The organism is Streptomyces sp. WAC 06738, from assembly GCF_003945505.1.
GTDB lineage: Bacteria > Actinomycetota > Actinomycetes > Streptomycetales > Streptomycetaceae > Streptomyces.
The window spans coordinates 6,487,430-6,602,772 of sequence record NZ_CP029618.1 but is presented as its reverse complement, the minus strand read 5'-3'; the positions used below and the strand labels follow the sequence as shown (position 1 = coordinate 6,602,772).

The following is a 115,343-nucleotide window of genomic DNA, read 5'->3' as shown; positions in this document are numbered from 1 at the left end:
CGCGGCACGCCGCGAGGAGGCCCGAGTACGTCCCGGGCACGGCCGTGCCCTTCTTCGCCACCACGCCGATGGCCATCGAGTCGACGGGGAAGGCGTAGACCGCGGCGCCGTCCCCGACGGCGCCCGCGAGGCCGGCGGGCACCTTCCCCGCCCAGGGGGCCCTGCGCAGGTCGGCGAGCAGGTCCTTGTCGGCCAGCGCGCGCACGGTGGCGGACTCGCCGTAGCCGACCAGGGTCATCGCCACGTCGGGCGCGCGGCCCGCGCCCAACTGGCGGCGCAGCGCCTGGAGATGCTGGTCGAAGGGGGTCTTCCGCACCGTCACCGTGAGGTCGGGGTGCGCCTTCTCGAAGTCGCGGGCGGCGGCGTCGACGGAGCTCTCCGGGCGCCCGTCGTCCCAGACGGAGACGACGATCTCGCCGTCGCCCCCGGTGTCCGCCCCGCACCCGGCCGCCAGCAGCGCCGCGGCCAGCGCGGCGCAGCCGAGCGCCCTTCCGCGTACGTTCATCGGAACCTTCCTTCCGCTCCGCACCGTCGGGACCCGGGCTCAGTCGTGCGCCGTGGCGAGCCGGAGGCGGTGCGTGCCGCCGCCCGCCTCCAGCACGAGGTGCTCGCCGCGGCGCCTGATCTCCCGGATGCCGGACCCGGGTTCCGGCCCCGGTCCGGCGGGGTCGCCGCCGGATCGCCACAGGGTCCGGCCGCCGCCGGTCAGCTCCGCGGCGCCGGCGGCCGGCAGCCACACCTCGGCGGTGCTGGTCGCCGGCACCTCGACGGTGAGGTGGAGGGCGCCGCCGGCGACGTGCCACGCGACGGCGGCGTCGCCGCGCGCGGTGCGTACGCGCGCGCTCGCGCGGTCGAGGCGGTGCGTGAGCGCGGGGCGGACGCGGATGCGCCGCCAGCCCGGCGCCGCGGGGGCCAGTCCGGCCACGTCGTTGAAGAGGAACTTCTCGATCATGGCCATGAGCTTCATGTTCCGGCTGTATCCGGCGTCGCCGCCCCAGGTCTCCCAGACCGTCGTGGCGCCCCGCTCGATCTGCGCGCCCCAGCCGGGGTACGTGGTCGTGGTCGCGATGCCGTACATCACGTCTGCCGCGCCGATCTCCGGCAGCACGTTCTGCAGCGCGGCCGTGCCCATGGTCCCGGTGTCCAGGTGGCCGCCGTCGCGCTCGATGCGCTCGACGAGCACGCGCCCCACCCGCTCGCGGTGTTCGTCCGGTACGAGCCCGGTCCACAGCGGCATCGCCTGGGCGGTCTGCGAGCCTGTTGCGTAGCGGCCGGTGGCCGGGTCGAGGAAGCGGTCGTTGAACGCGGTACGGATCTCCCCGGCCAGCTCGCCGTAGCGGCGGGCGTCGTCGTCCTCGCCGACGACGGCCGCGGCGCGCGCGGTCATCGCGGTCACCGCGTGGAACCAGGCGGTGGAGGTCAGTTCGACGGGGGTGCGCTCCGGGCTGAGCAGGGAGGTGCCGTCCGGCTGGGGCTCCATGTGGTCGCCGAGCCCCTCGGTGAGCACGAGGTCCTTGGCGCGGGTGCGCAGGTACTCCACGCCGCGGCGCATCCCCGGGTAGTGGCGCCGGAGGACCGACTCGTCGCCGTAGAACCGGTAGAGGTGCCAGGCGATGCTGGGGTACGAGGTCATGGCGAAGTCGGGCAGCGGCGCGTACGGCCAGTGGACGACGGACGACCACGCGTCGGGCAGGACCTCGCGTTCCTTCTCGTACTCCTCCAGACCCTGCTCCTCCAAGGCCGTCATGTCGACCGTGCCGCGCCACTGGAGCGGGCAGATCGTCGGGAAGCGGCCGTCGGGGAGCTGGGTGCCGGCGAGGTCGTCGAGCCACTTGAGCCAGAACGCGCGCGCGTCGAAGGCATAGAGGTAGTCCTCGACGGACCAGCCGGGGTCGCCGACCCAGCCGACGCGCTCGGCGCGGTCGGCGGCGTCCTGCGGGAAGCCCTGGAAGCTGGCGCGGAACGTCCACAGCACGTTGCGGTGGATGCGGTTCAGCAGGTCGTCGGAGCAGTCGAACGTGCCGCTCGGGGCCAGGTCGGAGTGGACGACACGGGCCGCGAGTTCGTGCACCCGCACGCCGGGTCCCGAGACCGTCACCTCGGCGTACCGGAACCCGTGCAGGGTGAACCGCGGCTCCCAGACCTCCTCGCCGCCGCCCCTGAGCGTGTAGACGTCGGTCTGCGCCGCCGCCAGCCACGACTGCGCGTTGGCGTCGTCGTCCAGGTTCCCGTCGGCGTCCACCTCGCCCGCGTGCCGGAGCCGGACCTCCGCTCCGGCCGGGCCCGACACCCGGATCGCGGTCCAGCCGGAGACGTGCTGGCCGAAGTCCGCGATCCGCACGCCGTCGCCCGCGGAGGCCGTGGCGACGGGGGCCAGCGTCCCGACCACCCGGGCCGGCTCCAGGGGCTGCGACCTGACGCGGCCCGCGGGCGCGGGCACGGGCGTGACCGGCGACCAGCCGGTGGCGGCGAATCCGGGCGCGTCCCAGCCGGGGGTCTCCTCGCGGGCGTCGTAACGCTCGCCCTGCGCATAGTCGTTGTAGCGGACGGGCCCGGGCGCGGTGCGCCAGCTCCCGTCGCTGACGACCGTGACCCGCTCGCCGCCCTCCGTCTCCACCTCGATGCGCAGCAGGGCCGCGGGCCGGTCGCCCCACGGGGTGCGGGGGAACGGACCGGGGCCGTTGTCGTCCTCCGCGCTGTACCAGCCGTGGCCGAGCATCAGCCCGACCGCGTTCTCACCGGCGGTCACCCGGGCGGTGATGTCGTACGTGGACGCCAGCACGCGCGGGCCGGGGATGCGGGCCGGCTCGCCGTCGCCGTCGCGCAGCGCGGGGTCGTGGTCGTAGGTCGTCGTGGCCGGGTCGAGTACACGGTCGCCGACGCGTTCGCCGTTGAGGCTCAGCTCGTAGAAGCCGAGCGCCGAGACGTACGCGCGGGCGCGTGCGACCCGGCCGGGTATCGCGAACCGGGTGCGCAGCAGCGGCGAGGAGACGCCCGCGCCGCCCGCGATCCACGCGGCGCCCCAGTCCTCCGGCGCCAGCAGCCCGGTCTCGAACGAGGCCGGCGGGCCGAACGGGCCGGGGCGGCCGGCGCGGCCCCACAGCCGCACCGTCCACCAGCAGCGCTCGCCGGAGCGGAGCGGACGGCCCGCGTAGGCGACGCCGTTGACCACGTCCTCCGCCACCCGCCCGCTGTCCCACCGGTCGGCGGACCCCGGCCGCAGCAGCTCCGGCGCGCTCGCCACCAGCACCTGGTACGCGCGCAGTTCCTCGTCGTCCGCCCCTGCGGGCACCCAGCCGAAGACGGGCTCCGGCTCGTCCAGGCCGAGCGGTTCGACGAGGTGCTGGCAGCGCAACTGCGTCGCGCGCAGCTCTCCGGCCTCGGTCATGTGTCTCTCCCAGCTCGCGTGCGTCGTTACGGGAAGGGGGAAAGGTCCGTGTTCGGTCAGGCCCGTGGCCGGGCCGCCGGCGCCGCCGGTCTCCGCTCGCCGGGCGCCGTCACCGCGCGTACTCCGGATTGACGATCGACGCCACGGGCCGCCGACTGAGGAAGTCCACGACCTGCCGCGCCGTCGTCTCGGCCAGCTCGCGCCGGGACTCGCGGGAGTACCAGGCGGCGTGCGGGCCGAGGAGGACGCCGGGCAGGTCGCGCAACGGGCTGTCGCCGGGCAGCGGTTCGGTCTCGAACACGTCCAGCGCCGCGCCCGCCACATGCCCGTCGCGCAGGGCGTCGGCGAGCGCGGCCTCGTCGACGAGGCCGCCGCGGCAGGTGTTCACCACCAGCGCGCCGCGCGGCAGCCGGCGCAGCGCCGCGCGGTCCAGCAGGTGGCGGGTGTCCGGAGTGAGCGGGACGTGCAGGCTCAGCACGCCGGCGGAGGCGAGGGTCGCGTCGAGCCCCGCGGGCCGGTGCCCGGCGGCGGTCACGGCGGCGTCCGGGACGTACGGGTCGTGGACGACGACGCGGAAGCCGAGCGCGGCGGCGTGCGCCGCGGTGCGCGAGCCGATCCGGCCGAATCCGACGACGCCCAGGGTGGTGCTCGACGGCCGCAGCGCGCCGGGGGCGTCGCCGGTCACGGACCAGCGGCCGGCGCGTACCGCCCGGTCGAGCGTGGCCAGCCGGCGGGCCGACGCCAGGACGAGCGCGATGGTGTGCGCGGCCACCTCCTCGACGCAGTAGTCGGGGGTGTTGGCGACGGCGATGCCGCGGGCCGTGGCGGCGGCGACGTCGATCATCTCGTAGCCGATGCCGAGCCGGCCGATGTAGCGGCAGCGCGTCAGCCGGCGCAGCACCCGCCCGGTGACCGGCGCCCACTGCACCACCAGCGCGGTGGCGTCGGCGGCGGCCTCGATCACGTCGCGCTCGGTGCGGCAGTCGGCGAGCGCGGCGCGCAGCCCGGCGGCCCGGAGGATCTCCAGCATGCGGTCGGTGCCGGGCAGGTCGGCGTCGGTCACGACGACGAGTTCAGTCATCGGCGTCCCCCTCGGGCTCCGGCAGCGAGGCGCGGATCCGGGTGGCGGCGGCCTCGATGTGACGGGCCATCTCGGCCCGGCCGGCCTCCGGGTCGTCGTCGAGGAGCGCGTCGAGCAGCACGTCGTGCGAGGCGGCGTGCTGTTCGAGACTCTCCGGCGGCAGCGCGGCGGTGGCGGCGCGCAGGAAGGCGCCGATGCGGCTGCGGAGCTGGGTGACCAGCTCGTTGAGCATCCGGTGGTCGGCCAGCTCCCACAGCCGCTCGTGGAAGCGCTGGTCGAGATCGAAGACCCGGCGGAAGTTGCCGTCCGCGGCGGCGCGGCGCATGGCCTCGACGATCCGGCGCAGCTCGCGCTCGGTGCGCGGGGTCAGCCGCTCCCCCACCCGGGCGACGACGAACTGCTCCAGCACGGTGCGCAGCGTGGACAGCTCGTCCAGCTCGCGGGCGGAGAGCGTGGCGACCCGCGAGCCGCGGCGCGGGGTCCGCTCGGTCAGCCCCTCGTCGGCCAGCCGCGACAGCGCCTCGCGCACCGGGATGTGGCTGACCCCCAGCTCGGCGGCGATCGTCCGCTCCACCAGCCGCGTGCCCGGCGGGTAGCGGCCCTCCAGGATCGCGTCGCGGAGAGCGTCGGCCACCTGGTCGGCCAGGTTCCCTGAGGAGAGGGGGTGCAGTGCCATCGCGTACGCCTTCAGTCCTTCTCAGTGGTCGAGTTGCTATAGCGTATAGCACGAACGCGCTAGATGCTATAGCGTTTTCCGCGACGGCGGCAGGGCTCGGGAGGAGCGGAGCGAGATGCGGATCGCAGCGGGACGTACGGCACTCATCACCGGCGGCGGATCGGGCTTCGGCCGGCTGGTGGCCCACCGGCTGCACGCGGCCGGGGCCTCGGTGGCCGTGGTGGACGCCGACGCCGGGCGCGCCCGGGAGGTCGCGGCGGAGCTGGGCGAGCGGGCCCTCGGCCTGGGCGCGGACGTGCGTGCGGCGCGCGAGGTGGCGGACGCCGTGCGCGCGGCCGAGGCGGCGTTCGGCGGCGTCGACACGCTCGTGGTCTCCGCGGGCGTCTTCCACCTCGGCGCGCTGGAGGAGACGACCGAGGAGGACTGGGACCGCACCGTCGGCGTCAACCTCAAGGGCGCGTTCCTCGCCGTCCGGGCCGCCGCCCCCTCCCTGCGGGCCAGCGGCCGGGGCCGGATCGTGACGATCGGCTCGGACTGCGGCCGGCGCGGCTTCCCGCACCAGGTCCCGTACGTGGCCTCGAAGTTCGGCCTGGTGGGGCTCACCGAGGCGGTGGCCGCGGAGCTGGCACCGGACGGCGTGACCGCCAACTGCGTCGCCCCGGTGGGCTGTCCGACCACCGGCATGGGCCGGGAGGTGCTGGAGATGAAGACCGCCACGAGCGGCCGGACCGCCGGCGAGATCCTGCGGGCGGCGGCCGCGGGCAACCCGCTCGGGCGCAATGCGAGCGAGGACGACGTCGCGGACGCCGTCCTGTTCTTCCTCTCCGACCAGGCGGCCTTCCTCACCGGGACGACGCTGGACGTGGACGGCGGCGCGCACCTGGGCGCCGTGCCGGGGGTGCGGTGATGGCCGCCATCCCGCTGGTCGACACGCACGTCCACTTCCACGACCTGACGCACCCGAAGCTGCGCTACGCCTGGCTGGAGCCCGGCGCGCCCGTGGACGAGGTCACCGGCCCCGACGCCGCCATCCGCGCCCAGCGCTACTGGGCGGACGACTTCGTCGCCGAGACCCGCTTCCACAACGTCAGCAAGGTGGTGCACGTGCAGGCGGCGATCGGCAGCGCGGACCCGGTGGAGGAGACCCGCTGGCTCCAGGGCTTCGCCGACCGGCTCGGCGTCCCGCACGGGATCGTCGCGTACGCCGACCTCACCCGTCCCGACGCCGCCCGGACGCTGGCCCGGCACGCCGCGTACCGCAACCTGCGCGGCATCCGCGACCTGCGCTACGACCGCTATCTGACCGACCCGGCCTGGCACCGCGGCTACGCGCAACTGGCCCGCCACGGCCTGGTGTGCTGCGACGACCCGGCCGTCGAGGAGATGGCCGACGCGCGCCGGCTGGCCGAGCGCCATCCCGGCGTCACGCTCTGCGTCGACCACGCCGGCTACCCGCGCCGCCGGGACCGCGCCTACTTCGCGCACTGGCGCGCGGCCATGCGCGACCTCGCCCGCGCGCCGAACGTGGTCGTGAAGATCTCGGGCCTCGGCCAGGCCGACCACCGGTGGACGGTCGGCTCGCTGCGGCCCTGGGTGCGGGAATGCGTCGAACTCTTCGGCCCCGACCGCGCCTTCTTCGGTACGAACTGGCCGGTGGACCGGCTCTACAGCTCGTACGGCGACGTCGTCGACGCGTACGCGGAGATCATCTCGGACCTGCCGGAGGGCGAGCGGCACGCGCTCTTCCACGGCACGGCGGAACGGGTGTTCCGGCTCGGCGGGGAGCCCGGCGATGCGCATGGCGGGAAGCCGGGCAGGGCGTCCGGCGAAGAGCACGGCGGGGAGGCGGCATGAGCGCGCGGATCGCCGTGATCGGCTGCGGCTGGTGGTCGACGTACGCGCATCTGCCCGCACTCGCGGAGCGGCCCGACGCCGAGGTGGTCGCGCTGGCCGACCCCGACCCGGCGCGGCTCGCGGCGGCGGCCGGGGCGTTCGGCGTACCGGCGGCCTTCCCCGGCGCGGCGGAGCTGTTCGACGCGGTGGCGGCCGACGCGGCGGTGATCGCGGTGCCGCACGCCGCGCACCATCCCGTCGCGAGGCTCGCGCTCGACCGGGGCGTGCACGTGCTGCTGGAGAAGCCCATGACCATCGAGCCCGCGCACGCCCGCGAGCTGGCCGGACTGGCGCGCAGCCGCGGGGCGGAGCTGCTGATCGGCTACCCCTGGCACTACAACCCGCACGTCCTCGCGCTGCGGGAGCGGATCGCGGCCGGGGCGATCGGCCCGGTCGAGCACGTCTCGGTGCTCTACGCCTCCACGGTGCGCGAGCTGTACCGGGGAGACCCCGAGCCGTACCGCGACGCCTTCGGCTACCCCGTCAACGCCCCGGACGCGCGCACCTACAGCGACCCGGAGCTGTCCGGCGGCGGCCAGGGCCAGACGCAGATCACCCACGCCGCCGCGCTGCTGCTGTGGCTGACGGGGCTGCGCCCGCGCGGAGTGGCCGCGTTCCGCGCCGACTTCGAGCTGCCGGTGGACCTCGCCGACGGCGTCGCGGTCCGCTTCGAGGGCGGCGCCGTCGGCACCCTCAGCTCGACCGGGGCGGTGCTGGCGGGGCTCGAGGAGATCATGCGGCTGGAGGTCTTCGGCCGGGACGGGCACATCCTGCTCGACGTCAACGAGGGCACCGCCTCCGTCCACGACGCCACCGGCGTCACCGAACTCCCCCGCCTGCCCCCCGCCCAGCGCAACCCCGAACACGCCCCGGCGCACAACCTGGTGGACCTCGCGAACGGCCGCGGCCACAACGGCTCCCCGGCGGAAACCGGCCTGGAGGCGGTCCGGTTCGTCGCCGCGATGTACCGGTCGGCGCGCGAGGGCTCGATCGTCGATCCGCACACGCTCTGACCGGACACGCAGCAGGCAGGAGTACGCAATGCTGACAGGCTTCTCCCACGTGGGGTTCACCGTCGCCGACGTCGACGCGGCCGTCGCCTTCTACCGGAAGGTGTTCGACGCGGAGCCGGCGGTACGGCGGATATACGACGCCCCGTACACCTCCGAGCAGATCGGCTACCCCGACGCCCGGCTGGACATCGCCCTCTTCCGCATCCCCGGCTCGGACGCGCTGCTGGAGCTGATCCAGTACCTGAACCCGGTGGGCGAGCCGGTCGACCTGGAGACCAGGAACCCGGGCACCGCACACATCTGCCTGACGACGGACGACCTGGACACCGAACACACCCGCCTGACCCGCCTGGGCGCCACCCCACGCAGCACGACCCCGGTCCACATCACCTCGGGCCCCAACGAGGGCCGCCGCGTCGCCTACTTCAGAGACCCCCAGGGCCTCACCCTGGAGATCCTGGAGAGGGAAGGCTGACCGCCCCGCCGGCTCACTGCCCGCCCGGGAGTTCCCAGCCGCCGAGCAGCGCGATCGCGAAAGCGCAGAGCCCGGTGGCGATGGCAAGGAAGAGGACGCCGAACCCGCGCACGTACCCGGACGAGGGGAATCCGTCGTTCGGGTGCGTGCGCGTGCGGTTCTGCGCGGCGAGCGACTGCAGAAAGCCGGCCACCTGCCGGTGCCGGAAGAAACAGGCCAGCCCGAAGGCGCAGAAGCTCAGCCCGACGAGGAGGGTGAACATCTTCGCTTCGTAAGGCACCTGCCCCGCGTGCTCCGCGGCCACGGCACGGCCCCGCCTCCCTCGACGGACAACGCCGAGCATGCCGCACGCTCCTTTCCGTACCCACCGAGAGCTCCGGTGCGGATGACGAAACTACTCCGCGACCAGCGCGGAGAATCCCTCGACGACGACCACGGCCACGAAGAGCACCCCGACCCCGACGAAGCCCCACCCCACGATCTTGTTGACCACTCGTTGCGCGCCCTCGTCCCGAGCCGCGGCCACGAAACGGCTTGCCACCCGGCGCACGTCGAAGACGATGGCGCCGCCCAACCCGACGCAGAAAATTCCTGCCACGAGCGGCCCGAGCAGACCCCAGCCACTCACCTGCGCTCCGCCGGCAGACATAGGTCTCCCCCAAGAGTTCGAACACCCCACGGCGCCACCATCGGCTGCAACCGTACGCGGCGTCACGGGCAGGGCGGGAGCGCGAGATAGATGAAAATGAAAACCGTTACGGTGTATACTGCGGGCATGGCCAGCAACGAGCTCCGTCCGGTGATCAAGCTCCGCTCCACGGCGGGCACCGGCTATGCCTACGTCACCCGCAAGAACCGCCGGAACGACCCGGACCGGCTGCACCTGCGCAAGTACGACCCCGTCGCGCGCCGGCACGTGACCTTCCGCGAAGAGCGCTGAGCCGCGCGCGCAGAGAGGAGCCGACCAGTATGAAGTCCGGTATCCACCCCTCCTACGGGCCCGTCGTCTTCCGCGACCGGGCGGCGGGGTTCGCCTTCCTCACGCGGTCCACCGCGACCGCCGGGTCCACCGTCGTCTGGGAGGACGGCAACACCTACCCCGTCATCGACGTGGAGGTCTCCTCCGCCAGCCACCCCTTCTACACCGGCAGGACCAAGGTGCTGGACACCGCCGGCCGCGTCGAACGGTTCCGCCGCCGCTACGCCCCCCGGGAGCGGTGACCCATGGCGGAGGATCCGTCGCCGCTTCCCGTGGTCGTCGTCGCCGGGCTTCATCGCGAGGCCCGGCGGCGGGCCGTCGAGTCCCTGCTGCGGGCCGTCCCCGGCGCCGTCGCCGTACACCACGACCTGGACGCGATCGAGGACGGCCGCGTGCCGCGCACCCTGCGGGACGCGGACGGGGTACGGGAGCGGGGGCGGCCCCGCATGACGGCGCCCTGCGCCTGCTGCGCGGTCCGCGACGACCTCGTGCCCACGCTGCTCTCCCTGGCCGTCGGCGGCTCGTATCCGCTGGTCGTCGTCGAGCTGTGGGACTCGGTCGAGCCGCGTGCCCTCGCCGAGTTGATCGCCGCCGCACCCGCGGAGGCCCTCCGGCTCACCGGGGTGGTCACCGTCGTCGACGTCGACTCGCTCGTGCCGTACCTCACCTGCGGCGAGGACCTCGCCGAGCAGGGCCTGGCCCTGGCGCCCACCGACCGGCGCACCGTCGCCGACACCTTCGCCCGCCAGCTCGAATACCCGCCGCTGCTGGCCGTGACCTGCCTCGGCGACCCCGACCCCGCCGACGTCGCGCTCCTCGACCAGCTCCACGCCACCGCCCGCCGCGTGCCCCTCGGCTCGCCGGAGTTGGCCCGCGCGGCGCTGGCCGGGGTCGACGTGGACGCCGCCGCGACCCGCCACCACCCCGCCTGCGCCCTGCTGCCGCAGGAGGCCGACGGGCACGGCGTGGCCACCCTCGTCTGGCGGCGCGCCCGCCCCCTGCACCCCGGCCGGCTCTACGCCGCCCTGGAGGACCTCACCTGCGCCGCCGTACGCAGCCGGGGTCGCCTGTGGCTCGCCGACCGCCCGGACGCCCTGCTGACCTGGGACGCCACCGGCGGCGCGCTCTGCATCGAGCACGCGGGGCCGTGGCTGGCCGCGCTGCCCGGGGCCGCCTGGGAGCTGGAGCCCGCCGCGCGCCGGGTGGCCGCCGCCCTCGACTGGCACCCCCAGCACGGCGACCGGGGCCAGCACCTCACCTTCACCGGCCCGGGCCTGGACCGCACCACGCTCCGCCGGATGCTCGACTCCTGCCTGCTCACCGACGCCGAGTACGCCGCGGGCCCGGACGGCTGGCGGGCGCTGTCGACCGCCTTCGACGCCCTGCTGGGCATCCCCGCCTGACCCGGTCAGCCCGCGGGCTGTACGAGGCGGGTCTCGTAGGCGAAGATCGCGGCCTGGGTGCGGTCCCGCAGCCCCAGCTTCTCCAGGATCCGTCCCACATGGGTCTTGACCGTGGACTCGGCGACCACGAGGCGGGCCGCGATCTCGGCGTTGGACAGCCCCTGCGCGATGAGGGCCAGGACCTCCGTCTCGCGGCCGGTGAGACCGGCGACGCGGGTCTCCGCCGGGAGGTTCAGCACCGGCTTGCGCTCGGCGAAGACGGTGATCAGGCGCTTGGTGACGGTGGGCGCGAGCAGGGCCTCGCCGGCGGCGACGGTGCGGACGCCCTCGGCGAGCTGGCGGGCCGAGGCGTCCTTGAGGAGGAAGCCGCTGGCGCCGGCGCGCAGCGCCTCGTAGACGTACTCGTCGAGGTGGTACGTGGTGAGGATGAGGACCTTGGTGCCGAGCCCGGCGCCGGCGATCCGGCGGGTCGCCTCCAGCCCGTTGACCTCCGGCATCCGGATGTCCATGAGCACGACGTCGGGTGCGAGCAGGCCCACCTGCTCCACCGCCTCGCCGCCGTCGGCGGCCTCGCCGACGACCTCGATCCCGGGCTGGGCGTCGAGCAGCACGGTGAACCCCTCGCGCACCATGGACTGGTCGTCGGTGATGAGCACCCGGATGGTCACGTGCCGAGCGCCTTCTCGCGGATGCCGTCGGCGGGTGCGGCCACGGGGGCGTCGGCGAGGGCTTCGTGGGGGTCGTCGGTGAGGAGCAGCACCGCCACCTCGTAGCCGCCGTCCGGGGTCTCCCCCGCGGTCATCCGGCCGCCCAGCATCGCGACGCGCTCGCGCATCCCCGCGACGCCCTGCCCGGCGCCGGGCGACGGCGGCCGCTCGCCGGCCGGCGCCTCGTTGATGATCCGCAGGGCGAGACCGCCCAGGACGTACGACAGCTCGACCTTCGCGGGGGCGCCCGGGGCGTGGCGCAGGACGTTGCTCAGAGCCTCCTGGACGATGCGGTAGGCCGACAGTTCGACGCCCTGCGGGAGTTCGCGCCGCGCGCCGGTGACGGTCTTCTCGACGGCCAGGCCCGCGTCGCGGACGTTGCCGAGCAGCCGGTCCAGGTCGGCGAGGGTCGGCTGGGGGGCGGACGGCGCCTCGTAGTCCTCGGTGCGTACGACGCCCAGGACGCGCCGGAGTTCGGCGAGCGCGGCGACGGCGTTCTCCCGGATCGTCGCGAAGGACGCGGTCAGTTCGGGCGGCGGGTTCTCCACCCGGTAGGGGGCGGCCTCCGCCTGGATCGCGATGACGGACATGTGGTGCGCGACGACGTCATGCAGCTCGTGCGCGATGGACGTGCGCTTCTCCAGCCGCGTGCGCCGGGAGCGCTCCTGGGCGGTGAGCGCCCCGCTGGCCTCGGCGCGGCGGCTGGCGGCGGTCCAGCCGCGTACGGAGACGGCGACGGCGATCACGACGGCGGAGGCGACGGTCATCTGGACGGCGTTCACTTCATCACGGGGCCGCAGGCTCAGCCAGGACCCGACGAGACCGCACAGGGTCGTGAGGAGCCACATCGCGACGGCGGTGCCGACGCTTCGGCGCAGCGCGGCGATCGCGAGCACCACGAGGTGCGAGACGAAGGTCGCTTCCCCCCAGGGCCAGTCGTCCGCCGAAGTGATCGTCGCCGCGAGGGCGAAGCACACCACCAGGGAGAGCCACCAGGCGCCGACCGGCCGGAAGAGGACCAGCAGCAGGGGGAGCGCCGCGGCCAGGCTGACGGGCAGACCGATGTGGCCGCCTTCGAGGGTGCCCGCGAACGGATCGTAGGTCCCGAACTCGTCGTAGTACTCGCTGTCGCTCATCCCGTACCAGCCGCTGCCCCAGCCGAAAAGGAACAGGGCAAGCGCGACGATCGCCATGTGCGGCAGCCGGACGGCCACGCGCCTGACGGCGGGCCGCATGCCCCGCACCACCGGGGCGTCCGAAGGCAGCGCGGGCAGCGGCGTCAGCGCGAACGCCTCCCTGAACAGCTCGCGGCGCGTCGTACGCGTCCGGAGGCCCAGCAGCCGCAGGCCGTCCCGGATCACCTCGAACTCGCCGCGGACGCGGGGGGCTTTGTGTGTGGACTCGGTCACCCGCACACCGTACGGGCGTGCGGGGTGCGGCGGCGTCCTTCCGGATACGGATCCGGGCGGGTCCTCCTCAGGTACTACGCCGGGTCGCAGCGGCCGGGCCGGGCGTAGACCGTGACGCGCGCGCCGTGGACCTCCGTGGTGCCGCAGAGGCGGAAGTGCGCCCGCAGGACGGCCCGTTTCACTTCCTCGACGGGGTCGGCGTCGGCCGGTTCGCCGGCCGGGGCGCGCAGCGCGACGATCCGGTCGGCCGTGAGCATCCGGGCGCGGACGGCGGCGGGCGGCAGCTCCACGCCGTAGAGGGTCGCGGACGCGCGCGGGTCTTCCCGCACCGCGAGGTCGACCAGCCCGGCGTACGCCGCCGGGTCGGCCGCCTGCCAGCCGCGGCGCCTGCCCGGCATGAAGAGCAGCCCGTCACCGGGCCGCCCCTGCGCCCGGACGGCGCGGGCGAGGGCGGCCAGGTCGTCCTGGCGGCTCTCCGGGCCGCGTAGATGGAGCCCGACCGGAACCAGCGCCACCAGCACGCCCGCCGCGGCGAGGGCGGCGAGCAGCCGCCGGTGGCACCGGCGGCGCCAGAGGTGGTCCAGCGCCGCGCCGAGGAGCAGCGCGAGGCCGGCCTCCTCGTAGAGGACGTAGCGGGAGACGTAGAGCGGCATGATCGCGGAGGAGAGCAGCAGGAGTCCGCCGGGCAGGATGAGCAGCGCGAGCGCGAGGGACCGCAGCAGCCGTGCGGCCGCCGGGAGGAGCGCGGCGCAGAGCAGGCCGGCGAGGGCGGGGACGACGTAGCCGAGGAGCGCGCCGGCGCCGGGCGGTCCGATCCAGGCCACCTGCGCCGACTGGCGGGAGCTGAGCACGGCGAGCGGGGCCAGCGCCGCCGCCACCGCGCCCGCCGTCCAGGTCCAGGCGCGCCGGTCGCGGCGGGAGCGCGGCGTGACCCACAGGGCGGCACCGTGCGCGGCGACGGCGAGCACCGCGAACTCGTGCAGCAGGCAGCCGGTGAGGGCCACCGTCCCGTAGGCCGCCCACAGCCGGGTCCGGCGCTCTTCCAGGGCGCGTACGAAGAGCCAGGTCGCCCAGGTGACGGCGGCGCAGACGAGGGCGTACGAGCGACCCTCCTGCGCGTAGCGCTGCACCGCGGGCAGCAGCGCGAAGGCCACGCCCGCGAGCAGCCCGGCGCGGGGTCCCGCCAGCCGGGCGCCGAGCAGCGCGACGCCGGCGGCCGCGGCGGACATGGCGAGCAGCGAGGGCAGGCGCAGCGCGTACAGGCTGTCGCCGAACACCGCGAACACCCCGTGCATCAGCAGGTAGTACAGGCCGTGGACCGCGTCCACGGTGGTGAGCGTGTCCAGGAGTTCGGGGAGGCCGCGCCGCGCCATGTCGTACGTGGCGGCCTCGTCCCACCACATCGACCCCCCGCGGGAGAGCCCCCACAGCCCGAGGACGAAGGTGACGACGGCGGGGACCAGGGCGCACAGCCACGGCGGCCAGGCGGACCGGCGGAGGGTGGCGCCTGCGGGCGGGGCGGCCGCCTGAAGGCGGCGGGAGGGGGCGGCGGGCCGGGTGAGGGCCATGGGCGGTCTCCTGTACGGGGGCGGCACGCGCGCCGCCCGTCCGCCGTTGCCGGCTGCGGACCCGCGGCCCGGCGGTTTCAGGGCAGGGGGCGGTAGGGCGGCGGCGGAGCAGGGGTGCGGGTGAGGCGGTGGCGGAGGACGGCGGGCGGCGTGCGCTCACACGGGAAGCGGAGGGCGCCGCGCGTCTCTTCGGTACGAACGCTCGGGTTTCGGTCCCGCCACAACCTAGGACGGCGGCGGACCCGGACGCCTCCCCCGCGATGCGGAACCCCGAAGGTCCGCCTCAAGTACCGGACCTGAAGACGATCTTCGCAATCTCAGCCTTTCAGGTGCCTATGCGCTCTTGACACGTGATCTGCCCTCTTTCCCTCCCTACGCTGAGCGCGACTACTCAGCTCGGCGGCCCTGGGAGGGGCGTATGGGTGAGGGCCAGACCGGTGCCGCCGCGGTGTCCGGGGACCGGACGGCGGCCGGCCAGGAGGCGGGGGAGCTGCGGGAGTTGCCCGCGCTGGCGCTGCCCGTGGCCGGCGGGGCGCTCCGGGGCATGGGAGAGAAGTTCACGACCGACCCGGTGACCGGCACCCCCGCCCTCTCCGTGCCGCTCGCCGTCTCGCCGGCCCGCGGCGCCGAGCCCGCGCTCGCCCTCGGCTACGACTCCGGGGCGGGCAACTCGCCCTTCGGCCTCGGCTGGTCGCTCGACGTGCCGTCCCTCTCCCGCCGCACCGACAAGGGGCTCCCGCGGTATCTCGACGCGGATGTCTTCCAGTTGTCCGGTACGGAGGACCTGGTGCCCGCCGCCGTGCCCGCGCCCCGCACCTCCGGCGCGTACGACGTCACCGCCTACCGGCCGCGCACCGAGGGCGCGTTCGTGCGGATCGAGCAGTGGCGCCACCGCGGCAGCGGCGACCTGCACTGGCGGGTGACGTCGAAGGAGAACGTCACGAGCCTTTACGGCCGCGACGAGGAGGCCCGGGTGGCCGACCCCGCGGACCCCGGCCGCCGCGTGTACCGGTGGCTGCTCCAGCGGACCGAGGACGACCGCGGCAACGTCACCGTCTACGAGTACAAGGCCGAGGACCGCGCCGGAGTCGACACCTCCGCCCCCGAGGAGCGCAACCGCGCCCGGGTCGCTGGCCGGTACGTGAAGCGCATCCGGTACGGGAACACCGAGCCCGGCACCGCCGCCGGCTTCCGCTTCGAGGTGGTCTTCGACTACGGGGAGCACGACGAGGACGCGCCCGCTCCCGGCGAGGTCCTTCCGTGGCCGGTGCGCGCCGATCCGTGGTCCACCCGCCGGCCCGGCTTCGAGGTGCGCACGTACCGGCTCTGCCGCCGCGTGCTGATGTTCCACCGGATCCCCGAACTCGGGCCCCGGCCGCAGTTGGTGAGCGCCCTGCTGCTCGGGTACGACGAGGACCCGGCCGCCACCAGGCTGGTCTCCCTCACGCACCGCGGCTACGTGCCGGACGGGCGTGGCTACGCGTACGCGGAGCTGCCCCGGCTCACCTTCGGCTACACCGAGCGGACGGTGTCGGCGGCGGTCGGCACCCTGACGTCCGACGACGGCGACGTGCGGCTCGACGGGCCGTACCAGTGGACGGACCTCGACGGCGAGGGGATCGCCGGCATCCTCGCCGAGCAGGGCGGCGCCTGGTACTACCGGCGCAACCTCGGCGGCGGGCGGGTCGGCCCGCCCCGGCCCGTCGACCCGCTGCCCAACGGAGCCGCCGGGGCGGCCGGGACCGCCCGGCGGCAACTGCTCGACCTCGACGGCGACGGGCGGCCCGCGGTCGTCCGGCTCGGCGGCGGCTCCGGCGGTCCCGGCGGCTCGGGCCCCGCCGGCGGCATCGCCGACCCGGGCTACCACGAGCGCACCGCCGACCGCGGCTGGGCCGGCTTCGCGGCCTTCCGCCACCTGCCGTCGCTGGACTGGGACGACGCGAACCTCCGGTTCACCGACCTCACCGGCGACGGCCTCGCCGACGTGCTCGTCACCGCCGACGACGGCCTCACCTGGTACCCGTCGGCAGGCGCCGAGGGGTTCCGCGACGGCGAGACGGTCGCCGCGGGGCGCACCGAAGAGCACGGTCCCCGGCTGCTCTTCGCCGACGCCGAGCGGAGCGTGTACCTGGCCGACATGACCGGCGACGGCCTCACCGACCTGGTGCGGATCGGCAACGGCGAGGTCGCGTACTGGCCGAGCCTCGGCCACGGCCGCTTCGGGCCCAAGGTCGCCATGTCCGACGCGCCCGTCTTCGACCACCCGGACCGCTTCGACCAGCGGCGGATCCGGCTCGCCGACGTCGACGGCAGCGCGCCCGCCGACCTCCTCTACCTCGGTCCTGACGGCGTGCGGCTCTGGTTCAACCAGGCGGGCAACTCCTTCGGCCCGCCCGAGCACGTCGACGGCGTACGCCACACCGGCGCCCTCGCCCTGGCCTCGGTGGCGGACGTGCTCGGGCAGGGCACGGCCTGCCTCGTCGTGGCCGAACCCCGGCCGGACGGAGAGCCGCAGGTGCGCTACGTGGACCTGATGGCCGGCGGCAAGCCGCACCTGCTGAACCGCACCGACAACGGGACGGGCCGGGTCACCACCGTCCACTACGCCTCCTCCACCGCCTTCCACCTGGCCGACGAGGCGCGCGGCGCGCCCTGGTTCACCCGGCTGCCGTTCCCCGTGCAGGTCGTCGCCGGGACCGTCACGCACGACGCCGTCGCCGGCACCGAGCTGGCGGCGACGTACCGCTACCGGCACGGCTACTTCGACGGCGCGGAGCGGGAGTTCCGTGGCTTCGGGTACGTCGAGCAGCGGGACGCGCTCACCACCGCCACCGGCGAGCTGCACCAGCCGCCCGCCGTGGCGCGGCGGTGGCAGCACACCGGCTGGTACCCGGGCCCCGACCGGCTCGGCACCCCGTACGCGGACGAGTACGGCGGCCCGCTGCTGCCCGGCACCCCGCTGCCGCCCGGACTCACCCCGGCCGAGGAGCGCGAGGCCGCGCGGGCGCTGCGCGGGCAGGTGCTGCGCACGGAGACGTACGCGGAGGACGGCACGGCGAAGCAGGAAAGCCCGTACTCCGTCGTCGAGTCGAGCCCCCGGGTACGTCTCGTGCAGCCGGCGGGCGCGGCGGAGCACGCGGTGGTGTTCGTCCACCCCGGCGAGGCGCTGACCGTGTACACCGAGCGGCGGGCGGACGATCCGCGCACCGTCCACGAGGTCACCCTGGAGGTCGACGCGTGGGGCAACGTCCTGCGGTCGGCGCGGATCGCCTACCCCCGCGCGTCCCCCGCCGACCCCGAGCAGGGGCGGCTGCGGCTCACCCTGACCGAGCGGACCGTCGCCAACGACACGGCCGCGGCGGACCGCTGGCGGATCGGCGTGCCGGTGGAGAGCCGGGAGTACGAGATCGGCGGGGTCGCACCGCGCATCCCCGGCGAACCGTTCGCCTTTGACCACCTCCTCGCCGGCCTCGCGGAGGCGGCGCGCCACGAGATCCCGTACCACGAGGAGCTGTCGGGCGCCGAGCCGCAGCGCCGGCTCCTCGCGCGCACCCTCACCACGTACGCCTCCGACGACCTCGCCGCCGAACTCCCGCTCGGCTCCCCCGGGCTGCGCGCCCTGCCGTGGCGCAGCTACCGGCTGGCCTTCGCGCCCGGCCAGATCACCGCCCTCTACGGCGACCGCCTCCCCGACGCGGAGCTGCGCGAGGCGGGTTACGTACGGCGGGCCGAGGGTGACGGCTGGTGGGCGCCGTCCGGGCGGCAGGTCCCCGACCCCGCCGCGTTCTACCTGCCGACCCTCTACGCCGACCCGTTCGGCGCCGAGTGGGAGACCGAGTACGACGACCACTGCCTGCTGCCGGTGCGGGTGTACGACCCGCTGCGCAACATGTCCGAGGCGCGGCCGCACTACCGCGTGCTGCGGCCCTGGCTGCTCACCGACCCCAACGGCAACCGCAGCGGCGTGCGTTACGACGCGCTCGGCCTGGTCGTCGCCACCGCGGTGCTGGGCAAGGAGGGCGGCGCGGACGGCGACGTGCTCGACACGTCGACCGCGGAGGCGGCCCGCGGCGACGACCCGACCACCACCGTCGCGTACGACCTGACCCGCACCCCCGTGCGCTTCCACGTCGCCGCCCGGGAGCGGCACCGCGACCCGGACTCGCCCTGGCAGGACACCTGGACCTACCTGGACGGCAGCGGGCGGGTCATCCTCACGAAGGGCCGCGCGGAACCCGCGCCGGGCACGGGCGCCGAGCGCTGGGTGGGCACCGGGCGCACGGTGTACGACAACAAGGGCAACCCCATCCGCCAGTACGAGCCGTACTTCGCGCCCGACAGCGGCTTCGACACCGAGGACGAGCTGGTCCGCCGCGGCGTCACCCCGGTGCTGCGCTACGACCCGCTCGGCCGCCTGGTGCGCACCGACTTCCCCGACGGCAGCAGGGCCGAGACGGTGTTCACGCCGTGGGAGCGGCAGGACTGGGACCGCAACGACACCGTGCGGGACAGCCGCTGGTACGCCGAGCGGGCCGGGCTGCCGGACACCGACCCGCAGGGCCGGGCCGCCCGGCAGGCGCTGGCGCACGCGGGCACGTACACCGGGATCCGCTACGACACCCTCGGCCACCCGCACCTCACCGTCCAGGACAACGGCGGCGGCGGCCTTCTCACCACGGAGGTGCGGCGCGACGTCCAGGGCCGGGAGCGGGCCGTCGTCGACGCCCGCGGACTCCTCGCGCTCACCCAGGAGTTCAGCATGCTGGGGCACGCCGCGCACACGGCGGGCGCGGACGCGGGCGAGCGGTGGAGCCTGGTCGACGTGCTGGGCAAGCCGGTGCGCGGCTGGGACGGCCGCGGCGGCGAGATGTGGTGGGCGTACGACGAGCTGCGCCGCCCCGCGTACTCCAGCGCCACCGCGCCGGGCGAGGAGAGCGAACGGGTGCGGGTGCGCTACTACTACGGCGAGTCGCTGGCCGACGGCCGGGCCCGCAACCTCCGCACCCGGCTCTGCCTGGTCTTCGACGGGGCCGGGGCGGTGCGCACCGAGGACGTCGACTTCAAGGGCAACGTGCTGGCCACCGAGCGCCGGCTGGCGGCCGACCCCGCGGGCGAGCCCGACTGGGCCGCGCTGGCCGGGATCGGGGAACCGGAGGCGGCGCTGGCGCGGGCCGCCCCACTGCTGGAGAGGACCGCCCACCGGTCCACGACCGCGTACGACGCCCTCGACCGCCCCACGCTGGCGACCGGCCCGGACGGCAGCCGCACCCGGCCCGCGTACAACGTGGCGGGGCTGCTGGAGCGGATCGAGGTGGCCGCGCGGGGGGCCGGGACATGGACCCCGGTCGTGCGGAACGTCGACTACGACGAGCGCGGCCGGCGCACGCTGATCGAGTACGGCTGCGGCGCCCGTACCGCCTACGCCTACGAGCGGGACACCTTCCGGCTCGCCACCGCGGACACCACGGCGGCGGACGGGACGGCGTGGCTGCGGCTGGCGTACGCGTACGACCCCGAGGGCAACGTGGTGGTGGCCGACGACCCGGCCCAGGACACCGTCTTCTTCCGGAACACGGCCGTGGGGTCCCGCCGCACCTACGTCTACGACCCGGTGTACCGCCTGGTGGCGGCGGCCGGCCGCGAGCACGTCGGGCAGACGGCGCAACCCGGCCCGGCGGACGTGCCGTTCGCGCCGCTTCCGCACGCCAACGACAGCTCCGCGCTGCGCCCGTACACCGAGACGTACGCCTACGACGACGCCGGCAACGTCCGCACCGTCACGCACACGGCGAGCGGCGGGAACTGGACCCGCCGCCACGACACCGCGCCCGACGCGGACCGGCTGCGCGCCAGCAGCCTGCCCGGCGACCCGGAGGGCACGTACTCCGCGGTCTACGCGTACGACGCGAACGGCAACGTCACGGCGATGCCGCACTTGGCGGCGCTCGACTGGGACGTGGAGAACCGGCTCGCGCACGTGTCGCTGGGCGGTGGCGGCGACGCCTTCTACCAGTACGACATGAACGGGCGGCGGGTGCGGGCCACGACGCGGCGCGGCGGCACCATCGAGACGCGGACGTATCTGGGGAGCACGGAGACGTACCGCAGGACGGCGGCCGGGCGGACCGTCGAGGAACGCGGGACGCTGCACGTCGCGGACGGCGCCGGGCGGGTGGCGCTGGTGGAGACCGTCACGGTGCGCGACGGCCGGCCCGTGCCGGTGCCGCACCCGGTGGTGCGCTACCAGTTCGCCGACCACCTCGGCGGTGCGGTCCTGGAGGCGGACCAGGACGGGGCGGTGCTCAGCTACGAGGAGTACCACCCGTACGGGACCACGTCCTTCCACGCGGAGACCGGGGCGGTGAGCCGCAAGCGGTACCGGTTCACGGGCAAGGAGCGGGACGGGGAGACGGGGTTCGCCTACCACGGGGCGCGCTACCTCGCGCCGTGGCTGGGGCGGTGGACGAGCCCGGACCCGGCCGGCTTCGCGGACGGCCCGAACGTGTACGCGTACGCGCGGAACAACCCGGTGGTGCTCTCCGACCCCTCCGGCACCCAGTCGCGCCGCGAGACGCAGCCGCAGGGGCCGCGCACAGGATCGACGACGGAGGCGCCGCCCGGCGTCCACGTCATCCCGGAGGTCGTCATCGTCGGCCACCCCGACTGGTCCGGCGAAGTGCTCACCGACAGACCCGCGCCCTCCGGGCCCATGGAGGCGCGGGAGGAGGGGCTGGCCGAGCGGCTCACGTCCGTGCCCCTGGTCGAGGTGAAGACGGGCGACCGGACGCAGCTCATCTCCCTGGAGACCGCCCGGCTCATGAAGTCCCTCGGCGTGCTCGAGGGCAGCCAGGTGACGGTCCGTGAGCCGCAGGTGTCGGAGGCGGAACTCGAAGGCATCGAGGAGGAGAGCGAGAAGCTGCGCGCCGAGTGGACGGCGCGGGCCGCCCTCCAGGACATGTACCGGGAGCAGATCCGGCAGTCCCTCAACGAGATGACGGGCGGCCGCTTCCCGGCCGCGGAGCCCCGCACCATCGACCTCGGCGCGTTCGTGCTGGAGCGGCCGGAGCTGCCCGAGCAGCAGGAGGGCCGGGCCGACGCGCTGACCGTCTACGGGAAACGGACGGATCACACCGCGAAGACGCGGGGTTCCCTGGAGGTCTACACCATCGCCCAAGGGCTGCCCGGTTACCGGCTGCGCCCGCAGGGTGGCCGGGACCGGGGGGTGTCCGGCAGCGCCGACGCCTCCCACGCGGAGAAGAAGGCGGCGCTCTTCGCGCCGTACACCATCAACCCGATCACCGGGAATGTGGTCCAGACGGAGATCCAGGTCAACCGTGACGCCTGCGCGTCGTGCCAGGGGTACTTCAGCGCGCTCGCCCGGCAGCGGGGCATCGGCTACCGGGTGCGCGGCCCGGAGGCGACGTTCTTCTTCAACCCCGGGCTGACGCTGGAGCTGCGGGCGGTCCCGCAGCAGTTCCGGAACGTCCCCGCGGCGAACGTGCAGCGATGACGGCGACGAAGGGGTTCTCGTGACGACACCGACGGCGGCGACGGAGCAGACGGGGAGGACACATGTCCGGCACGCACACTGACGCCGCCAGGTCCGAGGGGCCCGCGCCGTACGCCCTGAGCGGAGCGGTGCTCCGCCACGACGGATCGCCGGCCGCCGGCGTGACGGTGACCGCAACGCTCCGCCGGCTGCGGTCCGCGTCGCCGGCCGGGCACGCCGTCACCGGCCCGGACGGCACGTACCGCCTCACCTACCCCGCCCCCGAGACCTCCGCGGACCTCGTCGTCCGCGCGACCGCCGCGCGCCCCGGCGGCGGTGAGCACACCGTGGAGCTGGTACGCCCCGCGCCCGGACCCCGCGAGCGGGTGGAGCTGACACTCCCGCCCGACGGCACCCCGGAGTACGCGCGGCTGCTGGCCGAACTCACGCCGCTGCTCGACGGGGTGCCGCTGGAAGACGTCACCCCGCGCGGCACCCCGGAGGATCTCGGCTACCTGGCCCGCGCGACGGGCCGCAGTCCCGCCCAGATCGGGTACGCGGCCACCGCCGCCCGGCACGCCGCCGCCACCGGGTTACCCGCCGAACTCTTCTACGGGCTCCTCCGGCTCGGCCTGCCGCCGGAGTTGCCGGCGCTGGCGCGGACCGCGCCGGCCGGGCTGCGGGCCACGCTGCGCGCGGCCGGGGACGCGGGCGTGATCCGCGCCCCCGGTCCCGCCGCCGCCGACTTCGTCCGCGGGCTGCGGGACCGGGAGGTCGCCGCGGTGGCCGCGCCGGAACCGGGCTCCGCGACACCGGTCGCGGAGCTGTTCGCGCTCGCCGTGCCCGCCGCCGGCCGGCGCGCGGAGGTCTACCGCGGCTGGCTCGACCGGGCGGACGGGCCCGCGTTCTGGTCCTGGCTGCCGCCCGCGGAGGCGGACCGGCTGCGGCTCACGCTCCGACTCGGCGCGGCCACCGGGGGCAACGTGCCGCTCGTCCGCGCCCTGCTGGACCGGTTCGACCCGGGCGAAGCGCCGGACCCGGCCCGGCTGGTCCGGCTCGGCGGCGCGGACTGGGCCGCGCTGGCCGCCGAGGCGGGCGTCCCCGACTCCGTACGGACGCTGCTGGGCCCGGCGGACGACGGCACCGCCGCCGAGCGTGCGTACGGCGAACTGGTCGCGGGACTCGTCGCGGAGGCCCACCCCGGGGCTCACCTCGCCCACGGCGTGACCGAAGCCGCGCCCGGCTCGCCCGCCGCGCGGTTCCTCGCCGGCCACCCCGGCTTCGACCTGACGGCCACCCGCGTCGACGCCGTCACCGTGCCGGACGAGAGCGCGCGCGAGGAACTGGCCGGCGTCCAGCGCCTGGCGGTCCTCACCCCGCGATACGACGCCGTGCGCGCCCTGCGCGAGAAGGGCTACGACTCCGCGTACGAGGTGGCGAAGGCCGGCCGGGACACCTTCGTCCGGCACCTCGCCGACGACCTCGGCGAGGAACGCGCGCGGGCCGTGCACGCCCGCGCCGGACAGGTGCACGCCACCTCGGTCACGCTCGTCGCCGACCTGCGCACCGCCGCCCACTTCGCCATGCCGTGGCTGTCCTCCCCCGCTGCCTCCGCCGGACTCACCGCGCAGATCCCCGACTGGGAGGAGCTGTTCGGCTCGGTGGACTATTGCGCCTGCTCCGACTGCCGCTCCGTGCACGGCCAGGCCGCGTACCTCGTCGACCTGCTGCTCTCGCTCCGCGACCTCGGCATCTACGGCGACCCCGGGCCCCCGGGCGACGAGGGCCACGTCGCCAACGCGCTCTACCGGCGCCGGCCCGACCTCTGGGACACCGAGCTGACCTGTGACAACACCAACCTGCACCTCCCGTACGTCGACCTGGTGAACGAGCTGCTGGAAGACGTCGTCTCGCCGGTCCACATCCCGGCGACCGACCGGCAGACCAGCGGCGACCCGGCCCAGTTGCGGGCGCAGCCGCAGCACGTGAACGCGGGCGCGTACGAGGTGCTGCGCCGGGCCGTCTACCCGTTCGGCCTGCCCTTCGACCTGTGGCGCGAGCAGACCCGGGTCTCGCTCGCCCATCTCGGCGTCCCGCGCGAGGAGTTGCAGGCGGCGCTGCGCCCCGCCACCGCGACCGGGACCGCCGTGGCCGTCGAGCGCGCCGGGCTGCCGCCGGTGGGCGGGCGGATCGTGACGGGCGAGCCGCTGGATCCGGCCCGTACGCTCGCGGAGTTCTACGGGCGGCCGGCCGGCACCGACCCCGAGGCGCTGGTCCGCGACCTGACCGTGGTGCGGCGGATGCTCGACGCGACCGGCCTGGTCTACGCCGAGCTGGTCGCGGTCCTGGACACCCGGTTCGTCAACCCGTACGGGACCGTGCACATCATCGGCAGCGACGGCGGCCCCGCCTGCGACACGAACAACCTGTTCCTGGCCGGTCTCGACCCGGCGGTGCTCGACCGCCTCCACCGGTTCGTCCGCCTGCGGCGGGCGCTCGGCTGGCCGGCCCTCGACCTCGACCTCGTGCTGATGTCCGCCGGCACCCAGGGCCGGCTCGACGCCACCGCGCTGCGCGGCGCCGTCGCCGTCCGGCGGCTCGCCGACCGGCTGCGGCTCACCCGCGAGCAGGTCCTCGTCTTCTACGGGCCGCTGCCCACCCACCTCTACGCGACGGCGGACCGGCCGCCGCTGTACGACCGGCTGTTCCTGGACCCGAGCGTCGTGCAGCTCGAACCCGGGCAGGTCGGCCCGTTCGCGCTGAACGCCGCCCGCACCGAGGTGGCGGTCGTCGGCGACCTGCTCGCGCCCGCCGTCACCTCCGCGCTCCTCGCCGTCCTGGAGGTCACCGACGCCGAACTGGCCGAGCTGACCACGGGACCGCGCTCGGTCGCCCCGAACCGGCTGCTGACGCTGGCGAACCTCTCCGCCCTGTACCGGACCGTCGTCCTCGCCCGCGCGCTGGACATGTCGATCGCCGACCTGCTGCGGCTGATCGAGCTGTACGGGGGCGGCGGCCCCTTCCCGGTCCCGCCGGACGGGTTCAGCGGCGGGGAGGCGGAGCTGAGTTCCGGGCTGCCGATGGCGCATCCGGCGCACCCCCTGCTGCCCGTACCCGGCGGCGACGAACCGGAGCTCGCCACCGGCCGGGCCCTCACCCGGCCCGGCCACCCCGACGCGCCCGCCGCCGCGCTGCCGCCGGTCGACGCGCTCGTCGTCGCCACCGAGCGGTTCCTGGACGCGGTGGACGCGCTGGCCGCCCGCGGCTTCACCGTGCCCGAGGCCGACGCGGTGCTCACCGCCACCGTGCCCGCCCACGACAGCCCGGTGCCGGCCGCCGACGCCCTGTCGGCGACGCTCACGGCGCTGCGCGGCGCCCTCCAGGCCGTCTACCAGCAGACCGCGCAGACCAGCGACGAGAAGGGCGACCTGACCAAGAAGGACCTCGCGCTCCTCGGCTGGGACACCGCCCTGGTCCAGGAGGCCGTCTCCACGCTGCTCGGCACGCTCGCGTACACCGTCGCCGTCGACTCCGTACCGGACGCGCTCTACGGGCTCTCCGGCTTCCCCGTCCGCTACGACGCCGAGACCGGACTGCTGGTGTTCACCGGGCCGATGACGGACGCCCAGCGGGACACCCTGACCGGGCTGCCCGGCGCGACCCCCGCCTGGCGCGCCGCCGTGCGGACCCTCTACGACGCGCCCCGCACCTTCGCCGCCACCCGGATGAAGGCGCTGCGCCCGCCGCTGTACGCCGCGCCCCTGGACGCCGAGCCACCCGCGCTGCAACTCCCCGCGAGGCTGTCCGGCACGGTGTTCTACGACGTCTCCCGCCGGGCCCTGTGCACCCGGGCCTACCTGCCGCCGGACGACCTCGACGCGGTCCGCGCCGCCTGGGACGACGACGCGTACCGGCGGGCCGTCGACGCCCTGGCCCGGGTCCAGGACGAACCGCCCGCGCCCGCCGACGTGTTCCTCACCGCCGCGGACCGGCACGCGCTGTTCGACGGCCGGACCTCGCCCGCGGCCCGGTTCCAGCTCGTGCTGGAGCGGCTGAACCCGTATCTGCGCCGGGTGCTGAGCGAGATCACCGTGAAGCAGCAGGTGGGCCAGGCCGCGGGGCTCGACGCGGCGAGCGCGGACGCGCTGCTCGGCACGTATCTGCGGTCGCCGTCGAAGCCGACCGCGCTGCAGGACTTCCTCGCGCCGCGGTTCGTCGGCAGCGACCCGGCGGTGGCGGTGACACCCGCGGGTTTCCCCGAGCAGTTCACGACCCTGGCGCTGGTCCACCGCGTGGCGTTGCTGCTCGACCGGCTGCGGGTGACGGCCGAGGAGATCCCGTGGATCTTCGGGTACGCGGCGTCCGCCGGCTGGCTCGACCCGAACGCGCTGCCGACGGAAGTCCTGCCCGGCCCGTCGCCGCTCTTCGCGCGGTTCGTACGGCTGCTGGGCCTGGCCCGGCTCCGCGACCGCGTGCCCGGCCGGGCGCCGACCCTCCAGGCCGTGTTCGCGGCGGCCCGCGTCCCGGGCGCCACGACCGCGGACGTGCTCGCCGAACTCGCCCGCCAGACGCAGTGGGACCGCGCCGACCTCGACGTGCTCACCGGCGCCGGCCTGCTGGGGCTCACCGCCCCCGCCGACTTCTACGGGGAGGAGGGACTGCTGCAGGTGCTCGCCGCGATCACGCTGGTGCACAAGCTCGGCGTGTCGGCGGAGCGGGCGGCCGAGTGGCTGCCGCCCGACCTCGGCCCGGAGGCCGCGCAGTCCGCCTGGCAGGCGGCGAAGGCCCGGCACAGCCTGCGCGACTGGCCCGCGGCCGGCGGGACCCTGCGCGACGCGCTGCGCGAGAAGCAGCGGGCGGCGCTGGTCGGCCACCTGATCGCCAACCCCCGCCGCGACCACCAGGACCGGCCCTACTGGCACGACTCCCACACGCTCTTCGACTACTTCCTCATCGACGTGGAGATGGGCCCGGCCCAGCTCACCACGCGGATCGCGCAGGCGATCTTCAGCGTGCAGCTCTACATCCAGCGCATCCAGCTCAACCTGGAGGACGTCTTCGTCTACCCGGACGCGGAGTACTGGCAGCGCTGGGAGTGGATGAAGGCGTACCGGCTGTGGGAGGCGAACCAGAAGGTCTTCCTCTATCCGGAGAACTACTTCGAGCCGGATCTGCGGCTCGGCAAGTCGCCCCAGTTCGCGGAGCTGGAGAACGAGCTGATGCAGAAGGAGCTCACCGAGGCCCACGCGGAGAAGGCGTTCCTGCACTACCTGGAGAAGCTCGACGCCATCGCGCACCTGCGGCCCATCGGCTCGTACCGGCACACCAGGCCGGACGGCGAGACCGTGTACGTCTTCGCCCGCACGGAGTCGTCGCCCGGCGGCTACTACTTCCGCCGCTGGGAGGACCGCACCACCTGGTCGCCGTGGGAGAAGGTCGACCTGGACATCGAGACCGACGCGCTCGTCCCGATCGTGTGGAACGGCCATCTGTACCTCTTCTGGACCTCGCTCACCGAGCAGCAGGAGAAGGTCCCCTTCAAGCTCGACCAGGGCGCGGAGCTGCCGGACCCGCTGAAGTACTGGAAGATCCAGCTCCATTGGAGCCGGTACGCGGACGGCGGCTGGGAGGCCAAGAAGCTGGCCGACGGCGCGCTGTACACGCAACTCCGGTTCGGCCTCCCGGCCGCCGGCAACATCGACACCTACGTGCTGCTGCCCGAGATCGACGCCGTGACCGGGGACCTGCTCCTGTGGCTGGTGTACAGCGACGTCATCTCGCCGAACCCCACGCACCACATCTCGGGGAACTTCCGCTTCAGCCTGCGCAACAGCGTCTACACCTACGCGATGGACCTGAGGCCGCGGGAGACGTACACCGGCCCGATGCCGGTGCCGCGCACGGACTTCACCACCATCTCCTACAACGAGCGCGTCGAGGACGAGATCCTCCCGGGCCTCGCCTGGGGCCACATGTCCGTCATCGACCCGACCGCGGTCCCGGGGCAGCCCAGGAGCGTCTACCTGCTCCAGGCGACCCCCGGCCCGCACCTGTACCGCACCTACGAGTCGCAGCAGTTCGGCGACCCGGCGCAGCGCTACCTCCAGTACTTCTCCGACGGGAGGCGCACCTACCTGCTGGAGGGGCAGGACGTGCCGGGTCCGCCGGCCCTCGGACCAGGGCTTGCCGGGTCCGGTCTTGCCGGGGGCGGGGAATCGCTGGGCGACGGCGCCTTCGGCGCCGTACTGGACACGCAGGTCGACTTCCGGTTCGTACCGCTGTACCACCCGCACACCAGCGCGTTTCTCGACGAGTACGCGCGCCACGGCCTCACCGGCGTGTACGACCGGAACCTCCAGTTGCACCCGGACTGGTGGACGGGTCCCTTCGACTTCGCCTCGCCGGACATGTACAACCCGCACACCGGCGACCGGGACCGGATCGTCAAGCCGTACCCCACCGAAACCGTCACGTTCGAACTCGGCGACTCCTACGCCGAGTACAACTGGGAGCTCTTCTTCCACGTGCCGCTGCTCATCGCCGAGCGGCTCTCGGCCAACCAGCGCTTCGACGAGGCGCTGAAGTGGTTCCACCGGATCTTCGACCCCACCAACCGGGACACCGGCACCGACCGGCCGCAGCGCTTCTGGATCACCAAGCCCTTCTTCGAGGCGGGCAGTGACACCTACTACGAGCAGCGCATCGAACAGGTCCTGGAGAGGGCCGCGGGCGGCGACGACGAGACGCTGAAGGCGGTGCGGAACTGGCTGAGGAACCCGTTCCAGCCGGACGTGGTCGCCCGCACCCGTACCACCGCCTATCAGAAGGCCGTGGTCATGAAGTACCTGGACAACCTCATCGCCTGGGGCGACCGGTTGTTCCGCCAGGACACCCTGGAGACCATCAACCAGGCCACCCAGCTCTACGTCCTCGCCGCCGAACTGCTGGGCCGCCCCCCGGAGGAGATCACCCGCCGCACCCCGGACCCGCAGAGCTACCGGCAACTCCTCAACAGCGACCGGCCGCTCGCCGACGCCGTCGTCGCCGTCGAGAACCTCCTCGCGGGCAGCGCCGTCAGCCCCCGCAGCGACGTGACGCCCAGCCTGCTGCCGGGGGTGAACCTCCGCTGGCTGCAGTACTTCTGCCTCCCCCGCAACGACAAGCTCGCCGGCTACTGGGACACGGTCGGCGACCGGCTCTTCAAGATCCGCAACTCGCTGGACATCGACGGCGTACGGCGGGCCACGCCCCTGTTCGGCCCGCCGATCGACCCCTCGCTGCTGGCGCGGGCCGCCGCCGCGGGCGTCGACCTGGGCCAGGTCCTCGACGACATCAGCGCCCCCCTGCCGCACTACCGGTTCGCGCGGGTGGCCGCCCAGGCGAAGGAACTCACCTCACAGGTACGGGACTTCGGCGCCCGGCTGCTCGAAGCGCTGGAGAAGCGGGACGGCGAGGCGCTCCAGCGGCTGCGCGCCGGGCACGAGGCCGCCCTCCTCGACGCGGCCCGCGCGGTGCGCGAACAGCAGGTGCGCGAGGCGAACGAGGCGTACGACGCGGCCGTACGGGCGAAGGCCGTCGCCGAGCACCGGCGCGAGTACTACGCGACCCGGGAGTACGTGAACGGGTACGAGACCTCGTACGCCGACCTGTCCGCCACGGCGAAGACCTTCCAGTACATCGCGACGGGCGTGCAGGCGCTCGGCACCGTCACCAGCCTCCTGGGGCAGGCCAAGGTCGGCTCCCCGTTCACGACCGGCTTCGAGTTCGGCGGCAGCAACCTCACGAGCGCCCTCAACAGCTCGTCCGGCTCGCTCAGCTCCTACGCCTCGAACCTGACCACCCAGGCGGCGGTGGCCCAGACCCAGGGCGGCTTCCAGCGCCGCGCCGAGGACTGGGCCTTCCAGGCGGACCAGGCGCGGCTGGAGGGCGCCCGGCTCGACAAGGAGACCGCCGCGGCCGAGATCCGCCACGCCATCGCCGAACGGGAGCTGGACAACCACGACAAGCAGCGGGAGCAGGCACGGGAGGTCGCGGACTTCCTCAAGGGCAAGTTCACCGGCACCGAGCTGTACGACTGGCTGGCCGGGCAGCTCTCCACCACGTACTTCCAGGCGTACCAGCTCGCCTACGACGTGGCGAAGCGCGCCGAGCGCTCGTGGCGGCACGAACTGGGCGCCGCCGACTCGGACTTCATCACCTTCGGCTACTGGGACAGCCTGCACAAGGGGCTGCTGGCCGGCGACCGGCTGGCCGCCGACCTGGGCCGGATGGACGCCGCGTACCTGGAGGCCGACGCCCGCGAGTTCGAGCTGACCAAACGGGTCTCGCTGGCGCAGTTCGACCCCGGCGCGCTGCTGCGGCTGAAGGAGACCGGCCGCTGCTACGTCTCGCTGCCCGAGGCGCTCTTCGACGTCGACGGGCCCGGCCACTACCAGCGGCGGATCAAGAGCGTCGCCCTCACGGTGCCGTGCGTCGCCGGCCCGTACACCTCGGTCAACCTCACCGCGCGGCTGCTGCACAGCAGCGTGCGGACCGACCCGCGGATCGCCGGCGGGCAGCCGTACGGCCGCGACAAAGAGGCCGACCCGCGCTTCCGCGACCACACGGGCCCCGTCCAGTCCATCGTCACCAGCACCGGCCAGGACGACGCCGGGCTCTTCGAGACCGATCTGCACGACGAGCGGTACCTGCCCTTCGAAGGTGAGGGTGTGATCAGCGAGTGGCAGCTCGAACTGCCGGCGAAGTTCCGCCAGTTCGACTACGCCTCGATCACCGACGTGGTGCTGCACCTCCGCTACACCGCCCGCGACGGCGGCCCGACGCTGGCCGAGGCCGCCGGGGACGACCTGCGCGACGGGCTCACCCGCTGGGTGCACGCGGGCGGCGGCAAGGGCCTGTTCCGGGCGTTCAGCGGGCGGCGGGAGTACGCGGACCGGTGGGCCCGCTTCCTCTCCCCCGCCGGTGCCGAGCCGGCCGCGCTGGAGTTCGCCGTCACCAGGGACCGCTTCCCCTACCTCTTCCGGGACTTCGGCATCCGCGTCGGCCGGGCCGAGGTGGTGCTGGTGCTGTCCCGGGACGCCGCGCCGGGCACCGACACCCCGTACCTGCGGCTCTTCGAGGGGCCGCTGCCGGTCCTGGTCACCACCTCGGCCGGCGGCAGGGCCGACGGCGGGCTCGCCGCCGACCCGGCCCTGGACGGCCAGCCGCACGCCGCGCTCTCCGGGGTGACGCTCCAGGTGCGCGACGACGCGACGGTGACGGTGACCGTGGCCCGCGAGGCGATCGCGGCGCTGCCGGAGGCGCTGCGCAGCGGCGACCGGCTCAACCCGGAGGCGGTCGCCGACCTGGTCCTGGTCTGCCCGTACGAGATCGCAGAACCCCCGCCCGCCGCCCGACCCGAGGAGACCTCCCCGTGAGCACCCACCGTTCCCTGGCCGCGGGGCAGACCCCGGCCGCCGCCGCCCCGGCGGCCGGCACCTGGACCGCGGCCGGCGCGCTGCCGGGACCGGCCTACTGGGCCGGCGCCCAGAGCGGCGCCGTCCCGCTCGCCGACGGGACCGTCCTGATGGCGGGCGGCGAGGACCACCGCCGCAACGCGCAGGACACCGCCGTCCTCTTCGACCCCGCGGCCGGGGAGTGGCAGCCCACGTCCGCGCTGTCGGTCTCCCGCCGCCTGCACACCCTGACGAAGCTCGCCGACGGGCGGGTCCTCGCCGCGGGCGGCCTCAGCGGCCCGTACGGCGGCGTGTCCCAGGCGGGCGTCGCCTCCGCCGAGGTCTACGACCCGGCCACCCGCGGCTGGACCGCCACCGGCGCGATGCACGAGGACCGGTTCGCGCACTCCGCGACGGTGCTCACCGACGGCCGGGTGCTCGTCACCGGCGGCGTGGCGCCCCGTTCGGCGCTCTCCCAGAAGGCGCTGGACTCGGCGGAGGTCTACGACCCCGCCACCGGCGAGTGGACCCCGACCGCGGAGCCGATGAACGACGCGCGGGGCGGCCACCCGGCGGTGCTCCTGCGCAACGGCACCGTCCTGCTCGCCGGCGGCATGGTCCCGATCGGCCGCGGCCTCTACGCGGGCCAGTCCTTCTGCGAGGTGTACGACCCGGCCGCCGGCACCTGGACCCCCACCGGCGATCTCGGCTCCGTCCGCAAGAGCCACCAGGCGACCCTGCTCAGGGACGGCACGGTGCTGGTCACCGGCGGCGACAGCCCGGGGCTCCAGGACGACTGGACGTACAACCCCTACAGCCAGTGGACCGCCGAACGGTACGACCCGGCGACCGGGGCGTGGAGCGCCGCCGAGGGGATGTCGACGGGCCGCAGCCACCACCGCGCGGTCCTGCTGCGCTCGGGACGGCTCCTCGTCATCGGCGGCACCGACGACTCCACCTTCGACGTCGGCTACCAGAACGCGGAGGTCTACGACCCGCAGGCGCGGACCTGGACCCCGACCGGCGGCATGGTCGAGGGCCGGTGGGCCTTCGCCGCCGCCGAACTCGCCGACGGCCGGGTGCTGGTGGCGGGCGGGCTGGTCCGGTCGGGCGCCGCGGTGCCCGACAACGCGGACGTGGTGACCGGCAGCACGGAGATCTTCACCGCCTGACGGGCGGACGGCCGAACGGTACGGGCGGGCAGGAGACGGAGCCGGAGCGATGACACGACGTACGAACCTCACCGCGGGCCTGCACCGGGCGGCGCCCGGCGGGGCCGCGGTCCCGCCGCCGGGCGCGTGGTTCCCCGCGGGCGAACTCCCCGCGCCGCGCCGGTGGTTCGGCCCCGCGGAGGGTGCGGTGCCGCTGGCGGACGGCGGGGCGCTGGTCGCCGGGGGCGCCCTCGCGGGCGACGTACCCACGGCCGAGGCGCTGCTCTTCGACCCGGTGGCCGCCACGTGGACCGGCACCGGAGCACTCGGCACCGCCCGGCACAGCCACAGCACCACCGTGCTCGGGGACGGCACGGTCCTGGTCGCCGGCGGGATCGGCGCGGGCGGGTCGCAGCCGGCCGCGCGGCTGAGGTCGGCGGAGGTGTACGACCCCGCCACCGGCGTCTGGACCGCCACGGCCGGCGAGATGGCCGCGGCCCGGTCGCTGCACGCGGCCGTGCTGCTGCCCGACGGGCGGGTCCTGGTCACCGGCGGCGAGGGCGACCGCGCCCCGCGGGCGCCGGGGCGCAGCCTGTCCTCCGCCGAACTCTTCGACCCGGCCACCGGCGAGTGGGCCCCCGCCGCGCCCATGGCCGACTCCCGTAGCGCCCATCCCCTGGTGCCGCTCCAGGACGGCCGGGTGCTCGCCGCCGGCGGCCGGCGGAGCATCGGCCGCGGCCGGGGCATCGGGCAGGGGTTCTGCGAGCTGTACGACCCGGCGGCCGACGTCTGGACGCGCACCGGCAGCCTGGCCGCCGCCCGCGCGGGCCACCAGGCGACGCCGCTGGCCGACGGCACCGTGCTGGTCACGGGCGGCGACAGCCCCGGCATCCGGTTCGAGCGCGGCTTCGTACCCTTCAGCCAGTGGCGCACCGAGCGGTACGACCCGGCGACCGGCGCCTGGACGCCGGGCGGGAACATGCCGGACGGCCGCACCTGCCATCGTGCCGTGGCCCTCTCCTCCGGCCTGGTGCTGGTCCTCGGCGGCACCGACGGCGCCACCCGCACCACCGGCTACGCGTCCGCGGCGCTGTACGACCCGCTCACCCGCGAGTGGACGGCCTCCGGGGGGATGGCCACGAGCCGGTACCTCTGCACCGCCACGCCGCTGCCCGACGGCTCGGTGCTCGCCACGGGCGGCACGGTCCGCTCGGGCCGCGCCACCCCGGCGCCCGGCGCGGACGAACTGACCGCCACCACCGAGGTCTTCTGGATCTGAGCGGGGACGCGCCCCCCGCCCTGCCCCGCGGCCTCCGCACCGGCCCCCGCCCAGGCGAGGGCCGGTTTTCCGCGTCCGCCACCGGGTCCGGACAGCCGAGGCTTCCCCTTCCCGGCCCGGTGTGGCATCTTGTACGTACAACAGATACGTACAAGTTCGGCGCCCGCGCCGTTCCTGATGCCGACGAGGAGGTTGGCGTGAGCGGTCCAGAGAAGTCCAGGGTCCCCCTGTTCGCCACCATGCAGCGCATACCTGGCGGACTGATGCTGATCCCGCTGATCCTCGGCGCGATCTTCGGCACCTTCGCCCCCGGGGCCCTCGGGATCGGCAGCTTCACCACCGCGCTCTTCCAGGACAGCGCGCTGCCCCTCATCGCCCTGCTGATCTTCGCGACGGGTACCCAGGTCTCCCTCCGCACCGGCGGCCCGATCCTCGCCCACGCGGGCACGGTGCTGCTGATGAAGAGCCTGATCCCGGCCACGCTGGTGGTGCTGCTCGGGCTCGGCGTCGGCCTCGACGGGCTGCTGGGCGTCTCGCTGCTCGCCCTGCTCGCCTCGATGGACAACAGCAACGGCGGCCTGTGGCTCGCCTTCTCCGGGCAGTACGGCGACGAGCGGGACCGCGGCGCGTACGTGGCCAGCGCCGTCAACGACGGGCCCTTCCTCACGCTGCTCTTCCTCGGCGCCTCCGGCCTCGGCGACATCCCGTTCCTCGCCCTGCTCGGCGCGATCGTCCCGTTCCTGCTGGGCGTGCTGGTGGGCAACGTCGACGCCGAGTGGCGCAAGGTCGTCCAGCCGGTGCCGAACATCGTCATCCCGTTCTTCGCGTTCTCCCTCGGCACCGGCATCGACCTCGGCGACATCGTCACCGGCGGCGTCACCGGCCTGGCCCTCGGTCTGGTCATCGCGCCGTTCACCGGCGGCCTGGTCTACCTCGGCTACCGGTACATCCTGCGCCGCGGCACCATGTCCGGCCTCGGCTTCGCCGCCGGCACCACCGCGGGCAACGCCATCGCCACCCCCGCCGTCGTGGCCGCCGCGGACCCCCGCTTCGAGGAGTACGTCGGCACCGCCACGGCACAGGTCGCGGCGTCGGCCCTGGTCACGGCGATCGTCGCGCCACTGCTCGCGGCGTACGTGCTGAAGCGGAAGGGCGCCCTGCGGCAGGGTGGCGTCCCGGACGAGGCGGCGGACGCGGCCGGGGCGTCCGGGACGGCCGCCGCAGCAGCCGCGGACGCCCCCGCGGACGGCACCGTGCGCGGCTCCGCGGGCGGCCTCGCGGACCGCCCGGAGCAGGAGCAGCGCGCATGACGTACGAGGTGGCGATCGTCGCCGACGACCTCACCGGCGCCGGCGACACCGCCGTGCGGTTCGCCGAGGCGGGCTGGCCCACCCTGCTGCGGCTGGGCGGGGACCGGCCCGGGGACGCCGAAAGCGACGGTGACGTCGCCGTCGTGGCGATCACCACGGACTCCCGCGCCCGGCCGCCCGCCGGGGCGGCGGACCTCGTACGCGAAGCGACCACCGGGCTGCTGCGCCGCGGCGTGACCCACCTCTTCAAGAAGGTCGACTCGACGGCGCGCGGGCCGGTCCGCGCCGAGATCGACGCCATGCTCGACGTGCTCCCCCCGGCACCGTCGCGCTCGTCTGCCCCGCCTTCCCCGCCGTGGGCCGCACCGTCGTGGACGGCGTCCTGCTGGTCGGGGGACGCCCGGTCGGCGAGACCGCGGTGGGCCGGGACCCGGTGACGCCCGTGACGGTCAGCCATCTGCCGACGCTGCTGGACGCGCCGCTCGTACGCCTCGATCCGCGGGGCACACCCGCCGCCTGGGCCGCGGAGGTCCGCGCGGCGGGCAGCCGGATCGTCGTGCTCGACGCCGCGGACGACGCGGACCTGGACCGGATCGCGCGGACGGTCGCGGACCTCGGCGAGCGGGCACTGGCCGTCGGCTCCGCGGGCCTGGCGGGCCCGCTGGCCGCCCGGTGGCGGCGGGAGGCGCGGGCGCCCGGCGCCGCGCCGGAGGACCGCGCGGGCGCCGTGCCCGCCGGGGATCCCGCGTGCACCGCCCTCGTGGTCGTGACCAGCCTGCACGACGCCTCCCGCGCACAGGCCGAAGCCCTCGCCGCGCACTCCGCCGAGCACCTGCGGCCCACCGCCCGGGACCTCACCGAGGACGACGGCTGGGCCGGGTTCCTCGACCGGGTGCGGACGGCCGCGGCCGGCCGTCCGGACACGCTGCTGCTGAGCACCCCGGACCGGGGCGCCACGGCCGTCGACCCGGAGCTGGTCGCGCGCCGGCTCTCGGACGCCGCCGCGCACGCGGTGGCCGCGGGCGCCATCGCCGGCCTCGTCGCCACCGGAGGCGACGGCGCCCGCGCGGTCCTGGCGCGCCTCGGCGGGACCGGGATCAGGCTGTACGACACCGTCGAGCCGGGCGTGCCGCTCGGCGTCGTCGTCGGCGGCCCGGCCGCCGGTCTGCCCGTGGCCACCAAGGCCGGGGGCTTCGGCAGCCCCGACGTACTGATCAAGGCCGCGCAAGCGGTGCGAACGGAGAGGAGTCACCGGTGAACGACCCGCAGGTGCCCACGCTTGCCCTCACCCTGGGCGACGTGGCCGGAATCGGACCGGAGATCACGGCCCGTACCCTGCTGCACCACGACGAACTGCGCGGCGTCAGCCGGCCGGTCGTGATCGGCGACGCCGAGGCCGTCCGCAGAGCCGTCGCGCTCATCGGCGAGGACCCGGCCGCGGTGCGCGTCGTCGACTCGCCCCGCGACGCCGGGAACGAGCCGGGGACCATCGACCTGGTGCAGGACGGCCCCTCCCTGGGTGCGGTCCCGTACGGCGAACTCAGCGCGGCGGCCGGCGACGGCTCCGCCCGCTTCGTCAAGCGCGCCTGCGCGCTGGCCCGCGAGGGGCTGGTCGACGGCATCGTCACCGCGCCGCTGAACAAGGCCGCCATGCACGCCGGCGGCCACCTCTGGCCGGGGCACACCGAGCTGCTGGCGCACGAGTTCGGCGTCGAGAACTTCAGCCTCGTGCTCTCCGCGGGCGAGCTGTACTTCTTCCACCTCACCACCCACGTGTCCCTCACCGAGGCCATCGCCGGGGTCTCCCCCGCACGTACGGACAACGTCCTGCGCCTCGTCGGTTCGTTCGCCCGCGCCCTCGGCCTGCCCGAGGAGCCGATCGGCGTCGCCGGGCTCAACCCGCACGCGGGCGAGAACCGCCTCTTCGGCGACGAGGACGCCGACGTGCTGGCTCCGGCGGTGGAGCGGGCGAACGCCGCGGGGATCCGCGCGGTCGGGCCGCTGCCCGCCGACGCGCTCATCCCCGCCGCGGTGAGGGGCGCGTGGAAGTTCGTCGTCGTCTGCTACCACGACCAGGGGCACGCCCCCTTCAAGGCGGTGTACGGCGACGACGGCGTGAACATCACCGTCGGCCTGCCCGTCGTCCGGGTCTCCGTCGACCACGGCACGGCCTTCGACATCGCGGGCAAGGGCGTGGCCCGGGAGGCGAGTCTGGTGCTGGCCACCCGGCGCGCGGCCGAACTGGCCCCGGGCTGGGGCCAGGTGTGGCGGACCGCGCAGGCGGGCGAGTCGGCCGCGGCGAGCGCGGCGGCCGCCGTGGAGCGGCCGGGGACGGCCTCGTAGACTCCGGGCGATATGGCAGTCGACAGAAGTGACCCGCGGCCCCTGCACCAGCAGGTCGCCCAGTCCCTGCGCCAGCAGATCCTGGGCCACGACCTGCCGCCGGGGGCGCCCCTGCCGAGCGAGGCCGAGCTGTGCGCCACCTTCGGCGTCGGGCGCAGCGTCGTCCGCCAGGCGGTGGCGGGACTGGCGGCCGACGGCCTGGTCATCCGCCGGCAGGGGCGGCCGACGCTGGTGGCGTCGCCGGCCGAGTACCGGCGGCTGGTGCAGCGGGCGACCGGGCTCTCCGACCAGTTCGCCGTCGCCGGGCAGGAGTTGCACACCGTCGTCCGGACGCTGGGGCCCGGCACCCCGCCGCCGCGCGCGCAGGCGTTCCTGCACACCGCGGACGCGCTGAAGCTGGAGCGCCTCCGCCTCGTCGGCGGCGACCCGCTGGCGTACGTACGCACCTGGCTGCCCGCCGCGAAGGTCCCGGGGCTGCGCGCCGAGGACCTGACCGACGCCTCGCTGCACCGGCTGCTCACCCGGAACTACGGGCTGCGGCCGGTCAGCGGGCGGCGGCAGGTCCGCGCGGTCGCGGCCGACGACATGCTCGCGGAGGCGCTGCGCACCGAGCCGGGCGGCCCGCTGCTGATGCTCGAAGGCGAGACCACGGACCAGCACGGGCACGCGCTGGAGTGGTTCACCACCTGGCACCGCGCCGACCGCGTGGTCTTCGACATCGACGTCTCCGAGACCAGCGAGACCGTACGGCTGAGCGCGCTCGGCGCCGCGGGCGCCGAGGCCCCCGGGGCGAGCCCGGACACCCGCGGGGCGGGGGCTCCGGCACCGGCCGATCTGGAGCGGGCGCGCGAACTCGCCGAGGAACTGCGGCGGCTGCTCGGCTGACGGGACCGGCGGTCCTGACCGTACGTCCCGGTCAGTACCGCCGGCGGGTGGCGTCGACGGTCTCGGCCCGGGAGCGGTCGGCGAAGAGACTCTCCTCCGCCTCGCGTACCGCGAGCAGCGCGTCGAAGAGGTGGTCCCCCATCGCCTTGCGCAGCACGACCGAGCCCCTGAGGTGCCGTACCGCCTCCGCCAGACCGGTCGGCAGCCGCTCGATGCCGCTCCGTGCGAGTTCACCGGGGTCCGCGTGGGCCGGGTCGTCGGTGAACTCCGCGGGCAGGCGCAGCGCGTCCTCGCGGCCGGCGAGCCCCGCGGCGATGACCGAGCCCACCACCAGGTACGGATTGGCCGCCTGGTCGAAGCACTTGAGCTCGGCGTTCGCGCGCTGGGCCGCCTCGCCCGCGGGTCCGGTGATGAAGCGCAGCGCCGCCTCCCGGTTCTCCCAGCCCCAGCAGCGGTAGGCGCCCGACCACGACGACGGCGCCAGCCGCAGATAGCTGGCCGGGGAGGGGCAGCCGACGCCGGTCAGGGCGGGCAGCGACCGCAGCAGCCCGGCGAGGAACGCCTCGCCGTCCGGCGTCATGCCGCGCGGGCCCGTACCGCCGTGCATCAGGTTCTTCTCGCCGCGCCAGAGGCTCAGGTGCACGTGCCCGCCGTTGCCGATGCCGGAGTGCCCGGGGAGGGGCGCGAAGGAGGCCCGCAGCCCGTGGGCGTGGGAGACGGCCCGTACCGTGTGCCGGACGAGGACGGCGGTGTCGGCGGCGTCCAGCGGGGCTTCCGGAACGGTGGAGATCTCGAACTGCCCCGGCTCGTACTCGGGGTGGATCTGCAGCACCTCCACGCCCTGCGCGGTGAGCGCGTCGACGATGTCGAGGAGGTACGCGCCGGAGTCCGCCAGCCGGGACAGCCCGTACGCCGGCCCTTCGCCGAGGGCGCCGGGGCCGACGCTCCACTCGGCCTCGAACCCCATCCGCAGGCTCAACCCCTGGCCGGCCGCGGCGCGCACCATGCGGTTGACGAAGGACCGGTGGCACCCCGGGTACGGCTCGCCGTCCTGGCTGTACCGGTCCGCGGGCGCCCACGCCCAGCCGGGCTGCGCGGCGAGCCGGGTGAGCCGGTGCAGGTCCGGCAGGAGGAGCAGGTCGCCGACGGGGCCGCCGTAGCCGTCGGTGCGGGCCATCGAGTCGTCCACGAGGAAGGTGTCGAACACCGGGGACATCCCCACGCCGTGGACCGCGAGCCGGGGAAGCCGGGCGAGCGGCACGGTCTTGACCCGGCCGATGCCCGCGTTGTCGACCCAGCTCAAGGCGATGAGCCGGACGCCGGCCTCGGACATCGCGGCCATCGCCCGGTCCACCGATGCCGCTCCGTCAGCGGTACGCACAGTCATGGCCCCATGATTGGGCCGGACGGGTCACCGGTGCTCCCGCCACTCCGACGGCGGACACGGCGTTCACCCGATCGGCGGCAGCGGCGTGCCGCACCGGCGGGTCGGCCCGGATCCCGCGCGCGGCTCGGTCGTTCAGCCGGGCAGGTCCTCGGGGCGCTTCTTCGCGAAGACGCCTTCGAGCATGCCGGTGGCCTGGCCCACCTCGATCAGATAGCCGTCGGGGTCGCGCAGGTAGCAGCGCTTCTCCGGCCCGCGGTCGAGGGGCGGGGTGAGGAAGGTGGCGCCCTTGGCGCTCCAGTCCCGGTAGACCGCGTCGATGTCGGCGACGCGGAGGTTCATGAAGCTGGAGACGGTGTCGCCGGGCTCGTAGTCCACCACGGTGATGTCCGGCTTGTCGGGGGTCGGGCCGCCGCCCGGGTTCATGATCACCCACGAGTTGGCGAGCTTGACGATGCAGGGGTTCTCCTCCAGGACCACCTGCCCGCCCAGGACCTCGCTGTAGAAGGCCCGGGAGCGGGCGACGCGCCGGACGGTGAGGAAGAGCGTCACGACCATCCCGGTCTCGGGAGCGGGCAGGTTCTCCAGGTCGATGGCCGGCTTCCGGTCGGTCATGGCTCTCCTCCTGTCAGCGCGGTCCCGCCCGGCGGGCGGGGTCGTCCTCCAGGGCGGCGCGGTCCCAGTCGCCGTGGAGGGCGGCCGCCTCGTACGTGGACTGCAGGAAGCCCAGCAGCAGGGCGTCGGGGTCGGCGGCGGTGCGTACGGTCTCGTACGGCAGGAGGAACTGCTGCCACTCCGGCGAGTAGGCCCCGGCGGGGACCGGATGGTCGCTGAAGCCCGGCGGCTCCGGGTAGGCGTACGCGTAGAACATGCCCTCGCCGTCGCCGCCGGGCCAGAAGCCGGCGCTGCTCAGCTCGTGCGAGTAGCCCTCGGTCATCACCCAGTCCGGGCAGTTGGGGGTGGTGCCCGGGTGGACGGGCGCGGTGCGTCCGGAGAACCGGGTGACGGCCATGTCCATGCCGCCCCAGAAGAAGTGCACGGGGCTGACCTTGCCGATGAAGCGTGAGCGGAACTCGTTCAGCACCCGCGACGCCTGCACCAACTGCCCCCAGAAGGCGTGCGCGTGGGCGGGGTCGTACGCGGTGTGCGTGCGGTCCTCGGCGAACGGGATCGCCACCTCCACCTCGACCGGGCGGGCGAGGATGGAGACGTCGACCCCGGCCCGCTCCAGGGCGGCCATCGTCTCGCGGTAGAAGTCGGCGACCGGCTTCGCCTCCAGCGCGACGGTCTCCACGGCGCCGGCCGTGGTGCGCAGCCGCAACTGGTGGTCGACGAAGTCGAACTCCATGTCGAACGTGCGGCGGCCGGGGATCGCGGACGTCGTCAGCCCGCGGGCGGAGACGTAGAACGCGACCTGCCACCAGTGGTTGACCATCGGCGCCAGCGCCAAGCGGACCTTCCCGACGATCTGGGTCCACATGTGCAGGGTCTCGCGCGTGTCCGCCCAGTCCGCGACGCGCAGCGCCGGCCACGGATCGGCGGTGGGAAGCACATTCGTCATCGACAGCTCCGGGACGCGTCAGTGGAGGTGCTGCTGCCAGTCCTGCGGGACCTTCCCCGCGGGCCCCGGCACCGGCTGCCCGTCGGGGTGCGCGTGCGGCGGGCTCATCGCCGGGCCGTCGACGAACTGCCCCGTGTCGGCGTTCCAGAACCAGTCCTCGCCGGGCTCGAAACTCGTCAGCACCGGATGCCCGCTCTCCCGCGCATGCCGGCTGGCGTGCTGGGAGGGCGAGGAGTCACAGCACCCGATACGCCCGCAGGCGGCACACCGCCGCAGGTGGAACCACCACCCGGGCCCCTCCCCGGCCAGACACCCGGCACACCCTTCCCCGCTGGGGGTGGAGGCGGGATCGATCCCAGACATCCGCTCGGCATCCATACCCCCATGCTGCGCGCCCGCCCCCACCCCGGCCTCCCGAGACACCCATCCGGGTACCCCACCCCGCCCGGCGGGCCCCGGCACGCGTCGCGAAGTCGCAGCTCGGCCCGCCTGCGCGGGGGCACGGACCGGAGTCCGTACCCCCGCACGGCCACGCGTCGTGGCGCTCCCGGCCCAGGGGCCTACGGCGTGCCTCCCCGGGTGCCCAGGGAGAGGCGGTCGAGGTCCGGGGCGGAGTCCGCGGCGTTGCCGATGGTGATCGTGTTGGTGCCGGGTTGGAGGGTGACCGGGAGTGAGGTCGTGCGGGGGGTGTTGTTGCCGATGTCCGTCACCGTCGCCTCCGCCGGGGGGCCGCCGTTGACGCTCACCTGGAACGTGCGCGTGCCGTTCACCGTGTAGTCGATGTACAGCGTCCGCTCACCGCCCTCGTCCACCCGCACGTCCGGGAAGACCACCGACGCCCCCGGGCCGCCGCCGATGTTGCGGACCTTCTCGTCGCCCGAGCAGGGGCCGCACCCGGTGATCCCCGTCGTGCCGAGGTCGTTCGCCGAGTCCTCCGCCTCCCGCATCCACGCCCGGTCCGCGGGCAGCGTCCGCAGCGACACCTCGTCCGACACGCTCATGCCGCGCCCGAGCACGTCGAAGTCCGCCGCCACCGGGATGTCCGCCGAGCCGATGTCCTGCCCGGGCGGCGACGTGACCGTCCAGCTCGCCTCCAGCGTCTGGCCCAGCCGCAGCGACGAGGCCGTGGCCGGCCCGCCCTCCGCCGTCCAGCCGGCCGGCAGCCGCGGCGCCAGGCGGACGGAGGTGAGCTGCTCGTCGTCGTCCAGCCGGAGCCGCGCCGTGACGTCGGCCGTGCGCCGGCCCGGTCCCGCCCACTGCAGGCCGTGCGGGCGGACGGTGAGCGTCGTCTTCGGCCGGTACGAGGCCGGGGGCAGCGGGCCGACCGAGATCCGGTCCAGGCCGGGGCCCCTGCGGTCGGTGCTGAAGACCTTCACCGTGTTCGCCCCGGCCTTCAGCGGCACGGAGACCGCCGTGCTCTCCGGCACCTCCGCGTTGCTGCCGGCCACGGAGACGCCGACCGGCGCCGCGCCGTTGACGCTCACCGACAGCGACGAGTCGCCGCCCGCGGTGTGGTCGAGCTGGAGGCGGTAGTCGCCGTCCGCGGGGGCGCGGACGTCGCGGTACGTGACGGAGCTGCCCTCCCCGCCGCCGAGCCCGGCGACGTGCCGCGCGCCGGAGCACGCGTCGCACCCTGCCTCGCGGGCCCCGCCCTGGAGCCGGTTGTCCCGTGCCTCGGCCTCCAGCGGCAGCGCGGTGCGGGTGGCCGCCGGGCGGCCGTGGGCCACCTGGATCTCGTCGACGCGCAGCCGGCCGAAGAACTCCGGGGCCTGCGGGCCGCCCCAGAGGCTGCGTACCTCCAGCTTGAGGTACCGGGCCCGCTGGTCGCCGATGTCGACGACCTGCACCCCGCGGGCGCTGCGCATCGCCCCGGCGCGTACCTGCCTGAAGTGCTTGCCGTCGTCGCTGGCGTAGACGCGGTAGTCCTTGATGCGCGCGGAGTCCTCGGGGCGGCCGAAGGTCGTCCGGGCGTGGGTCGGGGACCACTCGCGCTGGTTGACCGCCAGCGCCGTGGCCGGCTTGCGCGCGCCGAGGTCCAGGGTGACGGAGGCGGGCACCTTGGCGTCGCTGTCCCAGTAGGTCTCGTAGTCGCCGTCGGTGAGGTCGGCGGCCGGGTGGCCGGCGCCCGCGGAGGAGGCGGTGGCGGTCACTCCGGCGGCGTCGTAGTAGGGCTGCCGGCCGTCGGTGGTGACCTTGAAGACGGTGTCGTACGGGTCCCAGTCGCGGATGTCCAGGATCGACAGGTAGCCGCCGGACTGGCTGAAGCGCATCTCCTCGCCGGTACGCAGGTCGGTCACCGCGGTCGCGCGGTAGCCGTTGTCCCGCAGCCGGACGAAGTCCGTACGGGGCCGGGTGAGGACGTGGACGTACTGGGTGCGGGTACCGTCGTCGCCCCGGCCGACGGTGACCACGCCGTGGGCGCCGTCGTTCCAGAAGCCCGGCTGCATGCCGCCGTACATGTAGCCGCCGCCCTCGACGCCGTAGACCGACTCCCTGACGGGCTCGACCCACCGGCCCATGAAGTCGTTGAACTCCTCCTGCTGCGGCGGCATCTTGCCGTTCACCATCGGGGTCTCGGCCATGAGCGACTTCATCGAGGCACCGGCGTTGGTGATGTAGCGGCCGGTGCTCAGCCGGGCGTCGACCTCGTGGTCGCCGCCGTCGTACCACCAGCTACCGGTGGTGGGCAGCTTGTAGTCCGCCTCCGTCAGCCGCGGCATGGGCACGGTCACGGCGGACGGGTAGTCGTACGAGGGGGTCATGCCGGTCTTCTGCTCGTTGCTGACGGTGTCCATGATCGGCGTGTCTTCGTTGTTGTTGCTCAGCAGCCAGTCGGGACGGCGCTCGCGGATCTGCTCGTAGAGGCGGTTCTCCTCCCAGTACTCGTTGTCGTTGTCGATCCAGAAGCCGGCCAGACCGGGGTAGTTCTCCATCAGCTCGAAGAACAGGTCGTAGCTGTACATGCCGAACCCGGGGCGGGTGGTCAGGTCCACGTCCCGGCCCTTGTGGGCGGAGTACGCGGCCGAGTCGAGCGTCTCGACGCCCTGCTCGTTGTGCCACTGCGGGTCGTCGGTCATATACATGATGATCTTGACGTCCTTCTCCTGCCCGGCCGCGACGAGTTCGCCGAGCAGGTCGCGCTCCGTCGCGCAACTCCCCGGGATCTCCGACGGCCACGGGCGGGCGTAGCCGAGCCGGCTGTGGAAGGTCGCCAGCACGATGTACGAGGCGCCGAGCTTCTCCGCCTCGTCCACCCAGTACTCCGCCGACCAGCCGCCCTCGGTGACGTCGCGCTCCCACTCCTCGCAGTCGAGGTGCCTGGGCGCGGTGAACATCCCCCAGTGCAGGAAGAGTCCTGCGGTGGAGTCGCGCAGCCACTCCTGCCGCGGATGCTGGATTTCCGCCTGGGTGGCGGGCGCGGCGAGGAGGCCGGCGGCCAGCGCCAGGACGAGCGCCGCGAGGAGGGCACGCCACCGGGAGAGCGGTGCTCTTCGCCGGCGGCGGCGCGCACGCCGTGCCGCCGCCGGAACGGCCGTGCCGGATGTGGTCGGGGACGTGCGCTTGTGCCTGTTCACCGGAGCCTCCTCGTCGGTGGCGTCAGGAGTCCCACGCGATCGCCGTGCGGGTCACGAACGCCGCGGTCAGCGGCCGGTGGGACCGCACCCGGGCGCGGTCGCCGCGTAGTCGGGGTAGAAGGAGGGTGTGACGCTGTCCCCGCCGCCGGCCGCCCCCGCGGCGGAGCCGGGGATCGCGGAGGAACGTAAAGGCGGGTTCATCGGATGTCAATGGGCCGCGTCGTCATCAAGTACGGGACAAACAACGGAACTTGGGACGGATTAATCGGAGGTCTGACTGACCTCCCCACCGGGTGCCGCACGGGGGCGTGGGGCGGCCGGGGTGCCGCCGGCGTCCGCCGGGTGCGGCGCGGCGGCGGGGCGTTCCTCCTCACCTGCGCCGAGCGGACGGGCCTCCGCGTCGACCCGGGCGCGCAGCAGGGTGGTGCAGGGGGAACCGGGAGAGAGAGCGTCCAGCAGGGCGTGCGCGCGGTGGCGCAGATCGGCCAGGAGCCGGTTGCACGGGCGCAGCACGTCCGGGGACCGGAGGAGTTCCGTCAGCTCGCGGTGGTCGGGTTCCGAGGCGGCGGCCCGGCTGAACAGCAGCCGGGCCCGCTCCCTCACCGCCCGGTCCGGCCGGTGGAGCAACTGCGCGAGGCGGTACGTGGCGGTCCCGTTCCGCAGGTCCGCGCCGGTGCCGTCGCGCAGGTCGTCGTGGTCGTTGCGGAGCTGCGCCAGGATCCCCAGGACCTCGCCGAACTCACCCCACGCCGCGACCCGCTCCGCTTCTGGCCCGGCCACGGCCGGCCCGGCGCCGTACGCCACCCGGGCGGCCAGGACGCAGGCCATGGCGTAGACCGCGCCGCTCTTCTTCCGGTAGACCTCGCGCACCTCGTCGGGGCCCACCTCGCCCGGCTCGTTGAGGAGGTCGCCGAGCTGCCCGTCGGTGGCGGCGGTCCAGCTTTCGAGGTAGTCGGCGGTGAGCGCGCGGCGCAGCGGCTCGGGCGCGGGCAGGGTGGCGAGCACACGCAGCGGCAGCCCGTAGCCGCACTCCAGGGCGGCGGTCAGCGCGGCGCTCCCGTCCATCCCGTACGTCCGCGGGCCCGCGTCTCCGTCGACCACGTCGTCGAGCGCGTTGGCCGCCCGCCACCAGAGCGCGTGCACCGCCGCGACCGGCTCGGCGGGCCGGGTGCCGCCGCGGATCGCCGCGTGCACGAGGAGGGGCAGGGAGAACTCCTGCGGGTCGCGCCGGCCGCGGGCGACGAGCGTCTTCAGCGAGGCGTGGAGCATCGGGTGCGGTTCGGCGTAGCAGCGGTCGATCAGCTCGTCGAGGTACTGCCGTACGCGCGGGAAGGACTCCCGGAGGAGACTCTCCGGGCTCGGCCGGGTCTGGACGGCCGGGCCGTCGCGGTGGAGGTGGCCAGAGGGCGGGTGGGACAACCGGGGCTCCAGGAGTCGGGACTTGCGGCGGGCATCGCACGCGTCGGCAGGCGGCGTCACTCACGCTGACGGCACGGGCCGGCGGGAGCCGGCGAGCCGTACCGGCCCCTGCGCGGAGAGCGCGCACCGCCAGGGAACTATCGCCCGGCCGCGCCTGCCCCCGATCCCGGCGGCGGTTGACCCGACAGGGCTAACGGTGCCACCCCTCCGTACGCACACGGCCGGGGCACGGTCACCCCGCGCCCGTCACGAGGCATCCCCTGCGCGGCGGACCGCCTGTCGCGGTGGCGGCGGGCTCCGGCGATGCGGCATGGTCGGCGGTGGCGTCCTCGGCATCAAAGAAGGGACACCCGCATGACGGACTTCATGGCGGCACCGCTCACGCCCGCGACATGGCGTGACTTCGAGCAGGTCATGGGGGAGAACGGGGGTGCGCGCGGCTGCTGGTGCATGCACTGGCGGCTCTCGTTCAAGGAGTGGGCGGAGGGCGCGGGCGAGGGCAACCGGAACGCGCTGCGCACCCGCGCGGAGCAGCAGCCGCCACCCGGGCTGGTCTGCTATCTGGGGGGCGAGCCGGTGGGGTGGGTCGGCCTCGGCGACCGCGCGGAGTACCCGCGCCTGCAGCGTTCACCGGTCACCAGGGCCCTCGATGACACGCCGGTCTGGGTCATCACCTGTCTCTTCGTCAGACGCGGCCACCGCCGCCGCGGGCTCCAGACGAAGATGATCAACGCCGCCTGCGACTTCGCCGCAGAACACGGCAGGCACACGGTCGAAGCCTTCCCCGTCGCCCCCGCGCCGGGCCGGACCGCGGGCGCGGACAACGCGATGACCGGCATCGCGTCGGCCTTCCGGGCAGCGGGCTTCACGGAAGCGGCCCGCCGCAAGAAGGACCGCCCGGCGATGCGCCGCACCGTCACCGGCACCTGACGGCCGCCGCCGCCCTCAGAAGGGAGCGGCGGCCACGGAGGGTCGGCGGGCGGTGAGCCGGTGGGTGAGGTGGTCGAGGGCCCGGTCGGCGTAGACCGAGCGGATCGTGCCGTTGAGGCGGCGTGCGTGGCGGGCCAGTTCCGTCGCCGCGCCGTGTTCGTGCCGGCGCAGGTGGCTGTGGGCGAGCCATGCGGTGTAGAGCACGGTCTCGCGTACGCGCCGCGGATCGCAGCCATCGAGGGCGGCCCCGATGCGGTCGCCGCCGCGCCGCGGCCGGCCCAGGGCGATGTCGAGGCGGCCGGCGATGATCTGCATCTCGTCCGGGGTGAGCCAGTACGCCCACGCCGGGTCCGGGTCGGTGCCCGCGCGGCGTGCGCCGTAGGCGTCCTCGGCGCGGCGGAGCGCCTCGTCCGCGTGGTCGGGCTCGCCCGCGACGGCGTGGGCCCAGGCGATGCGGGCGTGGAGAAGCGCGCGGACGGCCGGCGTCGCTTCCGCCGACTCCGGAGCGCCGTGGCCCACGGTCTCCAGGCGGGCGAGCGCGGAGCGGGTGACCGTGACGGCGTCCCGGCCGTGGCCGTGCTCGGCCAGGTGGTAGCCGAGGCTGGAGACCAACTGCGCGGCCAGCACGGGCGCGTCCGCCGCGTGTGCGGCCTTGAGCCCGTGGACGTGATGGCGCACGCCCGCCCCCGCGTCCCCCGCGTCCGCGGCCGACCAGCCCGCGAGCCCGCACAGCTCGGCGAGGAGCCGCAGCAGGCCGCGGCCGACCGCCGCGCTGTACGAGGTGGTACGCAACAGGGCGGCCGTACGGGCGAGTTCGTCGCGGACGGCCGGGTACAGGTCGCCGCCCGCGACCGTGTCGTCGGTCCGGTGCAGATAGCGCAGCCGTCCGCGTATGCCGTCCAGATCCGTCGCGCCGATGCGGCGGGGGCGTCCGTGCGCGCGGTGGGCACGGGCGGGCGGCGGCGGGGTGATCAGCCACTGGTGTACGACCCGTACGGCGTGGCCGTGCCCGTCCTCCCCTCCCCGGGCTCCGGCGCCCCGCCCGCCGGGGGCGCGCCCGCGCCGAGCCGTACGGCGAGGTCGTCGCGCTCCGCCGCGTCCCAGATGTCCTTGATCAGCACCGCGGGCTCCCCGGCGACGCCGTGCCCGGCGGCCGGCCCGGCGGCGGGCCCGGCGGCGGAGGCCGGACCGAGCAGGGCGGCCAGGTCGTCGAGGGTGACGGCGAGTTCGCCCGCGAGTGCCCGGCGGACGCCGGGCGAGGGCGTGGAGATCCCGCGCTCCCAGCGGGCGACGCTGGAGACGTCCACCCCGAGGCGCTCCGCGAGCGACTCCTGCGTGTGGCCGCGGCTGCGGCGCCGGCGCGCGAGGGCGGAGGAAGGAGGCATGCACCGAAGCGTAACCAGAGGACGGCGACCGCCCGGTGGGCGCCCGCGGTCCGCCGGACGGGTGCCGGATGACGGGCAAGTGCCGGGTTTTCGCCCTGGCCGGGGGCGGTGGGAGCGGGTGGACTCGATGCCGTTCACCCCCGCCCGTACGTCCAGGGAAGGAGCCCCATGCCGCTGCTGCGCGACCCCGCGCTCGCCGAGGAGGGCGCCCGGAAGATCGACTTCGCCTACAGCCGGATGCCGGTGCTGCGCGCGCTGACCGCGCGGTGGGCGGAGGAGAAGCCGCTGACCGGTGCGCGGATCGCCGCCTGTCTCCACGTGACCACCGAGACCGCCAACCTGTGCCGCGCACTCGTCGCCGGGGGCGCGCAGGTGGCGCTGTGCGCTTCCAATCCGCTGTCGACGAAGGACGACGTGGCCGCGGCCATCCAGCGCGACCTCGGCGCCGAGGTGTTCGCGGTGCACGGCTGCGACCGGGACACGTACTACCGCCAGCTCACCGGGGCGCTCGACATCGGCCCGACGCTCGTCGTGGACGATGGCGCGGACCTCACCGCGACGATCCACGAACACCGCCCCGCGCTGCTCCCGGACATCGCGGGCGGCACCGAGATCACCTCGACCGGGGTGGTGCGGATGCGGAACATGGCCGCGGAGGGCGCGCTGCGCTATCCCGTCCTGCCCACCAACGACGCCCTGACCAAGCACCTCTTCGACAATCGCTACGGCACCGGGCAGAACACCGTCGACGGCCTGCTGCGCGCCACGAACATGCTGCTCGCGGGCGCGACCGTGGTGGTGGCGGGCTACGGCTGGTGCGGCCGGGGCGTCGCGGCCAGGGCCCGCGGCATGGGCGCCGAGGTCGTCGTCACCGAGGTCTCGCCCGTACGGGCGCTGGAGGCGCGGCTGGACGGGATGCGCGTCCTGCCGATGCGGGAGGCGGCGCCCCTGGCCGACGTGGTGATCACGACGACCGGCAACCGGGACGTCGTCACCGTCGACCACATGCGCCTGATGAAGGACGGCGCGATCGTCGGCAACTCCGGCCACTTCGACCTGGAGATCGACGTCGACGGCCTCACCCGGACGGCCACCGACCGCCGGTACGTACGCGAGCACTGCGTCGCGTACACGCTGCCCGAGGGACACCGCGTGCTGCTGCTCGCCGAGGGACGGCTGCTCGGCCAGGCCGCGGCGGAGGCGCACCCGGCCGAGGTGATGGACATGACCTTCGCGACCCAGGCCCTCGCGCTGCGCCATCTGGCCCGGCACGCGGCGGACCTCGCACCGGACGTCCATCCCGTCCCCCGGGCCATCGAGGACGAGGTCGCCGCCGCGAAGCTCGACGCGTACGGGATCACGCTGGACGAACTCGGCCCGCGCCAGCGGGAGTACCTCGCCTCCTGGCGGACCGGCACATGACACCCGGCGGGATCACCCACGTCGTGTGGGACTGGAACGGCACGCTCTTCGACGACGCGGACGCCCTGATCGCCTCCACCATCGAGGCGTTCGCGCGCCAGGGGCTGCCGCCCGTCACGCCCGAGCGCTACCGGGCACTGCACACCCAGCCCATCGACGCCTTCTACGACCGGCTGCTGGGCCGCACCGTCCCGGCGCCGCTCCGCGCCGCGCTGCACGCCGCCTTCCACGACGCCTACCTGCGCCGCAGGCCCGGCATCGGCCTCGCCCCCGACGCCCTGGCCGCACTGCGCACGGCGGCGCGGGCGGGGCTGACGCAGTCCGTCCTGTCCATGCATCCGCACGACGTGCTCGCGGAGTTGATCGAGCGCTTCGCGCTGGGCCCGCACCTGGTGCGCGTCGACGGCCAGCGGGGCGCGGACGCGGGCTACAAGCGCGACCACCTCGCGGCCCACCTGCGCGCCCTGGACCGTCCGCCCGGCACCGTCCTGCTCGTCGGCGACAGCGTCGACGACGCCCGCGCGGCGGCGGCCGTCGGCACCCGCTGCGTGCTCTACGCCAGCGGGCTGCACTCCGGCACCGCCCTCCGCGCGGAGGGTGTCCCCGTCACCCGGACCCTGGAGGACGCCCTGGCCACAGCCCTCGGGTCCGCCCGGTGACGGCGCCGGGGCCGCCGCGCACCCGTCGCCGTGTTCGAGGCCCCCCTGACGCACTGTCCGCCGCGTCAGCGCCCGTTCGGGACCGGATACGTGAGGGTGACCGCGACCGACGCCTCGGCCGACCCGCTGAAGAGGACGACGTTGCCCTCGCTGGCGATCGTGATGCCGAACTCGATCGAGACCGACTCGGGCGCGGTGGTCTGCGCCGCCAGTTCGCCGACGGTGCGGCTGAACCGTTCGGCGACGACGTGGATCGTGTTCTGGACATGGTCCAGCGCCTCGGTCGCCTTCCGTCCCGCGACCCTGCACAGGTTCGACGAGGTGGGCTCGGAGCCGGGGAGCCGGTGGACGGCGATGTAGACGTCCCGGCCGTCGATGACGGTGGGCAGCGCTTCCTGCTGGGGGTGCACGGGCCTGCTCACCCCTCTTCCAGCTTGTAGGTGCCGCGGAACAGGAGCTTTCCCTGCGGGTAGAGGTAGTAGCCGGTCCCGGCCGGTTCCTTCTCCCACCGCCAGTAGTGCCGCACGGCGGCTCCGGCGATGTTGACCAGCCTGCCGAGCGGGGTGGCGTTGCGGAGGTTCCGCAGGAACCGCGAGTCGAGGAAGGCGTGGATCGCGTCCCGTAGCGGCTCGAAGCTCCGGTCGGCGTGGTCCAGCGCGAACATGTGGCGGGCGCCCTGGTCGTCGGTGAGGACGAACGCCAGGATCACCCCGGTCTCGCGGTGTATGTAGGCGTCGCCGGGCTCGATCCTGATCGAGTCCGGCGTGCCGTCGTCGAGGACGGCGGGCAGGGGCAGGGGGACGCCGTTGAGTCGGGAGACGTTCATCAGCCAGCGGCCGTAGTCGCTGTCGTGCGGGCTCTTGTCCACCTCGGGTGCCTTCCGGTGACGGGCCGCCGGTTCCCGCGCCGCTCGGGGCCCGGGTGAGGGCGCCCTACAGGTTGTCCAGGATCCAGCGGGTGACACGCTCCAGCGCGCCCTGCGTCACCTCCTCGGCGACGGCGTCCGGCACGGACTCGCCGGATCCGCCCGGCAGGGGCGCGGGCGCGGTCACGGGCTCCGGCACCGGCACGTCCGCGGCGCCCGTTCCCGTCCCGGTCCCGGCGGGCGCGGCGGGCGAGGCCGGCTCGCCGGGCTCGCGGCCGGGCGCGGGGGCAGCCTCCGTACGCACCTCGATGTCCGGTCCTTCGCGGCGCTTGCGCAGCATGTCCTCGGCCACCGCCGCCGCGGCACCGCCGCCGGCCGCGGCGGCAGCGGCGGGGAAGCCGGCCCACCGGCTCCCGTCGAGGTCGACGCGGCCCGCGCAGAGGGCGCGCACGTCGTCGGCGCGGCCCGCCCACACGCTGTTGGCGAGCCAGCCGTCGGCGGTGTTGTAGCGGGCGGAGACGACACCGACCACGCTGTCGTCGCTCCGCTGCCGTACCGGCGCGCCGCTCATGCCGGGCAGCACGTCCCGCGAGTGGAGGCGTCCGAGGGTGACGTCGTCGGTGCGGCGCACCTCGCCCTGCCACTCGCCGAGCGCCTCCACCCACACGACCGGCGGCGTGCCCGCCGTCTCGTACATCAGGGCGTGGCCCACCACCGTCACGGGTTCGGCGTACGCGACGGACCGGGAGGCGCGCAGCAGCCGCGCGCTCCCGGGGAAGGCGGCGTCCGCCGCGAGCAGCGCCAGATCCGTCTTCCGGTCCTCGGCGAGGACCCGTGCCGTGATCCGGTCGGCACCGGGGTCGCGTAAGCGGTCGACCGACAGCACCCCGTCGTCGCCGAGCGCCAGCGTGCCCTGGACGACGTGCCAGGCGGTCACCAGGTATCCCGGCGCCAGTTGGAAGCAGGTGCCCTGGGGCACGCCGGAGGAAGAGAGGATCCGGCCCACGTAGTCCGGTACGGGATGGGAGTTCTTCACGCCTCCACCTAGCGATCGGGCCATCGGCGTGCGTCCGCACGCAACCGGTGGAGGGGGTGGACGGGGCGCCGACCGGCCGCATGTCCATGGTGCGCCCGTGCGGGGCAACTCGTATGCGACTGAGCTAAGTTGTGCGACCTTGTCCATTCATGTCACGATGTACGGGGACCGTCCGGACCTCAGCGGTGCCGGCCGGCGTCCGGGGCCCGGCACAGCAGCCACCGCATCCACAGCCGGGCGCCCGTCTCCGTCGGTCACCGATGAGTCCTGGCGGTGGATCGGGTCTGTCCTGGTATGAATCTCCTCTACGCTCACGTCTCCGTCCCTCGTGACGGCCGGGACACACCACTGCCGCCCCCGACCGGGGAGAGCCGATGACCACTGTGCACGCCAACGGGGTCGACCTGGGCATCGAATCCTTCGGTGCCGACGACGCGCCGCTCGTCCTGCTCGCGGGCGGGACCACGATGCTCTCCTGGCCCGACGCGCTCTGCGAGCGGCTTGCCGCCGGAGGGCGGCGGGTGGTCCGTTACGACCTGCGCGACAGCGGGGAGTCGACGACCGCGGATCCGGATGCGCCCGCCTACACCCTGCGCGACCTCGCCGCGGACGCGGCGGCCCTCGTCGAGGTGCTGGGCGGGGGTCCCGCGCATCTGGCAGGGATCGGTGTCGGCGGGATGGTCGCTCAGGTGGCCGCGCTCGACCATCCGCGTGCGTTCTCGGCGCTCACCCTCGTCGGCACCCGCGCGGTCGCGCCCGGGCCGCCCGACGACGACCTCCCCGACCACGACGAGGCGACGATGGGCCGGTTGTTCGGGCAGCCGATGCCCGACTGGAGCGACCGTGAGGCGGTGGCGGAGTTCACCGCTGCCGGCGCGGCGATCCTCGGCGACGACCCCGCCGCCGCGCGCGTGCACGGGGGGCGCGTCTGGGACCGTACCCCCGGCACCGCGCCCCCGGTACAGATGGCGAACCACCTGGGCATGGTGTTCTCGAAGCTCGACTGCACACCCCGCTGGCGCGAGCGGCTGCCGCGGATCGACATCCCCACGCTCGTCGTCCACGGCCGCCGCGACTTGTTCTTCCCCGTGGGCAACGGCGAGGCCATCGCGCGCGAGATCCCCGGTGCCCGGCTGCTCGTGCTGGAGACGGCCGCCACCGCGATCCCCGACGCGGCGGCCGGCGAGATCGCGGAGGCGATGCTCGCGCTGGGGTAGCGGCGCCGAGGCAGCGCGCGGATGCGGATGATTGCGCATCCGTGCGCCGCCGCGGGCTCAGTCACCAGAGGAGACCTGCTCTGGACGGCAAGCCCGGTTGCCGTCAACCGCCGCCGACGCCGCTCATGATGGCGCTGACGATGCCCTGTTGGGTCACGGTGGAGGAATTTCGGTCGAACAGACCGAAACCATACCGTCCGTTTACGCCGTTGTCCCAGTAGACGCTGACTGCCCCGTACTTCTTCGCCGTGGCCGCCAGGGTGTGGGCGAAGTCGGCACGGTAGTCGTTGTTCGCCGAGTCGAACGACGACTTGTCGATCGCTCCGTATTCACCGACGACTACCGGATATCCTCTCGTGACGAACCCGTCATGCATCTTCTTCAACTGCGCGTCCAGATGGTCCTCCTGTCCCCAGGTGGACGTCTTCGACGGGTCGGTCGCGGCCGGGCCCCACTGCGTGATGTTTCCGTTTTCCTCTCCGGCGAAGTCCCACGGATCATAGTAGTGCACCGAGATCATGATCCTCTGCTCGTCGCCGGGAATGGAAGGGGAGCGGTACTCGTCGGTCGGGATGGCGAAGCCGTAGTCGCCTGCGGTGTAATCGATGTTCGTGTTCCAGCCGGGGACGAGCAGCCATCGTGAGGTGTTGTTGCCACCGGTCTGCCGTACCGTGTCCACGAAGATCTGGTTGTAGTCGTTGATGTTCGAGTAGCACGGTTGGGTCGGTCGACCGTACTGACCGTCGAACTCTTCGTTCATGGACTCCAGGATCAGGTGCTCATCGTAACCCTGGAACCGCGACGCGATCTGTTGCCATACCTTCCGGTACTTGTCCTTGATCTCCGTCTGAGAAGCTGCGTCACAGATCAGCCAGGAGCCGTTGATCGTTTTGTAGCCGTCACCGTGCATGTTGATCACGACATACATGCCTCGGCGATAGGCGTAGTCGACGACTTCCTGGACTCTGTTCAGCCAGGACGAGTCGATCGTGTAGTCGGGGCCGGGCCCTATGGTGCGCAGATAGGAGACCGGGATCCGGATCGTTCTGAATCCCGCCTCGTGCACCTTGTCGATGAGCGCTTGCGACACCTTGGGGTTACCCCAGGATGTTTCGCCGGGATATCCGTCGATGTTGGCTTCGAGTTGGTTCCCCAGGTTCCAGCCCGCGCCCATGTCGGCAACGATCCGGGAAGCGTCCGACCGGGCCGTCGTGTCGGCAGATTCCGCGTGAGCCGAGACGCCGTACACCGATGCGGCCACCGCTAATATGATGGCCACGAGGACGGCTTTGATCTTCGTCGTTTTCGCAGTCATGGCGTTCTCTCTCCTCCGGTCTTGAGGTGCCAAGAACGATGCGAATTCACCTGACGCCGCGCAGCGGGCAGCCATGGGTGGCTCCGTGACCCACTGACGGTACGCGACCCCCGTGCTCGTCGAATTACCGTCGAAGCGCTTCGATCGAATATTCGACGATCTCAGTCCGTTTCTTCCAGCCGAGAAGATAGACTCCTGCCGCGGCCATGACAATACCCTCGCGCCCGGCCGGCACGATCCACGGCGGTTCTCCCCACCGGAACGCACGCCCAACTCCCGCATGGGACACGACAGCCAGGGGCCCTCCACCTCGTCGTGTCGCGGCGTGCGGCCGGGCTGCCGTCGGAGGTCTTGACGGCCGGGACCAGGGACTGCTTCCCTGTTGCGCTTACAGAACGATGTCCCTCATTGCGCAACACGCGTTGCCGCCGCTCAAAACCCCCCGCTGCGCACGCCCATAACAAAAGGAACGAGAGCATGCCCGCTCCGAACATGGCGAAGCCCCCGAGCGACAGCCCGGACAAGGGCTCCTTATCACCGGGGATACGACGAACCGACCCGGTGGTCTTCGGCGTCACGGCGGCCCTGACCCTCGCCTTCCTCATATGGGGAGCCCACGACTCCGACTCGCTCGCCGATGTCTCCGGCAACCTGCTCGGCGACATCATGCGCAACACCGGCTGGGGCTTCGTGCTCACCGCCTCCGCGTTCGTCGTGTTCGCGCTGTGGCTGGCCGCGAGCCGGTACGGCAGGATCACGCTCGGCCGGGAGGGCGAGGAGCCGGAATTCCGCACGGTCTCGTGGGTCGCGATGATGTTCAGCGCGGGCATGGGCATCGGGCTGATGTTCTGGGGCGTGGCCGAGCCGGTCAACCACTACACGACGGCGCCGCCCAACACCTCACCCGAGGACTCGGGCGAGGCGATGACGACGTCGATGTCCACGACCCTCTTCCACTGGACGCTGCACCCGTGGGCGATGTACGCCGTGGTCGGCATGGCCATCGCGTACAGCGCGTTCCGGCGCGGGCGCCGGCAGACCATCAGCGCGGTCTTCACCCCGCTCATCGGCGCCCGCCACGCGAACGGGAACGCGGGCCGCGTCATCGACATCCTCGCCATCGCCGCCACCCTCTTCGGCTCCGCGGCCTCGCTGGGGCTCGGCGCGCTGCAGATCGGCAGCGGCATCCAGGAGATGGACTGGATGGACGAGGTCGGCACGGAACTCCTGGTGGTCATCATCGCGTCGCTGACGCTGGCGTTCGTGCTGTCGGCCGTGTCGGGGATCGCCAAGGGCATCCAGTGGCTGTCCAACATCAACATGGTGCTGGCGGTCATGCTGGTCGTCTTCGTCTTCGCTGCGGGCCCGACGGTGCTGATGCTGGACCTGCTGCCGACCTCACTCGGCGCCTTCCTCGGCGACCTGCCCGACATGGCGGCCCGTACGGAGGCGAGCGGCGGCGAGGGCATCAGCGGATGGCTGAGCGACTGGACGGTCTTCTACTGGGCCTGGTGGATCTCCTGGACGCCGTTCGTCGGCATGTTCATCGCCCGTATCAGCCGGGGCCGGACGATCCGGCAGTTCGTCGGCGGCGTGATCCTGGTGCCGAGCGCGGTGAGCCTGGTGTGGTTCGCCGTCTTCGGCGGGGCGGCGATGCGCCAGGAGGAGCAGGGCGCCGACCTCATGAGCGAGACGACCGAGGGCCAGCTCTTCGCGGTGCTGCGCGACTACCCGATCGCCACCGTGACCACGCTGGTCGTGATGATCCTCGTGGGCATCTTCTTCGTCTCCGGGGCCGACGCGGCCTCGATCGTGATGGGTACGCTCTCGCAGCGCGGCACGCTGGAGCCCGACCGGCTGATCGTCATCTTCTGGGGCGCCCTGACGGGCGGCGTGGCCGCGGTCATGCTGCTGGTCGGCGACGGCGGGAACACGGCGCTCACCGGACTGCGGGACCTCACGATCATCGCGGCCGTGCCGTTCGCGCTGGTGATGATCGGGCTGTGCGTCGCGCTCATGCGCGACCTGCGGCGCGACCCGGTCATCCTGCGCAGCGAGAAGGCCGAGGAAGTCGTGGAGACGGCGGTCATCAACGGACACCAGCAGTACGACGGCGATTTCGAGATCGCCATCACCGCCTGCGGCGACAACGGTGCGTCCACCGCACCCGGGGACAAGCCCCAGCCGGCGGAAGGTCCGGCCGCCGGCGGCCCCGCGGCCCCGGGCTGACGCCGCGCGGGGCTCCGCCGTCACCGCACCGGCATCTCGCGGCACCCGCCGCGAGATGCCGGTGTTCCGTTTTCCGGCGAGGGCGGGGTACCCATGGCTGTGTTGCTCATGGCTGTGTTGCTCATGACGCAGCATGAATCACATTGCGGAACCTCATGGCTCCGGAGACCTTGACCGGGTCATCTCGCGCTTGCAGTATGTTGCGTATCGCTCTGCATGTTGCTTATTACGCACCACATGAGGGAGCTGCAGATGACCGTCATGAACACGTCCCTGCAGGAGCTCGACCCGGAGATCGCCGCCGCGATCGGCGCCGAGCTGAACCGCCAGCAGTCCACCCTGGAGATGATCGCCTCCGAGAATTTCGCGCCGGTCGCGGTCCTCCAGGCGCAGGGCTCGGTCCTGACGAACAAGTACGCCGAGGGCTACCCCGGCCGCCGCTACTACGGCGGCTGCGAGTACGTCGACGTGACCGAGCGGATCGCGGTCGACCGGGTCAGGGACCTGTTCGGCGCCGAGTACGCCAACGTCCAGCCGCACTCGGGCGCCTCCGCCAACCAGGCCGCCCTCTTCGCGCTGGCCGAGCCCGGGGACACCGTCCTCGGCCTCGACCTGGCCCACGGCGGCCACCTCACCCACGGGATGCGGCTGAACTTCTCCGGCAAGCAGTTCCACGTGGTCGCCTACCACGTCGACCCCGGGACCGGCCTGGTCGACATGGCCGAGCTGGAGGAACTGGCCAGGGAGCACCGGCCGAAGGTGATCATCGCGGGCTGGTCGGCGTACCCCCGGCAGCTCGACTTCGCGGAGTTCCGCCGGATCGCCGACGAGGCCGGGGCGTACCTGTGGGTGGACATGGCGCACTTCGCCGGTCTGGTCGCGGCGGGCCTGCACCCGAACCCGGTCCCGTACGCGGACGTCGTCACCTCCACCACCCACAAGACGCTCGGCGGTCCGCGCGGCGGCGTCGTCCTGGCCGGGAAGGGCTTCGCGAAGAAGCTGAACTCCGCGGTCTTCCCGGGCTTCCAGGGCGGCCCCCTGGAGCACGTGATCGCGGCCAAGGCGGTGGCCTTCAAGGTCGCCGCCACGGAGGGCTTCAGGGAACGGCAGCGCCGTACGGTCGAGGGCGCCCGCATCCTCGCCGAGCGCCTGACCGCCGCGGACGCACGCAAGGCCGGGGTGAACGTCCTCACCGGCGGCACGGACGTCCACCTGGTCCTGGTGGACCTGCGCGAGTCGGAGCTGGACGGCCGGCGGGCCGAAGACCTCCTGCACGAGGCGGGCATCACCGTCAACCGCAACGCCGTGCCCGACGACCCGCGCCCGCCGATGGTCACCTCGGGGCTGCGCATCGGTACGCCGGCCCTGGCGACCCGCGGCTTCACGGCCGGGGACTTCCGGGAGGTGGCGGACGTCGTCGCCGAGGTGCTGAAGACGCCCGCAGCCGCCGGTTCCGACGGCTTCGGGCCGCTGCGGGCCCGGGTGGCGGCCCTGGCCGGCAAGCACCCGCTCTACCCGGGCCTGACCGGATAACGGCGCTCACGTCCCGGGTCGGCCGCCGTCGCCGGTCACGATACGGGCCGGGCCGCGGCCGGCCGGCCGGTGGCGTACTCCGTCGCCGCGTCGAGCAGCCAGTCCGTGAGGTGGCCGGCGAACGACGCGCGGACCAGCACCCAGAACCCGGCCCGGGGCTCGTCCCGGGCGACCACCACGGCCTGGGTACGGCCCAGGGTCGTCTGGGCGCAGCGTCCGGCGCCGAAGGCACGCGGATGCAGGTCCAGCGGGCAGCCGTGGGCCAGGAGGTCCCGGGCCCGGGGGCCGGAGACGAGGAGCGTGGTGCGCTGGGCGGAGACGTCCGTGACGGAGACGGGTTCGTCCCTGGCGGCCTCCCGGATCCGGCTCTCCAGCTCCCGCCCGCCGCGCGGTGGGCCGACGACCAGCCATTCATCCGGGCCCAGCCACAACGAGGTGAACTCCCCTGCGCGCACCGTGGTGTTCGGTTCGAGAGGGAGACGAAAGCCCAGCGCCAGCCCGAGGGCGTCCACCGCGGGCCCCTTGGGGTCGAGCCGCACGTCGACCTGGGTGAGGAAGGGGAGTTCGGCCAGCCGGACCGCGCCTCGGGACGTACGCGTGGCGGCGGCCAGGCGGCCGGCCACATGCGCCAGCGGGCTGCGGAGCGGGGTGTCCGTGGTGGTGTCAGCCATCGCGGCGGGCTCCCTCGGGGTCGTAGAGGACAGGGCTGGCGACGGTCACCGGGATCACCCGGTCGCCGACGGCCGCGTGCAGCCGCTCGCCGATACGGTCCCGGCCGCCCTTGACCAGGGCGAGCGCGAACGTCCGGCCGAGGGCGGCACTGCGGTAGCTGGAGGTGACGTGGCCAAGCATCGGGACCGGCGGCGCGGGCAGCTCGCCGCCGGCGACGAGGTGGGTGCCCTCCGGCAGGAAGGCGGCGGGGTCCTCGGGGAGGAGGCCCACGAGGTGCTTCCGGTCGGGGCGGACGGTGTCGGCGCGGGCGTGCGAACGCTTGCCGATGAAGTCCGGCTTCTTCTTCGACACCGCCCAGCCCATGCCGAGGTCCTGGGGGGTGACGGTGCCGTCGGTGTCCTGGCCGATGATCGGGTAGCCCTTCTCCGCCCGCAGGACGTGCATGGTCTCCGTGCCGTACGGCGTGATGCCGTCGGGCGCGCCGGCCTCGTACAGGGCTTCCCAGAGGGCGAGGGCGTGCCAGGCCGAGACGTTGATCTCGTAGGCCAGTTCGCCGGAGAAACTGATCCGGCACACCCTGGCCCCGATCCCCGCGACCGTCGTCTCCCGCCACGCCATGAACGGGAAGTCGTCGTTCTCCACCGCCAGCCGGGGCGCGAGCGCACCGAGAACCCGGCGCGCACGCGGGCCGACCAGAGCGACGGTGGCCCACTGGTCGGTGACGGAGGTGCAGTGGACCCGCAGTTCCGGCCACTCGGTCTGCAGCCACTCCTCCATCCAGTCGAGGACCGCGGCCGCGTTGCCCGTGGTCGTGGTGGCGAGGAAGCGGTCCCCGGCGAGGCGGATGACCGTCCCGTCGTCGAAGACCATCCCGTCCGGGCGGCACATCACGCCGTAACGGATCCGGCCGGGTTTCAGGGTGCTCATCATGTTGGTGTAGAGCCGGTCGAGGAAGACGGCGGCGTCCGGGCCCTGGACGTCGATCTTGCCGAGGGTGGAGGCGTCCATGAAGGCCACCGACTCGCGGGCCGCGCGGCACTCGCGCAGCACGGCAGCGGCCATGTCCTCGCCGTCCCGCGGGTAGAACCACGGCCGCTTCCACTGGCCCACGTCCTCGAAGCGGGCGCCGTGCGCGACATGCCACGGGTGCAGCGCGGTCACCCGCACGGGGTCGTACAGCGCCCCGCGGGCGCGGCCGGCGAGCGTGGCGAAGGAGACGGGGGCGTAGGGCGGGCGGAACGTGGTCGTACCGAGTTCCGAGACGTCCACCCCGAGCAGTCCGGCGACCACGCCGCCGGCCAGGGCTCCGGAGGTCTTGCCCTGGTCGATGCCGGTGCCGGCCGTGGTGTACCGCTTGGTGTGCTCGACCGAACGCATGCCGGCGCCGGTCGCCCGCGCCAGGTCGGCGACGGTGACGTCCCGCTGGAGGTCGACGTAGCGGTGGGCACCCGAGGCGCCGGGGACGGAGTGGATGTGCATGGGCGGCGTATGCGGCTGTGCGGCGAAGACCGGGAGATCGGGCACCGTGGGCGCGTAGCCCTCGGCCTCGGCGGCGCGGGCACCGGCGTCCGCCCCCTGCGCCAGTGCCGCGGCCGGGTCGGACACGCCGCTCGCGCCGCCCACGGCCTCGACCGCCTGCCGGCAGGCGCCGGGGACGAAGGCGCCCAGCGCCTCGTCGTAGCGCAACTCGCCGCCGGCCTGGCCGAACAGGTGCACCGCCGGGTTCCAGCCGCCGGACACCAGGAGCAGGTCGGCGGCGAACCGCTGCCCCGTGGACTCTCCGTACGGGGCGACCGTCACGGCCGTGAGGCGCGCGTCGCCGTCGGTGGCGGTGACGGCGTGCCCGGCCAGCACCCGGATGCCGGCCGCCGCGGCGCGGTCGGCCCACTCCCCCGGTTCGGCGCGGGTGTCGACGATCGCCGTGACCTCGGCGCCCGCACCGTCCAGGTCCAGCGCGGCCGGGTAGGCGCTGTCGTTGGTGGTGAAGACGACCGCCCGCCGGCCGGGCAGGACGCCGTGGCGGTTGACGTAGGCGCGGGCGGCGGAGGCCAGCATCACCCCGGGGCGGTCGTTGTCCGCGAAGGCCAGCGAGCGCTCGTGGGCGCCGGTGGCGAGGACGACGTGACGTGCCCGGATACGCCAGACGCGTTCGCGGGAGACGTGCGCCGGCGCCGCGGCGCCGAGGTGGTTCGTACGTCGCTCGACGGCGAGGAGGTAGTTGTCGTCGTAGTAGCCGAAGACCGTCGTACGGGCAAGGACGCGCACCTCGGGTTCGGCGGCGAGGCGCCCGGCGGTCTCCGCGACCCAGTCGAGGCGTTCGCCCGTGTCCAGCAGGCTCCCGCCGGGTCCCGGCCGGTCGTCGGCGAGGATGACGCGTGCTCCGCCGTGCGCGGCGGCCGTCGCCGCGGCGAGTCCCGCCGGTCCCGCGCCGACCACCAGGAGATCGCAGTGCGCGTGTACGGCGTCGTAGCGGGCCGGGTCCGGCTCCGCGGTGAGCCGCCCCCGGCCCGGCAGGCTGTGCGCCACCAGACCGTCGTACAGCTCAAGGGTCGTCGCGGGCACCATCGTCTCCGGGAAGGTGCCCTCGACGCGGACGAGGGCGTTGGGCTCCTCCGCCCCGGCGGTGAAGATGCCGCGCGGGCGGCCGTCCCGGATGCTCGTACCGCACCGGATGACGCCGTTCGCGAGGAGGGCGGAGGCGAGGGTGTCGCCTGGGCTGCCCCGGTATGCGGTGCCGTCGAAGGTGAAGGCGAGGGGCGTGCCGCGGCGGTCCCGGGCGCTTGCGGCGCGGCGCGGCGGGCGGCTTCCGGCGTGGCCGCCGGCGGCCGCGGCGCTCCCGCGGCCCGTGTTCTGCCGCTCCGGCTCCGGAGGGATCCGGCGGCGGGACGCCGGACGGACGGGATCCGGCTCCGCGGCGGCCGGCGGCTCCGCCCCCACCTGGTACACCGCCAGGATCTCGTTCGTCGAGGTGTCCCGTACCGCGTTGAACCAGCGGCGGCAGCCGGCCGCGTGGCTCCACCGCTCGGCGAAGGGGCCCTGCGGGTTGGCGCGGAAGAACAGGTAGCGGGCCCACTCCTCGTCGGTGAGGCCGGCCGGGGTCTGGGGATACGGCACGTGTGCCTGGCCGCCGTAGCGGAACTCGGCCTCGTCCCGGGGCCCGCACCACGGGCAGGTGATCAGCAGCATGGTTCGGCTCCCTAGTGGGCCACCGCGGCCGCGCCGTGCTCGTCGACGAGGGCGCCGGTGGTGAAGCGGTCGAGCGAGAAGGGGGCGGCCAGGGGGTGCGGCGTGTCGTGGGCGATGGTGTGGGCGTAGACCCAGCCGACCCCCGGCGTGGCCTTGAACCCGCCCGTGCCCCAGCCGCAGTTGAGGTACAGGTTTCCGACCGGGGTCAGTCCGACGACGGGCGAGGCGTCGGGGCTGATGTCGACGATGCCCGCCCAGGTGCGCAGCACGTGGGCGCGGGCGAAGACCGGAAAGAGCTCCAGGGCCGCGGACATCTGCTCCTCGATGAGGTGGAAGGCGCCGCGCCGGGTGTACGAGTTGTACGCGTCGACGCCCGTGCCCATGACCAACTCGCCCTTGTGCGCCTGGCTGACGTACGCGTGCACCGTGTTGGACATGACGACCGTCGGGTGCACCGGCTCCAGGAGTTCGGAGACGAGCGCCTGCAGCGGGCGGCTCTGCAGCGGCAGTTCGAGGCCGGCCATGGCGGCGAGGACCGACGTGTGGCCCGCGGCACAGAGCGCGACCTTGCCGGCGGCGATCGGCCCGAGCGTGGTCTCCACGCCGACGACCCGGCCGCCGGCCAGCCGCACCCCGGTGACCTCGCAGTTCTGGATGATGTCGACGCCCGCGGCGTCGGCGGAACGGGCCAGGCCCCACGCGACGTGGTCGTGCTTGGCGATACCGGCGCGCGGCTGGTAGGTGGCGCCCAGCACCGGGTAGCGCACGTCGGGTGAGACGTCGACGATCGGGCAGACCTCTTTGACCTGCTCGGCGCCGAGCCATTCGGCGTCGACGCCGTTGAGCCGGTTCGCCTCGACGCGGCGCACCCCTTCGCGTACGTCCTGGAGGTTGTGGGCGAGGTTCAGCACGCCGCGCTGGGAGAACTGCAGCGGGTAGTCGAGTTCCTCCGTCAGTCCCTCCCACAGCCTGAGGGCGTGCTCATAGATGCCGGCGCTCTCGTCCCACAGGTAGTTGGAGCGGATGATGGCGGTGTTGCGGGCCATGTTGCCGCCCGCCAGCCAGCCCTTCTCCAGCACGGCGACGTCGGTGATGCCGTGGTTCTTCGCCAGGTAGTGGGCGGTGGCGAGGCCGTGTCCGCCGCCACCGACGATCACCACGTCGTACGCACGCTTCGGATCGGGGTTGCGCCACAGCCGGTCGGGGTGCTCGGGGAGGCCGGCGCCGGGTGTGCGGGGGCTCATCGGACGACTCCGTCTGCTGGAAGGGGCGGTTACGGCGGGTACGCCTGCGGCGCGCTAGCCGCGGAGCCGGGTCATCGCCGGGTCGAACAGCGGCTCCTCGGCGACGACCGCCTCGACGGTCTGGTCGAAGTAGCCGATGTGCAGGGCGGTCCCGGGGACGCCGAGTTCCGCGGGGAGCCACGCGTAGGCGATGCCCTTGCCGATCGTGTAGCCGTACGCGGCGCTGGTGACGTACCCGGCCACGCGGTCGCCGTCGTACACCGGCTCCTTGCCCATGACGACCGCCCGCGGGTCGTCGACGGTGAGGCAGGTCAGCTTCCGCCGTACGCCGTCCCTGCGGCGTTCCAGCGCGGCCTTGCCGATGAAGTCCTCCTTGTCGGGCTTGACGGCGAAGCCGACGCCGGCCTCGTACGGGTCGTGCTCGTAGGTCATGTCGGTGCCGAAGGAGCGGTAGCCCTTCTCCAGGCGGAGGCTGTTGAAGGCGCCGCGGCCCGCGACGATGCCGCCCAGCGGCCCGGCCGCCCGCCGCAGCGTGTCCCACAGTTTCCGGCCCAGGTCGGCGGTGGTGTACAGCTCCCAGCCCAGCTCTCCGACGTAGCTCAGCCGCATGGCCGTCACCGGAACGCTGCCGACGTGGGCGCGCTTGGCGCGGAAGTACTTCAGCCCGGCGGCCGAGAAGTCCTCGTCGGCGAGCGGCTGGAGCACCTCGCGGGCGAGCGGTCCCCACAGGCCGATGCAGCAGGTGCCCGGGGTGATGTCGCGGACCTGGACCGTGCCGTCGGCGGGGAGGTGGCGGGTGAGCCAGTCCAGGTCCAGGTTGCCGTTGGCGCCGATCTGGAAGAGGTCGCGGCCCAGCCGGGCGACGGTGATGTCGCTGCGGATGCCGCCGTCGTGGTCGAGGAGCAGGGTGTACGTCACCGAGCCGACGGATTTGTCGACCTTGCCGGTGCACATGCGCTGCAGGAAGGCGGCGGCGCCCGGGCCGCGGACCTCCAGGCGCTTCAGGGCCGTCATGTCGTACATCGCGACGGTCTCCCGGGTGACCTGCGCCTCCGCGCCGACGATGGGCGACCAGTAACGGGCGGCCCAGTCGTTCGGGGTGGGGACGGAGCGGCCCGCGACGAGGGGGGCGTTGGCCTCGTACCACTGCGGGCGCTCCCAGCCGTTCGCCTCCAGGAAGAAGGCGCCGAGCTCCTCCTGACGGCCGTGGAAGGGGCTGGTGCGGATCGGGCGCGGCTCCCCCGCCGGCTGCAGCGGGTGCAGGATGTCGTAGACCTCGACGAAGTTCCGACAGTCGCGGGCCAGGACGTACTCCGGGGCCAGTTGGTGCGGCTCGAAGCGGTTGACGTCGCACTCGTGGAGGTCGAAGGAGGAGCAGTAGCCGTCGACGAGCCATTCGGCCATGGCCCGCCCGACGCCCGCGGAGTGGGTGACCCAGACCGCCTCGGCGACCCAGAAGCCCGCGACGTCAGGGGACTCGCCGAGGAGCGGATTGCCGTCGGGGGTGAAGGAGAACAGGCCGTTGATGCCCTCCTCGACCTTCGCCTCCTGCGTCGCGGGGAGCAGGGAGCGGGTCTCGGTCCAGGCGTCGGCGAAGTCCTCCTCGGTGAACGCCAGCACCGAGGGCATCCCCCCGGCCTCGTCCACGGAGAGGATGTCGTCCGGGGAGACGGGCATGGGGCGGTGACCGTAGTAACCGATGCCCAGGCGGTCGAAGCGGTCGCGGTAGTAGAGGTCGGCGCCCTGGTGCCGCAGGATCGGGCGCACCGCCTCCTCGGTCTGGCCGGCCAGGGTGGGGACCGGTCCGGTCCAGGCGAGTTGGTGGGCGAGCGGGGTGAGCGGGAGCCTCATGCCGGCCATGCCGGCGATCCTCGGGCCCCAGATGCCGGCGCAGCACACGACGATGTCGGCGGGCAGCTCGCCGTGGTCGGTGCGGACGCCGGTGACGCGGCCCTCGCTCTGCCGGACGTCGAGGACTTCGTGGCGGGCGAGGAAGCGGACGCCGCGCGCGGTGGCCCTGCGGATCTGCGCCTCGACGGCGGGAACGGCCTTGGCCAGCCCGTCCGTCGGCACCAGGAGACCGCCGAGGACCCGGGCCCGGTTCAGCAACGGGTGCCGCTCGGCGCACTCCTCGGGCGTCAGCAGCCGCGCCTCGACGCCCCAGGCGGTGAGCCAGCCGTGCCGGCGGTGCAGCTCGGCGAGGCGGTCGGGGGCGGTCGCCACCTCCAGGCCGCCGACCTGAAGGAAGCAGGGCTCGCCCGCGACCTCGAGGGAGCAGAGCTTCTCGACGGTGTAGCGGGCCAGTTCGGTCATGGTCTTCGACGGGTTCGCCTGGAAGACGAGCCCCGGGGCGTGCGAGCTGGATCCGCCGGTGGCGGGGAGCGGGCCCTGGTCGACCACGGTCACTTCGGTCCAGCCTCGCGCCGAGATCTCGTCCGCGAGCGCCGCGCCGACGACGCCCGCTCCGATGATGACCACTCGGGGTCCCGCCATGGCCGCACCTCCGGATTGAAAACCCAGTCCATCCGCGACGGTTGCTAGATACGCAACATGACTCGTTCTACGCAACAAATGTGCCCGGGGGGCAGGCGGGGTGTCAAGGGGTGCCGGGGCGCCCGGACGCACGCCCTCACGCCCGTGAGGAGCGGTCCGGCGGTGCGCTCCACGGCCAACGGCCGCACGGGAGTGCGACTTCCGTTCCCTCACGTCACGCTCAGTAGCGTTGTTTACTGTAGGTATAGTTTCGTTGTGAGCAACGACAATCCTTTCTCCGAAACCTCGACACCGCCCGCCGGCGGAGTGCAGTCGGTCGACCGCGCCATCAGCGTTCTGGAGATCCTGGCCCACCACGGTGAGGCGGGGGTGAGCGAGGTGGCCGCGGAGATCGAGGTCCACAAGTCCACCGCGTTCCGCCTCCTCGGCGCCCTGGAGGCCCGCGGTCTGGTGGAACAGGCCGGTGAGCGCGGCAAGTACCGCCTCGGCTTCGGCATCGTGCGCCTGGCCGCCGCGGTGACGGGTCGCATCGACATCACGCAGCAGAGCCGTCCGGTCTGCGAGCGTCTGGCCGAGGAGCTCGGCGAGACCGTCAACGTCGCCGTGCTGCAGGAGCACTTCGCGATAAACCTCTACCAGGTGCGCGGCCCGGGGGCCGTCGCCGCGCAGAACTGGGTCGGCCAGCTGACCCCGTCGTACGCCACGTCGAGCGGCAAGATCCTCCTGGCCCACCTGCCCGCGGAGGAGCGCGCCGCGCTGCTGGCCGAGACCAGTCTGAAGAAGGTCACCCCGCACACGATCTCCGCGAAGACGAAACTCGAGAAGCACCTCGCCGAGGTCCGCCGGCGCGGCTACGCGTGGAGCCTGGAGGAACTGGAGGTCGGACTCCACGCCATGGCCGCTCCGATCCGCAACCGGTACGGAGACGTCGTCGCGGCGGTGAGCGCATCGGGACCGGCGTACCGGCTCACCGAGGAACGTCTGCACGAGCTGTCCGATTTGCTCGTCAAGGGCGCGGAGGAGATCAGCCACCGGATCGGCTACCCGGACTGAGCCGCCCGGTCACCGCCTCCTCCGGCCGCCGCGCCCGCGGGCGCCGGCCGCTACCGCGGCTGCCCTGCGCCCAGGCGCTCGCGCACCCAGTCGTGGAAAGCGCCGATGTGGTGCTCGCTCGGCACCAGTACACCTCCCTTGGCGTACATCCGTGAGCTCATTCCGGGCTGCGTGCGCTCGCACGCCTCGAAGTCCTGCCGGTTGACCCGGTCGAAGAGCTCGACCGACCGGCTGAGGTCCCTGCCGCCGTCGACGACGTGCGGGACGTACAGCCAGTCGCATTCGACGACCGTGCGGTCGACGGCAGCCGGATAGACCCGGTGGAAGATCACGTGGTCGGGGACGAGGTTGATGAAGACCTGCGGCTTGACGGTGATCGCGAAGTAGCGCCGGTCCTGGTCCTCGGCGACGCCGGGGATGCGGTCCAGACCCGCGGAGCCGTCGACGGTGAATCCCTCGATCTCCGCACCGAACTCGGCACCGTGGCCGACGTAGTACTGGGCGGCCAGCCCGTCGGCGAACTCGGGGAGCACCTCGGTGAGTTCGGGGTGGATCGTGGCGCAGTGGTAGCACTCCATGAAGTTCTCGACGATGAGCTTCCAGTTGGCCCTCACGTCGTAGACGATCCGTCTGCCGACCGAGAGGCCGCCGATGCCGTAGTGCTCGACCGCCTCCGCGTCGCCCAGACGGCCGGCGACGTCGCCGACGACGTCCTCCTCGAAGGAGGGCGGATGCTCCGCGAGGCAGACCCAGACGTAGCCGAGCCATTCGCGGCTGGCCACGCTCGCCAGGCCGAACTCGGTGCGGCCGACGTCGGGCATCCTGGTGAGGTTCGGCGCCGCGATGAGCTTGCCCGTCAGGTCGTACGTCCAGGCGTGGTACGGGCACTGAAAGGCCCGCGCGACCTCACCGCTCTCCTGCGTGCAGAGCTTCGCTCCGCGGTGCCGGCAGACGTTGAAGTAGGCGCGGACGGAGCCGTCCCGGGCGCGGGTGACGAGGATGCTCTCGCGGCCCACGTCGACGGTGCGGAAGGCGCCGGGCTTCGCGATGTCCGACGCGCGCGCGACGCAGAACCACATGGTCTCGAAGATGCGCTCCTGCTCCAGGGCGAAGACCGCCGGATCGGTGTAGGAGGAGCCCGGGAGGGTGGCGATCAGGCTGTCCGGCAGGCCGGTCGAGGTCACGGTGCACTCCTCGGCAATCGTCGTGGATCCGTCATGGGCGACCGCGGCAGGGGATGCCCGGCGGTGTCAGGCGGCCGTGGCGGTGAGCTGCTTGCGCCAGCGGGTGAACTTCCGCGGCTGGTTCATGCCGAGCACGGCGACCGGATGCCCGGCGCGCCGGTAGACGGCCAGGACGTTGCGGTCGTCCGGAGCGCCGTCCTCGATCGTCACGCTGTCGGCGCCGGACGCGTGACCGGCGAACTGGATCCGCACCCCGTACTGGTCCGACCAGAAGTACGGCGGCCGCGGCGGACGCGGTGCCGCCGCTCCGCCGGAGAGAAGCGTCGCGACGGCCACGTCCGGGCGCTCGCGGGCGCCGGTCCAGTGCTCGACCCGGCGGTGGGCGCCGGCGAGCGGGTCGTGCCAGTTGGCGCAGTCGCCGACCGCGACCACCCCGGGCACGCTGGTGCGGCCGTCCGCGCCGCACGTGACGCCGTTGCCGAGCGCGATGCCGGAGCCCTCCAGCCACCCGACGCACGGCCGGGCACCCACACCGGCCAGCACGACGTCGGCGGGGATGCCGCGGCCGTCGGCGAGGAGGACCGTGCCGGCCCGTCCCCGGGCACCGCCCGGGGAGGACCGCCCGATCCCGTCCACGCCCCTGACGCCGACACCGCACAGGAGCCGTACGCCGTGATCCGCGTGGAGGGCCGAGACGAGGCCGCCCATGGTCTCGCCGAGCGGTCCCGAGAGCGGCGTCGGGGCCGCCTCGATCACCGTCACCTCGTGGCCGAGGGCGCTGGCGGTGGAGGCGACCTCGGCACCGATGAACCCGCCGCCGATCACCACCAGCCTTCCGCCCGCGGCCAGTTCCGCCCGCAGCCTGCGGGCGTCGTCCAGGGTGCGCAGGACGTGCACCCCGGCCAGCCCTTCGGTGCCGGGGAGGGTACGCGCCGCGGCGCCGGTCGCGATGACGACGCCGTCGGCGCGGACCTCCCGGCCATCGGCGAGCCGGACTGAGCGGTGGGTGCGGTCGAGCGCGGTGGCACGGGCGCCGAAGAGCCAGTCGGCCCGCAGGTCCTCGTCGTCGGTCTCCAGGGCGAGTTCCGCCTCGCCCACGTCCCCGGCGAGGAACTCCTTCGACAACGGGGGCCTGTCGTACGGGCGGTGGGGCTCGTCTCCGATGACGACGAGCCGCCCGTCGTAGCCCTGGCGCCGCAGTGCCCGCGCCGCCGACAACCCTGCCAGCGACGCCCCCACCACGGCCACGGTCCTCACCCGCCGGCCCCGGCGAGCCGGGCCGCGACGCAGGCCGGCAGACGGGGGGCGGCAGTGGAGAGCCGGACGTAGATCATGCCGTCCTCGATCACGACCTCGTGGGTTCTCACGGGCCGCTTCGCCGGCGGGGCGTCGACGGCGCCGGTCTTCAAGTCGAACTTGGAGGCGTGCAGCGGACACTCCACCCAGCAGTCCTCCAGCCAGCCGTCGGCGAGCGAGGCGTCCTGGTGGGTGCATGTGTCGTCGATGGCGAAGACCTCGCCGGCATCGGTGTGGAACACCGAGACGGGCGGGTCGCTGTCGAGCCGGAAGGCCTCTCCCCGCGGAAGATCCGCGAGTCGGCACGCGGGAATCATCATGACACCTCGGTGCGTATGGCGAAACAGAATGCGGTCAGCGCAACATCAGTCTGCGGCGGGCCCTCCCCCTTGTCAAGGCGTTCTCCGGTCACCCAGTTGCCTATGAAACAACTTCAATCTCCATACGAAACGGAAGCGGAGAGGGGGGCGCAACGTCCGAACCGGCCTTTTCCCGGCCGGGCCGGCGTGCGCACGCGCACGCCGGCCCGCCCCCGGTCGACGGTCAGAGGACGACCACCGAGCGCAGCACGCCGCCCTCGCGCATGCGCTCGAAGGCCGCCTCCACCCCGTCCAGCGCGATGGTCTCCGTGACGAAGGCGTCCAGGTCGAGGCGGCCCTGCAGATAGAGGTCGATAAGCATCGGGAAGTCCCGGCCCGGCAGACAGTCGCCGTACCAGGACGACTTGAGCGCACCGCCCCGGCCGAAGACGTCGAGCAGCGGCAGCTCCAGCGTCATCTCCGGGGTCGGGACACCGACGAGGACGACTGTGCCGGCCAGGTCGCGGGCGTAGAACGCCTGCTTGTACGTCTCGGGGCGGCCCACCGCCTCGATGACCACGTCGGCGCCGAAGCCGCCGGTCAGCTCCCGGATCGCCGCGACCGGATCGGTGTCCCGGGAGTCGACGGTGTGGGTGGCGCCCAGTTTCCCGGCGGTCTCCAGCTTGCGGTCGTCGACGTCCACCGCGATGATCTTCGCCGCTCCCGCCAGGTACGCCCCGGCGACCGCGGCCGCGCCGACCCCGCCGCAGCCGATGACGGCCACGCTGTCGCCCCGCCCGACCCCGCCGGTGTTGACGGCCGCACCGAGGCCGGCCATGACCCCGCACCCCAGCAGACCGGCGGCGGCCGCCGACGCGGCCCGGTCGACCTTCGTGCACTGCCCGGCCGAGACCAGCGTCTTCTCCGCGAACGCGCCGATACCCAGCGCCGGCGACAGTTCGGTTCCGTCGGCCAGGGTCATCTTCCGCTGCGCGTTGCGGGTGTCGAAGCAATACCACGGCCGCCCGCGCAGGCAGGCGCGGCACTGCCCGCACACCGCCCGCCAGTTGAGGATGACGAAGTCGCCGGAGGCCACGTCGGCGACGCCCGCGCCGACCGACTCCACGGTGCCCGCGGCCTCGTGGCCCAGCAGAAAGGGGAAGTCGTCATTGATGCCCCCCTCGCGGTAGTGCAGGTCCGTGTGGCAGACGCCGCATGCCTCGATCCGGACGAGCGCCTCTCCCGGTCCCGGGTCGGGCACGGTGATCGTTTCCAGGCTGACGGGGGCTCCCTTCGCCCGCGCGACGACGGCACGTACCTGATGAGTCATGGCCACTCCTCGGCTGGTTCACGAACCTCGGATCGTGTTGCTTATGGCGGCACATAGTTCATCCACCGCAACACAGAATCGTGGCGTGCCGGGCAGGGGTCAAGGAGCGTCCCGCGGGGATGACGGTTGCGGGACCGCAGCCCGGCAGTGCCGGCTTCGGCGCGCCACCACGGACGCCATCACCAAGGAGCCGGGGACCGGAACCGCCTGGGCGGTCACCACCGGCGCCGGACATCCCGCTCACCGCTCACATCATTGACGTGAGCACGGCACAAGAGGAGCATGGGAGCCGATTGGGAGCGCTCCCACTCCTGTCGGGATCCCGCTGACCACGGAATCAGAAGGGCCGCCGCATGCCGACTTCCGCATCCGCTCATCCCGCCCGCGGCGCCGGCCGCAGAGGCCCCCGCCGATGGAGCCGCGGCCGGTCCGGGCTCGTCGCCGGGCTGATCGCCGGCGTGGTGTTCGGCGGCGGGCTGCTCGCCCCGCCCGCGGCGGACGCCGGCGAGTCGCCGGAGGCGGGGTTCAACTACGCCGAGGCACTGCAGAAGTCGATGTTCTTCTACGAGGCGCAGCGCTCCGGTGACCTCCCGGCCGGCAACCGCGTCGGCTGGCGCGGCGACTCCGCGCTCGACGACGGCTCCGACGTCGGCGTCGATCTCACCGGCGGCTGGTACGACGCCGGCGACCACGTGAAGTTCGGCTTCCCGATGGCGTTCACGACCACACTGCTGGCCTGGGGCGGGCTGGCCGCGGAGGACGGCTACCGGCAGTCGGGGCAGCTCGCGTACCTCAAGGACAACCTGCGCTGGGCCAACGACTACTTCATCCGCGCGCACCCCGAACCCGACGTCCTCTACGCCCAGGTCGGCGACGGCGAGGCCGACCACCGGTGGTGGGGACCGGCCGAGGTCATGCCGATGGAGCGGCCGTCCTACCGGGTGCACCCCGGCTGCCCGGGATCGGACGTCGCCGGCGAGACCGCCGCCGCCATGGCGTCGTCCTCGCTGCTCTTCGCCGACGACGACCCGTCGTACGCCGCGACCCTCGTCCGGCACGCCGAGGAACTGTACGACTTCGCCGACACCCACCGGGGCGTCTACTCGGACTGCGTGCCCGCCGGCAACTTCTACCGATCCTGGTCCGGCTACCAGGACGAGCTGGTCTGGGGCGCGTACTGGCTCTACAAGGCGACCGGCGACGCCTCCTACCTCGCCAAGGCCGAGACCGAGTACGACCGCCTCGGCACCGAGCCGCAGACCGACACCCGCAGCTACCGCTGGACCCTGGCGTGGGACAACAAGGCGTACGGCGCCTACGCGCTGCTGGCCATGGAGACCGGCGAGGACCGGTACGTCCAGGACGCCAACCGCTGGCTCGACTACTGGACCACCGGTGTGGACGGCCGGCGTGTGCCGTACTCGCCCGGCGGCCAGGCCGTCCTCGACACCTGGGGCTCGCTGCGCTACGCCGCCAACACGGCCTTCGTCGCCCTGGTCTACTCCGACTGGCTCGCCGCCACCGACCCGGAGCGGGCGACGCGCTACCGCACCTTCGGCGAGCGCCAGATCGACTACATGCTCGGCGACAACCCGCGTGACTCCAGCTACGTCGTCGGCTTCGGCGCCAACCCGCCGCGCAACCCGCACCACCGCACCGCCCACGGCTCCTGGACCGACCAGCTCACCGCACCCGAGACCAACCGCCACGTGCTCTACGGCGCCCTGGTCGGCGGCCCCTCCGGCCCGGACGACGAGTACACCGACGACCGCCAGGACTACGTCGCCAACGAGGTCGCCACCGACTACAACGCCGGCCTCTCCGGCGCGCTCGCCGCCCTCGTCGAACGGCACGGCGGCGCCCCACTGCCCGACTTCCCGCAGCCCGAGGAGCCCGACGGCCCGGAAATGTACGTCGAGGCGTCCCTGAACGCCGACGGCGCGGGATTCACCGAGGTCAAAGCGACCGTCCGCAACCGCAGCGGCTTCCCCGCACGGACGCTTGACCAGGGCACCTTCCGCTACTGGTTCACCCTCGACGAGGGCGTGGACCCGGCGGACCTCACCCTGTTCTCCGGCTACAGCGAGTGCCCCTCGCCACTGCGCGGGCCCTTCCAGGCGGAGGGCGACCTCTATTACGTGGAGGTGGACTGCACCGGGAAGGCGATCTTCCCCGGCGGCCAGTCCCAGCACCGCGCCGAGGTCCAGTTCCGCATCACCGGGGGCCCCGGCTGGGACCCCACCGACGACTGGTCGTACCAGGGACTGACCAACCAGCCGGCCCGCGCCGGGAACATCCCGCTCTACGACTCGGGAGAGCTGGTCTGGGGCGAGGGGCCGGGTCCGGCGCCCGAAGGCTGAACCGTTCACCCGGTGGCCATGGCCCGGTCACCGGGTGCCGCACACGACGCGCACACGACGCTCACGCCGCGGCAGGCACGCCGGCTCTGCGGCGGCGCCTGTAGTACGCGACGGTCAGCAAGGCCAGGAGCGGCCCCCACAAGATCAGCGGCGTGTAGCACGCGTAGAACCAAGCGAGTTCCCAGCCGCCGGCCTCGGTCGGGGCGTCGCCGGAGACATCGTCGCCCCGGATCGTGGTGCCCCTGATGTCAGCGATGGGCGCCAGCACCGTGAAGAGGAGCGTAAGGATCACGGCCCCGATGGAGGCCGGGAGGACCGCGGCCCAGGTCGGGACCTGCCGTCCGCGCAGAAGTGGGATCCAGCGGGGGAAGACCTCTCCCCAGCGGGCGATCAGGCCGATCGCGGTGAACGCCAGAACTTCGGAGAGGATCGACAGGGAGGGGATGTACATCCGCTCACCGAGGCTGATTCCGTCGTCGAGAGCCGCCGGGAGTCGCCATACGCTCGCCGGGAAGACGATCAGCGGCACTGCGTAGGCGGTGCGCTGCAGCCGATGGGAGACTCCGGCGACGGGCTCGTGGGCTGCCCGCCATGCCGACCGGAGCCGGCTGGACCCATCCGCAGCCGGGTCCTCGACGTGCAAGAGGGGCTGCATGTGACTCCTTGTTCTCGACATGCTGATGGCTGATCTGTCCAGCAATGACGATCACAGCGGAAGTCGTGCGACGAGTCACTCCGCGGACTGAACTTGACTCCACCACCGGGCTGACTGGGGATGCGACCGTGGAGTGACGGCAGGCGAGTCGAGGCTGGTAGCCGGGCCGCCTGCGGGGAGTCGAGCGACCGGCAGGTGCTGTGCGGGATGGCCGTCGTCTGTCCGAGGGTGCAGCCGCGGCCGGCCTGCCGGACAGGCCCCGCCGGCCCCGGGCGGCGACGTCCGGCCGGGGTCTCTCCCCTCTACGGGGGAGAAGCTCCCCCCGGTGGGGGGAGCTTCCGAAGGCGCGACGCGGCTGTACTGGACATGCGGTCGGCGGCACACGGACAGACCGGCCACCGTACGGGAGGTGGGTCATCATGCGTGCCTGGACGAGGCGACATCTGCTGCTGTCGACGGCCGCGGGCGCGGCGGGCCTTGCCGCCACGGCCGTCACGCCACCGACGTACGCGGCGGCAGAGGGCCGCCGGGGTAGCGGCGGACTCAGGGACGACGGTATCGAGGACGCTCTTCGGGCGCTTCCCGGGCTGCGCGTGATCGAGGAACTGCCGGGCGCCGGGCCGGGAGACCGCTTCTTCGTCCTGGGACTGCGCCAGCCGGTCGACCACTCCGACCGTACGGCCGGTACGTTCGAGCAGCGGCTCACCCTGCTGCACACCGCCACCGACCGTCCGATGGTCCTGTACACCACCGGATACGGGGCCGTGCTCACGCCTCGCCGTACCGAACCCGCCACCGTACTCAGCGGAAACCAACTCCAGGTGGAACACCGCTACTTCGGCGCCTCCCGCCCGCCGACCGCCGGCTACGCCCACCTGACCATCCGGCAGGCCGCCGACGACCACCACCGCGTCGTCCGTCTCTTCCGCCCGCTGTACCCCGCCGCGTGGATCTCCACCGGCGGCAGCAAGGGCGGCATGGCGAGTGTCTACCACCGCCGCTTCCACCCGCACGACGTGGACGGCACCGTGGCCTACTCCGCCCCGAACAACGTCGACGACCGCGACGACTCCGCCTACGTGCGTTTCCTCGCCCACGTCGGCACCGCCGAGACCCGCGCCGCCCTGGAGCGGGTACAGCGCGAAGCCCTGCTGCGCCGTACGGAGCTGGTCGCACGCTACGAGGAATGGGCCGCTTCCACCGGCGACACCTTCCATATCATCGGCAGCGCAGAAAAGGCCCTCGAGATCGCCGTCCTGCGCACTCCGTTCATGTTCTGGCAGTACGGCGACGGGAAGACACCCGCCGCCATCCCCACGCCCGCCGCCTCCACGAACGCGATCTACGCCTGGCTGCACGACACCGCTCAACTGCCCGTCTACGCGGACGCCGTGGCAACCCACTACGTCCCGTACTTCTACCAACTCGGCACCCAGCTCGGCTACTGGGAGGCGCCCACCCGCCACCTCTCCGACCTGGCACGCCACCCGGATGCCATGCGTCCGCGCAGCTTCGTCCCACGGGACATCCCCCTGCACTTCGACGCCACCGCCATGCCCGACATCGACCACTGGGTCCGCAGGCACGGCACCCGCCTGCTCTTCGTCAACGGCGCCCAGGACCCCTTCGCCGCCGAACCATTCCACCCCGGCGGGCGTGACGCCCGCACCCTGTGGGCCCCCCACGCCAGCCACAACGTCAGGTTCGACGACCTGCCCGCAGCCGACCGTGACCACGCCCTCGCCACAGTGAAGCGCTGGGCCTCCAGGCCCCGTACCACGTAGCACCCACCGCTCCTTCGGTACGGGGAGACCGGAGGGGATCGAGGCCGTCCTTGCAGCGGAGATCCAGGTGTGGTTGCCGCATCTGGACGAGACCACAGGCCCGGCGTCGCCGGCGGGCGGCCGGCGTCGACTCGCACTACCGGGCTGTGAGGGTGTCGAGCCGGGCGGTGAGGTCGGGGTGCGCGGCGGCCAGGTGGGGCCGGGTGGCGGCCAGGGGGGCGATGAGGTCGGCGGGGTCGTCGTGGGCGAGGGCCGCGTGGAGGTCGCTGACCGGGCGGCGGGCGGCGGCGGGAAGATCGGTGAGTGCGGTGATCTGGCCGGCGAGGCGGCGCAGGTCGGCCGCGTTGCGGCGGGCCCAGGCCGCGGTGCTGCGGTCGGCGGCCCGGGCCTGACGGGTGGCCGTCACGCGCTGTTCGCCGGTGGTCCCGGCAGGGCCGGGACGGCCGCGCAGGTAGCGGCGTTCGGCGGCCTGGCGGCTGGCGACGCCGAGGGGGCCGGCGAGCTCGGCCCAGCTCGCGCCCGCGTCGCGGGCCGTTTCGATCAGGCCGGTCTCCCACCCGGCGAGCTGCTCGCGCACCTGCCGCAGCAGCATCAGTGAGGCCAGGGCCTGCTCCGGGCCCGGCCCGGCATCGGAAGCGTTCGGGGCCTCCTGCCGGGCTTCGCGCAAGGCGTCGTCTATGGCGTTGAGGGCCGCCGCGGCGGCGAGGAACGGCACCGGGCCGTGGGCGTCGGTGCGGGACGGAGATGGCTGGTCGGCCGGGGTCACGGACACCTCCCTCGGGTTGTCATCAGACTGACGACATCATGTTTGTCATCCATTGGATGACATGTTACAACGGTGTCAGTGAGGCGCATTGGCAGCAACTGCCTGAACCTGCTGGAGGTGTTTCACGATGTTGATGCGCACTGACCCCTTCCGTGAGCTGGACCGCCTGGCGCAGCAGCTCATGGGCCCAGGCACCTGGTCGAAGCCGTCGGCGATGCCGATGGACGCCTACCGCGAGGGTGACGAGTACGTGGTGGCCTTCGACCTGCCCGGCGTCACCCCGGACGCGATCGACATCGACGTCGAGCGGAACATGCTCACCGTCAAGGCCGAGCGCAGGCCGGTGGCGAAGTCCGACGACGTGCAGCTTGAGCTGTCCGAGCGGCCACTGGGCGCCTTCTCTCGCCAGATCGTGCTCGCCGACACCCTCGACACCGAGCACATCCAGGCCGACTACGACGCGGGCGTGCTCACCCTGCGCATCCCGATCGCGGAGCGCGCCAAGCCCCGCAAGATCTCCATCGGCGCCGGCTCCGGCCGCAAGGAGATCTCCGGCTGACACCGGCCGGACGGGTGCGGAGGGCGCCTGATCTCCCCCTCCGCACCCCGTGGGCAGTCCGAAGAAGAAGGGGTGGTGGCCGAGATGACTCCGCGACGCGAGGCGTTTCTCGACCATGTGAAGGAACGCGGTGAGTACGACACCGTGGAGGAAGCCAAGCGCGCCGCGCGCGTGGTGCTCGCCCTGCTCGGCGCGCACCTGGTCGGCGAAGTCCGCGCCCAGCTCGCGGCCCGCCTGCCTGATGACTTCGCCCTCATCCTCCTCAACCCGCTGCAGAGCGCCGAACCGCTGTCGCCGGAGCGGTTCGTGCGGGCGACGGCGGCCTGGATCGAGGGCGCCACCGAGCAGACCGCGACCTGGGACGTCAGCGCAGTGCTGTCCACGGTCGCCGACACCGCCGGCGACGACCTCCTCAATGAGGTCCTGCTCCAGCTCCCCACCGGCTACGACCTCCTCTTCGGCCGCCCCCAACCCACCTGACCACCAGCCCGGTGCCGCACACCGGCACCCGCCCGACCCTGGCTTGACGAAAGGCATGCACCGCAGTGATCACCGACGTGCGCGTACCGCTTGAGCACCAGCAGCCGTACTCGACGGCGTATCAGCAGATGCTGGAGAAGGTCCGCTACGAAGGCGCCTACCCCACCCGCGAGCGGGCAGACGAAGCCATCCGCCTGGTCCTTTCGGGACTGGGACGCCAGCTCACCGGCGACGAACGCGTCGACCTGGCCGCCTGCCTGCCCCTGGAGGCCGCACGTGCCCTGACCGCGCAGATCCCCGCCCCCCAGCCGCTGACGGGCTGGGCCTTCGTCAAGGACCTCGCCGCCCGGTCCGGCGCCTCCCTGGCCACCACCCGCTGGGACACCGGCTCCGTCTTCACCGCCGTCGCCGCCCATGCCGGACCCGACCTCATCACCCGCATCCTGCACCAGCTCCCCACCGGCTACGCGCTGATGTTCGGCCGCGCCGAACTCCACCCGGCCGCGTAAACGGTCCGTGCCCTTCCAGCGCCGGGGAAGGGCTGGACCACGGTGCACGGCCCGCGCACCCCGCAGCAAGAGCCCCACGCGCAGCACAACGCCGGGAAGTGCAGAACCGCTCCGCGAGGGTTGACCGTGGAGCCTGCCCCTTGAGGATCGGGTCAGGAGCGCGAGGTCTGGATCCTGAGTGCCGGGGCGGATTGGCCCGTTTTCGGCTCGTGTAGGGATGCAGGGCGCGGGCCGTGCGCAATGCCCGTACCCACCAGGTCAGTTGGTCCAGCATGACCTTCGCTGGGCGGGATTGTGAGGGTGACGCATGGAGGGGCCCTGGTGCCGCCTGGCACCAGGGCCCCGAAGGAACTGTTACACCATCTGCCGGCCCTGACACGGCGCCGGCCTTCTGTGCGCAAACCCGATCAGGACGCTGTCGGGGCGCGGGGATCGCGATTGCTTGACCGGAGACCACCTCACTATCGATGTCCTGCGGTACCCGGGCTCAGACGTGCGCCCGGGCGATCCTGATGGTGCCTGGCTCCTCCGTTTCTTCCCTCTGGGATCTGTCACTTGCCTACTACTGGTTATGCGAACTGCACTTGCTGAACTGCGGTACTGCTCATGGCGGCCCTTGATCCTGCGGGCCACCCGGTCCGGTCGTCAGCTCCGTCGCCGTCCTGCGACAACCTGGCTTCGGAACTCCACCACCGCACCGTCCTGCACTCTGCAACTGCGGGTACTGCTGGTCGGCAGTTCGTCTCTGCCAGACCTCACTGATCTCTGGTTACGAGAGAAACCATACCCACACCGCCGCTCAATGTCTACTCCAGCCACCACAGATTTTCGTGTGTCCAGTGGTGAGATGATCGACTCCGGTCAGTAAGGGAAACCGGGAGCGCCCCGGTTTGCGGACCGCAGAGCGGGGCACAAGCACCGGACAGGCAGGACCGGGCATGGTTGATCCAAGGCCAGGGGGACCTGATGGACACGATGAGCGTCGACGTCGCGACCCTCCGCTGCGCCACGTCCCTCGCCGGGCCACGCGCACGCACCCGGGACTTCCTCGGCGGACTCCGGCCGGCGATCGCGGCCGAGGCCGCCGAGACGGTGGTCCTGGTCGTCTCAGAGCTCGTCACCAACGCCCTGCGCCACGGAGGCGGCGCCTGCACCCTTCAGCTGACCGCGCACCCGGACAGCATCGAGGTGGCCGTGCACGACCACAGCCCGCAGCCGCCGCGCATGCGCACCCCCGATCTGAACGACGGCACCGGAGGATTCGGCTGGCCCATGGTCAACCGCCTCGCCCGCACCACCGCCGTGACCCGCCGGGCAGGCGGCAAGACCGTAAGCGCCCTCCTCGACCGCGAGTGCCCGGATACGGCAGAGACGGGCCATGGGGTGTGTACTCGCGGGTGTGCCGAGAGCCTGCTCCCGGGCATGCCGGAGGCCTGCTCCCACCGGCAGCCCTGCCCCCAGACCACCGCATGACCCAACAGGCAAGGATCAGCACATTTGACGATGCCGCTTGCCTACTGAGCTTCACAGGGTGGTGTCGTGTGGGCTGTCGCCTCGTGATCCCTGCGGTATGCCGGATGGGTGAGGTACGCGCAAGGCGGTGGGCTGAGCGATGAACGGCGGGCCTTCCGCGAGAAGTTACGACTTGAGGCAGCCGAACGGTTCCGGCCGGTGACGACAATGCAGTGATCGCCCGTGACCTGCGGGTCAGCGTGCGGTTGGTGCAGCGCTGGCGCAGGTCCTGGTCGCAGGGCGGGTCACAAGCCCTTGCGCCCAAGGGACCGGCGTCGCTGCCGCTGGTGAGCGACGAGCTGATCACCGTGCTGGAGGCCGAACTGGCCAAGGGTGCGGTCGCGCACGGCTGCCGGAGCAGACCTGGCCCCTGTCGCGCATCAAGACCTTGATCGGGCGCCGGTTCCACAAGAGCTACACCATCCAGGGCGTGGCCGCGCTGCTCCGGCGCCGGCTGGACCTGCCAGGTCCCGGCCCGCGGCGCCATGGAGCGCAACGAGGCCGCGGTGGCGGGCTGGGTGAAGGAGACCTGGCCACAGGTGGAAGGACCGCGGCGGCGCTCGGCGCCTGGCTGGTCTTCGAAGACGAAGCCGGATTCTCGATGACGCCGCCGACGACCCGCCCCGCGGGAGCGGGTGCAGCACTGTCGCCACGCTGCCGCGGCCGTGGAAACCAGGGGGGCGTCGGCGTCAACGGGCCCTCGGTCAGGCCTTGCCGCGGACGACGGCGCGGGCTCAGCCTTCGAGCCACTGGCGCCCCGGTGTCGTGTGCACACCGCGCCAGTTCGGGAGGCTGTAGCGCGTGACCAGGGCCCACGCGGTGCGGGTGGCGTCCTCCACCCAAGCGTGGCCGGCGGCCGGAACGCCGTCTATCCCGCGCAGGTTGCGGGTGATCTCTTCCACGGTGATGTACCGGTTGCCGCGCCCGAGGTACTTCAATACGTACACCGCGAGGTAGTCCACGTCCTGCGGGTACGCCGTGCCGGTGAGAACCGGCTTGAGCCTGAAGCTCAGCTTGCCGGCGATGTCGAGCCCGTTGACTTCCCAGAACGTGTCGTCGTCCGGATCCGGGAGGATGTCGAGGAGGTCGACCAGATGGGCGAGGTCGACGTCGTCGGCGAGGGTGACGGGATCGGGCACGAGGACTACCTCCACGCGGATCGGGCCGCCCGAGCCCCGTGGCGGGGCCCGCAGGCAGATACCCCAGGACGGCGACTTTGCAGCCGATCATCGGGGGTGCGGCGCCGGGGCGCCTGCGGTCCATTGAGGACTGCCTGGTTCCCTGTCGTCAATGGCCGAGAATCCTCTCCAGTCGACGGCGCCTGCGGTGAACGGCGCCTGGCCGCCGGGAGTCCGGTGCCGGGACCGAGCGCTGTCGTGCGGTGGGGCTGCCGCTCGGTGGCGCCGGCGGCCCGCACGTCCGACAGCCGTGCCAACAGCCGGGCTTGGGCGTTCAGCGATCCGGCCGCGTCCGGCCGTCGACTTCCCCTACTGCGGGGCTCCGTGTTGGGGCACACTGGTGAGGTGGCGGACTTCATCGAGTTCACCTTCGCCGACGGGACCGCGGTGGAGTTACAGGCCTTCGCTCCGCTTCGGTCACCTCAGACCGATCAGGACGGCGGCCACACGCCGGGCTTCGGCGATTCCCGGCCGGTTTCTGCGGGCCGCCGTGTGTCCGTCGCGGCCGAGGGCGCGCTGCGTACGCTGCTCGCACCGCTTGGCCCCTTGCTGCAACAGGTCCACAACAGCGTCAGCGCGGTCCAAGACGTGCCGTCCGAGGTGTCGGTGAGCTTCGGCGTACGAGTGAGCAGCGACCTCAAGCTGGGCATCGTCGGCGCCGGGGGTGAGGCGACGATGACGGTCACCGTGCAGTGGCAGCCGGGCCAGGGAAGCGGGACGGCGGCGGGCTCGCCGGAGGGTACCGCCGGGGCCGGTGAGCATGAGCCCTAGGGCACGCCGCTGGCTTCGGACCGACCACACCGAAGCGAGCACGGTATGGCACTCCTTCGCCTCCGTCCTCGATGCGTCGTCCACGTCCGTGGCGGGCGCCGGTGTGTATGTCGGTGACGGCCTCATCCTCACCTGCGCCCACGTGGTGAACGATGCCCTCGGCAACGAGCCGTTCACCCCCGCAGCCCCGCGGAACGCGCTTGTGCCCGTCGCTTTCCCAGGGCGCGGCGAGCCGCGCGACCCGCTTGCCGCCCGGGTGTCCGCCTGGATACCTGCCCGGCAGCCGGCACCCGAGGCGCGCCCGGCGCTGCCCGGCGACAGGGTCTGGACGGGCGATCTCGCGTTGTTGCGGCTCCAGGACGCCCCGCCCCCGATGCTGCGGCCGGCGCGCTGGATGCCGATGGCCGAGCGCCAGTCGGTGCGTGCCTGGCACGGCAACGGCGAGCAGTTCACCTTCGCCAACGGGGCGGTGAAGTTGCACGACAGCCCGGTCTCCTACGTAGACGGCTCGCTCGAGGGCGCGGCCGTCGGCCCCGGCTACAGTGGCGGCCCGCTCTGGTGCGCGGAGCAGGACGCCGTGGTGGGCCTGGTCCTCGGGATCATCGAACCTCCGCCCGGCGGCTTCGGGTCCTCGCACGTCGTGCGGCGGTTCCTGGCGGTGTCCTGGCAGTCGGTCAGGAGCCTCTTACCCGAGATCACTCCGCGCTCCGGTGCGGGCCGCTCACCGCACCGGCCACGACCCACCGGGCACTCTCCGGCACTGCACGCCTTCAACCGCCTCGTAGCCGACGCGCTCACGGACACCGGCAAACGCGCCGAACAGGCGTCGCGGCTTGCCGACGAGCTGGAACTGGACGTCATCGGCGACGTCCTGGTGGGCGCTGACGAGCTCGCGGAGATCCTGGTCACCGTCCCCCGGGCGCTTGCCGTCCTGTGCGAAGGGCTCGCGGTCGACCATCCCGAAAGCGCGCGCCGGCTGATGTCGGCAGGGTTCGCCGCAGGCGTGTCCGGCCTGCTGTCGGTACGCGAACACCGCTGGCTTCTCGACGTCCTGCCCGACGACGCCGCGGCGCGCCTGGAGGACGCGGCCAGATCGGCGATGCTCCACGCCACGCTCACCAGCCATCTGCCGCCCGAGTACCGGGATGCGCCCGAAGAGGAGCGCCTGTGCCAGCTCATCGACGTCCTGGAGGAGTTCCGGAGTGACGGTGCCGCGGTCGTGGACGGCACGCCCCGGGTACCCGCTGTCCTGCGGGCCGTGGAGTACCTGGCGGCCCTGTGCGGCGAGTCGGCTGCCGGCGGCATGCGGGAGTGGTCGGACGCCGTCGCCGCCCGCCTCGGCGTGGCGACGGCGGCCCTCGGGGAGCGTCGGGAGGATGCTCGTGCCTGGGCCCGGCGTGAGCGTGCTGCCGCCGAACCGCAGCCGCGGCTGACGGTCGCACTGGAGCCCGTCACGGCCACCGGCTACCGCTGCGTCATCTGGTACGCCTCGGGGCGCCGCGACGAGACCGCCTGGCAGGTCCTGGCCGACGACGACACCCGCACCCCCGAGGAGATCACCCGGCTGCTGCACTCGATACTCATCCGGCAAGGCGCCGTCGCGTTACCCGGAAAGGTGCCCGTGGTGGAGTTTCTACTCGACTCCAACGACCTCGACGAACCGGTCGACACCTGGGACAACAACGCCGCCGAGGGAGAGGGCCAGGTGGTACTCGGCGCCGAATACACCGTCGTCCTGCGGTGCCCGCGCCTGCGCGACGACATCGGTCAGCAGCGAAGCTGGCAGTCCCGGTGGGAAAATCTGGACCGCGGCGGGGTGCTGCGCCTGACCGAGGAGTACACCACCTCGCTCCAGGTGTACGGCGCGCTCCAGGCCGACCTGAACGCCTCCCTCGTCATCCTCGCATGCGCCCCCCAGCACCGCGCAGAACTGCGGGTTGCCTGCATGAAGTACGGCATCCCCGTCGTGTTGTGGGACCGCGGCACCACTGTCGCCGGGCACGACGACCCGCTGGTCGCGCTCATGCTCAACGGCTCCGCGCGGAGCCTGCCGCACCGTGTCCGCACTCACCGGGCCCGCGCTCTGGCCGAACCCTGGCGTGACGCAGCACAGCCTGCGCTGGTGTGGGACGACGCCACCTCCCTTCCCCCGATGTCGCGATGGAGCGACCCGACCGGCCAGGAGCAGATCCGGTGAACCCGAGTGACAACGCGCGGCCCACTCCGCAATGGCGGCTCTTCCGCGGAGACGGTCAGCCCCGCCGGATCACCATGCCGGAACCTCCGCCGTGGCGCCGCTTCGGCCAGCAGCGCAGCACCGAGGCCGGCGACGCGGACATGGACCCGTATCGCCCCTACCTCATCGACCAGCCGCAGATCGACGTCGTCAACGCCGCGCTGCACCTTCGGCGGCCGGTGCTGGTGACGGGCCACCCCGGCTCCGGGAAGTCCTCGCTGGCCTACGCCATCGCCCACGAGCTGTCCCTGGGCAAGGTCCTCCACTGGCCGGTCAACAGCCGCTCGATGCTGTCCGACGCGTTGTACCAGTACGACGCGGTGGGCCGGCTGCAGGAGAGCACGCTCAGCCGCGACGGCAGGGGGCCCGAGCCGGACATCGGCGACTTCATCCGGCTCGGGCCCCTGGGCACCGCCCTCGTACCGCGAGACCTACCGCGGGTCCTGCTCATCGACGAGCTGGACAAGGGCGACATAGACCTGCCCAACGACCTGCTCACGGTCTTCGAACGCGGCGAGTTCGAGATCCCCGAACTCTCCCGTATGACCCGCGAGCGGAACGTCGTAGAGGTGCACACCGCCGGGAGCGACATCCCGGTCCCGGTCCGCGGCGGCGTGGTCCGCTGTACCGAGTTCCCTGTCGTGCTGATCACCAGCAACGGCGAACGCGACTTCCCCCCGGCCTTTTTGCGACGCTGCCTGCGCCTTGACCTTCCCGACCCGAGCGAGCAGCGGCTGCGCGACATCCTGGCCGCACACCTGGGAGCCGATGCGCCGGCCAGGGTGGACGGCCTCGTCCGTGCTTTCCTCGCCCGCAGGGCGCCCGACGAACTCGCCACCGACCAGTTGATGAACGCCGCCTTCCTGCGTCTGGGCGGCGTGGACACCGACGCGGAAGGTGTTCTGGAGGCCCTCTTCCACCAGTTGGGCGGCACGGTGTGACCTCGCGCGAGCCGCTGCTGCACATCCTGCGCGGCCTGCGCAGGCTCACTGAGGGCGCAACGGTCGAGGAACTGCTGGACGTCGTCTGGCTCGCAGAACGCCTCCCGGTCGACGGGCAGCCACCCCCTTCACGCGCCACCCGCGCCGACGGCGATCCACAGCCGCCCGACGCGGGAGCCGCCGCGGCGCCCCCCGGGACGAGACGGCCCCACCCGACCGCCGCCGTGGAGACCGCACAACCGCCAAGTGCGACCGGTGGAGTCTATGCATGGTCCGGCCCTGCTCTGCCGAACGGCGGCGCACCGGCCGGATCCGGCGCGGCGGACGAGGGCCCCGGCTTCCCCCATGTCGACGACCCCGCGCTCCCAACGGCTCGCGCACTGCCCGTCCGTCTGCCCCGCCCCCGTGCCCTGCCGCCCTTCCTGGCCGTCGCCCAGGCAATGCGCCCTCTCAAGCGCTACCGGGCCGATCCGCGGCGCACCGACATCGACATCGCCGCCACCGTCACACAGATCGCGGACACCGGCATCATCGACGTCACCGCCCGGCCCCGCCCCGAACGGTGGCTGGATCTCGTACTCGTCATCGACGACAGCCCCTCCATGCTGCTGTGGCAGCAGCTCTGCGGCGAACTGCGCCGGCTCCTCGAACGGCTCGGCGCCTTCAGGCAGATCAGGGTCGTGGCGCTGCGCGCCGGGGCGGGAGCCGCCCCGATGCTCGCCAGCGGACCGTTCAGCGGCACGCAACGCCTCCTGCCGCCCAACACCCTCGCCGACGCCTCGGGGCGCACCATGGTCCTGGTGGTCTCCGATGGAGTCGGCCTGCACTGGCACTCCGGCGCCATGGAACCGGTGCTCCGCTCGTGGGCGGCCGTCGGACCCACCGCGATCGTGCACGCCCTGCCGCCGCGCATGTGGCCCGGCTCCGGCGTGACCAGCCGCCGCTGGGCAGTCCGGGTGCCAAGGGCAGGAGCCGCCAACGCCAGTTGGCGGGTGCGCGACATGCTCCTGCCGCCTGAGCTGAGCCCCTTCCGCGGAACCCCCGTTCCGGTCCTGCAAGCCGCCCCCGCCACGCTCACTCCCTGGGCCCAAGCCGTCGCGTCGAACGGCAGCGACCTCGCCCTCCCGCTGTGGCAGCCGACGTCGCCCCGGAACGAGCCCTCCGCGCCCACCGCCGCATCCGCCGCATCCGCCGTGCGGCGCTTTCGCGCCATGGTCTCGCCCGGGGCCTACCGCCTCGCCGCCCACCTCGCGGCGCTGTCCCCGGCGACCATCCCCGTCATGCGGCTCCTCGTCGACGCCGTCCCGTGGCGGGCGGACGCGGCGCAGCTCGCCGAGGTCTTCCTCGGTGGCCTGCTGCGCCCGGTATCGGGGCCGGTCCACGACGGCGACGAGGCGACCGGACGGACGGCCCCCGCGGAACAACAGGTCTTCGCCTTCGCGGACGACATCCGCGACATCCTGCTGGACGCAATTCCGACGGCACACCTCGTCGGAACGATGGAAAGAGTATCCGAACGCCTCACCGAACTGGCCGATCACCACCTGGACTTCCCCGCCTGGCTCAGATGGGAGAACGGCACCGACACGCTCCCCGAGCACGCCCGCGAATTCGCCTGGCTCGGCCCCACCATGCTCAGCCGGCTCGGCCTCACCGACGCACCCACCCCCGTGGGGGCGCCGGAAACACGACCAGAGGCGGACGTTCCGGAAGCCGGTTCGGCACCGGATCCGGCCGCGGCTCCCGAACCGGCACGGACTCCCGGCCCCCCGCCAGTGTCACCACCGTCGCTGCCGGAGTGGGTGGTGGACCGAGACGAGGCAGACATGGTGGTATCCGCGGTCTGCCAACGCGGGTGGCAGGTGGTGGGTCTGCATGGAGACATGGGTTACGGGAAGACGGTGCTGGCCGAGTCGGTTCGAGCGCACCCGCAGGTACGCAGCCATTTCGGGGGCCGGATCCATCGGATCGTGCTGGGCCCTCATGTGCGCAGCCCTGCCGCCATAGCCGCGAAGGTGACCGAGGCCGCGCAGGTCGTCATCGGGAACGTGCAGTCGTTCAGCGATCCGCAGTCGGCCGCTGCGTATCTGGGGCGCGTACTGGACGCGCAGCCGCCGGTCCTGCTGGTCCTGGACGACATCCGGTTCCGTGAGCAGCTCGAACCATTCCTGGTCGGCGGCAAGAACTGTGTGCGGCTGGTGACCACCCGGATCCCGGACATGCTTCCCGGCGATGCGGCGCAGGTCCCGGTCGGCCCGATGTCCGAGCAGCAGGCGAGGCGTTTGCTGACCTGGCGGTTGCCTGAGTGGCCGGGTGAGACCACCGACGGGCTGCTGCGCGCGACCGGGCGGTGGCCGCTGCTGCTGCGCCTGGCCCACCAGACGATCGCCGGCGGGCTGGCCGGCGGGGCGGACCCCGCGGCAGCCGCCGCCGAACTCCTGGAACAGCTACGGCGCCACGGGCCTGCCGCCCCCGCACCCCGTGCAGAGGCCGATCTGAGCGATCCACGCCGACGCGGCGCCGCGGTCCGGGCGGCCGTCGAGACCGCCGCACGGCTGCTGCCCCCCGGCGGCTACGAACGCTTCACTGAACTGGGCATCTTCGCCGAAGCTGCAACCATCCCCATCGCCCTCATCGCCGACCTGTGGCGGACCACCGGCTCGCTGACCACCGAGGAGGCCAGCACACTTTGCGCCGACCTGGCCCAGGCCTCCCTGCTGTCCCTGGAACCGAACCAGCAGGTCGGCGGTCAGATCAAGCTCCACGACGTCATCCGCGACCACCTGCGCGCCCGCCTCGGCCCGGCCCGCCTGCGGCAGACCAACGCCGCCCTGCTCGACGCCACCGCGGCCGGCCTGCCCGCCGTGCCGCCACAACCCGGCACCAACCCCGCAGTGAGGCGGGCGTGGTGGCAGATGCCCGACGGTTACCTGGCCGACCACCTCATCCCTCATCTCCTGGACGCCGGCCACCCAGTGCAGGCCGAAGCCGTCGCCACCGACCTGCGCTGGATCGCATGGCGCCTGCACACCCGCGGCACCACCGCGCCGTGGACGGACCTGGCCGCCATCGAAACCCCCACCGCCCGTGCCGCCGCTCACTCGTTCACCTCCGCTGCCCACCTGCTCACACCGACCGATCCCGGACATGCCCTCACCGCCATCCTGTACTCCCGTCTGGGCGCGTACGGCCCCTGGCAGAGCCAGAGCCGCTCCTGGCACCCCCCGCATCCTGCTCTCCGCAACAGGTGGCCGCTGCCCGACCTCCCCGACCCCGCGCTGCGCCGCACTCTGACCGGCAGCACCGGCCCCGTGACGGCAGTGGCGGTCTCACCGGACGGCACCTGGCTCGCCACCACCGGCAACGACGAGACGGTGCGGATCCTGGATGCCGCCACCGGCACCGCCACCCGCACCCTGACCGGCCACACCGACCCGGTCACCTCAGTGGCGATCTCACCGGACGGCACCTGGCTCGCCACCACCGGCCACGACCGGACGGTGCGGACCTGGAACGCCGCCACAGGCGCCCTCACCCGCACCCTGACCGGCCACACCGACCCGGTGAACGCGGTGGCGATCTCACCGGACGGCACCTGGCTCGCCACCACCAGCAACGACGAGACCGTACGGACCTGGGACACGGCCACAGGCGCCGTCACCGGCACTCTGTCCGGCCACAGCGGCCCGGTACGCGCGGTGGCCATCTCACCGGACGGCACCTGGCTCGCCACCACCAGCCATGACGGAACGGTGCGGATCCTGGATGCCGCCACCGGCACCGTCACCCACACCCTGACCGGCCACACGGGCCCCGTGCGTGCCGTGGCGATCTCACCGGACGGCACCTGGCTCGCCACCACCAGCGACGACGGGACCGCGCGGATCTGGGATGCCACCACAGGCACCGTGATGCGCAATCTTTCCGGCCACACGGGCCCGGTACGCGCGGTAGCCATCTCACCGGACGGCACCTGGCTGACCACCACCGGCAACGACCGGACGGTGCGGACCTGGAACGTCGCCACCGGCGGCATCACCGGCACCCTGTCCGGCCACACAGGTCCGGTACGCGCGGTGGCCATCTCACCGGACGGCACCTGGCTCGCCACCACCAGCCACGACCGGACGGTGAGAATCTGGGACACGGCCACCAGCCGCGTGACGGCCACGCCCGGCGACAGCACCGGCCCGGTGACGGCGGTGGCGGTCTCGCCTGACGGCGCGTGGCTCGCCACCGCGGGCAACGACGAGACGGTGCGGATCCTGGATGCCGCCACCGGCACCGCCACCCACACCCTGACCGGCCACACCGACCCGGTCACCTCAGTGGCGATCTCACCGGACGGCACCTGGCTCGCCACCACCGGCAACGACCGGACGGTGCGGACCTGGAACGCCACCACGGGCGCCGCCGTGCGAACTCTGACCGGCCACACCGACTGGGTAACGGCGGTGGCGATCTCACCGGACGGCACCTGGCTCGCCACCACCAGCGACGACCGGACGGTGCGGACCTGGAACGCCACCACGGGCGCCGCCGTGCGAACTCTGACCGGCCACACCGACTGGGTAACGGCGGTGGCGATCTCACCGGACGGCACCTGGCTCGCCACCACCAGCGACGACGAGACGGTGCGCGCCTGGGACGCCGCTACTGGCGCCATCACCCACACTATGTCCGGCCACAGCGGTCCCGTACGCGCGGTGGCGATCTCACCGGACGGCACCTGGCTCGCCACCACCAGCGACGACGGGACAGTACGGATCTGGGACACGGCCACCGGCGGCATCACCCGCACCTTGACCGGCCACGCGGGTCCGGTACGCGCGGTGGCGATCTCACCGGACGGCACCTGGCTTGCCACCGCCGGCCACGACGGGACGATACGGATCCGGGACACGGGCACCGGGCTCCGGGTAACGGAAATGCGCGTTGACGGGGCACTCTCGTCGTGCTGCTGGCTTCCCCACGGAACCGCCGTGGCCGCCTCGGGGACGGCGGGAGCGTACCTGTTCGACTTCGCCCCAGGTACCAGCCCGCCGGCACCGAGTTGAGTTCGTTCCCTGACGTCCGCTTCGAACCGCGCAACCCGTCGCAGACTTCACCCGGCTCTGGACTCCGGCGCCGTCGACGGGCATGCCACGCGTATCACGTTCCGGGGGACCTACGTGGATGTGGCCAGCGCGGTGGCGTAGTAGGGCGTGAGCACGGCTTCAGCTCCCGAGCCCTGGGCTGTGGCGATGCGCTGGAACTGGGATGCCCTCAAGTCCCCGGCGGTGCGGATCCGGGGGTGCTGCTTGCCCGGCGGGCAGTAGCCGTCCTCGCTCACGGTGAGGCCTGCCAATGCAGCGGGCTTGCTGCCGAGGTTGCTCAACACCGTCTTGGAGACATAGGACTCGTGTTCACCGTGCCGATCCTTGACCAGCAGACTCCACCCCTCTCCGTCGGTCACCGGTGACAGGACGACGTGAGAGACGGGCACGATGCGGACGCGCTCGTCTCCCGATACTTCGTCGAACTTGTAGTCGTCCGACGGCGGGCAAAGCACATGGAGCGTCGTCGGGGTGTTCGGGTGGGTGCGGAGCCACGTTCCGAGGGGGCGGTCAGCTCCGAGGACGTAGGCGCGGTCTGTGAGGTCTGTGGGGCTGGTCCGCCACAGCAGAGGGACATACGGCTTTTCGGGAGCACTGATCCACTCGGCCTCATGTGGAGTCATGGTCGCCACACCAGTGGCGACCACCACCACCTGAGCACTCACCACGTGTCCGTCTTCCAGTACGAGATCCGCGTGGTCGTCGTAGCCGGTGACGCCCACAGCACGCGCTTTTACGACAGCACATCGGCCGCCCTCCTGCAGGCGATCCAGGTCGGAGGCAAGGGCCTCCGCAAGTTGCGGGCCACTCATCCAGTTGCCGGAAACGTTCTCCAGTGCCCCGATGGCGTGCAGCTTGCCGCCTACCGACGCAGCCTCCACGATCACCGTTCGGAGATTCAGGCTGGCCGCCATCACCGCGGCTGCCACGCCGGACGGGCCGGCACCGACTACCAGCACATCTGTCTCGTGTGGTGCGTTCATGCGCGAACTCCCTGCGATCCACTGATTCGTAACAAGACGACCTCACTCGTGGCCAGTTGCCCAGCGCCGATACTTCGGACAGCGAGCAGGACTGCGGCGTCGTGGTGGCGAACTCCGCCGGGAGGGACGGGAGCGTTGGTGGCGATGCATGACCGGTATCCGGCCCGGTGGGACACGGCGGAGACGCGGGCACGCGCCCGTATCAGTGCCGCACGGCACCGGATCGGTCCAGCCCGGCCCCGCGACCGGTCCGAGCCCTCTCGGCAGCGGGCAGTTGTCTGCGGATCTCCTCCCGGAAACGGATGGGGGCATGCCCGAGATCGGTGAGGCGAGTGCAGGTTCCGCCTAAACCCGCCTCCGCTTGAGCGATTGCCCGCCCTGCCGGCAGGGCGCACCGGGTCGACTCTCAGGCTCCCCACCGGTCCCGAGCCCGGCACGAGGCTCCGCGCCGCCGTATGGGGGCGGAAAGCGTGAACAAAGAAGCCTGCGCCCTTGTCGGGACTCCGCGAGTCCTTGGTCGGAGAGCGCGTGCAGTGGTCGCCGGACTGTCGTCACAGCCGCGCCCGCGCTGGGGGGCGAGGGTGTCGTTCCCCAGCAGCAGATCACCGGGGCCGCATTCCCCTCCCTCGACCGCCCCTTTCGGTCCGTCAGCGATTCGGAGGTGTCTGTGCAGTTCAGAGCCCTTCCCGCTGGCCATGTGTCTCCTTACTTCGCTAGCGATCCTAAGGGCTTCGATGCTCAGCGTCAGCTAGTGCTCACGACTTGCCGATCGCTTCGGCGACCGCCGGCGAGACAGCGACATGGCCCTGGCCACCGCGTACAACCCGAGCAGAGTCGGCGAACTTGGCCTTGCCGGAGAATGCGGTGGCGGGGTCCTGACATCGAGGCGGCCCTCTGCGCCTCGTCCGCCTGGTTGGGGTGCACTCGTCGACAGTCTCGGCCAAGCAGAGGGCCGAGACGGAGTGCGCGGCCAACTGCCGCGGGGGGCAGCCGGTCCCGGCGCCGGGAGGTGAGTGTGGACGGTCTTGCGGTCCGGCTCCGCCCCCCTGGCGATTCCCGAGAGGCTCACGCTATCGCCGTGGTGCCAGTCGGCCATGTGAATCCAGCACCATCGTCCGCCGCCCCTCTGTCGCCGTACCGACCAGCAGCAGAGTGCTGACCCGCAGTCCTCAACGCATCAGGTATCGGCCACGTTCATCCGTACGCAGGTAGGGGCGTGCAGATGTACGCCGCCCTCTTTCTACGTCTCTGCCGCGCCCGCGGCGAGGCCGATCAGGTGCTACCAGGACGCCATCTGGTCCATGGCCCCGTTGATCGACAATCCCGGCACCTGCCTGGTCAAGCTGCACGGGCGTCAGATCACCAGCCTGGGTGCCTGCACCGAGACGGAATGGCGGGCCTATGCGAGTGAGCGTCTGCCCCGGGTATCCCGCGACACGGCGGCCATCATCTGTGTCCGGCTGACGAACCTGTGGGCGTTCGACCAGCTCAGCGCCCGCCCGTCAGGCATCACCCGGCCTCCGTGGGAGAGCGGAGGAGTCGATGACTTCCTTCCCCGCCGGTGGTGCGGCGGGCGGCGGCGAAAACGCGACGGAGCCGTTGGACCCGCTGGTTCTCGGGCCGCTGCTGATCTGGGCCATCCGGTTCGTCGACGACTTCGCCGACGACATCATGGCGGCCTGGGCCGAGCGCCGCCGCATGGTCGCCGTTGTCACCGCCACGAAGGCCGGGCCGACTGGCTGGGCCGCGCTGGAAATGACCGTCCTCGAAGAGACCAACAACCACTGGAAGACAGGGGCCAAACAAATCCTCGCCGTCGGCGACGTCGACGGCCCACTCGACACCGACGACGACGGCGAGATCGACACCCCCGGCTACCCCGACCTCCTCGTCAACGACGGCCAGCACCTGTGGCTCTACTACGCTGACCCGGGCGGCAGCGCCTACCTCGACGCCTTCCGCGACCCTGTCCTCCTGGCCGCCGGCGACGGCGTGAGCACCGGCACCAACACCCTCGCCAAGGTCACCATGGCCGCACCCAGCGACTTCAACGCAGACGGGCATGCCGACCTCGCCGTCCGAGTCGACAACGCCGGCAGCGGCCTCTTCCTCTACGACGCCATCAACCCCGACGCATCCACCTGGCCGGGTCAGATCGACCCCACCCACCGAATCCTCATCGCCAACAACTTCGGCACGAACACCGTCCCGATGCTCACCGCCGCGCCCGACGCCAACAACAACGGCACATTCGACCTCTGGACCACCACCCCGAACAGCGGCAGACTCCGATTCTTCGCCGACTTCACCCCAGACGGCCCCGGAGCAATCACGGTAGCCTCCGAACAATTCGCCAACTACCAAGCCCTCGGCTGAACCGAGGACTTCTACGATCCGCCGGTGAGGACTGGCCTCCCAGCCAGCCCTCACCGGGCAAAGGAATCGCCCGAGTCCCTGGGCCTGCGGCAGAAGGCGTTACGGGTATGGCCACGGCATACCGACGCCGTTCTCCACTGCATCGACCAAAATCAACGGGCGACGGTGCGCGCCCTCCCCGCGGGACTCAGCAGCCTGGAGCGGCAAGCTCACTCCCCCGTCAGGAAGGCTGCCCATCCCGCTCAGCAGGGCATGGGGAGCAAGATCAACGAGCGTCAAATTCAGCGTCGGGACATCGCCCCTACCGCACATCGCGATAATCGCAGGTCAGGCTGCCTTTTCGGACCTTACGAGGATCGCGACGCACTCCATGTGGTGGGTCATCGGGAAGAGGTCGAAGGCTCGGGTCCACTTCGGGGTGTAGCCCGCAGCGGTGAAGTAGGAGAGGTCACGGGCCAAAGCTGCCGGGTCGCAGGCGACGTAGGCGATGCGGCGGGGGTGGAGGGCGGTGATCTGGGTGATCACCTGGCGGCCGGCGCCGGTGCGGGGTGGGTCCAGGACTACGAGGTCCGCCTCCGTGATGCCCGCGCGGGGGAGGACGCGGTCGACCTTGCCCTGTTCGATGCGGACGCGGTCGAGGTCGGCGAGGTTGTGGCGGGCGTCCGCGGCGGCGCGTTTGCCGGACTCGATGCCGAGGACCGCGCCCTTGGGGCCGACGCGTTCCGCGAGGGCGCCCGCGAAGAGGCCGACGCCGCAGTAGAGGTCGAGGGCCATGTCGCCCTTCTTCGGCATCAGGCCCGTCATCACCGTCTCGACGAGCAGGTCCGCGCCCCGCGGGTGCACCTGCCAGAAGCCGCCCGCGCCGACGCGCCAGGTACGGCCCGCGGCGCGTTCGCGGACGAAGTCGCGGCCGTGGACGCGGTGGATGGCCGCGGGGGCGCCCGGGGTGCGGGGCTCTTCCGCGCGGAGTACGGAGACGGGGCGGTCCAGTTCGACCAGGGGGAGCCGGCCGCCCGGGCGGGGGGTGAGGACGACCTGGCGGTCGCCGGAGCCGGTGGCGGCGATGGCCTCCACCGTGGCCAGTTGCGGCCACTCCCGGCTCTCCACGCCCAGCTCCTCCACCTCGGGGGCGGCGATCAGGCAGCGGTCCACGGGCTGCACCTCGTGCGAGCGGTGCTTGCGCAGGCCCGCGTGGTCGTCGGGGTCGATCGCGTACTGCACCCGGGTGCGCCACGCCGGCACCTCGCCCTTCGGCACCTTGTCGCCCGGCACCGGCTCCACCGTGCCGTCCCACCCCGCGTCCTCGGCGGTGAGCCCCGCGAGCCGGGTCAGTTGCTCGGCGAGTACGTCGGCCTTCAGCCGGCGCTGGGCGCCCGGGGCGACGTGCTGGAAGTCGCAGCCGCCGCACTTGCCGGGGCCCGCGTAGGGGCACGGCGCCTCGATGCGGTCCTTCGCCGGCTCCAGCACCCGTACCGCGTCCGCGCGCAGGAAGCGTGCGCCGGCGCGTCCCTCGGTGACCCGCGCGACGACCCGTTCGCCGGGCAGCGTATGGCGTACGAAGAGCACCTGGCCCTCCGGCGTACGGGCCACGCAGTGCCCGCCGTGCGCCACCGGGCCGACCTCGACCTCGTACTCCTCCCCCACCGGTGGCGGGGAGGTGGCGTGGGCCTGCTGTTCTTCGGGCACGGGGCGGACTCCTGGGGCTGGTTCTGCGGCTGCGGGCGGACCGGGCGCGCGCCAGTCTAGGCGGCCCGCCCGACCCGTACCGTACGGGCGGTCCCCACCGCCCCACCCGTCTACCGGCGCCACCCGGGGTGCTCCCCGGCCCAGAGGGTGTGTAGCTTGAGCAGAAAAGCCGGACAGGGCGAAGGGACGCCGTGTGCACATCGTGATCATGGGGTGCGGCCGGGTGGGCTCCACCCTGGCGCGCACGCTGGAGCAGCAGGGGCACACGGTGTCGGTGATCGACCGCGACCCCACCGCCTTCCGCCGCCTCGGCCCTGGCTTCGGCGGGCGCCGCATCACCGGCATCGGCTTCGACCAGGACACGCTGAAGGACGCCGGCATCGAAGAGGCCGGGGCCTTCGCCGCGGTCAGCTCCGGCGACAACTCGAACATCATCGCCGCCCGCGTCGCCCGCGAGATGTTCGGCGTCGAGAACGTCGCCGCCCGGATCTACGACCCCCGCCGCGCCGAGGTCTACCAGCGGCTCGGCATCCCCACCGTCGCCACCGTCCGCTGGACGGCCGACCAGATGCTGCGCCGGCTGCTGCCCTCCGGCGCGGAGCCGCTGTGGCGGGACCCGAGCGGCCGGGTGGAGCTGGCGGAGGTGCACACCTCGGCCTCGTGGATCGGGCGCCGGGTGGCGGAGCTGCAGGAGGAGACGGGCGTACGGGTCGCCTTCCTCACCCGGCAGGGCGAGGCCGTGCTGCCCACCGCGAAGACGGTGCTCCAGGACGGCGACCTGGTGCATGTGATCATGCGTACCGACGAGGTGGAGCAGGTCGAGGCGGCCTGCGCGAAGGGCCCGGAGACGGAGGACCGACGGTGAGCGACGCACTCGCGGCCGCCAGGACGCACGCCGAGGCGCGCGGGGACGTGAACGGAGCAGTGCTGTGAGAGTCGCGATCGCAGGTGCCGGTGCGGTGGGCCGCTCTATCGCGGGCGAGCTGCTGGACAACGGGCACGAGGTCCTGCTCATCGACAAGACCCCCACCGCCATTGCCGTCGAGCGGGTGCCGCGGGCGGAGTGGCTGCTCGCCGACGCCTGCGAGATCGCCTCGCTGGACGAGGCGGCGCTGCAGCGCTGCCACGTGGTCATCGCCGCCACCGGCGACGACAAGGTCAACCTCGTCGTCTCGCTGCTCGCCAAGACCGAGTACGGCGTGCCGCGCGTGGTCGCCCGGGTCAACAATCCGCGCAACGAGTGGCTCTTCACCGAGGCGTGGGGCGTGGACGTCGCCGTCTCCACGCCGCGGCTGATGTCCGCCCTGGTGGAGGAGGCCGTCAGCGTCGGCGACCTGGTCCGGCTGCTGCGCTTCAGCCACGGCGACGCGAACCTCGTCGAGCTGACCCTGCCGGAGGAGTCGGCCCTCACGGGCACCTCCGTCGGCGACGTCGACTGGCCCGCGGACACCACGCTGGTGACGATCATCCGCGGCAGCACGGTCCTCACCCCGAAGCCCGACGACACCCTGGAGGCGGGCGACGAGCTGCTCTTCGTGGCCGCGCAGGCGCGCGAGGAGCAATTGGAGGAGTTGCTTTCGGTACGCCGCGAGGACTGACCCGGCGGCGCTGACCCGGCGAGGCCGACCCGGCGGCGCGCTAGTCGCGCTCGGCCGCCGGCCGGCCCGCCTTCTCCCGTTCCGCCTCTGCCTTCTCCTCCGCCTCCGCCTCCGCGATCACGTCGATCGGCGGCGGCGCCTGCTTGAGGAAGATGTACGTGAGCGTGACCGCGAGGAGCAGCGGCGGGATCTTCAGCGCCACGATCACCCAGCCGAACTCCTTGGGGTCGGCCCAGAAGTACAGCGGGAAGAGGATCGCGGACTTGGCGAGGAAGATCAGGCCCCAGGCCCAGCTCGCCTTGGCGTACGCCTTCTTGCGGCCGGGGTTGCGGGTGCGCCACGACAGGTTCTCGCGGAAGAGCGGGCCGAGGATCACCCCGATCAGCGGCAGGCCCGCCAGGGTGCTGAGGATGTACGCGAGCGCCAGCCCCAGGCCGTAGAGCAGTCCCGGCAGGTAGAAGTCCTTGGCGTTGCCGGTCATGTTCGCGAAGGCGACGCCGATGGCCACGCCGAAGACGCCGCTGAAGGCGTGCTTGAAGGTGCCGCCGGTGATCAGCCGGGTGAGGCCGAGCAGCAGCGAGACGCCGAGCGCGGCGATCGCGGAGGGCTTGATGTCCGAGCCGATGGTGTAGACGAGCACGAAGACGAGCCCGGGGACCGTGGTCTCCACCATGCCGCGGATGCCGCCGAACGCCTCGGCCATGGCGGCCTGGGTGACGGCCTGCGAATCGCCCTCCGGTACGCCGGAGGCGGTGCGGCCGGCGCCGTCCCCGGACGGGGGCGCCGGTGCGGGTGCGGTCCCGGGCGGGCCGCCGGTCGCGCCGGTGCCTCCGGCGCGCTCGTCGGCCGGCTTCTGGAATGACGTCACCGCTGCTCCTGTCCGAGGGGTCGCAGTTCGTACTTGGGGTTGAAGAGCACCCGCCGCCCGCGGCTCATGGCGATCCGGCCGGAGGCAGTCAGGCTGCGGCCCGGCTCGATGCCGGTGATGGCGCGGCGGCCGAGCCAGACCAGGTCGAGCGAGTCCGTGCCGTCGAAGAGCTCCGCCTGCAGCGCGGGGACGCCTGCGCGCGGCTGGAGCGTGACGGTGCGGAGACTGCCGGTGACGGTGACGACGGCGCGGTCGTGGCACTGCCGGATCGGCGTGACGTCGGCGGTCTCCTCGTCGGGCGGCAGGCTGTCCTCCGCCGGCGGCTCCGCGGCGCCGGTGAGACGGCCCAGCAGCCGGCGGAACGGGCCGGCGGGTCGGTCGGCGCTGCGGGCGGGGTCCATGCCCGCAGGGTACCCGCACGGGGCGGTCCGTTTCACTGCTCGAAGCGGTAGCCCATGCCCGGCTCGGTGACGAAGTGGCGCGGGTGGGCCGGGTCGGCCTCCAGCTTGCGGCGGAGCTGGGCCATGTAGACCCGCAGGTAGTTGGTCTCCGTGCCGTACGAGGGCCCCCAGACCTCCTTGAGGAGCTGCTTCTGGCTGACCAGCCGGCCGGCGTTGCGTACCAGCACTTCGAGCAGGTGCCACTCGGTGGGGGTGAGGCGGACGTCGGCGCCGTCGCGGTGGACCTTCTTGGCCGCGAGGTCGACGGTGAAGGCGTCCGTGGTGACGACGGCCTGGTCCCCTGCGGGCGCGGAGGGCTCGGCGCGGCGGACGGCGGCGCGCAGCCGGGCCAGCAGCTCGTCCATGCCGAAGGGCTTGGTCACGTAGTCGTCCGCGCCCGCGTCGAGGGCCTCGACCTTCTCGTCCGAGCTGTGCCGGGCGGAGAGCACCAGGATCGGCACCCGGGTCCAGCCGCGGATGCCGCGGATGACGTCGACGCCGTCCATGTCGGGCAGGCCGAGGTCCAGGACGATCACGTCGGGGTGGCGGTCGGCGGCGAGCTTGAGGGCGGTGGCGCCGTCCTGGGCGGCGTCGACCTCGTACTTGCGCGCCTTGAGGTTGATGACGAGCGCGCGCACGATCTGCGGCTCGTCGTCGACCACGAGCACCCGGTGCATGGCGGCTGCCTTTCGTCCATTCGGAGGGTACGGATACGGAGACGGGCCGTGCGCCGGCGCCGCCGGGACACCGGCGGCCGGGTAGGGGACGGCGGCCGTCACGTCGTCGCCTGGGCCGGCAGCTCGGCGGGCGCGGGGGTGCCGCGGCCCGGGGCCGCCCGCAGCGTGAGCACCATCGTCAGCCCGCCGCCGGGGGTGTCCTCGGCGACGAGGGTGCCGCCCAGCGCCTCGGCGAAGCCGCGGGCGACCGCGAGGCCGAGGCCCACGCCGGCGCCGCGGGGGGCGTCCCCGTAGCGCTGGAAGGGCTCGAAGATCCGGTCCTTGCCGCTGTCGGGGACCCCGGGGCCGCGGTCGACGACGCGCAGCTCGACCCGGTCGCCGAGGGCGCTCGCCTGCACCAGGACGGGGGTGCCCGGCGGGCTGTACTTGACCGCGTTCTCGACCACGTTCGCCACCGAGCGCTCCAGCAGCCCTGCGTCGACGGTGACCATCGGCAGGGTCTCGGGGATGCCCAGCGTGACGCTGCCCTCGGGCACGCCGGCGAGCGCCTTGGGCACCACCTCGTCGAGGTCGACCTCGCGCAGCAGCGGGGTGACGGTGCCGGTCTGCAGGCGGGACATGTCGAGCAGGTTGCCGACGAGGGCGTCGAGCCGGTCGGCGCCCTCCTCGATGGCGGCGAGCAGTTCCGCCTCGTCCTCCTCGGACCAGGCGACGTCGTCGGAGCGGAGCGAGGTGACGGCGGCCTTGATGGCGGCGAGCGGCGTGCGCAGGTCGTGGCTGACGGCGGCGAGCAGCGCGGTGCGGATGCGGTTGCCCTCGGCCAGCTTGCGGGCCTCCACGGCCTCGGCGGCCAGCCGCTGCCGCTCCAGGACGACGGCGGCCTGGGCGGCGAACGCGCCGAGTACCCGGCGGTCGGCGGCGGGCAGCTTGCGGCCGGTGAGCGCCAGTGCCATGTCGTCGCCCACGGGCATGTCGGCGTCGGCGTCGTCCGGGCCCGCGGGGGCGCCGGCGCTGGCGCCGACGCGGCCGACGCAGGTCCAGCCGTCCTCGCCGCGCTGCCGCTCGAAGAGCGACACGGACTCCATGCCGAACGTCTCGCGCACCCGGTCCAGGAGCGATTCGAGCGAGCCCTCGCCGCGCAGCACGCTGCCCGCGAGGAGCGACATCACCTCCGACTCGGCGCGCAGCCGGGCGGCCTGGGAGGTGCGGCGGGCGGCGAGGTCGACGACGGACGCGACCGCGACGGCGACCGCGAAGAAGACCACGAGGGCGACGATGTTGCGCGCGTCGGCGATGGTGAAGGTCTCCACGGGCGGGGTGAAGTAGTAGTTCAGCAGCAGCGAGCCGGCTCCGGCGGAGGCCAGCGCCGGGAGCGTGCCGCCGAGGAGTGCCGCGAGCACGGTGGCGAAGAGGAAGAGCAGCACCTCGTTGGCGAGCCCCAGGGTCCGGTCGAGCCTGAGCATCACCGCGGTGAGCAGCACGGGCCCGACCAGGCCGACGAGCCAGCCGGCGATGATACGGCCGCGGCCGAGGCGGGCGCCGCGGGCCAGTGGCAGCCCGCGGCCCTTGGCGACCTCGCCGTGGGTGACGATGTGCACGTCGAGGTCGGGCCCGGACTCGCGGGCGACGGTCGCGCCCACGCCGGGGCCGAAGGCGTACTGCCACGCCTTGCGGCGGCTGGAGCCCAGCACGATCTGGGTGGCGTTGACGCCGCGCGCGAACTCCAGCAGGGCGTCCGGCACGTCGTCGCCGATGACGTGGTGGAACGTACCGCCCAGGTCCTCGACGAGGGTGCGCTGGACGGCCAGCTCCTCGGGCGGGGCGGTGTTCAGGGGGTGAGGCCGTCGCTGCGGGAGATGTAGACGGCCATGATCTCGCCGCCCGCGCCCTTGGTCGCCAGCCGGGCGCCGCGGCGGATGAGCGTACGGCCCTCGGGGCCGCCGGTGATGCCGACGACGATGCGCTCGCGGGCCTGCCAGGTGTCGCGGATGTCGTGCTCGCTGCGGTACTCGCGCAGGTAGTCGTCGACGCGGTCGGCGACCCAGAGCAGCGCCAGCTCGCGCAGGGCGGTGAGGTTGCCGGGGCGGAAGTAGTTGGAGAGCGCGGCGTCGATCTTGCCGGGGTCGTAGATGTTGCCGTGGGCCATGCGGCGGCGGAGCGCCTCGGGCGACATGTCGACAAGCTCGATCTGGCCGGCCTTGCGGACCACGGCGTCCGGCACGGTCTCCCGCTGCCGTACGCCCGTGATGTTCTCCACGACGTCCCCCAGCGACTCCAGGTGCTGGATGTTGACGGTCGATATGACGTCGATGCCGGCGCTCAGCAGCTCCTTGATGTCCTGCCAGCGCTTCTCGTTCCGGGAGCCGGGGACGTTGGTGTGCGCCATCTCGTCGACGAGCGCCACGGTGGGGCGGCGGGCGAGGACGGCGTCCACGTCCATCTCGGTGAACCGCGTGCCGCGGTAGTCCAGCTCGCGGCGCGGTATCTGCTCCAGGCCGTGGAGCAGCACCTCGGTGCGCGGCCGGTCGTGGTGCTCGACGAAGCCCACGACCACGTCGGTGCCGCGCTCCAGCCGGCGGTGCGCCTCGGAGAGCATCGCGTAGGTCTTGCCGACGCCCGGCGCCGCGCCCAGGTAGATCCGCAGCTTGCCCCGTGTCATGACTCGATTGTCCGTCCGCTTTCGTGCGTGTCGCACCGTCGAGCGTACGACCGCGCGGGCGGTCCGGCGCGCGCGCCGAGGGCCGGGGACCGGACCTTGACGCATCCCTGACGGGAGCCGGAGGTCCTGCGGGGCCGTGGGGCGTACGGATGGCGGGCGGCGGGTGCCGCGGCCGTACGGGTCAGAGGGCCGGCGGCTCCACGGCCGTGCCCGCCTCCGAGTGGTCCGTGATCGTGCCGTCGCGCAGCTCCAGGACCCGGTCCGCCAGGTCCAGCAGCGCCGCGTCGTGGGTGGCCACCAGCGCCGTGACGCCCTCGCTGCGCACCACCGCCCGCAGCAGCTCCATCACCGCGTGCCCCGTCTCCGCGTCGAGCTGCCCCGTCGGCTCGTCCGCGATGATCAGCGCGGGCCGGTTCGCCAGCGCCCGGGCGATCGCCACCCGCTGCTGCTGCCCGCCGGAGAGCTCCCCCGGCCGCTGCGCGGCGTGGTCCGCGAGCCCGACGAGCGCGAGCAGCAGCTCCACCCGTTCCTCGCGCTCCCGCGGCGGCACCTTGCGCAGCCGCATCGGCACCCCGACGTTCTCGGCCGCGGACAGGATCGGGATCAGCCCGAACGACTGGAAGACGAGCCCGATCCGGTCTCGCCGCAGCTCCAGCAGCTCCGCCTCGCCGAGCCCGGACAGCGCCACGCCGTCCAGCTCGATCCGGCCGGAGTCGGCGACGTCGAGCCCGGCGACGAGGTTCAGCAGCGTCGTCTTGCCGGAGCCCGACCGGCCCTTCAGCGCCACCAGCTCGCCGCGCGGCACCCGCAGCGACACCCCGCGCAGGGCGTGTACGGCGGTGGCGCCGCTGCCGTACGTGCGGTGCAGGTCCTCGACGACGACCATGGCCCCGGCGCCGGCCGCCGCCCGTTCCCGTACCGCCGTGCCTTCTCTGCCGGTGTCCTCGCTCACGCGTCCTCCCCCTCGTCGCGCCGCCCGCCGGGCGGCTCGCCCTGTCCTTCCGGCGCGGCCGGCTCCCCGCCGGCCCGCCACACCCCGACGTGGTCCCGCTCCGCGGTCAGCCGGACCCGTCGTCGCAGACCGTACCGCTCGACGTACTCGCGCGGGAGCTGGAGCCTGCCGACGCGGTCGAGCACGGCGTACTCCGCGGCCGTCAGCTCCTCGTCCCGCAGCGTCTCGGCGGCGGTGCGGCCGTCGCGGATCTGCACCGTGCGGCGGACCTGGCGGGAGACCAGCGGGTCGTGCGTGACGACGAGGACGGTGGTGGCCAGCTCCTCGTTGGCGCGGCGCAGCGCGGCGAAGACCTGCTCGCCGCTCGCGGTGTCCAGCTCCCCGGTCGGCTCGTCGGCCAGCAGCACCCGCGGCCGGTTGGCGGCGGCGACGGCCACGGCGACGCGCTGCTGCTCGCCGCCGGACAGCTCGCCGGGGCGGCGGTGCGCGCAGTCCGCGACGCCGAGGGCGTCGAGCAGGGCGGCGGCCTGGGCGGGGCGCTCGCGGCGGGGGACGCGGGCGTACGCCATGGGCAGCGCGACGTTCTCCTGGGCGGTCAGGTACGGCAGCAGGTTGCGGGCGGTCTGCTGCCAGACGAAGCCGACGGTGCGGCGCCGGTACGCCAGCCGCTCGCGGCGGCCCATGGCGAGCAGGTCGTGCCCGGCGACGCGGGCGCGGCCCGCGGTGGGCACGTCGAGGCCGGAGAGGATGCCGAGGAGGGTGGACTTGCCGGATCCCGAGGCACCGACGAGGGCGGTCATCTCGCCTTCCGCGACGGCGAGATCGAGGCCCTGGAGGGCCTGCACCTCGACGCCTTCGGTGTGGAAGATGCGGACGAGGTTGTCGCAGTCGACGAGGGGCCCGCCGCCCTCGGCGGCGGGCGCGGCGCGGGCGGCGGCCTCCAGGTCGGCGAGGCCGGGGGGCGGGTCCTGGGCCGGGGTGCGAGGTGCGGTCACGCGGACCTCCTGGGACGGGTCCGGGGCGGTCGGGGAGGTGCGGTGGGGCGTGGGGCCGGGCGGGCCGGAGGTGCTGCCCGCGGTCCGGGCCGGGCGGCGATCGCGGTCATCGGTCCTCCCCCAGGCGCAGGGCCGCCAGGCGGCGGGTGCGGCGGGTGGTCACCGCGTCGGCGGCCGCCGCCGCGGCGACGAGGGCGAGCAGGCCGACGGTGAGGGCGGCGGTGAGGAGGTGGTCGGGGTGGCGGGCGGGGGCGGTGGGGCCGCCGGTGAGGGCCTGGAGGTCCAGGGCCGGGCCCAGGGCCGCGGGCAGCGCGAGGCCCAGGGCGAGGCCGCCGGCCGCGGCGGCGAGGGCGAACGGGGCGAGTTGCAGGACGCCCAGGGCGGTGGCGCCGCGCCGGCCGAGGCCGAGGAGGCGCAGGCAGGCGGTGGTGCGGGCACGCTCGGGGGCGGAGAGCAGCAGTTCCACGAGGAGCGTGAGCAGCGCCAGCGCGGCGGCCAGCGCCGCGCACAGGGCGTGCGCGCCGCGGATCGCGCCGAGCACGCCGTCGTCGCGGTCCGCCGCCCGCTCCTCCGCGGCGATGAGCAGTTCTCCGTACGGGCTGCCGTAGCCGGTGCCGGGCGCGGCGGCGCGCAGGGCGGCGGGGGTGGCGGTCCCGTAGTACAGGACCGCGGCCGTGCCGCGGGGGGTGTCCGCGGCGCGCTCCCGGTCCGCGGCGGCCAGCGCCGCGGTGTCGGCGAGCAGCAACGGCCGGTCCGCGCCCGGCGCTTCGCCGCGCGGCCCGTACAGCGGGCCGAAGGCCGCGTCCCGCACCGCGTCCTCGCCGAGCCGCCCCGCGACCCGCACCCGCACCCCCGGCCACTCCGTCTCGTACGTCTCTCCGGTACGGGCCTCCCCCCGCTCCCCGCCGGCCAGCACCGGGAGTACCAGACGCCCCGCGCCGTCCCGCCGCGGCGCCCCCAGACCCGCGACCGCCGCCGCGGCGGCAGAACCGGGATCGGCCCGGCGCAGCGCCGCCCCGTCGACGGCGAGCACGTCGGCGCCGCGCTGCCCGAGGCCGGTGGCGGCGCTGGTCAGATCGGTGCGGACGAGCCGTACCCGCACCGCCTCCGCCACGCCCGGCGTACGGCGCAGCGCCTCGTCGGCGGCGGGTCCCGCGGCGTCGGTGAGCACCGCGGCTGCGCCGCCGGTCCGCCATTCGAGCGCGTCGCGGCGGCCCTCCTCGACGGTGCCGGTGACCAGGCCGCCGAAGACGGCGGCGCCCAGGGTGGCGACGAGGACGAGCAGCGCGAGCACGGCGGCGGGCGCGTCGCGGGCGGCGCGGGAGAGCGCCAGCAGGCCGAGCGGGCCGCGGCGGCGGGCCGCGAGCCGGGCCAGCAGGCGCAGCGGCGGCGGGTAGGCCCGTATCAGCAGCACCACGACCGCCAGGCCGCAGAGCAGCGGGACCGCCGCGACCAGCGGGTCCGACGCGCCGCTGCCCGCGGTGCCGCGTACCCGCAGCGCCCACACCCCGGCGCCGGCGAGCAGCAGCACGGCGGCCTCCGCGGTCAGCCGCCGCCCCGCACTCCCCCGGCGGCGGCGCGGGCCCGGCCGCCGGTCCCGTACCGCCGCCCAGGTCAGCGCGGGCAGCGCCAGCCAGGCCGCGACCGCGACCGCGGCCGCCGGCCACACCGGCGGCGCCGCGCCGCCGGGCAGCGCCAGTCTCGCCCCCGCGTACCCCGCCGCCAGCGCCGCGCCCGCCACGGGCGCGTACTGCGCGGCGCGGGAGAACGCGAGGCCCGCCGCGGAGGCGCCGCGGGCGCGCCGCAGTCGGTGCTCGCCCAGCCGCCGCCGCACCGCGAGCCGGGACGTGACGAGGGCGGCGGCGAGGCCGACGCCGACGACGGAGGCGAGGGCGAAGGAGACGACGGTGGCGGCCTGGTCCCACTCGGCGTCGAAGTCGCGGACGAGCGGCTGGACTTCGTCGGTGCGGGTCGGGCGCTCGGCGGGGTGGGAGCCGTAGACGCACAGGGGGCTGCCGGTGGTGGCGCAGAAGTTGTCGGCGGAGGCGCGGTCGTACGCGGCGAGGGCGCGGATCAGCGCGGCCCGGCCGTCGTCGCCGGCGAAGCGGGCCGCGGCCTCGTCGCGCTCCTCGTCCGCCTCGGCCACCTCCAGCCGGAGCCGCCATTCGACGGTGAGCTGCGGCAGCCCGCGGTCGAGGAGGACGTCGAGCGCGCCCGGGGCGATGAGCGCCCGGGCCTCGACGGGCCCGCGGTCGGCCGGGAGCGGCTCGGCGAGGAGCGGGTTGCCGCGCCAGAGGCGGGCGGCGGGGTCGGGGCGGAGGAAGCCGGTGACGACGACGGGGGTGTCGAGCCGGGCGACACGCGGGGTCAGGGTCAGCTCCTGGCCGAGGCGCAGGCCCAGCGCGTCGCGGGTGCGGGTGGAGACGGCGATCTCGACGGGCCCGCCGGGGCCGGTGTCGCGCGGCGGGCGGCCGGCGGCGTAGCCGGCGGGCCCGGGGGCCTCGGTGGTGTGGAGCAGGGAGAGGGCGGCGGTGCCGCGGGGGGCGTCGAGGGTGGCGGCGGGGACGAGGGCCTGGTGCGCGGGCTCGCCGAAGAGGCCGTCGAGGGCGTCGGGGGAGCCGGTGGTCACGTCGACCCCGGCCTGCTCCAGGTCGTCGGCGAGACGGGTCCCGCCCTCCCCCGCCGGCCCGGTGACCGGCTGAGCGAACGTCACGGTGCGGGTGAGCAGGGGGCGTTCGTCCTGCGCGGCGGCGATCCGGTCGACGAGCGCGCGGCCTGCGGCCCGGTCGAGGAGCGGGGGCGCGGCGGTGGCGACGGCGGCGAGGACCGCGACGAGCACGCCGAGGCAGGCGAAGGCGGGCAGGTCGGCGCGGGCCTCACGCCAGGCGCGGGGCCCGCGGGCGGGGCGGGGCGTCCGGCCGGCGGCGGCGTCCTGCCGGTCCGCGCGGGCCGCGCCCGGCCGCCCGTCCGTGGCGGCCGCGTCCGCCGCCTTTCCCGTACGGACCGGGCCGGCCGCCCGCTCCGTACGCCACCGCCGCCACCCCCTCATTCGTCCCCCGCCCTCAGCACCCGCGCCAGGTCCGTGCGCGCCAGCGCCCGCGCCGTCGCCGTGACCGCGAGACAGATCAGCGCCGTGACCACGGCCGCGACCACCGCCACCCGCAGCCACGGCACCGCCACCGCCAGCTCCGGGTGCACCGGCGTCCCGGTCTCCGTGACCGTCACCGCCGGCATCACCGCCGCCGCGAGCGCCACCCCCGTCGCCGTGCCCACCGCGGCGGCGAACGCCGCGACGCAGAGCTGCTCCGTCCAGAGCAGCGCCGTCAACTGCCGCGTCCGTACGCCCAGCGCCCGCAGCAGCGCGAACTCCCGCGCCCGCGCCCGTACCGCCAGCACGCTGTGGAGCGCGAAGCCGACGACGGCGAACGCCGGTGCCAGCACCAGGCAGAGCCGCAGCGCCCCGTCGGTGCCCTCGCGCAGCGGCGACGCCGCCAGCTCCGCCCGCTCCCCCGGCACGTCCCGCGCCGTCCCCAGCTCCGGGCGCCGCTCGACGGCCGCGCGGGCGGCACCGGCGTCGCCGCCGCGGGCGGCCAGCCACCAGTGCGACTCCACCGGCGGGTCGAGTCCGGCCCGTACGAGATACGCCGCCAGCACCCGGCTGTCGACCAGCAGCCGCCCCCGCCTCGGGTCGGTGCCGGGGACCGCGTCGACGCTGCCGACGACCCGCGCCCGCAGCTCCGTGCCGCCCGGCAGCCCGGCGCGCAGGGTCTCGCCGACCTCCGCCTGGCCCGAGGCGAGCAGCGGGCCGGTGGCGAGCACGGGCACGGGCCGCGGCTTGCCCTGGCCGGTGAGGCCGAGTTGGACCTGCCAGCTCAGCAGTTCGCCGGGCAGCGTGGTGTCCGGGCCGCGCAGCACGCCGTCGAAGAGCGTGCCGGGAGCGGTGCGCAGCTCGCAGAGGACGAACCCGGTGGCGCGGCGCGGCGGCATGCCGCGCGTCGGCGCCGGCTTGCGTCCCGGGCAGCCGGCGAGCCCGCGGTCGGGCCGCTCGCCGCCGATGAGGTCCCGCCATCCGGCGCCGCGCGGGGCGCCCGCGAAGTCGTCGATCGTCAGCCGGTACGTGCGCTGCGCGGCCTCCTCCTCCGTCCGCAACTGGAGCCCGGTGAGCCGCAGCGGGTACTGGTACCCGCCGAGCGGGAGGCTCATCCGGTGCGCCCGGCCGTCGGCGGGCGGCAGGGTGCCGGAGACGGTGTGCGCGAGGCCGTCGGCGTCCTCCAGGGTGGCGGTGAGCGTGAACGGCTCGGCGGTGCCGGGGCCGTCCGCGTCGAGGCGTACGCGCATGGCCAGGGCGCCGGGGCGGCCGGGCAGCGGCAGGCCGTGGGACCGCGCGGGTTCCGTGCCGCCGAGCGCGGCGAGCACGTCGTACGGCAGGCCCGCCCCGTCCCGTACGGCGGGGACGGGGCCCGCGGCGGCGCCGGTACGGAGCGTCGGCAGCACCTCCGCGGAGTCCAGCGCGGTGAGCCCCGCGAACGAGGTGCCGACGGTGACGTCCCAGTCCACCACCGGCGTGGCGGCGGCGACGCCGGGCAGCCGGCCGTACCGCTCGTGGCGCTCCGCGCGCGGCACGAACCCCGCGCCCTCCTGCCCGGCCTCGACGCTCAGGCCGGCGCCGACCGCGAACGCGGCCTGGTCGCGGTCGCCGCGGTCGAGCACCGCGAGGGCGGTGGCGCCGAGCGCGGCGATGGCCAGCGCGAGCGCGACGAGCAGCGCGGGCCCGGCGTGCCCGGCCGCCCGGCGGCCCAGGTGCCAGCCGCCCAGCGGCAGGACGAGGCCCGCGGAGCGGCGCGCGAGCCGGTCGGCGGCGCGGGCGGCGAGCGGCAGCAGGCGGAGCGCGAGGAGCACGGTCGCGGCGGTGAGGGCGACGGGCGCGAGCACGACGACGGGGTCGACGGCGCCGGAGTCGGCGACCGGGGTGCGGTACGTGACGAGTTGCACCCAGCCGACGGCGGCTATCCCGGCCAGCGCCAGGTCCGCACCCGCCCGCTGGTACGCCGCGAGCCGGGGCACCCGGCGCCGCAGCCGGGCCACCGCGCGCCGGTCCCGGGCGGCCCGGGCGACGGGCGTGAGCGCCGCGGCGGCGTGCACGGCCAGCGCCAGCGCGGCGACCGTCCACCCCGCGCCGGTCGCGGCGCTCCCCGGCACCGGCCCGTCGCAGAGCCCCGCCGCGGCGAGACCCCGGAGCAGCGGGCCCGCCAGATACGGCCCGGCCAGCGCGGCGGGCAGTGCCACCGCCGCCCACTGCGCGGCGGCCCCGCCGACGAGCCGCAGCGGCCCGGCGCCGCGGCTGCCGAGCAGCACCTGCTCGGCGGCGCGATGGCGGGCGAGCTGCCGGGCGGTCAGCACGAGCGCGGCGAGGGCCAGCGAGGCGAGCAGGGCCACCGGCAGGTACGTACCGGCCCGCGCGACGGCGACGGGGACGTCCAACTGCCGCAGCGCGTACGGCAGGTCGGTGGCGGCCTCGGCGTCGGCGAGCCCCCCGCCGCCCCGGCCGAAGACGACCCGCTCGGCGTCCCCCGCGGCCAGCGCGACGACGCGCTCCCGCAGCGGGCCGACCTGCCCGAGCCGCAGCCGCCGCGCGTCGGGCACGGCGAGCCACACGGCCCTGGCGTCCCGCCGGAGTAACGGCTGCGCGGCGAAGACGCGCCGGTCGACGAGGCCGACGCTGTCGGGGGTGCCGAAGGTCCCGGTGAGGTCCTGCCAGAGAGGGGCTCGGGGGTCGCGCGGAACGTAGAGCCCGGAGACCCGCATGGCCAGCGGCCGCACCGCGTCCTCGCCGCCCGGGCCCGAGCCCTCGCCGCCCTCCTCCGCCGCGGCGTCCTCGTCGCCGCCGAGGGCGAAGTCGTCGCCCGTCGCCAGGCCCAGCCGCGCCGCGTACCCCTCGTCGAGGACGACCTCCACCCGGCCCCCGGCCGCCGCCGGGCCCCCGGCCCGCGGCCACTCCCCCTCGGTCAGCCGCGCCTGCCGTCCCGCGTCCTCCGCCCAGAGCAGCGAGAGACCCACCGCGCCCCGCCCGCCGACGCCGCTCCCGGCCACGGCCAACTGCTGCTCCCGCGCGGCCGGGGCCCGCACCAGCCGCGTCGTCCGGTGGGCCACCTCGCCGTACGTGCGCGCCAGCGCGCCCCGCACGGGCCCGTCCGCGCGCGCCACGGCGTCCGGGTCGTACGCCCCGCTGATCCGCACCGCCGCGTCCGGATCCGCCGCGAGCCGCTCCCTCGCCCCGGTCTCCGCAGCCTGCTCGGCGACCGCGACGAGCGCGGCGAGGACGGTGACGGCCAGGAGGAGGGCGAGCGCGGCGGCGGCCAGCACCAGGCCGTGGTGCGCGCTCTGCCGCAGCACCGGCGGTAGCCGGCCCCCCGGCCGCGCGACGCTCGCCGTCAACGGTCCCCCCATGTCCCGAGATGCCCGGAGAATAAGCGAGCCGCAACGCCCCCGGCAGCCCCGGAACCCGTCGTCACCGCTTCGTTACCCGGGGGCGCCGGCCTCCGGGCCCACGGGGCCCGCCCCCCACACCACGGCGGCGGGCCGGGTCGTCATGACCCGGCCCGCCGCCGTCACATCCGCTTCCGCGCGCTGCGCTCAGCGCACCTCGGTGATCTCCGGGCCCCGCGCCAGCGAGTCGATGCCGCCCGCGAAGCGCGAGCCCTCGCTCGCCTCGTCCTGCTGCACGCCGTCCGGCACCATCTGCGCGTCCGTCGGCAACTGCAGCACGATCGGGTCCCGCGGCGCCATCGGCCCGTCACCGCGTACGACCACGGTCTCGCGGAAGATCTTCTCCAGCACCCCCGCCGCCTGCGGCTGCACCGCGGCGTGGCCGGAGATCACCCCGCGCAGGAACCACCGCGGGCCGTCGCAGCCGACGAACCGCACGACCTGCATGCCGCTCTTGCCGTCCGGCAGCTTCACCGGCACCTGCGCGCGCAGCTCCCAGCCGAGGGTGTCCTTGCGCTCGTCGATGATGCCGCCCTGCTTGGTGATGCCGTTGGCGATCTCGGTGCGCACCTCGCCCCAGATGCCCTCGTTCTTGGGGGCGGCGAAGCCCTGCAACTGGATCGCGCTGTCCCGCAGCACCACGGTCGCGGCGACGATCGAGTCGCCCGCCACCTCGACGCGCAGCTCCATGCCCTCGACCCCGGGGACGAGCAGGCCGCCGAGGTCCACCCGGCCGCGGCTGGCGTCCTCGACCTCACTGATGTCCCACGGTCCGTCGGGGCGCTCCTCGGGGGGCAGCGCGTAGCGGCGCTCCTCCCCGTCCTCCGGTTCGTCCGCCGACTCGGCGTCCTCCGCGGCCACGCCGTCGGCGAGCTTGTCGGCGGGCTCCTCCTGCCCCTTGCGACGACGTCCGAACACGTCACTGTCCTTCCCGGTCGGCAATGACCGAAGCGTATCCATGAACTGACTGACGGTCCCCGAGGGAGGCGTGCCCTCCGGTCGAACCGTGCCCACCCTCGCCCCTGGCGGAACCGGGGAGCTCGGATACCTCGTGGAAGCGGGCCTTCTCCACCTGCTGGATCACGAGCTGGGCGATCCGGTCGAAACGCTCGAACCGCACCGGCCGGCGCGGGTCGAGGTTGACCACGTTCACCTTGATCTCCCCACGGTACCCGGCATCCACCGTCCCCGGGGCGTTGACGAGCGTGACGCCGCAGCGGGCGGCGAGCCCGGAACGCGGGTGGACGAACGCCGCGTAGCCGTCGGGCAGCGCGATGGCGATGCCGGTGGGCAGGATGACGCGCTCGCCGGGGGGCAGCTCCGCGGGCCGGGTGGTGACGAGGTCGACGCCGGCGTCGCCCGGGTGCGCGTACGCCGGGAGCGGTACCCCGGGGTCGACGCGGCGGATGAGCACGTCCACCGGCTCCCGCCCGGCCGTCACGGGTTCACCTCGAACGCGCGGGCCCGCCTGACCTGGTCGGGGTCGGCCATCGCGGCCCGGATCTCGCGGTCCCGGCCGTGCTCCACGAAGTGGTCCACGTTCACCTCCACGAAGAGGGCGTCGGCGCGTACGGCCACCGGGCCTTCCGGGGTGTCGAGGCGGCCGGCGGCGGTGGAGTAGATCTTGCGGCCGGCGACGGCGCGTACGTGGGCGGCCAGGTGGAGCGTGGTGCCCACCGGCACCGGCCGCAGGAAGTCGGTCTCCAGCCGGCCGGTCACCGTGATGGTGCGCAGCAGCCAGCTCAGCGCGCCCAGCGTCTCGTCGAGCGCGGAGGTGAGCACCCCGCCATGGGCGAGCCCGGGGGCGCCCTGGTGGGCGGGCCTGACGGTGAACTCCGCGGTCACGCTCACGCCCTCGCCCGCCCGCGCGGCCAGGTGCAGGCCGTGCTCCTGCCCGGTGCCGCAGCCGAAGCACTGGTCGTAGTGGGAGCCGAGGGGCTGTCCCGGCGCCGGGGCGTCCGGGTGCCGCACGGGTTCCGCGGCGCCGGGCGGCGGGGTCAGCTTGTCACTTGCAGTCACGCGGCCAGAGCCTACCTGCGCACTCGACCCGCGGCCGAGCCGCGGTCGGGGGCCGTGGGAGGCTGGACGCCATGGAGACGACGCAGAGCTACGACGAGCGGCTGAGCGCACCGCGGTCCTGGTGGGGTCTGGCGGTGGGCGCGGGGGTGTGCCTGGCGCTGGTGCTGACGCCCTTCGGGACGCTGCCGCTGCTGGCCGGGCTCGCCGGCGGGACGGCGCTGGCGGCGGTCGGCGTCAGCTCGTACGGGTCGGCGCGGATCCGCATCGTCGCCGGGAAGCTCGTCACCGACGACGCCCGGGTCCCGCTGACGGCGCTGGGCGAGGCGCGGGCGCTGGACGCGGAGGAGGCGCGGGCCTGGCGTACGCACAAGGCGGACACGCGCGCGTACATGCTGCTGCGGGGGTACATCCCGACGGCGGTGCGGGTGGAGGTCACGGATCCGGAGGACCCGACGCCGTATCTCTACCTGTCGACGCGGCAGCCGGAGCGGCTGGTGGCGGCGCTCAAGTCCGCCGCGAGCTGAATACCGGACGCGCGAGCGCGCCTCAGCGCCCGCCCGGCGGCAGCGCCCGCGGGTCGCCCTTCGGCAGTCCGGTGCCCGTGCTCCCGGCGCCGGAGCGGCCACCGGGGCTCCCGGGCGCGGCAAGCTCCCCGCCCGCCGGCGTGAGAGCGTCCCAGGGGACCTGGCGGGCGCGCAGGTCGTCGCGGACGCGCTCGGCGAGCTTGCCCGTGTCCTTACGGTTCATCAGCGCACCGGCGGCCGCGCCCATGAGGAACGGGGCGAGGGTCGGCAGGTTCCGCACGGTGCGCCTGAGGACCTGCTGCCGAAGCCGGCGGCGCATGGGGCCGCCGAGGACGGCGTCGAAGCTGATCAGCTTGCCGGCGTCGATGCCGCGCTCGTCGGTCCAGGCGCCGAGGTACGCCATGGCTCGCTGCCGTGCCGGGCCTGCCGCCCGTACCCCGTACACCTCGTGCAGCTCGGCGATGAGCTTCAGCTCTATCGAGGCCACCGCCACGATCTCGGCGGCGAGTTCCGCGGGCATGGCTGGCGGCGCGGGCATCATCGCCGCCGCTCCGATGCCCGCGCCGACCGTGGCGCTCCCCTTCACCGCACCGGCGACCAGCCGGTCGGCGATCTCCTCCGGGCCGAGCCCGGGGAACTGCCGGCGCAGGGTCGCCAGGTCGCGGACCGGGACGCGCGGCGCCGTCTGCACGATGGCGTCCGCCACCCGCTCAAGCGCCGCCCGGACGCGCCGGTCGGGGCGCGTCCGCTGCAGGATCCCGGTCTTCGGCCCGGCGGGACCGGAGCCGGCCGTGGGGCCACGGCCGGCCTCAGGCCGCGCAGTCGCGGCAGATCGGCTGGCCGTTCTTCTCGGCGGCCAACTGGCTGCGGTGGTGCACCAGGAAGCAGCTCATGCAGGTGAACTCGTCCTCCTGGCGGGGCAGGACCCGCACGGACAGCTCCTCGTTGGAGAGATCCGCACCGGGCAGTTCCAGCCCCTCGTTCTGCTCGAATTCGTCGACGTCGACGGCGGCGGCCGACTTGTCGCTGCGCCGCGCCTTCAGCTCTTCGATGCTGTCTTCGTTGACGTCGTCGTCTGTCTTGCGTGGGGTGTCGTAGTCCGTTGCCATTCTCGCTCTCCCCCTCCGGGTGGTCAGTGAGTCTCCAGCGCACGTAACGCATGAGAGGCCGGTCTTGTGCCCGACCCGAAGCGGAGATTTTGCCTCACATCAAGGTCTGTTACGCAATCGACACCCAGCCGCCCCCCGCAGGGGTGATCGCGGCCGGATGGCGAAAGGGACCATACGCGGTCCCGGGCCCTTCTCGTGCACGCCACCCCGTGTACTTCCCGTGACCGCATCCTGCGGAAACGCGGATCTTACGGGCTTTTCCCGGAATACGGCGATGACGCAGCGCACACGCCCGGGATGAGTGGAATGTGACGTATCACACAGTCTGCATGGGCAGGGCGACGCGAATCACCAGGCCCCCGCCTTCGCGCGGCTGTGCGGTCACCGTCCCGCCGTGCGCGCGAATGACGGATCTCACAATGGACAGCCCCAGTCCTACCCCCTTGTCACTGCCCGTACGCTCCGTGCGAAGACGCCGGAACGGCTCGAAAAGGTTGTCCACCTCGTACGCCGGGACGACCGGTCCGGTGTTGGCGACCGTCAGCACGGCGACGCCGGGCTGCGCCTCCGTCGCCACCTCGACCCAGCCCCCCTCGGGGACGTTGTACCGCACGGCGTTCTGCACCAGGTTCAGCCCCACCCGCTCCAGCAGCACCCCGTTCCCCTGGACGTACGCGGGCTTGCGCACCCCGCGCAGCTCGACGCCCTTGCCCTGCGCCTCGCCGCGGGTCTGGTCCAGCGCCTGGGAGGCCACCTCGGCGAGGTCGACGGGCTTTCTGTCGACGATCTCGTTCTCGCTGCGGGCGAGGAGCAGCAGGCCCTCCACGAGCAGCTCGCTGCGCTCGTTGGTGGCCAGCAGGGTCTTGCCGAGCTGCTGCAGCTCCGGCGACGCCTGGGGATCGGAGAGCTGGACCTCCAGCAGGGTGCGGTTGATCGCCAGCGGCGTGCGCAGCTCGTGCGAGGCGTTGGCGACGAAGCGCTGCTGGGCGTTGAACGCCCGGTCGAGTCTGTCGAGCATGTCGTCGAAGGTGTCCGCCAGCTCCTTCAGCTCGTCGTCGGGGCCGTCCAGCTCGATCCGCTTGTGCAGGTCGGAACCGGCCACGCTGCGCGCGGTGCGGGTGATGCGGCCGAGCGGCGAGAGCACCCGGCCGGCGACGACGTAGCCGAAGGCGAAGGCCAGGACCGTCATCCCCAGCAGCGCGAGCAGCGACTTGCGCAGCAGGGAGTCGAGGGCGAGCTGGCGGCGCCGCTCGATGCACGCCTCCAGGATGCCGTTGAACTGGTCGTACGTCTTGGCGTCCGAGACCTCGGGACAGGGCCCGCTGGCCACCTGCACGGTGCCGCTGCTCTCCAG

At 73.7% G+C, this 115,343-nt stretch carries 83 protein-coding genes and 3 pseudogenes (2 of these 86 running past the window's edge); 38 read left to right on the top strand and 48 right to left on the bottom strand.

The features are described from left to right. From DMB38_RS28840 to DMB38_RS28825, 4 genes are all read right to left on the bottom strand, one after another. On the bottom strand, positions 1 to 505 hold the 5' portion of the coding sequence (locus DMB38_RS28840) for an ABC transporter substrate-binding protein (protein ID WP_125937599.1). Its footprint begins 746 nt before the window's first position; 505 of the gene's 1,251 nt are visible here — the first part of the coding sequence; the start codon lies at positions 503 to 505; its stop codon lies beyond the left edge, outside the window. Positions 506 to 544: 39 nt separating this feature from the next. Then, on the bottom strand, positions 545 to 3,388 hold the full coding sequence (locus DMB38_RS28835) for a family 78 glycoside hydrolase catalytic domain (RefSeq protein WP_125937598.1): 2,844 nt from the start codon (positions 3,386 to 3,388) through the stop codon (positions 545 to 547). Positions 3,389 to 3,497: 109 nt separating this feature from the next. After that, positions 3,498 to 4,469 (bottom strand): C-terminal binding protein, encoded by a 972-nt coding sequence (locus tag DMB38_RS28830; RefSeq protein WP_125937597.1) that lies wholly within the window; start codon positions 4,467 to 4,469, stop codon positions 3,498 to 3,500. Then, positions 4,462 to 5,145 carry a GntR family transcriptional regulator gene (locus tag DMB38_RS28825; protein ID WP_206337759.1) on the bottom strand — a complete coding sequence of 228 codons (684 nt, stop codon included), beginning with the start codon at positions 5,143 to 5,145 and terminating at the stop codon, positions 4,462 to 4,464. Before DMB38_RS28825 ends, DMB38_RS28830 begins: the two co-directional genes overlap by 8 nt. A 115-nt stretch (positions 5,146 to 5,260) precedes the next feature. On the opposite strand from DMB38_RS28825, the gene DMB38_RS28820 reads away from it, so the two are divergent. The 4 genes from DMB38_RS28820 to DMB38_RS28805 are packed head-to-tail and all read left to right on the top strand — an operon-like array spanning position 5,261 to position 8,526. Beyond that, a complete protein-coding gene (locus DMB38_RS28820) occupies positions 5,261 to 6,052 on the top strand; it encodes an SDR family NAD(P)-dependent oxidoreductase (RefSeq protein WP_125937596.1) in 792 nt (263 codons plus the stop codon). Beyond that, positions 6,052 to 6,999 carry an amidohydrolase family protein gene (locus tag DMB38_RS28815; RefSeq protein WP_125937595.1) on the top strand — a complete coding sequence of 316 codons (948 nt, stop codon included), beginning with the start codon at positions 6,052 to 6,054 and terminating at the stop codon, positions 6,997 to 6,999. Before DMB38_RS28820 ends, DMB38_RS28815 begins: the two co-directional genes overlap by 1 nt. Next, positions 6,996 to 8,051, top strand: a complete 1,056-nt coding sequence (locus DMB38_RS28810; protein WP_125937594.1) for a Gfo/Idh/MocA family oxidoreductase — start codon at positions 6,996 to 6,998, stop codon at positions 8,049 to 8,051. The genes DMB38_RS28815 and DMB38_RS28810 overlap by 4 nt, the downstream gene beginning before the upstream one ends. A 28-nt stretch (positions 8,052 to 8,079) precedes the next feature. Then, complete coding sequence (locus DMB38_RS28805) at positions 8,080 to 8,526, top strand: VOC family protein (protein ID WP_125937593.1); 447 nt, start codon at positions 8,080 to 8,082, stop codon at positions 8,524 to 8,526. Positions 8,527 to 8,539: 13 nt separating this feature from the next. On the opposite strand, the gene DMB38_RS28800 is transcribed toward DMB38_RS28805, so the two are convergent. After that, positions 8,540 to 8,830: a hypothetical protein gene (locus DMB38_RS28800; RefSeq protein WP_125937592.1), complete on the bottom strand. Its 291-nt coding sequence runs from the start codon at positions 8,828 to 8,830 to the stop codon at positions 8,540 to 8,542. A gap of 90 nt (positions 8,831 to 8,920) precedes the next feature. After that, the gene (locus tag DMB38_RS28795; protein WP_164716134.1) at positions 8,921 to 9,124 is read right to left on the bottom strand and encodes a hypothetical protein; all 204 of its coding nucleotides are present in this window, start codon (positions 9,122 to 9,124) and stop codon (positions 8,921 to 8,923) included. Positions 9,125 to 9,301: 177 nt separating this feature from the next. Between DMB38_RS28795 and rpmG the strand changes: the two genes are divergently transcribed. Genes rpmG through DMB38_RS28780 form a run of 3 tightly spaced genes read left to right on the top strand, consistent with a single transcriptional unit; the run spans position 9,302 to position 10,908 of the window. Continuing rightward, positions 9,302 to 9,466 (top strand): 50S ribosomal protein L33, encoded by a 165-nt coding sequence (rpmG, locus tag DMB38_RS28790; protein ID WP_125937590.1) that lies wholly within the window; start codon positions 9,302 to 9,304, stop codon positions 9,464 to 9,466. Positions 9,467 to 9,495: 29 nt separating this feature from the next. Beyond that, entirely contained in the window at positions 9,496 to 9,747 is a 252-nt protein-coding gene (locus DMB38_RS28785; RefSeq protein ID WP_125937589.1) for a type B 50S ribosomal protein L31, read from the top strand. A gap of 3 nt (positions 9,748 to 9,750) precedes the next feature. Further along, positions 9,751 to 10,908: a GTP-binding protein gene (locus DMB38_RS28780; RefSeq protein ID WP_125937588.1), complete on the top strand. Its 1,158-nt coding sequence runs from the start codon at positions 9,751 to 9,753 to the stop codon at positions 10,906 to 10,908. 5 nt (positions 10,909 to 10,913) lie between these two features. Here the strand turns inward: DMB38_RS28780 and DMB38_RS28775 are convergent, their stop codons facing one another. The 3 genes from DMB38_RS28775 to DMB38_RS28765 all read right to left on the bottom strand — a co-directional run bounded on the left by DMB38_RS28775 (position 10,914) and on the right by DMB38_RS28765 (position 14,592). Next, positions 10,914 to 11,576 (bottom strand): response regulator transcription factor, encoded by a 663-nt coding sequence (locus tag DMB38_RS28775; RefSeq protein ID WP_125937587.1) that lies wholly within the window; start codon positions 11,574 to 11,576, stop codon positions 10,914 to 10,916. Next, on the bottom strand, positions 11,573 to 13,024 hold the full coding sequence (locus DMB38_RS28770; RefSeq protein ID WP_240662515.1) for a histidine kinase: 1,452 nt from the start codon (positions 13,022 to 13,024) through the stop codon (positions 11,573 to 11,575). Before DMB38_RS28770 ends, DMB38_RS28775 begins: the two co-directional genes overlap by 4 nt. Before the next feature lie 74 nt (positions 13,025 to 13,098). Further along, positions 13,099 to 14,592 (bottom strand): glycosyltransferase family 39 protein, encoded by a 1,494-nt coding sequence (locus DMB38_RS28765; RefSeq protein ID WP_125937585.1) that lies wholly within the window; start codon positions 14,590 to 14,592, stop codon positions 13,099 to 13,101. A 418-nt stretch (positions 14,593 to 15,010) separates the two neighbouring features. Between DMB38_RS28765 and DMB38_RS28760 the strand changes: the two genes are divergently transcribed. From DMB38_RS28760 to DMB38_RS28725, 9 genes are all read left to right on the top strand, one after another. Beyond that, entirely contained in the window at positions 15,011 to 22,102 is a 7,092-nt protein-coding gene (locus tag DMB38_RS28760) for a SpvB/TcaC N-terminal domain-containing protein (protein WP_125937584.1), read from the top strand. A gap of 62 nt (positions 22,103 to 22,164) precedes the next feature. Next, positions 22,165 to 31,497: a neuraminidase-like domain-containing protein gene (locus DMB38_RS28755; protein WP_125937583.1), complete on the top strand. Its 9,333-nt coding sequence runs from the start codon at positions 22,165 to 22,167 to the stop codon at positions 31,495 to 31,497. Next, the gene (locus DMB38_RS28750) at positions 31,494 to 32,687 is read left to right on the top strand and encodes a kelch repeat-containing protein (protein WP_125937582.1); all 1,194 of its coding nucleotides are present in this window, start codon (positions 31,494 to 31,496) and stop codon (positions 32,685 to 32,687) included. The genes DMB38_RS28755 and DMB38_RS28750 overlap by 4 nt, the downstream gene beginning before the upstream one ends. Before the next feature lie 49 nt (positions 32,688 to 32,736). Continuing rightward, positions 32,737 to 33,945 carry a kelch repeat-containing protein gene (locus DMB38_RS28745; RefSeq protein WP_125937581.1) on the top strand — a complete coding sequence of 403 codons (1,209 nt, stop codon included), beginning with the start codon at positions 32,737 to 32,739 and terminating at the stop codon, positions 33,943 to 33,945. Between the two features lie 197 nt (positions 33,946 to 34,142). Then, a complete protein-coding gene (locus DMB38_RS28740; RefSeq protein WP_240662514.1) occupies positions 34,143 to 35,255 on the top strand; it encodes a 2-keto-3-deoxygluconate permease in 1,113 nt (370 codons plus the stop codon). Then, the gene (locus DMB38_RS37245) at positions 35,252 to 35,692 is read left to right on the top strand and encodes a four-carbon acid sugar kinase family protein (RefSeq protein ID WP_276314979.1); all 441 of its coding nucleotides are present in this window, start codon (positions 35,252 to 35,254) and stop codon (positions 35,690 to 35,692) included. The genes DMB38_RS28740 and DMB38_RS37245 overlap by 4 nt, the downstream gene beginning before the upstream one ends. Further along, a complete protein-coding gene (locus DMB38_RS37565) occupies positions 35,611 to 36,513 on the top strand; it encodes a nucleotide-binding domain containing protein (RefSeq protein WP_276314978.1) in 903 nt (300 codons plus the stop codon). The genes DMB38_RS37245 and DMB38_RS37565 overlap by 82 nt, the downstream gene beginning before the upstream one ends. Further along, on the top strand, positions 36,510 to 37,598 hold the full coding sequence (gene pdxA / locus DMB38_RS28730) for a 4-hydroxythreonine-4-phosphate dehydrogenase PdxA (RefSeq protein ID WP_125937580.1): 1,089 nt from the start codon (positions 36,510 to 36,512) through the stop codon (positions 37,596 to 37,598). The genes DMB38_RS37565 and pdxA overlap by 4 nt, the downstream gene beginning before the upstream one ends. 12 nt (positions 37,599 to 37,610) lie before the next feature. Further along, a complete protein-coding gene (locus DMB38_RS28725) occupies positions 37,611 to 38,483 on the top strand; it encodes a GntR family transcriptional regulator (RefSeq protein WP_125937579.1) in 873 nt (290 codons plus the stop codon). A 31-nt stretch (positions 38,484 to 38,514) separates the two neighbouring features. On the opposite strand, the gene DMB38_RS28720 is transcribed toward DMB38_RS28725, so the two are convergent. The 6 genes from DMB38_RS28720 to DMB38_RS28695 form a co-directional block, all read right to left on the bottom strand. Beyond that, on the bottom strand, positions 38,515 to 39,870 hold the full coding sequence (locus tag DMB38_RS28720; protein WP_125937578.1) for a glutamine synthetase family protein: 1,356 nt from the start codon (positions 39,868 to 39,870) through the stop codon (positions 38,515 to 38,517). 132 nt (positions 39,871 to 40,002) lie between these two features. Further along, a complete protein-coding gene (locus DMB38_RS28715; RefSeq protein ID WP_125937577.1) occupies positions 40,003 to 40,482 on the bottom strand; it encodes a VOC family protein in 480 nt (159 codons plus the stop codon). Positions 40,483 to 40,495: 13 nt separating this feature from the next. Next, positions 40,496 to 41,428: a DUF5996 family protein gene (locus DMB38_RS28710; RefSeq protein ID WP_125937576.1), complete on the bottom strand. Its 933-nt coding sequence runs from the start codon at positions 41,426 to 41,428 to the stop codon at positions 40,496 to 40,498. Positions 41,429 to 41,446: 18 nt separating this feature from the next. Beyond that, entirely contained in the window at positions 41,447 to 41,806 is a 360-nt protein-coding gene (locus DMB38_RS28705) for a UBP-type zinc finger domain-containing protein (RefSeq protein WP_125937575.1), read from the bottom strand. Positions 41,807 to 41,988: 182 nt separating this feature from the next. Next, positions 41,989 to 45,003: an alpha-L-fucosidase gene (locus DMB38_RS28700; protein WP_125937574.1), complete on the bottom strand. Its 3,015-nt coding sequence runs from the start codon at positions 45,001 to 45,003 to the stop codon at positions 41,989 to 41,991. 261 nt (positions 45,004 to 45,264) lie between these two features. Then, positions 45,265 to 46,422, bottom strand: coding sequence for a hypothetical protein (locus DMB38_RS28695; protein WP_240662513.1), 1,158 nt, complete (start codon positions 46,420 to 46,422; stop codon positions 45,265 to 45,267). 354 nt (positions 46,423 to 46,776) lie between these two features. On the opposite strand from DMB38_RS28695, the gene DMB38_RS28690 reads away from it, so the two are divergent. Continuing rightward, positions 46,777 to 47,352 carry a GNAT family N-acetyltransferase gene (locus DMB38_RS28690; RefSeq protein WP_164716133.1) on the top strand — a complete coding sequence of 192 codons (576 nt, stop codon included), beginning with the start codon at positions 46,777 to 46,779 and terminating at the stop codon, positions 47,350 to 47,352. Between the two features lie 15 nt (positions 47,353 to 47,367). Here DMB38_RS28690 and DMB38_RS28685 read toward each other — a convergent pair whose 3' ends face one another. Next, positions 47,368 to 48,144 carry a hypothetical protein gene (locus DMB38_RS28685; protein ID WP_125937572.1) on the bottom strand — a complete coding sequence of 259 codons (777 nt, stop codon included), beginning with the start codon at positions 48,142 to 48,144 and terminating at the stop codon, positions 47,368 to 47,370. 179 nt (positions 48,145 to 48,323) lie between these two features. Then, a complete protein-coding gene (locus DMB38_RS28680) occupies positions 48,324 to 48,737 on the bottom strand; it encodes a helix-turn-helix transcriptional regulator (protein ID WP_125937571.1) in 414 nt (137 codons plus the stop codon). A 168-nt stretch (positions 48,738 to 48,905) separates the two neighbouring features. Here DMB38_RS28680 and ahcY point away from each other — a divergent pair, with 168 nt between their 5' ends. Both ahcY and DMB38_RS28670 read left to right on the top strand, forming a co-directional pair. After that, complete coding sequence (gene ahcY / locus DMB38_RS28675) at positions 48,906 to 50,159, top strand: adenosylhomocysteinase (RefSeq protein ID WP_125937570.1); 1,254 nt, start codon at positions 48,906 to 48,908, stop codon at positions 50,157 to 50,159. Further along, complete coding sequence (locus DMB38_RS28670) at positions 50,156 to 50,818, top strand: haloacid dehalogenase-like hydrolase (RefSeq protein ID WP_125937569.1); 663 nt, start codon at positions 50,156 to 50,158, stop codon at positions 50,816 to 50,818. The genes ahcY and DMB38_RS28670 overlap by 4 nt, the downstream gene beginning before the upstream one ends. Before the next feature lie 65 nt (positions 50,819 to 50,883). Here DMB38_RS28670 and DMB38_RS28665 read toward each other — a convergent pair whose 3' ends face one another. The 3 genes from DMB38_RS28665 to DMB38_RS28655 form a co-directional block, all read right to left on the bottom strand. After that, positions 50,884 to 51,240, bottom strand: a complete 357-nt coding sequence (locus DMB38_RS28665; RefSeq protein ID WP_125937568.1) for a CU044_2847 family protein — start codon at positions 51,238 to 51,240, stop codon at positions 50,884 to 50,886. Then, positions 51,237 to 51,686, bottom strand: coding sequence for a hypothetical protein (locus DMB38_RS28660; RefSeq protein ID WP_125937567.1), 450 nt, complete (start codon positions 51,684 to 51,686; stop codon positions 51,237 to 51,239). The genes DMB38_RS28665 and DMB38_RS28660 overlap by 4 nt, the downstream gene beginning before the upstream one ends. Before the next feature lie 64 nt (positions 51,687 to 51,750). Continuing rightward, on the bottom strand, positions 51,751 to 52,719 hold the full coding sequence (locus tag DMB38_RS28655; protein ID WP_164716132.1) for a trypsin-like peptidase domain-containing protein: 969 nt from the start codon (positions 52,717 to 52,719) through the stop codon (positions 51,751 to 51,753). A gap of 374 nt (positions 52,720 to 53,093) precedes the next feature. Here DMB38_RS28655 and DMB38_RS28650 point away from each other — a divergent pair, with 374 nt between their 5' ends. Further along, positions 53,094 to 53,936, top strand: a complete 843-nt coding sequence (locus DMB38_RS28650; protein ID WP_125937565.1) for an alpha/beta hydrolase — start codon at positions 53,094 to 53,096, stop codon at positions 53,934 to 53,936. Positions 53,937 to 54,039: 103 nt separating this feature from the next. Here the strand turns inward: DMB38_RS28650 and DMB38_RS28645 are convergent, their stop codons facing one another. Then, positions 54,040 to 55,251, bottom strand: a complete 1,212-nt coding sequence (locus DMB38_RS28645) for a glycoside hydrolase family 5 protein (RefSeq protein ID WP_125937564.1) — start codon at positions 55,249 to 55,251, stop codon at positions 54,040 to 54,042. 492 nt (positions 55,252 to 55,743) lie between these two features. Here DMB38_RS28645 and DMB38_RS28640 point away from each other — a divergent pair, with 492 nt between their 5' ends. Both DMB38_RS28640 and glyA read left to right on the top strand, forming a co-directional pair. Next, positions 55,744 to 57,480, top strand: coding sequence for a BCCT family transporter (locus DMB38_RS28640; protein WP_240662765.1), 1,737 nt, complete (start codon positions 55,744 to 55,746; stop codon positions 57,478 to 57,480). Between the two features lie 252 nt (positions 57,481 to 57,732). Beyond that, positions 57,733 to 59,013 carry a serine hydroxymethyltransferase gene (glyA, locus tag DMB38_RS28635; protein ID WP_125939336.1) on the top strand — a complete coding sequence of 427 codons (1,281 nt, stop codon included), beginning with the start codon at positions 57,733 to 57,735 and terminating at the stop codon, positions 59,011 to 59,013. A 35-nt stretch (positions 59,014 to 59,048) separates the two neighbouring features. Here glyA and DMB38_RS28630 read toward each other — a convergent pair whose 3' ends face one another. The 4 genes from DMB38_RS28630 to DMB38_RS28615 are packed head-to-tail and all read right to left on the bottom strand — an operon-like array spanning position 59,049 to position 66,608. Beyond that, complete coding sequence (locus DMB38_RS28630) at positions 59,049 to 59,684, bottom strand: sarcosine oxidase subunit gamma family protein (protein ID WP_125937563.1); 636 nt, start codon at positions 59,682 to 59,684, stop codon at positions 59,049 to 59,051. Then, the gene (locus tag DMB38_RS28625; RefSeq protein ID WP_125937562.1) at positions 59,677 to 62,871 is read right to left on the bottom strand and encodes a sarcosine oxidase subunit delta; all 3,195 of its coding nucleotides are present in this window, start codon (positions 62,869 to 62,871) and stop codon (positions 59,677 to 59,679) included. Before DMB38_RS28625 ends, DMB38_RS28630 begins: the two co-directional genes overlap by 8 nt. Positions 62,872 to 62,882: 11 nt before the next feature. Continuing rightward, entirely contained in the window at positions 62,883 to 64,115 is a 1,233-nt protein-coding gene (locus DMB38_RS28620; RefSeq protein WP_125937561.1) for a sarcosine oxidase subunit beta family protein, read from the bottom strand. Positions 64,116 to 64,169: 54 nt separating this feature from the next. Continuing rightward, positions 64,170 to 66,608, bottom strand: a complete 2,439-nt coding sequence (locus tag DMB38_RS28615) for an FAD-dependent oxidoreductase (protein WP_125937560.1) — start codon at positions 66,606 to 66,608, stop codon at positions 64,170 to 64,172. A gap of 306 nt (positions 66,609 to 66,914) precedes the next feature. On the opposite strand from DMB38_RS28615, the gene DMB38_RS28610 reads away from it, so the two are divergent. Further along, positions 66,915 to 67,661: an IclR family transcriptional regulator gene (locus DMB38_RS28610; protein ID WP_125939335.1), complete on the top strand. Its 747-nt coding sequence runs from the start codon at positions 66,915 to 66,917 to the stop codon at positions 67,659 to 67,661. Between the two features lie 50 nt (positions 67,662 to 67,711). On the opposite strand, the gene DMB38_RS28605 is transcribed toward DMB38_RS28610, so the two are convergent. From DMB38_RS28605 to DMB38_RS28590, 4 genes are all read right to left on the bottom strand, one after another. Beyond that, positions 67,712 to 68,845: an aromatic ring-hydroxylating dioxygenase subunit alpha gene (locus DMB38_RS28605; protein WP_125937559.1), complete on the bottom strand. Its 1,134-nt coding sequence runs from the start codon at positions 68,843 to 68,845 to the stop codon at positions 67,712 to 67,714. A 66-nt stretch (positions 68,846 to 68,911) separates the two neighbouring features. Then, positions 68,912 to 70,102, bottom strand: coding sequence for an FAD-dependent oxidoreductase (locus DMB38_RS28600; protein WP_206337758.1), 1,191 nt, complete (start codon positions 70,100 to 70,102; stop codon positions 68,912 to 68,914). Beyond that, the gene (locus tag DMB38_RS28595) at positions 70,099 to 70,461 is read right to left on the bottom strand and encodes a bifunctional 3-phenylpropionate/cinnamic acid dioxygenase ferredoxin subunit (protein WP_125937558.1); all 363 of its coding nucleotides are present in this window, start codon (positions 70,459 to 70,461) and stop codon (positions 70,099 to 70,101) included. Before DMB38_RS28595 ends, DMB38_RS28600 begins: the two co-directional genes overlap by 4 nt. A 223-nt stretch (positions 70,462 to 70,684) precedes the next feature. Continuing rightward, entirely contained in the window at positions 70,685 to 71,770 is a 1,086-nt protein-coding gene (locus DMB38_RS28590; RefSeq protein WP_125937557.1) for an S-(hydroxymethyl)mycothiol dehydrogenase, read from the bottom strand. Between the two features lie 353 nt (positions 71,771 to 72,123). Here DMB38_RS28590 and DMB38_RS28585 point away from each other — a divergent pair, with 353 nt between their 5' ends. Continuing rightward, positions 72,124 to 74,130, top strand: coding sequence for a glycoside hydrolase family 9 protein (locus tag DMB38_RS28585; protein WP_125937556.1), 2,007 nt, complete (start codon positions 72,124 to 72,126; stop codon positions 74,128 to 74,130). Positions 74,131 to 74,191: 61 nt separating this feature from the next. Here DMB38_RS28585 and DMB38_RS28580 read toward each other — a convergent pair whose 3' ends face one another. Then, the gene (locus DMB38_RS28580) at positions 74,192 to 74,785 is read right to left on the bottom strand and encodes a hypothetical protein (RefSeq protein WP_125937555.1); all 594 of its coding nucleotides are present in this window, start codon (positions 74,783 to 74,785) and stop codon (positions 74,192 to 74,194) included. Positions 74,786 to 75,204: 419 nt separating this feature from the next. Between DMB38_RS28580 and DMB38_RS28575 the strand changes: the two genes are divergently transcribed. Beyond that, complete coding sequence (locus tag DMB38_RS28575; RefSeq protein ID WP_125937554.1) at positions 75,205 to 76,569, top strand: S28 family serine protease; 1,365 nt, start codon at positions 75,205 to 75,207, stop codon at positions 76,567 to 76,569. Positions 76,570 to 76,705: 136 nt separating this feature from the next. Here DMB38_RS28575 and DMB38_RS28570 read toward each other — a convergent pair whose 3' ends face one another. Beyond that, positions 76,706 to 77,335: a type III effector protein gene (locus tag DMB38_RS28570; RefSeq protein WP_125937553.1), complete on the bottom strand. Its 630-nt coding sequence runs from the start codon at positions 77,333 to 77,335 to the stop codon at positions 76,706 to 76,708. Between the two features lie 127 nt (positions 77,336 to 77,462). Between DMB38_RS28570 and DMB38_RS28565 the strand changes: the two genes are divergently transcribed. The 5 genes and pseudogenes from DMB38_RS28565 (at position 77,463) to DMB38_RS28545 (ending at position 81,000) form a co-directional block, all read left to right on the top strand. Beyond that, positions 77,463 to 77,894 carry an Hsp20/alpha crystallin family protein gene (locus DMB38_RS28565; protein ID WP_125937552.1) on the top strand — a complete coding sequence of 144 codons (432 nt, stop codon included), beginning with the start codon at positions 77,463 to 77,465 and terminating at the stop codon, positions 77,892 to 77,894. A gap of 84 nt (positions 77,895 to 77,978) precedes the next feature. Then, a complete protein-coding gene (locus tag DMB38_RS28560) occupies positions 77,979 to 78,374 on the top strand; it encodes a DUF2267 domain-containing protein (protein WP_125937551.1) in 396 nt (131 codons plus the stop codon). 65 nt (positions 78,375 to 78,439) lie between these two features. After that, on the top strand, positions 78,440 to 78,883 hold the full coding sequence (locus DMB38_RS28555; protein ID WP_125937550.1) for a DUF2267 domain-containing protein: 444 nt from the start codon (positions 78,440 to 78,442) through the stop codon (positions 78,881 to 78,883). Positions 78,884 to 79,849: 966 nt separating this feature from the next. Then, a pseudogene (locus DMB38_RS28550) lies at positions 79,850 to 80,233 on the top strand (ATP-binding protein); the annotation flags it as partial. Positions 80,234 to 80,464: 231 nt separating this feature from the next. After that, positions 80,465 to 81,000 (top strand): annotated as a pseudogene (locus DMB38_RS28545) (winged helix-turn-helix domain-containing protein). Between the two features lie 129 nt (positions 81,001 to 81,129). On the opposite strand, the gene DMB38_RS28540 reads toward DMB38_RS28545, so the two are convergent. Continuing rightward, positions 81,130 to 81,534 (bottom strand): hypothetical protein, encoded by a 405-nt coding sequence (locus DMB38_RS28540; RefSeq protein WP_125937548.1) that lies wholly within the window; start codon positions 81,532 to 81,534, stop codon positions 81,130 to 81,132. A gap of 384 nt (positions 81,535 to 81,918) precedes the next feature. Between DMB38_RS28540 and DMB38_RS28535 the strand changes: the two genes are divergently transcribed. The 4 genes from DMB38_RS28535 to DMB38_RS37235 all read left to right on the top strand — a co-directional run bounded on the left by DMB38_RS28535 (position 81,919) and on the right by DMB38_RS37235 (position 90,578). Continuing rightward, entirely contained in the window at positions 81,919 to 82,344 is a 426-nt protein-coding gene (locus tag DMB38_RS28535) for a CU044_2847 family protein (RefSeq protein ID WP_125937547.1), read from the top strand. Further along, positions 82,334 to 84,541 carry a trypsin-like peptidase domain-containing protein gene (locus DMB38_RS28530; protein WP_125937546.1) on the top strand — a complete coding sequence of 736 codons (2,208 nt, stop codon included), beginning with the start codon at positions 82,334 to 82,336 and terminating at the stop codon, positions 84,539 to 84,541. The genes DMB38_RS28535 and DMB38_RS28530 overlap by 11 nt, the downstream gene beginning before the upstream one ends. A 74-nt stretch (positions 84,542 to 84,615) precedes the next feature. Next, positions 84,616 to 85,521, top strand: coding sequence for a MoxR family ATPase (locus DMB38_RS28525; RefSeq protein ID WP_240662512.1), 906 nt, complete (start codon positions 84,616 to 84,618; stop codon positions 85,519 to 85,521). Then, the gene (locus DMB38_RS37235; RefSeq protein WP_125937544.1) at positions 85,518 to 90,578 is read left to right on the top strand and encodes an SAV_2336 N-terminal domain-related protein; all 5,061 of its coding nucleotides are present in this window, start codon (positions 85,518 to 85,520) and stop codon (positions 90,576 to 90,578) included. The genes DMB38_RS28525 and DMB38_RS37235 overlap by 4 nt, the downstream gene beginning before the upstream one ends. A gap of 110 nt (positions 90,579 to 90,688) precedes the next feature. On the opposite strand, the gene DMB38_RS28515 is transcribed toward DMB38_RS37235, so the two are convergent. After that, a complete protein-coding gene (locus tag DMB38_RS28515; protein WP_125937543.1) occupies positions 90,689 to 91,600 on the bottom strand; it encodes an FAD-dependent oxidoreductase in 912 nt (303 codons plus the stop codon). Between the two features lie 1,542 nt (positions 91,601 to 93,142). Between DMB38_RS28515 and DMB38_RS28510 the strand changes: the two genes are divergently transcribed. Then, positions 93,143 to 93,976 (top strand): hypothetical protein, encoded by an 834-nt coding sequence (locus DMB38_RS28510; protein ID WP_125937542.1) that lies wholly within the window; start codon positions 93,143 to 93,145, stop codon positions 93,974 to 93,976. Positions 93,977 to 94,303: 327 nt separating this feature from the next. Here DMB38_RS28510 and DMB38_RS28505 read toward each other — a convergent pair whose 3' ends face one another. Further along, positions 94,304 to 95,662: a TRAM domain-containing protein gene (locus tag DMB38_RS28505; protein WP_125937541.1), complete on the bottom strand. Its 1,359-nt coding sequence runs from the start codon at positions 95,660 to 95,662 to the stop codon at positions 94,304 to 94,306. Between the two features lie 193 nt (positions 95,663 to 95,855). Here DMB38_RS28505 and DMB38_RS28500 point away from each other — a divergent pair, with 193 nt between their 5' ends. Both DMB38_RS28500 and DMB38_RS28495 read left to right on the top strand, forming a co-directional pair. After that, a complete protein-coding gene (locus tag DMB38_RS28500) occupies positions 95,856 to 96,527 on the top strand; it encodes a TrkA family potassium uptake protein (protein ID WP_101421036.1) in 672 nt (223 codons plus the stop codon). A gap of 64 nt (positions 96,528 to 96,591) precedes the next feature. Then, entirely contained in the window at positions 96,592 to 97,260 is a 669-nt protein-coding gene (locus tag DMB38_RS28495) for a TrkA family potassium uptake protein (RefSeq protein WP_047018519.1), read from the top strand. Positions 97,261 to 97,300: 40 nt separating this feature from the next. Here the strand turns inward: DMB38_RS28495 and DMB38_RS28490 are convergent, their stop codons facing one another. The 11 genes and pseudogenes from DMB38_RS28490 to DMB38_RS28430 all read right to left on the bottom strand — a co-directional run bounded on the left by DMB38_RS28490 (position 97,301) and on the right by DMB38_RS28430 (position 112,356). Next, a complete protein-coding gene (locus DMB38_RS28490) occupies positions 97,301 to 98,128 on the bottom strand; it encodes a DUF3159 domain-containing protein (protein WP_125937540.1) in 828 nt (275 codons plus the stop codon). Continuing rightward, positions 98,125 to 98,529: an OB-fold nucleic acid binding domain-containing protein gene (locus DMB38_RS28485; protein WP_125937539.1), complete on the bottom strand. Its 405-nt coding sequence runs from the start codon at positions 98,527 to 98,529 to the stop codon at positions 98,125 to 98,127. Before DMB38_RS28485 ends, DMB38_RS28490 begins: the two co-directional genes overlap by 4 nt. A gap of 32 nt (positions 98,530 to 98,561) precedes the next feature. Continuing rightward, a complete protein-coding gene (locus DMB38_RS28480; protein WP_125937538.1) occupies positions 98,562 to 99,245 on the bottom strand; it encodes a response regulator in 684 nt (227 codons plus the stop codon). A gap of 98 nt (positions 99,246 to 99,343) precedes the next feature. Further along, positions 99,344 to 101,904 (bottom strand): annotated as a pseudogene (locus tag DMB38_RS28475) (sensor histidine kinase KdpD). A 181-nt stretch (positions 101,905 to 102,085) separates the two neighbouring features. Further along, on the bottom strand, positions 102,086 to 102,856 hold the full coding sequence (locus tag DMB38_RS28470) for an ABC transporter ATP-binding protein (RefSeq protein ID WP_125937537.1): 771 nt from the start codon (positions 102,854 to 102,856) through the stop codon (positions 102,086 to 102,088). Next, positions 102,853 to 103,851 (bottom strand): ABC transporter ATP-binding protein, encoded by a 999-nt coding sequence (locus DMB38_RS28465; RefSeq protein WP_125937536.1) that lies wholly within the window; start codon positions 103,849 to 103,851, stop codon positions 102,853 to 102,855. Before DMB38_RS28465 ends, DMB38_RS28470 begins: the two co-directional genes overlap by 4 nt. Before the next feature lie 106 nt (positions 103,852 to 103,957). After that, positions 103,958 to 106,900 carry an FtsX-like permease family protein gene (locus tag DMB38_RS36490; RefSeq protein WP_206337757.1) on the bottom strand — a complete coding sequence of 981 codons (2,943 nt, stop codon included), beginning with the start codon at positions 106,898 to 106,900 and terminating at the stop codon, positions 103,958 to 103,960. After that, entirely contained in the window at positions 106,897 to 110,244 is a 3,348-nt protein-coding gene (locus tag DMB38_RS28445) for an FtsX-like permease family protein (RefSeq protein ID WP_125937535.1), read from the bottom strand. Before DMB38_RS28445 ends, DMB38_RS36490 begins: the two co-directional genes overlap by 4 nt. A gap of 240 nt (positions 110,245 to 110,484) precedes the next feature. Beyond that, positions 110,485 to 111,255, bottom strand: coding sequence for a DUF3710 domain-containing protein (locus tag DMB38_RS28440; protein WP_047018513.1), 771 nt, complete (start codon positions 111,253 to 111,255; stop codon positions 110,485 to 110,487). Between the two features lies 1 nt (position 111,256). Then, positions 111,257 to 111,778 (bottom strand): dUTP diphosphatase, encoded by a 522-nt coding sequence (dut, locus tag DMB38_RS28435; protein ID WP_125937534.1) that lies wholly within the window; start codon positions 111,776 to 111,778, stop codon positions 111,257 to 111,259. Continuing rightward, a complete protein-coding gene (locus DMB38_RS28430) occupies positions 111,775 to 112,356 on the bottom strand; it encodes a PaaI family thioesterase (RefSeq protein WP_125937533.1) in 582 nt (193 codons plus the stop codon). The genes dut and DMB38_RS28430 overlap by 4 nt, the downstream gene beginning before the upstream one ends. A gap of 71 nt (positions 112,357 to 112,427) precedes the next feature. Here DMB38_RS28430 and DMB38_RS28425 point away from each other — a divergent pair, with 71 nt between their 5' ends. Next, positions 112,428 to 112,880 carry a DUF3093 domain-containing protein gene (locus tag DMB38_RS28425; RefSeq protein WP_125937532.1) on the top strand — a complete coding sequence of 151 codons (453 nt, stop codon included), beginning with the start codon at positions 112,428 to 112,430 and terminating at the stop codon, positions 112,878 to 112,880. 22 nt (positions 112,881 to 112,902) lie between these two features. On the opposite strand, the gene DMB38_RS28420 is transcribed toward DMB38_RS28425, so the two are convergent. The 3 genes from DMB38_RS28420 to DMB38_RS28410 form a co-directional block, all read right to left on the bottom strand. After that, positions 112,903 to 113,637, bottom strand: a complete 735-nt coding sequence (locus DMB38_RS28420; RefSeq protein WP_125937531.1) for a hypothetical protein — start codon at positions 113,635 to 113,637, stop codon at positions 112,903 to 112,905. 52 nt (positions 113,638 to 113,689) lie between these two features. Beyond that, positions 113,690 to 113,989, bottom strand: a complete 300-nt coding sequence (locus tag DMB38_RS28415) for a DUF4193 domain-containing protein (RefSeq protein WP_018838171.1) — start codon at positions 113,987 to 113,989, stop codon at positions 113,690 to 113,692. A 316-nt stretch (positions 113,990 to 114,305) separates the two neighbouring features. Beyond that, positions 114,306 to 115,343, bottom strand: partial view of a HAMP domain-containing sensor histidine kinase gene (locus tag DMB38_RS28410; RefSeq protein ID WP_047018508.1) — the 3' portion only. It continues 231 nt past the right edge of the window; 1,038 of the gene's 1,269 nt are visible here — the last part of the coding sequence; its start codon lies off the right edge, out of view; the stop codon is at positions 114,306 to 114,308.

Excerpts from the sequence above, each read along its gene's own strand:
- DMB38_RS28835 (WP_125937598.1), bottom strand. The coding sequence starts at position 3,388 with ATGACCGAGGCCGGAGAGCTGCGCGCGACGCAGTTGCGCTGCCAGCAC.
- DMB38_RS28830 (WP_125937597.1), bottom strand. The coding sequence starts at position 4,469 with ATGACTGAACTCGTCGTCGTGACCGACGCCGACCTGCCCGGCACCGAC.
- DMB38_RS28825 (WP_206337759.1), bottom strand. The coding sequence starts at position 5,145 with ATGGCACTGCACCCCCTCTCCTCAGGGAACCTGGCCGACCAGGTGGCC.
- DMB38_RS28820 (WP_125937596.1), top strand. The coding sequence starts at position 5,261 with ATGCGGATCGCAGCGGGACGTACGGCACTCATCACCGGCGGCGGATCG.
- DMB38_RS28815 (WP_125937595.1), top strand. The coding sequence starts at position 6,052 with ATGGCCGCCATCCCGCTGGTCGACACGCACGTCCACTTCCACGACCTG.
- DMB38_RS28810 (WP_125937594.1), top strand. The coding sequence starts at position 6,996 with ATGAGCGCGCGGATCGCCGTGATCGGCTGCGGCTGGTGGTCGACGTAC.
- DMB38_RS28805 (WP_125937593.1), top strand. The coding sequence starts at position 8,080 with ATGCTGACAGGCTTCTCCCACGTGGGGTTCACCGTCGCCGACGTCGAC.
- rpmG (WP_125937590.1), top strand. The coding sequence starts at position 9,302 with ATGGCCAGCAACGAGCTCCGTCCGGTGATCAAGCTCCGCTCCACGGCG.
- DMB38_RS28785 (WP_125937589.1), top strand. The coding sequence starts at position 9,496 with ATGAAGTCCGGTATCCACCCCTCCTACGGGCCCGTCGTCTTCCGCGAC.
- DMB38_RS28780 (WP_125937588.1), top strand. The coding sequence starts at position 9,751 with ATGGCGGAGGATCCGTCGCCGCTTCCCGTGGTCGTCGTCGCCGGGCTT.
- DMB38_RS28765 (WP_125937585.1), bottom strand. The coding sequence starts at position 14,592 with ATGGCCCTCACCCGGCCCGCCGCCCCCTCCCGCCGCCTTCAGGCGGCC.
- DMB38_RS28760 (WP_125937584.1), top strand. The coding sequence starts at position 15,011 with ATGGGTGAGGGCCAGACCGGTGCCGCCGCGGTGTCCGGGGACCGGACG.
- DMB38_RS28755 (WP_125937583.1), top strand. The coding sequence starts at position 22,165 with ATGTCCGGCACGCACACTGACGCCGCCAGGTCCGAGGGGCCCGCGCCG.
- DMB38_RS28745 (WP_125937581.1), top strand. The coding sequence starts at position 32,737 with ATGACACGACGTACGAACCTCACCGCGGGCCTGCACCGGGCGGCGCCC.
- DMB38_RS37245 (WP_276314979.1), top strand. The coding sequence starts at position 35,252 with ATGACGTACGAGGTGGCGATCGTCGCCGACGACCTCACCGGCGCCGGC.
- DMB38_RS28725 (WP_125937579.1), top strand. The coding sequence starts at position 37,611 with ATGGCAGTCGACAGAAGTGACCCGCGGCCCCTGCACCAGCAGGTCGCC.
- DMB38_RS28720 (WP_125937578.1), bottom strand. The coding sequence starts at position 39,870 with ATGACTGTGCGTACCGCTGACGGAGCGGCATCGGTGGACCGGGCGATG.
- DMB38_RS28715 (WP_125937577.1), bottom strand. The coding sequence starts at position 40,482 with ATGACCGACCGGAAGCCGGCCATCGACCTGGAGAACCTGCCCGCTCCC.
- DMB38_RS28710 (WP_125937576.1), bottom strand. The coding sequence starts at position 41,428 with ATGACGAATGTGCTTCCCACCGCCGATCCGTGGCCGGCGCTGCGCGTC.
- DMB38_RS28705 (WP_125937575.1), bottom strand. The coding sequence starts at position 41,806 with ATGGATGCCGAGCGGATGTCTGGGATCGATCCCGCCTCCACCCCCAGC.
- DMB38_RS28690 (WP_164716133.1), top strand. The coding sequence starts at position 46,777 with ATGACGGACTTCATGGCGGCACCGCTCACGCCCGCGACATGGCGTGAC.
- DMB38_RS28680 (WP_125937571.1), bottom strand. The coding sequence starts at position 48,737 with ATGCCTCCTTCCTCCGCCCTCGCGCGCCGGCGCCGCAGCCGCGGCCAC.
- ahcY (WP_125937570.1), top strand. The coding sequence starts at position 48,906 with ATGCCGCTGCTGCGCGACCCCGCGCTCGCCGAGGAGGGCGCCCGGAAG.
- DMB38_RS28670 (WP_125937569.1), top strand. The coding sequence starts at position 50,156 with ATGACACCCGGCGGGATCACCCACGTCGTGTGGGACTGGAACGGCACG.
- DMB38_RS28650 (WP_125937565.1), top strand. The coding sequence starts at position 53,094 with ATGACCACTGTGCACGCCAACGGGGTCGACCTGGGCATCGAATCCTTC.
- DMB38_RS28645 (WP_125937564.1), bottom strand. The coding sequence starts at position 55,251 with ATGACTGCGAAAACGACGAAGATCAAAGCCGTCCTCGTGGCCATCATA.
- DMB38_RS28640 (WP_240662765.1), top strand. The coding sequence starts at position 55,744 with ATGGCGAAGCCCCCGAGCGACAGCCCGGACAAGGGCTCCTTATCACCG.
- glyA (WP_125939336.1), top strand. The coding sequence starts at position 57,733 with ATGACCGTCATGAACACGTCCCTGCAGGAGCTCGACCCGGAGATCGCC.
- DMB38_RS28630 (WP_125937563.1), bottom strand. The coding sequence starts at position 59,684 with ATGGCTGACACCACCACGGACACCCCGCTCCGCAGCCCGCTGGCGCAT.
- DMB38_RS28625 (WP_125937562.1), bottom strand. The coding sequence starts at position 62,871 with ATGCTGCTGATCACCTGCCCGTGGTGCGGGCCCCGGGACGAGGCCGAG.
- DMB38_RS28620 (WP_125937561.1), bottom strand. The coding sequence starts at position 64,115 with ATGAGCCCCCGCACACCCGGCGCCGGCCTCCCCGAGCACCCCGACCGG.
- DMB38_RS28615 (WP_125937560.1), bottom strand. The coding sequence starts at position 66,608 with ATGGCGGGACCCCGAGTGGTCATCATCGGAGCGGGCGTCGTCGGCGCG.
- DMB38_RS28595 (WP_125937558.1), bottom strand. The coding sequence starts at position 70,461 with ATGATGATTCCCGCGTGCCGACTCGCGGATCTTCCGCGGGGAGAGGCC.
- DMB38_RS28590 (WP_125937557.1), bottom strand. The coding sequence starts at position 71,770 with ATGACTCATCAGGTACGTGCCGTCGTCGCGCGGGCGAAGGGAGCCCCC.
- DMB38_RS28585 (WP_125937556.1), top strand. The coding sequence starts at position 72,124 with ATGCCGACTTCCGCATCCGCTCATCCCGCCCGCGGCGCCGGCCGCAGA.
- DMB38_RS28580 (WP_125937555.1), bottom strand. The coding sequence starts at position 74,785 with ATGCAGCCCCTCTTGCACGTCGAGGACCCGGCTGCGGATGGGTCCAGC.
- DMB38_RS28575 (WP_125937554.1), top strand. The coding sequence starts at position 75,205 with ATGCGTGCCTGGACGAGGCGACATCTGCTGCTGTCGACGGCCGCGGGC.
- DMB38_RS28565 (WP_125937552.1), top strand. The coding sequence starts at position 77,463 with ATGTTGATGCGCACTGACCCCTTCCGTGAGCTGGACCGCCTGGCGCAG.
- DMB38_RS28560 (WP_125937551.1), top strand. The coding sequence starts at position 77,979 with ATGACTCCGCGACGCGAGGCGTTTCTCGACCATGTGAAGGAACGCGGT.
- DMB38_RS28530 (WP_125937546.1), top strand. The coding sequence starts at position 82,334 with ATGAGCCCTAGGGCACGCCGCTGGCTTCGGACCGACCACACCGAAGCG.
- DMB38_RS28525 (WP_240662512.1), top strand. The coding sequence starts at position 84,616 with ATGCCGGAACCTCCGCCGTGGCGCCGCTTCGGCCAGCAGCGCAGCACC.
- DMB38_RS28515 (WP_125937543.1), bottom strand. The coding sequence starts at position 91,600 with ATGAACGCACCACACGAGACAGATGTGCTGGTAGTCGGTGCCGGCCCG.
- DMB38_RS28510 (WP_125937542.1), top strand. The coding sequence starts at position 93,143 with ATGACTTCCTTCCCCGCCGGTGGTGCGGCGGGCGGCGGCGAAAACGCG.
- DMB38_RS28485 (WP_125937539.1), bottom strand. The coding sequence starts at position 98,529 with ATGGACCCCGCCCGCAGCGCCGACCGACCCGCCGGCCCGTTCCGCCGG.
- DMB38_RS28480 (WP_125937538.1), bottom strand. The coding sequence starts at position 99,245 with ATGCACCGGGTGCTCGTGGTCGACGACGAGCCGCAGATCGTGCGCGCG.
- DMB38_RS36490 (WP_206337757.1), bottom strand. The coding sequence starts at position 106,900 with ATGAGGGGGTGGCGGCGGTGGCGTACGGAGCGGGCGGCCGGCCCGGTC.
- DMB38_RS28425 (WP_125937532.1), top strand. The coding sequence starts at position 112,428 with ATGGAGACGACGCAGAGCTACGACGAGCGGCTGAGCGCACCGCGGTCC.
- DMB38_RS28415 (WP_018838171.1), bottom strand. The coding sequence starts at position 113,989 with ATGGCAACGGACTACGACACCCCACGCAAGACAGACGACGACGTCAAC.